This window comes from Streptomyces sp. NPDC019937 (assembly GCF_040631655.1).
Lineage (GTDB): Bacteria > Actinomycetota > Actinomycetes > Streptomycetales > Streptomycetaceae > Streptomyces.
The window spans coordinates 1-112,333 of record NZ_JBEYAL010000027.1; the positions used below are offsets into that span (position 1 = coordinate 1).

The window sequence follows — 112,333 nt, forward strand, 5'->3', positions numbered from 1 at the left end:
GTAGGCGTAGGCGAGGTTGTTGCGGGAGGTCAGGGTGGATGGGTGGTCTTCGCCCAGGACCCGGATGCTGTCGGTGAGGTTCTGCTCGTGCAGCGAGATGGCGCGGCCCAGGTCCCCGGCCGCCTTGTAGGCGGTTGCGAGGTTGTTGCGGGAAGACAGGGTGGATAGGTGGTCCTCGCCATTGAGCCTTGCTGATGTGTCGGCGGACCGTTGTGCGTATTGGGTGGCTTGAGAGAGCTGACCTTGACCGTGCAGGAATCGCGAAGTGCTGTACAGAATCCAGGCTGTTTCGATGGTGTCCGTTTCCGGGTGAGTGCGCGTGAGGTAGGCGTCGATGTGCGGGAGGATGACGCGCCAGCGTGGCCATCCGGCGGTGTTGGTCTCCGGCTTGTCGGGCAGGGTCTCACACATCAACGTTGCGGCACTGGCCTGCGCTTGGCTGATGGCTGAGTCACTGCGGTGGGGGTCTTGGGGGTCGGGGGTTCGGGCGAGTGCTTGGACGAGGCGGTGTACGGCTGCGGTGCTCTCGGTGAGGTTGATCATGCTGAAGTCGTTGAGGAGAGCGAGGGCGTCGACGTCCGCGTCCGGTTCGTCGACTGCGCCGCTGAGGAGGTCGCGGGGTATGTCGTGAGGAGCGAACCAGGCCATGACGCGCAGCAAATCCACGGCATGTGGGTCGCGTTCGGCGATGGTGTCGAGCGTGACCCGCCAGGTGCGGGCGATGGTGATGCTGTGCGGGTCGCCATTGCCGGGAGTGTTGAGCATGCGGGCGGCTTGGGCGCGGAAGCGGCGCAGGTAATCGGAGCAGGGGATGCGTGTGCGGCGGATGTACGCACCGGCCTGTTCCAGCGCAAGGGGAAGGTAGCCAAGTTCGTCCGCCAGTTCCTCGACAGTCGAGGGCTGGTTGCTGTGGCCCGTTCCGACCAGTTGGCGTAGCAGAGTGGTGGCAGCTGGCGGGGTGAGGACGTCCAGGTGCAGGGGTGTGGCGGCCAGGTCGTGCCAGCCGTAGGTGAGGCGGCTGGTGATGAGGTGGTCGCCGCCGGTGAGCCTGGCGACGTACGGGGCGAGGTGGTGGGGGTGGGTGGCGTTGTCGAAGACCAGCAGCCAGCCGGGGTGGGTCTCCAGCCATGCAAGGGCCCATTCGGCCAGGGTTGTGCTGGGCGTACTGCTGGTGTCGGTTCCGGGGTTGGCCCGTGTGGTGAGCTGGGCCAGCGAGTCGGTGATGGTCTCGGGGGTCTCGGCGTCGATCCACCAGACCGTCGTGTACTCGTGCCGGTGAACGTGGGCGAAGTGCAGTGCGAGGGTGGACTTTCCGATGCCGCCGAGGCCGGACATGGCCTGGGTGACGACATGCTTGGCTGCTCGCTCGTCCCGGGGACGTAGCGCCTGCTCCAGCGCAGCTAACTCTGCTTCACGGCCCACGAATCGGTGGCCGAGGGGCCGCGGGAGGTTACGCAGCCCGCGAGGAGTGGATACATCGCGGGGCACTGGCAGTACCAGAGGCGCTTGGACGGTGGTGTCCCCTGCGAAGATGGCGCCGTGGTTCGTCCCCACGGCGGGTGACCGGGCTCCCGACGTCCTGAGGTTGGGCATCTCTGATGATGTGCTGTGCGTCACGGCTTCACCCGTCCGGGGGTTCAGGCTGTGGAGTCGCCGGTGTGAATGAAGCCGTAGTTGTTTTGGACCGCCGGTGACCTGTCTCCCGACGTGGTGATCGAGACGGTCGTAGGCGGTGCGGGACGTGTCCATGCGGCGATGTCGGCGGCGATCTCCGGACGGGCCGCCATCAGACGGCGGATCTGCACGCGGAGTACGGCGGCCAAGTCTGCGTCGTCCGGAGTGCCTGCCAGCTCGGCGACAGTGTCGGCGAGGGCATCTTGCTCGGCGGTCGTCACGCTGTCGGGGGTGTCACGGCCGGCGAGGCGTCGCAGGACGCGCTGCCCGAACGAGACGGTGGCATCGGCGGCGTCGCCCTCGACCCGGGCCAGGACCGCAGCCCCGTATGCGGTGATGGCCGTGGTGGCGTACGGCGTCAGGTCCTGAGCGAGCTGGACCACGTCAACGGACATGGATCATCCCCCTGTGCTTTCCCGTACCACTGTCATCCCGATACACAGCGACACGATGGAGGACCCAGCGTAGCTAATCGGGCATGTCGCCGAACACAGATGCAGCGGTTTCGGAGGCTGCGCGGCCAGCAAGCAAAGGGCGTAAACCTCAGCTGCTCGGTGCCACTTTCAACGGTGTGTCTGCGGTGATGCGGTAGGCGAGTTGGGCGCGGTCGGCGCTGGCGCGGAGTTCTTCGAGGAGTAGCGGGCGGTCGTCGGTGCCGTAGGTGACGCGGGCGGTGTGGAGGATTGGGGTCGCGTCGGGGGTGTCCAGCGCGCTGCGTTCGTCGGGCAGTGGCATGCGGGCGCTGACGGTCTCGTGCCAGGTGAGTTTGTGTCCGGCTGCGGTGAGGATGGCGTAGATCTGTTCCGGCTCGGTGTCCGGGGCGTCGGCTAGTTGTTCGGCCTGGTCGGCGGTGGCGAACGGGATCAGTACGCAGTGGAGAGCGCGGGTACCGGTGTCGGGGTCGGCTAGCAGTCGGTCGACGCCGAAGAGGGCTTCCCCTTCGTCGAGTCCGAGTAGCGGGGCTGTGTTCGCCGTGGTCGTGGTGCGGTAGATGGTCGGTTCCTCGACCTGTTCCCACGTGTGGTGTCCGGTGTGGAAGGTCTTGCCGCTGCGGGTGATGGTCCGCTCGATGGTGACGGCGGGTGCGGGGAGGGCGCGGACGTAGCTCCCCTTGCCGTGGATGACCTCGATGAGTCCTTCGGCGCGGAGTGCGGCGATGGCCTTGCGGACGGTGGGGCGGCTGACCTGGTAGCGCTCGATGAGTTGGGCCTCTGAGGGGAGCGGGGCCCCGGGTTCGTACTCGCCTGCCGCGATGCCGCTGCGGATTTCGGCGGCAACCTGCTGGTACAGCGCTCCGGGGCGCTGGATCTCTCCCATGCCGGGCTCTCCTCGTCACCTGTCGTCGGTGGTTCTGACGTGACCTGATGTCACTCGTAAGCATAAGTACTTGCCTCCCGCCGTCAAGGCATACATAGTTGGCGACTCGTAAGCACGAGTGACGTCACCTGACGTGTGGCGTCTCGATTGGCCAAGGAGGCCCACAACCCATGCAGTCCATCCCTGTGGACACATCCCGGCTGGGCGTACTGCGGTGCGCGGTCGGGCCCGAACCGAAGATCGCGGATTTCGAGAGCAAGGAGGTCAAGAAGGACCGGGACGGCAACACGATCTACACCGTCGCCGTGACGGTGCGGCAGGAGAGGCGGCGCGTGTCGGTGATCGAGATCGCCGTATCCGGTGAGCCCAAGGGCGTTATGGAGGGCTCGGAGGTGCGGGTGACGGGCCTGGAGGCGTTCGCCTGGACCATGGGTGACCGTCACGGCGTCAGCTTCCGCGCAGCGGCCATCACCCCCGTACCGGCTCCCGCTCCGGCTGCGTCGGCGTCGGCATCGGCGGGCAAGGGCGGTGGTGCGTGATGGGTTCGTTCCTGTTCATCGTCGCGCTGCTGGTGGTGGCCTGGATGGCGGTCATCGGTCCCCAGCTGCGAGACCAGCGGCCGGACTGGCACTGGTACCTGACCGGTTTCCCGCGTACCGCGCTGCGGGTGATGGTCACCTGGCGCAAGGTCGCTCACCTCAATGACCTCACTGTTTCCCACAAGCCCAATCGGCGCCTGCTGGGGGATCTGGCGGTCAAGGGCGAGCCTTTGCGCACCCGCGTGCCGCGCTTGTCTTTCCCCCAACCCACACCGAATGGGCTGTCGGTGCTGGTGCGACTGCACCCGGGGCAGACGCCGGAACCGTTCCTGGCTGCGGCTGACGCGCTGGCGCACGCATGGCGGGTGCACGCAGTGCGGATCGTCTCCCCCGAACGCGGCGTCGTGCTGATCACCGCGTCAGCCAGTGATCCGCTGGAGCATCCGGACCGGCCTACCGGTGAGGTGTCGGCGTCGCTGCTGTCGGCGGCGGTCGGCACGTTGGAGACAGGCCACGCGTGGGTGATGGACTTCCGGCGCGTACCGCACTGGCTGATCGTCGGCGCCACACGGTCGGGCAAGTCCACGCTGATCGCCCGGCTCATCACCGAACTCGCTCCGCAACCTGTTGCCCTGGTCGGCGTCGACTGCAAGGGCGGCATGGAACTGGGCCTGTTCGAACGGCGGCTCTCAGCCCTGGCCACCTGCCGCAGTGAGGCCATCGCCGTGCTCGGCGCCCTGGTGGTCGACATGCAGGACCGCATGCGCACCTGCCGGGCGGCCGGGGCCCGTTCGATCTGGGAACTGCCCGAGGAACAGCGGCCGATGCCCGTGGTGGTGATCGTCGACGAGATAGCCGAGCTGTACCTGACCAACGGGAACAAGGAACAGCGGGCAGAGGCCGAACAGTGCTCCACCTACCTCCTGCGCCTGGCGCAGCTCGGTGCGGCGCTGGGGATGCACCTGGTGGTGGCAGGGCAGCGGGTCGGCTCCGATCTCGGGCCGGGTGTGACGGCGCTGCGGGCCCAGTTGAGCGGCCGTGTCTGCCACCGCGTCAACGACCCCGGCACCGCCGAGATGACCCTCGGGGACCTGAACAAGGACGCGGTAGCGGTCGCGCAGTCCATCGGAGAGGCCGAACAAGGCGTCGCGGTCACCACCGGGGAGCTGGGTGGCTGGATGCGCGGGCGGTCCCACCTGACCACCCCCACGGAAGCCCAGTTGACGGCGGCCGAATACGCGGGGCTCGCACCCCGACTGCGCGGGATCGTCCGCGCCCTGGAGGACCTGAACGGAGGGGATGACGTATGACCGAGCAAGCGGCTCTCCCGCTGGCGCTGCTCTTCGGGCTCGCCACCGTGCTCCTGGTCCGCTCCCGCGCGGTGCGCTGGTGGGAAGCGGTGTTGATCGGCCTGTTCGGCATGTACCTGGGCCAGACACCCGTCATCTTCACCGCAGACGGCCTCGTGAACTGGCTCCTCTCCGGCTTCGCACACAGCAACTGACGACCCTCGGGAGGCCACCAGGTGACCATGCGCCGTGTCCGCTGCCCCATCTGCAAGGGGGAGCGCTTCCCCAAGACCCGTACCGGTCACCGGCGGCGCTGCCGCTGCTGCCGGGGCGCCGGAACCATCCGCTGACCCACCCACCAGCCCAACCACGCACTGGGAGTGATCGCCATGGATGACACCCACCCATCCGCATCCATCCGTGCCGCTGCGGCGGCCCACCCCGGGAGGTCCCCACCATCACTGCCGAGATCACCTCGGCTGACAGGCGCGCCGTGCTCGACCGTGCGGCGCGCCTGCGTCAGCTCTCCGAAGTTGACCAAGACCTGATCCGCCTCGTCCAAGACCCCGGCTTCGGCCGCTGGCTGGAGCAGATCACCGCTACCGGCGGCTGCGCCCATCCGATCCACCTCACCGGCTTCACCACCACCCGCGACGCGGAAACCGGCGAAGTCCTCCACCACTACGACACCCGCAACGAGCCCGGCGAACGGCTCCTGATCCGCTGCCGCAACCGCCGCGCAACCGTCTGCGCCCCCTGCTCCCGCCTCCACGCAGGCGACACCTTCCACCTGGTGCGCGCCGGACTCATCGGCGGCAAAACCGTCCCCACCGACGTGCGAGAGCGGCCCCGACTCTTCCTCACGCTCACCGCGCCCAGCTTCGGCCCCGTCCACCGCGTCACCACCGACGGCCAACGCTGCCGACCGCGCCGCGACGCGCAGCAGTGCGAACACGGCCGTTCCCTCGGCTGCCCGGCCATCCACGACGTGGCGGACCCGCGTACCGGACAACCCCTGTGCCCCGACTGCTACGACTACCCCGGGCATGTCCTGTGGCACGCGCACGCGGGACGGCTGTGGAAGGCGTTCACCGACAACCTCTACAACCACCTCGCTGCCCGCGTCGGCCGCACCCGCACCAGCCTGCGCCGCAGCCTGCGCATCTCCTATGCCAAGGTCGCCGAGTACCAGAAGCGGGCAGCCGTCCATGTCCATGCTGTGGTGCGACTCGACGGCGCACATGGGCCGGACGACCCGCCCCCGGCCTGGGCAACGGCCGAAGTGCTCACGGCAGTGGTCCGCACCGCCGCTGCGGCCGTCCGGCTCACCATCCCCTACAGCGCGGCTCTGGGAGAACACGAACTGCGTTGGGGCTCCGAACTCGACGCCCGGCCGCTCCGAGCCTTTGGCGACGGTGAGGGCCTAGCCGATGACGCGGTAGCCGCATACGTCGCCAAGTACGTCACCAAGGGAGCTACCGACACCGGGGCCGGACTCGACCACCAGCTCTCCAGCCCCAACGACATCGAGGCGGCCCCCGTGTCGGCACACGTACGCGCGCTCATGCGCGCCTGCTGGCGCCTGGGCGGCCTCGCCGAGCTGGAGCCGCTGAGGCTGCGCGCCTGGGCTCACACGCTCGGTTACCGGGGCCACATCCTCACCAAGTCCCGTGTCTACTCCACCACCTACACCGCCCTGCGTGCTGAACGAGCCGACCACCAATCCAGCGGGGATCAGCTCACCGACCCCGACCTGATCACAGACGCCCGTTGGCGCTACGTCGGCTCCGGCCACACCCCGGGCGCCGCGCTCCTCGCTGCCGGGATTGCCGAAGACCACGCCCGTAACCGTGAGGTCGCGCGCGAAGAGCTGCACGTCGCGAGTACGGGCGGCGGTGCCGTATGAGTCAGCCTGCACGGAGCGCAGTACGTAGGCGTCGGGGGTCTGAAATTGATGAAAGGTGGGCGGCGGCTGTGCGTCGGGAAGCTGCCAAGTTCCCGACACGAGTCGGGCCGAGGAGTGCTGCACGTCTCGCGCAACTCCTCGGCCCGTGAGGGGCGTTCGTCCTCAGCCCAGCGGGTTCGGTTTGATGCTGATCCGGTCCGTGTCGAAGTTGCCAACCCCGGACGCCGGGCCGATAACGATGCCCCCGAACAGGAATCGGAAGATCGCGTTGAGGCGAGCGAAATCCTCGTTCTTCTCCAGCCGCTTCCAGTTCTCTTCGGCCTTCGGCCCGGCGACTCCCTCCAACACGACCACGGGCCGGATACGGGTCTGCTTCTGCCGCTCCCTCATCCGGGCCTCGATCTCGCGTCGCTTCTGCCGGTACTCCCGGGTCGGCATCTCGTCGGCGTCCCACATTTCGTAGAGGTCCTTGAGCTTCCGGTCGTCCCTCTCGTCCGCCTCCACGTCGGCGACCGGTCGGGTGATGGTGGCGGGTGCCCGGCCGCTGACGTCGAGCTTCGACAGGACGTTGATCGCCACGTCCCGGGCGAATCGCTCCAGGGGCTCCGCCGCGATCGTGCGCTTGCACGCCGTACCGTCGACCGCCACCCGCCGTGTGCAGCGGTACTCGTAGACGCTCCCGGAGTTTCCGCTCATGGTCCGGCCGCAGGTGCACATAACGACGCCACGCAGCAGGTAGTAGCGGGTCCGCTTGTTCTTCTCCGCTGATCGCTCCGCGCGGAACTTCCGCTTCTCCTGCGCCTCGTCCCACTGCCCCCGGTCGATGATCGCGGGCCAGCTACCGACGCCGTGTTCCTCGCCTCGGAACATTCGGATACCCGCGACGTGCCGTGAATCGATCAGGGCTCGTACCGTGTCGGCACCCCATGACTTCCCGAGTGCGGTCGTCACTTCGCGCTCGTTGAGGTCGCGGGCGATGGCGCGGGGTGACTCTCCGGCGAGGAAGCGGCGGAAGACCTCGCGTACGATCTCCGCCTCCTCCTCGATGATCTCCATGCCGTTCTTGGTGTAGCCGTAGCGGCGGCGGCCGGTGTGCGGGGTGCCCGCCCTCGCCCGGTCGTCCATCGAGTCCTTCAACCGGCGTGAAGTGTCGTCCGAGGAACGGCAGGCGTGGGCCACCTCGATACGGAGAATGAAGCGGTCGTCCGGGTCGGACAGATCGCGTCGGTTGGCCTCACCGTGCAAGGTGATGCGGTTGCTGTCGGAGATCGTCAGCAGTTCCTCAAGGTCCCTCGGCTGCCGCATCAGCCGGTCCGGGTGGTAGGCGATCAGATGGCGGACCGTGCCTTCGTCCATCTCCTTGAGCATGGTGTCCCACCCCGGCCGCTTCCGATCCCGTCGCCAAGCCGACCGGTTGTTGTCCACGAAGACCAGGGCCGGAGGGACGACGAGCCCGAGCCGTTCGGCGATCTCACGGCAGATGCGTTCCTGCCGATCTACGCCCGTCTGGTCGTCGTCATCGGCGTGGGATATCCGGCAGTAGATCGCTGCCTCTGTACCGGGGGTGATGGGCAGTCGCTTCGCTGTCTTCGTCGCCATAGCGGGAGTGTATGAAGAGGGGATGACTCAGCCGACCTTCCAGCCGGTGAAGGAGTACGTCTTGCCCGCGCTGCTGATGGTGACGGTGCGCTCGCGCATGCCGGGGAAGCCGGCGAGCGGGGTGTGGGCGGTGCCGAAGACGAGGTGTTCGTAGACCTCGTCCGTGATCACCAGCAGATCGCGCTCGACGGCGAGGGCGGCGACGGCGGCCAGCTCCTCGTGGGTGAGGACGGTGCCGGTGGGGTTGTGGGGGGTGTTGAGGAGGATGAGGCGGGTGCGGTCGGTGACCGCGGCGCGCAGTTCGTCGAGGTCGAGGCGGAAGGCGCCGTCGTGCGGGCGGAGGGTGACGGGGACGCGGGTGCCGCCCGCCATCGCGATGCACGCCGCGTACGAGTCGTAGTACGGCTCCAGGGCGATCACCTCGTCGCCCGGTTCCAGCAGGGCCAGCAGCGAGGCGGCGATGGCCTCGGTGGCGCCCGCGGTGACCAGCACCTCGGTGTCGGGGTCGTAGGACAGCCCGTAGAAGCGCTGCTGGTGCTCGGCGACGGCGGTGCGCAGCTCGGGGATGCCGGGGCCGGGCGGGTACTGGTTGCCGCGGCCGTCGCGCAGGGCGCGCACCGCGGCTTCGCGGACCTCGTCGGGGCCGTCGGTGTCGGGGAAGCCCTGGCCGAGGTTGATGGCACCGGTGCGCACGGCGAGGGCGGACATCTCGGCGAAGATCGTGGTGCCGAATGCGGCCAGCCGGCGGTTGAGCAGCGGTCGTCCCATGGGCCTATCCTCCGCCGAACCTCTGGACTTCCTCAACTCCGCTTTTGAGGGGGACGAAGCCGGGCAGGAGCCCCGCAGACACGACAGAGCGGTACCTCGCCAGGGGGTGTGACACCCCCTAGGGGGCTCGCTACGGGGGATGGAAGGAGTGAGGGCCCCATGGGTTTCATCATCTTTTTCGTCGTCGGCGTCTTCGCGATCATGGCGGTCGCGGCGCTGAGCGCCGGTCGGGCCAGGAAGCGGAACGGCGGTCGCCGGGGGGTGTACCGGGCGGGGTCGGCCGGTGGAGCGGCCGGCGGTGGCTGGTGGCTCGGCAGCGGCGGTTCGAGCGGCGGCGGCTGCGGTGGTGGCGGGGGCCATCACGGCGGTGGCGGCTGCGGTGGTGGCAGCGGCTGCGGCGGCGGAGGGGGCTGCGGTGGCGGTGGCGGTGGCGGTGGTGGCTGCGGGGGAGGCGCCTGAGCTGCCCTCGGGAGGTCCGGTTCGGGGGAACCCGGTGATTCGCGCCCGGCGCGCCAACGTGCGCCGGGCGCACGTGTGTTGAACACTTGAGCTGGGGACCGCCCTAGAGGGTGGAAACCCGGCGAAGGTGGGTAAAAACGATGTGGCGCCCACCATTTCATGATTCCGTATACCACCGCCCTACGGACCCCACGTGCACCGCCCTACGGGCCCCGCGTGGGCACGAGCCGGCGTATCCGCATACCCCTGGACCACCGCGGGGCGAGCCGGCCCACCTTTCCCCTGCGTGCTTGCGGAGCCGACCCATGCTCACGACCCTCAAGACTGCCTACACCGACACTCGTGCCGACGACCTGGCCTGGTCCCTGGGGCGGGAACCGCTTCCGGCGCTGGCCGTGCTCGACCTCTCGCTCCATGGTTTCGCCGTGCAGTTGAGGCTTCTCGGGGCCTCGCACCAGGTCCTCCTCGAAGCGGAGGACGGGCGCTGTTCGGAGACCGTGGCCTGCATGTCCGGCAGCAGCACCCCGCTCCCGCTGGGGGTCTCCACCCTCGTCGACGGCCGTGAGTACGAATTCGCGGCGCGCGTCGAGGAGTTGTCGCGGGGTTCGTTCGCCGGGCGGGCCCAGGAGTTACTGGCCCTGGTCGCCGACCATCCGCACGGCCTGGCCGGGACGTTCCCCGGCAGCCCGCACGCGTTCACCGCGCTGCTCGCGCAGTGGCACGAGGGCACGGTGGGGTGGCGCACCTGGCACGCGTACCCGCAGGAGGGGCGGCTGGTCACCACCCGTACCTGCCTGGGGGTGACGTCCATACCGATGCCGCTCCGGCCGCCCGCCGATCCGCCGCCCGCCGATCTGGTGTCCGGATGATGCGGTGTACGGATGAGCGGCGGTCAGTGCACCCTTGTGGGTGACAAGGCGTGGGTGATTTGTAACGTAGCGTTCCGTTCGTGACCGAATTCCCGATGCCCGCGCCGGAGCCTGAGAGTCCGGTGCGGCTGCCCGTACGGGCCGGGTTCGGGCGCTTCCTGATCCTCGTCACCGTCTTCGTCTGCGCCGCCTGCGGACTCGTCTACGAACTCGAACTCGTCGCCCTCGCCTCCTACTTGGTGGGCGACTCGGTCACCCAGGCCTCCGTCGTCCTGTCGGTGATGGTGTTCGCCATGGGGGTCGGCTCCCTGCTCGCCAAGCGGCTGCGCTGCCGCGCCGCGGTCGGCTTCGGCGCCGTCGAGGCGGTGCTCGCGCTCCTCGGCGGCTGTTCGGCGATGGCCCTGTACGCGTGCTTCGCGTGGTGCGGGCAGTCGCGCTCCGCGCTGGTCGGCTTCTCGTTCGCGATCGGCGTGCTCATCGGCGCCGAGGTGCCGCTGCTGATGACGCTCATCCAGCGGGTGCGGCGGCAGGACCCGGGCGGCGCGGTCGCCGATCTGTTCGCCGCCGACTACGTGGGCGCGCTGGTCGGCGGGCTCGCCTTTCCGTTTCTGCTGCTGCCCGCGTTCGGCCAGCTGACCGGCGCGCTGGTGACGGGCGCGGTCAACGCGGTCGCGGGCGGGGCGCTGGTGCTGTGGCTGTTCCGCCGCGATCTGAGCGCCCGGTCCCGGTGGGCGCTGATCGTCACCAACGCCCTGGTGCTGGCCCTGCTGGCCGCGGGCGCCGTCCTCACCCCCTCCTTCGAACGGGCCGCCCGGCAGGCCGTGTACGGGCCGGAGGTGCGCGTCGCGCTGCGCACCGGGGTGCAGGAGGTCGTGCTCACCGGCGGCCGGACCCGCGGGCGCCCGCTGTCGCTGTTCCTCGACGGGCGGCTGCAGGTCAGCGGGAACGACGAGCTGCGCTACCACGAGGCGCTGATCCATCCGGCGATGGCGGCCGGGCCGCACCGCCGGGTCCTGGTGCTGGGCGGCGGCGACGGGCTCGCGGCCCGCGAGGTCCTGCGGTACGCCGGGGTCCGGTCGGTCACCGTCGTCGAGCGCGACCCCGGGGTGGTGCGGCTGGCCCGCCGCGACCCCGCGCTCTCCGCCCTCAACGCGGGCGCGTACCGCGATCCGCGGGTGCGGGTGGTCACCGCGGACGCCTTCGACTGGCTGCGGCGCAGGGCGGCGTACGACGTCGTGGTGTGCGATCTGCCCGACCCCGGCCTCACGTCGAGCACCAAGCTGTACTCGCAGGAGTTCTACGGCCTGGCGGAACGCGTGCTGGCCCCCGGCGGCAGGCTCGCCGTGCACGCGGGGGAGGCGGGCCCGCGGCCCCGCGCGTACTGGACGGTGGACGCCACGATGCGGTCGGTGGGGCTGCGGACGGTGCCGTACGTGGTGGCGGCGCGCCCCTCGGACGGCGGCCCGGCGGCGGACGGGCCGGCGGGGGAGGGGCCGCGCGACTGGGGGTTCCTGCTCGCGGCCCGCACCCCGCCCCGGCTGGCCCTCGCCCGCCACGGCCCCCGCCCGCGCTCGCTCACCCCGGCCGGTCTGGACGCGGCGCGGCGCGCGGCCGGGCGGAGCCGGGAGCCGCGCCTGCCGCCCTCGACCCTCATGCACCCGCGGTACGGGGACTGACACCGCGTGGGCCCCGGGGGCCGGTGGGCTGGTGAATCCGGTTCGTGATCTCGTGGGCTCATGGGACGAAAGTTGCGTGGGAACGGGTCTCAGCCAACGTGCGATGGGTAGTGTCTTGAGCTATGGAGCATGAGGTGTTCGTTCCGTTTCCCGTCGACACCGTCCGGCAGGCGCTCTCGGAGCCCGACCGCATCGCCCGTTGCGTCCCCGGGCTCCAGCAGGATGCCGATGAGGACGCGGGTCCGCTCGCCGGGCGGCTGCGGCTGCGCATCGGCGGATCCACCATCACCTACCGCGGTGCGCTGCGCGTCACCGAGCGCGGCGGCGGTGTGGAGGTCGAGGGCGAGGGCGCCGAGGCGCGGGGCGGCGGCTCGGTGAAGCTCGCGCTGACCCTGACGCCCCGGGCCGTGGAGGGCGGCGGTACGGGGCTGCGCTGCTCCGGGACCGTGCGCAGCGAGGGGCGGTTGGCCGAGTTCGACGCGCACGCGACCGAGACGGTGGCCCGCCGGTTGCTGGACCGCTTCGGGGCGGCGCTGGCGTCCGGTCTCGAGGCGTCCCCGGTCACCCCGGCCTCCGATCACGACCCGCTCGCCGAGGCGGAGCTGCCGCTGCGCGCCGACGACACCGCTCAGGCCGACGACACCGCTCAGGCCGACGACCGGGCCGAGGGCGTGGAGGAGGCCGAGGACGTCGACGTGGACGACATCGGCGACCTCGACGACATCGACTCGGTGGGCGACGTCAGCGCCCTCGCCGAGCTGGGCGGGCTCGATGACGACGAGCCCCCGGCCGAGGCCGCGCACGCCCGCCGCACCATGATCGGCCGCTCGACCGAGGAGGTCGACCACGCCCCGCCCCGCGGCCGCTACGCCCCCGTACCGGCGCCCGAGGCCGGGTCCACCAGCGCAGCGCTGCGCTGGGCCGCGCCCGCCGCGGCCGTGGTGCTCGCGTCGGCCGTCGTGGTCGGACGGCGCGTCCTGCGCCGCCGCCGGTGAGCGGGCGGCGTTCGCTGAACGGGCGGCGTCGCTGATCGGTCGCCGTCCCCGAGCGGCTGCGCATAGGGTCGTGACGTGACCGAAGAGACAACGGATACCAAGGGCGTCCGGCTCACCGCCGGGGACGCCGAGCTGACCGTTTCGCCCGACAACGGCTGCCGCATCGGCTCGCTGCGCATCGGTGGCACGGAGCTGCTGCGGCAGGGCCCGCGGTACGGGTCCTTCCCGATGGTGCCCTGGTGCGGCCGGGTCGAGCTGGGACGGTTCCGCGACGGCGGCCGGAGCCATCAGCTGCCCGTCAACTCCCCGCCGCACGCGATCCACGGCACCGGCCGGGACCTCGCCTGGCGTACCGTCCGCACCGGGCCGGACAGCGCGGCCTTCACCTACGACCTCGCCGACCCCTGGCCGTACGAGGGCCGGGTCACCCAGAGCTTCGACCTGGCCGCGGACGCGCTGACCGTCACCATGAGCGTGGAGACCGACGGCGACTCCTTCCCGGCGCAGGCCGGGTGGCACCCGTGGTTCCTGCGCGATCTGGGCGAGGGCGGCGCCGACGTCGAGCTGTCCTTCACCGCGGAATGGCAGGAGGAGCGCGGCGAGAACCACCTCCCCACCGGCCACCGCGTCCCGCCGCGCCCGGGCCCGTGGGACGACTGCTTCGGCATGCCGGACGGCGTGGACGTCACGCTGACCTGGCCGGGGCGGCTGGAACTGAAGGTCACCAGCCGCAGCGAATGGGTCGTGATCTACGACGAGCAGGCGGAGGCGGTGTGCGTCGAGCCGCAGTCCGGGCCGCCGAACGGTCTGAACACCCTTCCCCGCCTGGTCACGCCCATCGACCCGCTGGAGATCTCCATGACGTGGAGCTGGCGCGATCTGGCGTAGGGGCCGATGGGGGCCGGTGGGGGCCGGTGCGGACACCGCCTAAGCTCGTCCGCATGAGCGAAGCGCGTGACGCCCTGCTGCAGCAGATCAAGGACAAGGCCGTGGTCCACGGCAAGGTGACCCTCTCCTCCGGCAAGGAGGCCGATTACTACATCGACCTGCGCCGGATCACCCTGGACGCCGAGGCCGCGCCCCTGGTCGGGCAGGTCATGCTCGACGCCACGGCCCACCTGGACTACGACGCGGTCGGCGGCCTGACCCTGGGCGCGGACCCGGTGGCCACGTCCATGCTGCACGCGGCCGCCGCGCGCGGCCGCGGGCTCGACGCCTTCGTCGTCCGCAAGGCGCAGAAGACCCACGGTCTGCAGCGGCGGATCGAGGGCCCGGACATCGCGGGGCGGCGGGTGCTGGTGGTCGAGGACACCTCCACCACCGGCGGCTCGCCGCTGACCGCCGTCGAGGCGGCGCGTGAGGCGGGCGCCGAGGTCGTCGCGGTCGCCACGATCGTCGAGCGCGGGGCCGCGCCCGCGATCGCGGACGCCGGGCTGCCGTACGTACCGGCGTACTCGCTCGCCGACCTCGGCCTGAGCTGACCTCGGCCCGACCTGACCAGGTGCAGTCGCGTGGGTGGTTTCACGTGAAACCACCCACCCCCGTCCGTGTGGTCCCCGCGTGCGCCGTGTGGAGCAACCGACGGAGTCTGGGAAGATGGCCGCGACGATGACGTCGCCGCAGGACTCCCCCTAGGTCAGGGCCAAGAACCTCACCCGCACATCACAAGGAGCGGACAGATGCCCATCGCATCCCCTGAGATCTACAACGAGATGCTCGACCGGGCGAAGGCAGGCAAGTTCGCCTACCCGGCGATCAACGTGACCTCGACGCAGACGCTGCACGCCGCGCTGCGGGGCTTCGCCGAAGCGGAGAGCGACGGCATCGTCCAGATCTCCACCGGTGGTGCCGAGTTCCTGGGTGGCCAGTACAGCAAGGACATGGTGTCGGGCGCGGTCGCGCTCGCCGAGTTCGCGCACGTCGTCGCCAAGAAGTACCCGGTCAACATCGCGCTGCACACCGACCACTGCCCGAAGGACAAGCTGGACGGCTATGTGCGTCCGCTGCTCGCGGTCTCCCAGGAGCGCGTCGCGGGCGGCCAGAACCCGCTGTTCCAGTCCCACATGTGGGACGGCTCCGCCGAGACGCTGGACGACAACCTGCGCATCGCGCAGGAGCTGCTGGCCGAGGCGGTCAAGGCCAAGATCATCCTTGAGGTCGAGATCACCCCGACCGGCGGCGAGGAGGACGGCGTCTCGCACGAGATCAACGACGAGCTGTACACCACCGTCGCGGACGTCGAGCGGACCGCCGAGGCGCTGGGCCTGGGCGAGAAGGGCCGCTACCTGCTGGCCGCCTCCTTCGGCAACGTCCACGGCGTCTACAAGCCGGGCAACGTCGTGCTGCGGCCGGAGCTGCTGCGTCAGCTGCAGGACGGGATCGCCGCGAAGTCCGGCAAGACCGACCCGTTCGACTTCGTCTTCCACGGCGGCTCCGGCTCCACGGAGCAGGAGATCCTCACGGCGCTGGAGAACGGCGTGGTGAAGATGAACCTGGACACCGACACCCAGTACGCCTTCACCCGGCCGATCGCGGACCACATGTTCCGCAACTACGACGGTGTGCTGAAGGTCGACGGCGAGGTCGGCAACAAGAAGACCTACGACCCGCGCAGCTGGGGCAAGGTGGCCGAGAAGAGCATGGCCGAGCGTGTCACCCAGGCCTGTGCGAACCTGCGCTCCACCGGCACCAAGCTGAAGTAACCGGCGCCGTCCTCCCGGGCCCGGCGGCCCGCCCTCGCGGCGGCCGCCGGGCCCGTGCGCTTCCCGCGCCGGCGGGCCGGGGTGCGGCGGCCGCCGACGGACCGCGCTCGTGGGCTGGCTCCGCGCGGGGGACGCGAGGATGATCCAGGTATGAGCGATGACGCGCCCGCCGCCGCGGTGCGGCTCTCCAGCGCCGCCGGGCGGTGGGTCGTGCTGACCACCGTGCTGGGCTCCGCGATGGCGCTTCTGGACAGCACCGTGGTCAATGTCGCGCTGCCCCGCATCGGCCTCGACCTCGGCGCCGATCTCGCCGTCCTGCAGTGGACCGTCAACGCGTACATGCTCACCCTCGCCGGGCTCATCCTCCTCGGCGGGGCGCTCGGCGACCGCTTCGGGCGGCGGCGGGTGTTCATCGTCGGCGTGGTGTGGTTCGCGCTCGCGTCCCTGCTGTGCGGGATGGCGCCGAACGCCACGGTGCTCATCGGCGCCCGCGCCCTCCAGGGCATCGGCGGGGCGCTGCTCACCCCCGGTTCGCTGGCGCTGATCCAGTCGGTCATCCACCCCGACGACCGGGCCCGGGCGGTCGGGCTGTGGTCCGGGTTCGGCGGGGTGGGGGCGGCCATCGGGCCGTTCCTCGGGGGCTGGCTGGTGGACGGTCCGGGCTGGCGCTGGGTGTTCTTCCTCAACGTGCCGCTGGCGGCCGTCTGCGTACCGGTCGCGCTGCGGCACGTACCGGAGTCCCGGGATCCGCGGGCACACGGCCGGTTCGACGTGCTGGGCGCGGTGCTCGGCGCGTTCGCGCTCGGCCTGGTGACGTACGCGCTGATCGCGGCGCCGCAGCGGGGCGCGTCGCTCTCCGTGGTGCTGCCCGCCGTGGCCGGGCTGCTGGCGGGGGTGGCGTTCGTGTACGTGGAGCGGGTCCGCCCCGAGCCGATGCTGCCGCTCACGCTCTTCTCCTCGCGCCAGTTCACCGCCGTGAACGCGGTGACGCTGTGCGTGTACGCGGCGTTCGGCGGCTTCTTCTTCCTGGTCGTCCTCAACCTCCAGGTGGTCGTCGGCTACTCGGCGCTGGCCGCCGGGACCGCGCTGCTGCCGACGACGCTGCTGATGCTGCTGCTGTCGGCCCGCTCCGGCGAGCTGGGCAAGCGCATCGGCCCGCGCATCCCGCTGACCGTCGGCCCGCTGCTGTGCGCGGCCGGGATGCTGCTGATGACCCGGGCCGGGGTGGGGGCCGTCTACTGGCGGGACGTGCTGCCCGCGCTGCTGGTGATGGGCCTGGGCATGGTGGTGCTCGTCGCCCCGCTCACCGCGACCGTCCTGGCCTCGGTGGACGTCGGGCGGGCGGGCCTGGCCAGCGGCATCAACAACGCGGCGGCGCGGGCGGCGGGCCTGGTCGCGGTGGCCGCGCTGCCGCTGCTGGCGGGCATGGGCTCGGAGGCGTACCGGTCGGCGGACCGGTTCTCGGAGTCGTTCCGGAAGGCGATGCCCATCTGCGCGGCGGTGCTGGTGGTGGGCGCGCTCATCGCCTGGCGCACGGTACGGGCGGACGCGCTGGAGTGGGCCGGGGGCGCGGAGGCCGAGGCGGAGACCGAACAGGAGGGGGCGCGGGCGGCGGAGGAGCGCCCCTGCCGTCCCGAGTGCGCGTACCACTGCGGGGTGGGCGCCCCGCCGCTGGACCCGGGCGAGCGCCCTGGCCGCCCCCGCCGCTCCGACGGGCCACCCGCCTGACTCAAGGCCCCTTCGGGGGCCCGGGGGTGGACGGAGCCGGGTGTGGGGCGGCGGGCGGGGCAGGTGGTCCGGCAGACTGGAACCCATGGCCATTCACGAGAACCTGCTCGGGGGACCGCCCCCGACCCATCTGCCCGACGACCCCGAGCCCCGGGAACTGCTCGCGTCCGGCGCGGCTCCCGCCGAGGTCGCCGCGAAGTACCCGGCCTCCTCGCTCGCCTGGGCCCAGCTCGCGGACGAGGCGTTCGAGAACGGCCGGGTGGTCGAGTCGTACGCGTACGCCCGCACCGGCTACCACCGCGGACTGGACTCGCTGCGGCGCAGCGGCTGGAAGGGCCACGGTCCCGTGCCCTTCGAGCACGAGCCCAACCGGGGCTTCCTGCGCGCCCTGCACGCGCTCGCCCGTGCCGCGCAGTCCATCGGTGAGCAGGAGGAGTACGAGCGCTGCTCGACGTTCCTGCGCGACAGCTCCCCGACCGCGGCGGACACGCTGTCCTGACCTCTTCCGGGGCTGATCCCGAGACGGGCCCGCCGGTGCGATGCGCGCCGGCGGGCCCGTCTCGCGTCGCCGGGAACGTGCCGCACGCACTTGCGAGCGGCGCGCGAGGGACGCATGATGCGGGCAGGGACCACACAGGTGGTCCCTGAGGGGACCGGGGCTCCGAGACCGAAGGGATGGGGCGGACCGCTACCCGGTGGCGAGCAGTACACAGGAGATGCGATGTCGCAGCAGCCTGCCCCGAAATCCGCCCCCGATGAAGCCGTCCGCGAGGACGCCATCACGTCCGACGGCGAGCCCGAGGCTCCCCATCTGGACTTCCAGGGCACGACCCCGTACGAGGACTACGTCCGGGCGTCCGTCCTCACCCACCTCCAGCACCCGCTCTCCGACGACCCCGGCGAGATGGTCTTCCTGGTCACCACCCAGGTCATGGAGCTGTGGTTCACCGTCATCGTCCACGAGTGGCACACCGCCGCGCAGGCGCTGCGCGAGGACGACCTGCCGACCGCGCTGGAGGCCCTGCGCCGCTCGACCTACGAGCTGGAGTCCCTGAACGCGTCCTGGAAGCCCCTCGCCCACCTCACGCCCGGCCAGTTCAACGCGTACCGCTCCGCGCTCGGCGACGGCTCCGGGTTCCAGTCCGCGATGTACCGGCGGCTGGAGTTCCTGCTCGGCGAGAAGTCGGCGTCCATGCTGGTCCCGCACCGGGGCGCGCCGCGCGAGCACGCGGAGCTGGAGAAGGCGCTGACCGAGCCCAGCCTGTACGACGAGGTGCTGCGCTTCCTGGCCCGCCGTGGCCACGCCATCCCCGCCGCCGTACTGGACCGCGACCCCACCCGCCGGTACGAACCGGACCCCGGGGTGGAGCGGGTGTGGCAGGAGATCTACTCCGGCCCGCGCGAGGACGAGCTGACCCGGCTCGGCGAGGCGCTGACCGAGGTCGCCGAGCTGGTGTGGCGCTGGCGCAACGACCATCTGGTGGCCACCCGTCGGGCGATGGGCGCCAAGACCGGGACCGGCGGCTCCGCCGGGGTCGCCTGGCTGGAGAAGCGGGCCACGAAGAACGTCTTCCCCGAGCTGTGGACGGCGCGCAGCCATGTCTGACGCGACGCTCCCCACGGACCCCACGGAACTCACCGGCGAGGCCGCAGCGCTCGACGCGGCCGATGAACTCCGCGACCGGCGCGACGCCTTCGCCCTCGACGACGTCGTCTATCTCGACGGCAATTCGCTCGGCGCGCTGCCCCGCGCCGTCCCCGGCCGGCTGGCCGATGTCGTGGCCCGCGAATGGGGACGGCTGCGCATCCGCTCCTGGGAGGAGAGCGGCTGGTGGACCGCCCCCGAGCGGATCGGCGACCGGGTCGGGCGGATCGTCGGCGCCGCCCCCGGCCAGGTGGTGGTCGGCGACTCGACCAGCGTGAACGTCTTCAAGGCGGTCGTGGCCGCGGTACGCATCGCCCAGGAGCGCGGCGCCCACCGCGACCAGATCGTGGTGGACGAGGCCACCTTCCCGACCGACGGCTACATCGCCGAATCCGCCGCCCGCATGACCGGCTGCACCGTGCGGCCGGTGGCGGCGGGCGACGTACCGAACGCGGTCGGGGCGCGCACCGCCGTCGCGCTCGTCAACCACGTCGACTACCGGACCGGCCGCCTCCACGACCTGCCCGGCACGACGGCCGCCGTGCACGCGGCCGGGGCCCTCGCCGTGTGGGACCTGTGCCACAGCGCGGGCGCGCTCCCGGTGGGGCTCGACGCGCACGGGGTCGACCTGGCGGTCGGCTGCACGTACAAGTACCTCAACGGGGGGCCCGGTTCGCCCGCCTATCTGTACGTGGCGCGGGAGCACCAGCCGCGCTTCGACTCCCCGCTCCCCGGCTGGAACTCCCACGCCGACCCCTTCGGCATGGACCCCGGCTACACCCCCGCCGACGGCGCGGCCCGCGGCCGCGTCGGCACCCCCGACATCCTCTCCATGCTCGCGCTGGAGGCCGCGCTGGAGGTGTGGGACGACGTCCCCGTAGAGGCCGTACGAGCCAAGAGCCTGGCCCTGACGGACTTCTTCCTGCGCTGCGTCCAGCGGTACGTACCGGCAGGCCGCGTAGAGTCCGTCACCCCGGCCGCCCACGCGGAACGCGGCAGCCAGGTCGCGCTGCGCTGCGCGGACGCGGGCCCGGTGATGGCCGAACTGGTGCGGCGCGGCGTCGTCGGCGACTTCCGCCGCCCCGACGTGCTGCGCTTCGGTTTCACCCCGCTGTACACCGGCTTCGCCGAGGTGGAGCGGGCGGCGCGGGTGCTGGCCGACGTCCTGGGCGAGGTGGGCTGACCGATGCGCCCCGACGCGGCCGCCGAGGAGGCGTCCCTGTTCGGCCACGCCCCGGTGGCGCCGGACGCGACGGCCGCGTACGGCGAACACCCGGACCAGGTGGTGGACTTCCACCTGCCCCGCGACCCGTCGGGCCCCGCCCCGCTGGTCGTCCTCTTCCACGGCGGCGCCTGGCGCGCCCCCTACGACCGCCACCACCTCTCCCCGTTCGCCGCCCACCTGGCGGAGGGCGGCTTCGCGGTGGCCCTGCCCGAATACCGCCGGGGCGCCGCCGAGCCCGGCGGTGAGCACTCACCAGGGCACCGGGCGGGGCGATGGCCGGAGACGTTCGACGACATCGCCGCCGTCGTCGACCGGGCGCCGCGGCTGGTGCGCGAATCGGGGCTCGGCGGGGTGGCCGACGTCGATCGGGTCGTGCTCGCGGGGCACTCCGCTGGCGGACACGCCGCGTTGTGGGCGGCGGCCCGGCACCGCCTGCCGCCGCACGCCCGGTGGCATCTGGCCGCGCCGCCCCCGCTCCGCGGCGTCGTCGCGCTCGCCCCGATCGCGGATCTCAGCGCCGCCCGCGCGCTGCGGGTGTGCTCGGACGCCGTCGACGAACTGCTCGGTGACCGGCTCGCCGCGCGGCTGCCGCTCGCCGACCCCGCCGCGCTGCTGCCGACCGGCGTGCCCACGGTCCTCGTGCAGGGCGGCACCGACGTCGACGTCCCGCCGCAGGTCGCGGATTCCTTCGCGGCGGCCGGGGCGGTCGCCGGGCAGCCGCCGCGGGTGGTGCGCATCGCCGCCGTCGGGCACTTCCCGCTGATCGACCCGGCCACCGCCGCCGCCCGCACGGTCACCGGCGAGATCGCCCGGCTCACCGCGTAGCACGCGTAGTACTTGAGAGGGACGCCGGACAATCACCATCGGTGGGGACGACGGCGGGACCGCCCGCTCCCTACGGTGTGAGGCGTGACCCAGACGATTCCGCGGACCGAACTCCGCATCGCCCGCAGTGCGCTGACCGGCCTGCGGCAGGACCTGTTCCAGGACGCGTTCGCCATCCGCCCCCTGCCGCCGCTGAGTCCGGGGCATCCGCTGATGCGCCGGGCCCCGGAGCGGGCCCGGCACTACGTGGCCTGGCTGCCGCATGCCGCGCTCACGGCCTGCGCGTTCTACGTCATGGCCCAGTCGGTCTTCATCGTGCCCGATGAGGTGGGCCCGGTGCTGGCCCTGCTGAGCGGGGTGCCGCTGCTTCTGACGCTGTTCCGGCCGGTCGGCGCCTGGTGGCTGTCGTTCGGGGCGAGCGTCGTGACGGGAATGGGGCTGCTGCCTCTGGAGCTGGGGATGGGCTGGCCGTGGCCCATTCCGATGTTCACCTCGCACATCCTGGTGATGGTGGTGGTCGCGGCCCGGTCGCGCCCCCGGGCGGCCTTCGAGATATGGCTGATCACGGCCCTCCTCGGGGGTGTGGTCGAGCACTACGACGACGACATGTACGGCTCGGACGCCTTCCGGATGGTGCTCGTCTCCGGGCTGGTGCTCTGCGCCGTCGTCACCGTGCGCACCCTGCGCGAGAGCAAGCGGGCGATAGCGGTGCAGGAGTCGGCGACCGTCGAGGAACGGTCCCGCCGCACCACCCTGGAGGAGCGCGCCACCATCGCGCGGGAGCTGCACGACGTCGTCGCGCACCACATGTCCGTCATCGCCATTCAGGCGGAGGCGGCCCCGTACCGGGTGGAGAACCCGCCCGAGGAGCTGACCAGGAGCTTCGCGACCATCCGGGAGAACGCGGTGATCGCCCTCACCGAGCTGCGCCGCGTCCTCGGGGTGGTGCGGGCGGACGCCTCCGACGGCTACCCCGACACCGGCCCCGAGGCGCCCCAGCCCACGCTGGCCGCGCTCGACAGCCTCTTCCTGGGCGTCAGGGCGGCGGGCCTGGCGGTCGAGCACGTCACGACGGGCGCGGTGCGCCCGCTGCCGCAGGGCGTGGAGCTGTCCGCGTACCGCATCGTGCAGGAGGCGCTGAGCAACGCGCTGCGCCACGCCCCCGGGTCGGCCGCGCGGGTCGAGGTGTCGTACGTGCTCGGCGGCCTCGGGCTGCGCGTCGTCAACGGGCCGCCCACCAAGGCGGTGTCGCCCTCGCCGGGCATGGGCCACGGGCTGCTCGGGATGCGGGAGCGGGTCACGATGCTGGACGGGGAGATACGGGCCGGGGAGCGGGAGGAGGACGGCGGCTACGAGGTCACCGTCTTCATCCCGGTCCCGGAGGCGCCGGCGGCGGACACGGTCCCTCTGGAGACGGTCCCTCTGGAGACGGTCCCTCTGGAGAAGGCCGCCCAGACGGAGCAGGGCGGATGACGCACGACACCGTGCCCGCACCCGCCCCCGCCATCCGCGTGCTGATCGTCGACGACCAGATGATGGTCCGCGAGGGCTTCTCCGTGCTGCTGGGCGCCCAGCCGGACATCGAGGTCGTCGGCGAGGCGGTCGACGGGCGCGAGGCGATCGCCCAGGTCACGGCGCTGCGCCCGGATGTGGTCCTGATGGACATCCGGATGCCGGTGCTGAACGGGCTGGAGGCCACGCGGGAGATCGTGGCGGCGGACGCCGACGCCAAGGTCCTGGTGCTGACCACCTTCGACCTCGACGAGTACGTCTACCAGGCGCTCCGCGCCGGGGCGAGCGGCTTTCTGCTGAAGGACGCCTCGGCCCGGCAGCTCGGCGAGGCGGTGCGGGTGGTGGCGGCGGGGGAGGCGCTGCTGGCGCCGACCGTCACCAAGCGGCTCATCGCGACGTTCTCGCAGGGCGGCGGGCTCGACGCCCTGCCCGGCGGGCCGCGGCCGGGGCCGCGGGAGCGGCTGGAGGAGCTGACCGAGCGGGAGAACGAGGTGCTGGTGCTGGTGGCGCAGGGCCGGTCCAACGCGGAGATCGCGGGGCAGCTGGTGGTGGCCGAGTCGACGGTGAAGACCCATGTGAGCCGGATCCTGGTGAAGCTCGGGCTGCGGGACCGCACCCAGGCCGCCGTCTTCGCGTACGAAGCCCGGATCGTGACCCCCGGCGGCTGACCCCCGGCGGCCGACCCCCGGCGGCCGACCCTCGGCGGCAACGGACCAAAGCCCTCTTCAGGACGGGCCGGTCCGGCGATACGGTCCGGTAATGAGCAGCGCAGCCCCTGCCTTCGACCCGTGGCACCCGTCGTTCGTCGCCGACCCCTACCCGGCCTACGCGAGCCTGCGCGAGCAGGGCCGGGCGCACTGGTTCGCGCCCTCCCGCCAGTGGCTGATCCCGCACTTCGAGGACGTGCGCGCCCTGCTGACCGACCGGCGGCTGGGCCGTACGTATCTGCACCGCTTCACCCACGAGGAGTTCGGCCGCACCGCCCCGCCGCCCGAGCACGAGCCGTTCCACACCCTCAACGGCAACGGCATGCTGGACCTGGAGGCGCCGGACCACACCCGGCTGCGGCGGCTGGTCTCCAAGGCGTTCACGCCGCGCACGGTCCAGGAGCTGGTGCCGACGATCCGGCGGCTGGCGTCCGGGCTGGTGGACTCGTTCGTGGCGTCCGGCGGCGGCGATCTCATCACGGCGGTCGCCGAACCGCTGCCCGTCGAGGTCATCGCCGAGATGCTGGGCATTCCGCCCGCCGACCGCCCGGCGCTGCGCCCCTGGTCGGCGGATATCTGCGGGATGTTCGAGCTGAACCCGGGCGAGGAGACGGCGCGCCGCGCGGTGCGGGCCTCGGAGGAGTTCTCGGAGTATCTGCGCGGGCTGATCGCCGCCCGCCGCAAGGCTTCGGGTGAGGACCTGATCAGCGCGCTGATCGCCGCGCACGACGAGGGGGACCGGCTCTCCGAGCAGGAGATGGTCTCCACGTGTGTGCTGCTGCTGAACGCGGGCCACGAGGCCACCGTCAACACCACCGGCAACGGCTGGTGGACGCTCTTCCGCCACCCCGACCAGCTGGCCCGGCTGCGGGCCGCCCCGGACGCGCTGTTGTCCACCGCTGTGGACGAGCTGCTGCGCTACGACACCCCGCTGCAGCTGTTCGAGCGCTGGGTCCTGGAGGACATCCGGGTCGGCGACACCCTCATCCCGCGCGGCAGCGAGGTCGCCCTGCTCTTCGGCTCGGCCAACCGCGACCCGGCCCGCTTCGAGCGGCCCGACACCCTCGACCTCGCCCGCGCCGACAACCCCCACCTCAGCTTCGGCGCCGGGATCCACTACTGCCTGGGCGCCCCGCTGGCCCGCATCGAACTCGCCGCGTCCTTCGGCGCGCTGCTGCGCGCCGCGCCGGGGCTGCGGCTGGTGCGGGAGCCGGAGTGGCAGCCGGGGTATGTGATCCGCGGGCTGACGGAGCTGCTGGTGGAGGTCTGACCTCTGAGGTCCGGTGGCCGCAGCCGCACATGACCCGGCGCCGGGACCGCCACAGGGGGAGTGCGGGCCCGGCGCCGAGAGCGGTGCGGTCAGCCGCCGATGTCGCGGCGGCGCAGGGCCACCAGTCCTCCGGCGGTCAGGACGGCCGAGAGCAGCACCATCCACAGATACGGCGCCGCGGTGACGTGCTCACCGGGCAGCTTCGGCAGATGGCTGAACGGCGAGGTGTTCATGATGGACTGCGGCACCTTGAGGGCCGGGCCCATCCAGCCGAGGGCGGCGACCCAGCCGACCAGGCCCCAGGAGGCGGCCGAGTACGTCGGCAGCGCCCCGACGATCAGGACCGTCAGGCTGGTGATCAGCCACACCGCCGGGGTCTGGGAGAGGGCGGCGCCCAGGACGCGCGGCAGCGAGCCGCCCACGTCGCCCGCCGCCAGCCCGTAGCCCAGGCCCAGCGCGAGACCGCCGACGGCGAGCACGGCGACCGGGCCGAGGTAGGCGATGACCAGGTGGCTGGCGGCCCAGCGGACCCGGCTGACGGCGTTGGACAGCAGCGGTTCGGCCCGCTGGTCGGTCTCCTCGCTGCGCAGCCGCAGCACGGAACCGGCGGTGTAGACGGTGAGGATGGTGCCGAGGACGCCGACCATGGCGGCCAGGAAGGCGTCGTTGAGGCCCTGGGCGCCCCCCATGCGCTCGATGATCTCGCGGGTCTGGTCGCTGTCGCCGAGGAAGCCGTCGGCGCCGTCCGAGATGGCGCCGAAGAGGGCGCCGGCGAAGACGAACCCGGCGGCCCAGCCGGCCAGGGCGCCGCGCTGGAGGCGCCAGGCCAGGCCGAAGACGCCGCGCAGGAACGGGCCCGCGGCGGGTGGTCCGGGGCGGGTCGCGTAGAAGCTGGCGCCGACGTCGCGGCGGCCCGCGAGGGTGTACGCGAGGGAGATGGACGCGGCGGCCAGCACCGCGATCAGCAGCAGGGGCCACCAGCGCTCGGCCGCGAACGGCCGGGCGTACTCGGCCCAGCCCAGCGGCGAGAGCCAGACCAGCAGATGACCGGAGCCCTTGGAGCCGTCCTCGGCGGCGTCGCCCGCCATGCGCAGCACGAACGCCACGCCGACGGCGGCCGAGGAGAGCCCCCGGGCGAGCCGCGCGCTCTCGGTGAGCTGGGCGGCGACGGCGGCCAGACCGCCGAAGGCCATCCCGGACAGGCCGACGGCCAGCCCCAGGGCGACCGCCCCGCTGCCGCCCTGGCCCGCGAGGCCGCCCGCGATGAGCAGGGTGACGGCGGCGTTGGCGATGGCCACGGTGAGCAGGGCCGCGGTGAGACCGGCGCGGCGGCCGACGACGCACGAGGACAGCGCCTCCTGGCGGCCGGTCTCCTCCTCCTCGCGGGTGTGCCGGATGACGATGAGCAGGCTCATGATCGCGGCGAACACCGCGAGGAAGGCGCCCACCCGCCAGACGGTGAGCGCGCCGAGCGAGTCGCCGAAGGCGGTGCCGAACAGCGCGCGGGTCGCCCCGTTGCCGTTCATGTCCTGGACGAGCCGGGCGCGTCGGGCGGGGGTGTCGTAGGCGCTGTCGAGGCGGCTGACGGTGCTGGAGGCGGTCAGCCCGAGGCACAGCACCCACACCGGCATCATGATCCGGTCACGGCGCAGCGCGAGCCGCAGCAGGGTGCCTGTGCCGGTCAGATCGCGGGACGAGCCGCGGGCCCGGCCGGTGACCCGCGCGTCGGCTACGGCGGTCATCGGGCGATCGCCTCTTCCGTGCCGGCGCCGGTGCCGGTCCCGGCGCCGGTGCGGGTGATGTCGTCCTGGTAGTGACGGAGGAACAGCTCTTCCAGGGTGGGCGGGGTGGAGGTGAGGCTGCGCACCCCCGCCTCGGTGAGCCGGCGCAGCACGGCGTCCAGGTTGTCGGAGTCGACCTGGAGGCTGACCCGCCGGTCCTGGACGTCGAGGCCGTGGACGCCGGGCAGCCCGGACAGCCCGCTGGGCGGGGCGGCCAGCTCCGCGGTCACCGACGTACGCGTCAGATGGCGCAGCTCGGCGAGCGAGCCGGACTCGACCCGCCTGCCCTTGCGGATGATGCTGACCCGGTCGCACAGCGCCTCGACCTCGCTGAGGATGTGGCTGGAGAGCAGCACGGTGCGCCCGCGGTCGCGCTCCTCGGCCACGCACTCGCGGAAGATCTCCTCCATCAGCGGGTCGAGCCCGGAGGTCGGCTCGTCGAGGATCAGCAGCTCGACCTCGGAGGCGAAGGCGGCGACCAGCGCGACCTTCTGGCGGTTGCCCTTGGAGTAGGTGTGGCCCTTCTTGGTCGGGTCCAGCTCGAACCGCTCCAGCAGCCGCTTGCGCCGGGTCTGGTCAAGACCGCCGCGGAGCCGCCCGTACAGGTCGATGACCTCGCCACCGCTCAGGCTGCGCCACAGGGTGACGTCTCCGGGGACGTACGCGATGTGCTGGTGGAGGTCGACCGCATCGTGCCAGGGGTCCTTGCCGAGGAGCTGGACAGCACCGGAGTCGGCGCGCAGCAGTCCGAGCAGGACCCGGATGCTGGTGGACTTCCCGGCGCCGTTGGGCCCGAGGAAGCCATGGACCTCGCCCGCCTCGACTTCGAGGTCGAGGCCGTCCAACGCATGGGTCCGGCCGAAGGACTTGTGCAGGCCGGACACGGAGATTGCCGTCGTCATGGTGGCGAAGGTACGCTACTTTCACAAATTTGTGAAGTTAAGGAACTGTATAAACTTATGATGATATGACGAGGAGAGGAGATGATGAGCCGGTGAGCGAGATGATCGAATCGGGCCGCGCGCACGACCAAGCACACGACCAAGCGCAGGACGCACGGGACGGCGAGGCGGTGTCCCGGTTCGTCGAGCGGTTCGCGGCCGACCTCGTCGAGGCCGGGATGCAGCGGATGGGCGCCCGCGTCTTCGCCGCGCTGCTCGTCTCCGACGCCGGCGCGCTCACCTCCGCCGAACTCGCCGAGCAGCTTCAGATCAGCCCGGCCGCCGTCTCCGGCGCGATCCGCTACCTCGCCCAGGTCGATCTGGTCGCGCGGGAGCGGGAACCGGGCTCCCGGCGCGAGCGCTACCGGCTCTACAGCGCGACCTGGTACGAGTCGCTGTCCCGCCGCGACCAGCTGCTCGTGCGGTGGGAGTCCACCATGCGGGACGGGGCGAAGATCCTCGGCCCGGACACCCCGGCCGGGCAGCGGGTGTCCGAGACCGCCGAATTCTTCGAGTTCATGCAGAGCGAACTGCGCACGATGCTGGACCGCTGGCGCGCCCACCAGGCGGCCCGCGGCGGGGCCGGGAAGCAGTAACGATCACCCTGGCCCACCGGCCGGTCACCGGTGGTGCGGCAGGGTCAGGTGCCACGCCCCGGCGAGCACCGTCCAGGTCCGGCTGCGCACCGGGCCGCGCACCAGCGCGTCCGAGTGGTAGCGGAAGTCCTGGCCGGAGACGGTCACGGCGCGGGCCCGCGCCCGCACCGGCCCCCCGGCGCCGTCGCCCGCGTGCGGATGGACCACCACCTCGGCCAGCCCGCCGCCCGGCTCGGCCGTCGACACCGAGACCCCCTCGACCCGCCGGTCCAGATCGGTCAGCAGCACCCCGTCCGCCTCGACCCGCAGCCGCTGCGGCGGCGGCTGCGCCCGGCGCCCCCGGCCGCCCGCGCCGAGCCCGATGACCGGCAGCGACAGCAGGGTCAGCGCCGTCCGCGCGGTGCGCGCCGCCGGGGTCCACCAGGGGTGGTGGCCGCCCGCCGCGCAGCCGCCCGTACGCCCCGGACCGGCCTCGCCGCCGGGCCCGGACCCGCCGCCCGGCCCGGTAGCGCCCGGGTCCTCGGCGTACGGATCGCAGCCGCAGTCGCAGCCCCCCGCCCCGCCGCCCGCGCCGCCACCGCTCACGCCGCCGTCCGCGCCGCCCGGCCCCGTACCGGGGGCGCCGGACGGTCCGTACGGCCCGGCCGGGCCCGGTGGCGCCGTACCGGCCGCGCCGTCGCCGGGGATGCGCAAGCCGCCGAGGACCACCCCGCCGCTCTCGTCCACCAGCAGGTCACGCGGGCTGGCGGCGCCGTCGAGCACCGTGCGCGCCGCCGCGACCGCGTCCGTCGGCACGCCGAGGGCGTGGGCGAGGGCGACCGCGGCCGTCCCGCCGACGGGCACGACCGACAGCGCCGCGTCCGCCAGCTCGCGCTGCCGGTGCAGCATCTCCACGACCCGTAGCAGGGCCCGGTCGTCGCCCACCACCACCGGCCGCCGGCCGCCGCGCCGGGCCAGCGCCCGCTCGACTTCCTCGGGGCCGTCCGGCAGGCAGATTTTCGTCTGCGCGCCCGCACACAGCACATCTTTCGCGATGCGCACCGACTCCCCGTCCGTTCGCCGGGCGGTGGGGTCGATGACCATGAGCAGGCGGCGCCCCCGGACGGTGTCCGGCGGAGAGTGCCAGGGGTCTGGAGCCGACACCTCGGTCCTTCCTCAGGTAATCTCTCGGTGCAAGAGCCCCTGTCGCTGTTGCGCCAGGGGCTTCGTCTATCCGGGGCACCGGTTCGACGGCTCTTGTGGTGACGCACGCCACCACGCACGTTGGACATGCCCCGCCCGGAAGGGGTGTACGCCTGTGCCCGCACTTGTGCTGCTCGGTGCTCAGTGGGGTGACGAGGGCAAGGGAAAGGCCACCGACCTGCTCGGTGGTTCGGTTGACTACGTGGTCCGCTACCAGGGCGGCAACAACGCGGGCCACACGGTGGTGGTCGGCGACCAGAAGTACGCCCTCCACCTGCTCCCGTCCGGCATCCTCTCGCCCGGATGTACCCCCGTCATCGGCAACGGCGTCGTCATCGACCCCGCGGTCCTGCTCTCCGAGCTGAGCGGGCTGAACGAGCGCGGCGTCGACACGTCCAAGCTGCTGATCAGTGGTAACGCCCACCTGATCACGCCGTATCACACCACCATCGACAAGGTGACGGAACGCTTCCTCGGGAAGCGGAAGATCGGCACCACCGGCCGCGGCATCGGCCCGTCCTACGCCGACAAGATCAACCGCGTCGGCATCCGGGTCCAGGACATCTTCGACGAGTCGATCCTGCGGCAGAAGGTCGAGGCCGCGCTCGACTTCAAGAACCAGGTGCTCGCCAAGCTCTACAACCGCCGCGCCATCGCCGTGGACCAGGTGGTCGAGGAGCTGCTGGGGTACGCCGACCAGCTCGGCGGCTACGTCGCCGACACCACCCTGATCCTCAACAACGCCGTCGACCAGGGCCAGGTCGTGCTCTTCGAGGGCGGCCAGGGCACCCTGCTCGACGTCGACCACGGCACGTACCCCTTCGTCACCTCCTCCAACCCGACCGCGGGCGGTGCCTGCACCGGTACCGGCGTCGGGCCGACGAAGATCAACCGGGTGATCGGGATCCTCAAGGCCTACACCACGCGCGTCGGCGCGGGCCCCTTCCCGACCGAGCTGCTGGACGAGGACGGCGAGAAGCTGCGCACCATCGGCGGCGAGCGCGGTGTCACCACCGGCCGCGACCGGCGCTGCGGCTGGTTCGACGCGGTCATCGCGCGCTACGCGACCCGGGTCAACGGGCTCACCGACTTCTTCCTCACCAAGCTCGACGTGCTCACCGGCTGGGAGCGGATCCCGGTGTGCGTGGCGTACGAGATCGACGGCAAGCGGGTCGAGGAACTGCCGTACAGCCAGACCGACTTCCACCACGCCAAGCCGATCTACGAGACGCTGCCGGGCTGGTCGGAGGACATCACCCAGGCCAAGACCTTCGACGACCTGCCCAAGAACGCGCAGAAGTATGTGCAGGCGCTGGAGGACATGTCCGGCGCGCCCATCTCGGCGATCGGCGTCGGTCCGGGCCGCGACGAGACCATCCAGATCAACTCGTTCCTCTGAGCCCGCCGTCGAGGGCTACGGCCGCGGCCCGCACCCCCTGTGCGGGCCGTCGTCGTATCACGCGGATCAGACCACGGGCGGGCCGAAGACCCCGGCGGGCACCGGCTGGTGCTGCTGCCGCCGCGCCGCCCGCCGCCTCTCCTGCATCCCGGTCAGCTTCACCACCACGACGACGGCCAGCGCCGCGGCCAGCAGCGAGACGACGTCGTCCGCGATGTGACCCGCGACCCCGATCCGCCGGTCCTCGTTGTCGCCCTCGACGATGACCTCCAGCAGACCGGCGGACGGGGCGGAGAAGCACATCAGCACGAAGAACATCCACCACCAGTGCAGCGCCGCGCGGGAGACCCGTCCGGGGCCCGGGGGAGTGCTGCCGGTCCAGATGTCGTTCGCGATCTGCTTGGGGATCCACAGCATCGCGACCGGGATGAACCACGCCCCGACGGCGTAGCCACTGCCGAACCGCAGCCGGCCGGGGGACAGCACCGTGGCGTTGATGTACGTACGCCGGAACCACACCAGCCACAGCACGACGAGCGCGACCACACACATGCCCAGCGCGCCGTCCAGCGAGCTGATCGCCGCCGACCTGCGGCCGACCGCGGCGGCGGATCCCTCGTCGTCGGCCAGGTCGCGGAGCGCGCCGAACTGCGACATCCGCAGATACAGATCGCTGATCGTCAGCAGCACCCACAGGCTGAACACGCCCACCAGGGTGTTCCCCAGCGCACGCACCGAGCGCACCTTCCCGCCCTGCTCCGGCGGGACGGCCGGGGGCTGGTAGCCGCCGCCCTGCTGCGCCCACGGCCCGCCCGGCTGCTGCCCCAGCGGTCCCGCGGCCCCGCCCATCGGGTACCCGGACGCCGCCGGGCGGCTCGGAGTGGCGTAGGCGGAAGGCGTCTGGGGCGTGGCGTACGCGGAAGGGGTCTGGGGAGTGGCGTACGCGCTCTGCTGCGGGGTGGGCGCCGGGGCCGTCGCCTGCTGGTACGGGTTCTCGGCCTCCAGCAGCTGCAGCGCGTCCCGGCCGAGCCGGGCCAGCAGCCCGCCCGGCAGCCACGGCTCGGCGGGATCGGGCGCGGCCGCCTCGGTGTACGCGATGAGGTCCGGCACCGAAGGGCGCTGCGTGGGGTCCTTGCTCAGACAGGCGCTCACCAGGCCCAGCAGCCCCTCGGGCAGCCCGTCCAGGTCGGGTTCCTCCTGGGCTATTCGGTACATCAGGGCGTGTATGCCGCTGTCCACCCGGCCGAACGGCTGCCGCCCGGTGGCCGCGAACGCGAGCACCGACCCCAGGCAGAACACATCGCTCGCCACGGTCACCGTCTCGCCGCGCACCTGCTCCGGCGACATGAACCCCGGCGACCCGACGACCGCGCCCGTCACCGTCAGATTGCTGTTCCCGCCGCCCACCGCGTCCAGGGCGCGGGCGATGCCGAAGTCGATGACCCGCGGGCCGTCGATCGTGATCAGGATGTTGGACGGCTTGAGATCGCGATGGACCAGCCCCGCGCCGTGGATGTCGCGCAGCGCCAGCGACAGGCCGTGCGCCAGGACCCGCACCGACTGCTCGGGCAGCGCCCCGAAGTCCTCGGCCACCACCTCGTGGAGGGACGGTCCGCCGATGTACCCCGTGGCCACCCAGGGCACGGCGGCCTCGGTGTCGGCGTCGAGCACGGGCGCGGTCCACTGGCCGCCCACCCGTCTCGCCGCCTCCACCTCACGCTTGAAGCGGCCCCGGAAGTCCGCTTGCCGGGCGAGTTCGGCCTGCACCAGCTTCACGGCGACGGTACGGCCACGGGACGAACGGGCGAGGTACACCTTGCCCATTCCGCCCTCGCCGAGCCTGCCGAGCAGTTGGTACTCGCCGATCCACCGCGGGTCCTGGGCCCCGAGGTTTTCCATCGCGGTGTGGCTCCTGTCCGTGTGCCGATGGTCCCCGTACGCCGATCGGCCGATCAGTTCAGACGGGTGAAGGTCTGGGTCATCGTCTCATCGCTGAAGCTGTCGGGATCTTCATACACGACGCGCAGCTTGTCCTTTCCAGACGCCGTGAAAGTGAGCGAGGTTCCCGGCTCGCACAGATCCTCCGGCGTGGCCTTCGTGATCTTGATGGGGCTCAGCACCAGGCCCTTCCCGACCGAGGCCAGCATCCGCTTGCCCTCGCAGTGGTACTTGCTGCTGTCGCCGATCTGCTCGGCCACCGCGGTGCCGATGGCGCCCTGACCGATGGTCAGTTTCCGGGTGGCGCCCTTCTCCCCGAACGCGTCCTTGGCCAGCCACGTGCCCTCGTAGACGGCCGGTACGGGCGCGTCCCCGGTCTTCGAGGGGCGCAGCGTCGCCTCCGCGGAGCCGTCGGTGGTGTTCCACGCGAGCGAGCCGTCGTCCCCCAGCCGCAGGGTCTGCTCCCCGACGGCGCCGCACGCCTCGTCCGGGACGCTGAGCGACACGTCCTCGTCCTCGATCACCAGCAGGCTGTCCGCCGACTTGAGGGTCGCCGAACTCCGGCAGAACTTGTCCGGCTCGGACATCATCGTGTCCGCCACCGACGAGCCGACCGCGCCCTGGGAGAGGACGATCCGGCGGATCTTGCCGGTGGCGTCGCCGTCCTGCTTGATCTCGCCCTCCCAGGCGCCCAGATAGCTCCGCGGCACGTCCCCGGCCGAGCCCAGCTCGGTGGACGACGGCCCCGGCGACCCCGAACCCCCGCCGGGCGCCTTCGACTTCGCGGGGCCCGCGGCGGGCGCGGTGTGGGTCGCCTTGTCGTAGTCGGTGGCCTGCTCGCCCTTGTCGTCGTTGGACTTCACCACGGCGACGGCCGCCGCCCCGGCGATGAGCAACGTGGCCAGCGCGGCCGACGCGACGACGACCGTCTTACGCCGCCCCCGCTGCCGGGGCTCCGGCGCCCCGGGGCCACTGGGGCCGCCGGGTCCGCCGGGCGTCGTAGGCGGCCCGAACGACGTGACCTCGGGCGGCCCGAACGCCTGCGGCGCGCCCTGCGGCGACCCGGCCCCGTACGGCCCGGGGCCCTGCGGCCCGCCGTGCGGCGGGGTGGCGGCGACGCCGTGCGGCGGCGTGGCCTGCGGCGCCCCGGCGGCGCCGTGCGGCGCGGTGGCCTGCGGCGACCCGGCGGCGCCGTGCGGCGCGGTGGCCTGCGGCGACCCGGCGGCCTGCGGCCCCGCGGCGTGCTGTCCGGCGGCGGCCCGCGGCTCTCCCTGCGGGCCTGCGGCCGGGCCTCCGGCGGCGTACGGGCCCGCGCCCTGCGGCTCTCCCTGCGGCGACCCCGGTCCCTGCCGCCCGCCCTGCGGCGGCCCCGCGGCCGGGGCCGCATCCCGGCCGGGACCCGAAGCCGGGGCGTCAGGCGCCTCCTCCCGCGGCTCCGCCGTCCGCGGCGGGGCGGACGGGGGCCGCGGCGGGGCGGCCGCCGGGGGCGGGGTGCTGGGCGGGGGCGGGGCCAGGGGGTACGACGTGGCCGACGGCGGACCCGGTGGCGGCGGCGGGACGGCGCCCGCCGTCGGCGGGAGCGGCGGCGGGGCGGGCACGGCGGGCGGTACCGGGGACGCGGGCGTCTCCACGTCGAGCAGCTGCACCGCGTGGCGGCCGAGTTGGGCGACGAGGCCGCCCGGCAGCCAGGGTTCGGCGTCCGCGCCCGCCTCGCCCTTGGGACCGGCGGTGCGGTCCAGCAGCGCGTCCAGGCCGGGGCGTTCCTCCGGGGTCTTGCGCAGGCAGTCGGTGACCAGCTCGCGCAGCCCCTCCGGCAGCCCGGTCAGATCGGGCTCCTCCTGGGCGATGCGGTACATCACCGCGTGCACACCGCTGTCGGCGGTGCCGAAGGGCTGGCGGCCGGTGGCGGCGAAGGCGAGCACCGAGCCGAGGCAGAAGACGTCGCTGGCGGGGGTGACGCGTTCGCCGCGCACCTGCTCGGGCGACATGAAGCCCGGTGAGCCGACGACGGCGCCGCTGCGCGTGAGGATGCCGTCGGTGACGGTCTCCAGGGCGCGGGCGATGCCGAAGTCGATGACGCGCGGGCCGTCGATGGTGATGAGGACGTTGGAGGGCTTGAGGTCCCGGTGGACGAGACCGGCGCCGTGGATGGACCGCAGGGCGCGGGTGAGGCCGTTGCCGAGGATGCGCACGGTCCGCTCGGGCAGGGGACCGGACTCGGCGACGATGGAGTGCAGCGAGGGCCCGGCGATGTACCCGGTGGCGACCCACGGGGTGGCGGCCTCGGTGTCGGCGTCGAGCACGGGGGCCGTCCATTCGCCGCCCACCCGCTGGGCCGCCCGCACTTCCTGGGTGAACCGCCGCCGGAATTCCGCTTGCTGCGCGAGTTCGGTCTGTACGAGCTTCACCGCGACCGTACGGCCCCGCGCCGAGTACGCCAGGAACACCCGGCCCATGCCGCCCGCGCCCAGCCGCCTGAGCAGTCGGTACTCGCCGATCCAGCGTGGGTCTTCCGCCCCCAGGTCTTCCATGCTGACGAACGTCCCTTCCCTGATCCCCCTGATCAGCCCCCAGGAGAGAATAAGGGCGGCTGAGAGCGAAGTGGACGACGCGGGCGATCCGTTATCGGTTCCGTATGCGCGCCCCGCGCATACGAGGTCCCGCGGGCGCACCGCGTCCCCGACACACTGCCGGGTCACCGGGCCGAACCCGGACACTTTGGCGGTGTGCGGCCGGTCCGGGGGCTCCGTACGCTGGGGGCACCCCAGACCCGCGAGCGATCCGAGGTAGCGAACGTGTCCGTGCCGCCCACGCACCCCAGCCCCGATCCCGCCGCCGGCGCCGCCGTCAAGGCTGCCGACCGCGCCCACGTCTTCCACTCCTGGTCCGCGCAGGGGCTGATCGACCCGCTCGCGATCGCGGGCGCCGACGGCTCGTACTTCTGGGACTACGAGGGCAACCGCTACCTCGACTTCAGCTGCCAGCTGGTCAACACCAACATCGGCCACCAGCACCCCAAGGTCGTCGCCGCGATCCAGGAGCAGGCGGCGAAGATGTGCACGATCGCGCCGGGCTTCGCCGTCGACGTACGGTCCGAGGCGGCGCGGCTGGTCGCCGAGCGCACCCCCGGCGACCTGGACAAGATCTTCTTCACCAACGGCGGCGCCGAGGCGGTCGAGAACGCGGTCCGCATGGCCCGGCTGCACACCGGCCGCTCCAAGGTGCTGTCCGCCTACCGCTCGTACCACGGAGCCACCGCCGCCGCGATCAACCTGACCGGCGACCCGCGCCGCTGGCCCTCCGACACCGCGTCCGCCGGTGTCGTCCACTTCTGGGCGCCGTTCCTCTACCGCTCGCCGTTCCACGCCGAGAACGAGGCGCAGGAGTGCGAGCGCGCGCTGCGCCACCTGGAAGACACCATCGCCTACGAGGGCCCGTCCGGCATCGCCGCGATCATCCTGGAGACCATCCCCGGCACCGCCGGGATCATGGTGCCGCCGCCCGGCTATCTGGCCGGGGTCCGGGAGATCTGCGACCGGTACGGGATCGTCTTCATCCTGGACGAGGTGATGGCGGGCTTCGGCCGCACCGGCCACTGGTTCGCGGCCGACCACTTCGGTGTCACCCCGGACCTCCTGACCTTCGCCAAGGGCGTCAACTCCGGCTATGTGCCGCTCGGCGGCGTCGCCATCTCGGCCGAGATCGCCGCCACCTTCGACCAGCGGCCCTACCCGGGCGGCCTCACCTACTCCGGGCACCCGCTCGCCTGCGCCTCGGCCGTCGCCACCATCAACGCGATGGCGGAGGAGGGCATCGTGGAGAACGCGGCCGCGATCGGGGAGAACGTGATCGGCCCGGCCCTGCGGGAGATCGCCGAGCGCCACCCGTCGGTCGGCGAGGTGCGCGGTCTGGGCGTCTTCTGGGCGCTCGATCTGGTCAAGGACAAGGAGACGCGCGAACCGCTCGTCCCGTACAACGCGAGCGGCCCGGCCAACCAGCCCATGGCCGACTTCGCGGCCGCCTGCAAGCGCGGCGGGCTGTGGCCGTTCGTGAACATGAACCGCACGCATGTGGTGCCGCCGTGCACGGTCACCGAGTCCGAGGCCAAGGAGGGTCTGGCCATTCTGGACGAGGCGCTGAACGCGGCGGACGCCCACACCGCGTAGCCGCGCCCTCACCGGGGCGTCACGTCCTCTTCACGCCCCATAGCCACATATAGCCGTCCGGTGTAGACCACCACCTGACTCTGCGTACTTTGCGCAACGGCCCTCGCATATCGTGATGCGAGGGCCGTCCGCTTCCGGATGACATGACACGACGGCCGCGGAAGGAGACGGTCCTCGATGCCCGTGCCCGGCACCAGCCCGGTCAAGCGGAACACCCTGCGGCAGCAGATCGCCGACGCGCTGTGTGACGAGGTGCTCGCGGGCAGACTGCCGGCGGGGCGGCAGTTCACCGTCAAGGAGATGGCCGACCACTACGGCGTCTCCGCGACCCCGGTCCGCGAGGCCCTGCTCGACCTGTGCTCCCAGGGGCTGCTGGACGTCGAGGAACACCGGGGCTTCAAGGTCCACGAGTTCACCATCAAGGACTTCCGGCACATGGTCGACGCCCGCGCCATGGTCGTCGAGGGGCTGTTCCGGCATGCCGTCGAGCAGACGCTGAGCACCATGAATCCGCAGTCCCTGGCCTCGGTGCGGCGCCGGGCCGAGGCCGCCGAGCGGGCCGCCCGCGCCGGTGACCTCGACATCCTCATCGGCTACGACCTGCGCTTCTGGCGCGAGATCTGCGGGCTGGTCGGCAACCCGTACATCACCGACTTCCTGCAGCGGCTGCGGATGCAGACCTGGGTCTTCACCGTGCCCTATCTGCGCCGGGTCCCCGATCTGCGCGGCGAGCTGTGGGCGGGCCACTGCGAGCTGACCACGGCCGTCACCCGTGGTGATCCCACGGCCTCCGAGCGGCTGATAGCGGCGTACAACGCGCACTTCCGTGCGCTGATCGAGCGGTTGGTCACCGGCACCCCCTGAGGGAACCCCGGGGGGTGAGAGCCGCCGTCGGCGCTCTTCGCGCCGCGTACCCGGGGCACTACGCTGAAGCGACCAGCGACCATACGGATACGAGAGTGAGATCGCGTGGCCTGTGACCTCTGGCTGGTCCCCCTCGTCGATGTGCTGTGCCACAGCCCCGACAATCCCTTCGCCGACGAGATCGCAACCTACGACAAGGCACTCGGTGAGGCCGGTCTGCCGCCGGTGCCCGTCCTCGGCTACATGCCGGGCCTGTCCGGGGACGTCGCCCCGGTAGCGGGATTCGACTACGACGCGCTCCACTTCCTGCGCCGCGCCTACCTGTTGCAGCTGTGCGGCCTGGAGGTCGCCCCGGTCGACGAACTCGGCGGGGACTACGAGCAGTTGCTGGAGATGTTCGAGCCCACGGCCCAGCAGTCGCACCTGGTGTGGCACTACGACCACGCGGGCGCCTACGTCCCCGTCGACTTCCCCTCCCCGCTGGCCAACGACGAACTCATGGAGGGCGGCGGCCCCCTGGGATCCAGTCATGGGCTGCTGCGCGAACTGGAGGCCGTCGCCCCGGCGCTCGGGATCGACCCGGGCAACCCCCCGGCCGCCCCCACGCCCCCCGCCCGGCCGACCAGCCTGGAGGAACCGGCCGCGCCCGGACCGTACGAGGACAGCCCGTTCGCCCGCGAACGCCATGTCTGGCTGGGGCTGCACGCGGCCGCGACCCGCAGCCTGAGCCAGGGCTCGATGATCCTCTTCAGCTGAGCCGCCCGGCCTCAGCGGGGCGGCTCCGGAGGACGCTGCCGCGGCATGTTGGGCCGGGTGCTGCCCGGCGGCAGCGGAAAGCGGTGCGCGGGGCTCCCGCCGTCCGGGCGGGAGCCCTGGGCCACCAGCGACCGGGTGAACAGCGAATGCGTGAACATCGGCGCCGACCCCGAGCCGAAGTCCACCATCCAGCCCGCGGTCTCCGTCCGCACCAGCTCCGAGACGTCCTCGCAGAACCGCCGCAGCACCGCCAGACACCGCTCCACGGCCTCGGACGCGGTGCCCTCCGTCGGGCCCAGCACCTCCCGGACGCTCTCCGACGCCCAGTCGAACTGCAGCGACTCCAGCCGCCGCTGCACCGCCTGCGCCGTGGCCACGTCCCGCATCCAGCCGGACGTCAGCCCGAAATACCGGTCGCAGCCCACGCACGCCACGGCCAGCAGCAGCGCCAGCGCGCCCCACCCGGCCCCGGCGCCCAGCGCCCCGTTCAGCTCCAGCAGCGGCAGCACGGCGCCCGCCACCGCCCCCGTCGCGGCCCCCGCCCGCAGCGCCCGGGCGGCCCGCCGCTTCCACAGCCGGTCGACGAGATACCAGTCGCCCACCCGCAGCGCGCCCTCCTCGACCCACCGGTACAGCTCGTCCAGGCGCTCGGCGGGCTCCCCCCAGTCGCCGTGCGGGAACGGCCGGCCGATCAGGTCCTCCCGCGTCCTCGCCCCCTCCTGCCGAGGGAGTTCCTCGGGTTGCATCTCCGGCTGACTCACCCGTGCACTCCCTCTGCGGCGGCGTTGCTCCTGGCGCGCGGCTGGCGCGCGACGACCATTCCTACCGCCGAACGGCTGGCCACGCGGCCACGATCACGGGTATTCCGCCCGTAAGTGGTGGACATCGGATATAGGGCCTCATTCCCGCTCACCCGAAAGAGTGCCCGCCCGCCCCGCCCCGCGCCCCGGCCCGCCCGTCCCGCCCCCCGACCCGGCCGGGCCGCCCGGACGGGGGAGGCCGTAGGGTGCCTACCGTGAAGGTCCTCGTCATCGGCGGCGGCGCCCGCGAACACGCCCTGTGCCGCTCCCTCTCCCTCGATCCCGACGTCACCGCCCTGCACTGCGCGCCCGGCAACGCCGGCATCGCGGAGGTCGCCGAGCTGCACGCCGTCGACGTCCTCGACGGCGCCGCCGTCGCCGACCTGGCCGCCGCGCTGGAGGCCGAGCTGGTGGTCGTCGGCCCGGAGGCGCCGCTCGTCGCGGGCGTCGCCGACGCCGTGCGCGCCCGCGGCATCCCGGCCTTCGGGCCGTCCGCCGAGGCGGCGCGGCTGGAGGGGTCGAAGGCGTTCGCGAAGGACGTCATGGCCTCGGCCGGTGTGCCCACCGCCCGCGCCTACGTCTGCACCACCCCCGCCGAGGTCGACGAGGCCCTGGACGCCTTCGGCCCGCCGTACGTGGTCAAGGACGACGGCCTCGCCGCGGGCAAGGGCGTCGTGGTGACCGGCGACCTGGCGGCCGCCCGCGAGCACGCGCTGGCCTGCGGACGCGTGGTGATCGAGGAGTTCCTGGACGGCCCCGAGGTGTCGCTGTTCGCGGTGACCGACGGCGAGACCGTGGTGCCGCTCCAGCCCGCCCAGGACTTCAAGCGGGCGTACGACGGCGACGAGGGCCCGAACACCGGCGGCATGGGCGCCTACTCCCCGCTGCCCTGGGCCGACCCCGCCCTGGTCGACGAGATCGTGGCCACGGTCTGCCAGCCCACCGTCGACGAGCTGCGCCGCCGCGGTACGCCCTTCTCCGGGCTGCTGTACGCGGGGCTCGCGATCACCTCGCGCGGCGTACGGGTCATCGAGTTCAACGCGCGCTTCGGCGACCCGGAGACCCAGGTCGTGCTGGCCCGGCTGAAGACCCCCCTGGCCGGTCTGCTGAAGGCCGCCGCGACCGGTGCGCTGGCCGCCGAGCCGCCGCTGCGCTGGAGCGACGGCGCCGCGGTGACCGTCGTGATCGCCTCGCACAACTACCCCGGCACCCCGCGCACCGGCGACCCGATCACCGGTCTTGACGAGGTGGCCGCGGAGGACGGGCCCAAGGCGTACGTACTGCACGCGGGCACCCGGCGGGACGGCGCGTCCGGCGACGTGGTGAGCGCGGGCGGCCGTGTGCTGTCCGTCACCGCGTCCGGCTCCGACCTGGCCAAGGCCCGGGAGCGGGTGTACCGGGCGGTGTCCCGCATCGGGCTGGACGGCTCCCACCACCGGACCGACATCGCGGCGAAGGCGGCCTCCGAGGGCGTCTGAGCGCACGGACCCACCCTCCGGGCGCGGCATCCGGGCGCGGCGGTCCCACCCGAACCCGACCGGGTTCCCGGTTCCGCCCAAGGCCATTCCATCGGGTGAGGGCTTCCGCATCCTGCTGACGCACGCCCGCCCTCCAACTACTGTGCCGCTCAGGCGAGGTGCGGCAACTGGCCCATCGGCATTGCGGAGCGGGCGGCCGGTGCCACAGTGGGGGGATAGACAAACGCCGCCGTCGTCCGCTGTTCAACCACCGGCCGGACAGGAGGGGGTGATGAGAACCGTGGCAGGTCCGGAAGCAGGAGCACTGGCGGCGCGCGCCCGTGCCCTCGCCGTACTGCGCATCCGGGGCGCCGCGCTCGCGGTCGCCCTCCTTCCGGCCGCGGTGGCGGTCGTGCTGCTGGCGGGCAGCGCCACCGGGCGCATCGGCGGCGGTTCGCACGACGAGGGCTGGACCGCGCTGCGCTGGGCGGTGGTCGGCGGTGCCCTGCTGGTCCTGCTGCTGGCGGCGGCGGTGGCCGCCGTGGTCGTCCGGGCGAAACCGGCGCTCACGCCCACGGTCCCCATCGCCGAGGAGACGGCCCCGGACCTGTACCGGCTGGTCCGCGATCTGGCGGAGCGGCTGGAGGTGCCCGCGCCCTCCGCCATAGCGCTCACCCCGGACTGCGACAGCTGGCTGGAGGACCGCGCGCATCCGGCGCACGAAGGCCGCCGCGGCGAGGACCGGCCCCCGCCCGGGGCGTCCCGCGCGGTGCACACCGTGGGGCCGCCGGCCACGGACCGGGCGGACCGTCTCGGAAGCGGCCGCTCCCGGGCGGACCGGCAGGAGCGCCGTGCGCCCCGGGCCCCGGTCCTGGTGATCGGCTCGCCCTTCCTGTGGTGGATGCGGGTCGCCGAGCTGCGCGCGCTGCTCGCGCCCGTGGTGGCGGGCACCGGCCCCTCCGTCCACCCGGACATAGCCGCCGCCCGCCGCTTCGTGCGCGGGCTGGACGCCGCCGTGGCGGTCTCCGCGTCCGGCGACGACGACCCGGCGAGCGGCGGCGACACCGGCACCCCGCTCGGCCGGGCCGTCCGCCGCCCCGCCCTCGCCTTCATCGGCTGGATCGCCCGGCTGCTGCTGCGCGGCTGCCGGGACCACGCCGCCCAGATGGAGCGCGCGGTCGCCGCGGCCGCCTCCGAGCGGGCCCAGGCCGTCGACTACGGGCTGCGGATCGTCGCCCAGGAGCAGGTGGGCCTCGCCTACGCGGGCTGGGACCGGCTGCTGACCCGGGTCGCGCTGCCCGCCTGGCGGATGGGCCGCTGGCCGTCCCGGCTGGACGCTGGCGTGGTGTCGGCGCTGACCGAGCTGTCCCGCCGGGACCGGCTCGCCGAGGGGTTCGCCTCCCGGCTCAGCGAGCGGCCCGCCTGCGATCTGCTGGAGGAACCCGGCCTGATCGACGAGGCCACCTCGCTGCTGGCCGCGCGGCTCTTCCACGGCGGCCCCCCGGAGCCGGGCCCGGACTGGTCCCCGGTCGACTGGGGCCAGTATCCGGAAGAGGTCGTGGACCGCAAATGGCGCCAGGAGGCGGCCCGCCTCCACCGCGTCCTGGAGGAGCGCACGGACCCCTCCGGCCCGCCGCCGACCCCCGCCGGCACCCCCACCCCGCCGACCCTGGCCCGGGTCATGGACCGGCTCACCGCCACCACCCCCGACTCCACGGCCGCCGGCGCCGACGGCCTCGGCGAGGACCTGGCGGCCCGGCTCACCGTGGAGCTGGCCCGCGAGGAGGCCGCCGCCCACCGGGCCACCGCACAGGCCCGCCAGGCCCGTACGGCGGAGGGCGCGGGCGGCGACCCCTGGATCGACGGTTTCGCGCCGCTGCTCCCGCTCCAGCCGCCCCGCACCGGCCGTGAGCTGCTGGCCGACCACGTGACCGCGATGGTCTGCTGCGCCGCCGTGGACACCGCGGGCGCGGCCCCCGGCCTGGACTGGCTCGACGGCCCGGCGCTCCTGGTGGCCGGCCGCCGCCGCGCCGATCTGTCCCATCCGGTGCTCACGCTGGTGGAGGACGGGGACGCGGCCCCGCTGCGCAGCTGGCTCGCCGAGGTCGGCGTCCGCCCCGAGAAGCCGGTGCGGCTCGTCTGATCCGCCCCCGTCGGCCCGGAATCATGGCTGATGAATGGTTTCCGTTTGGTGAATTCGCAACGATCGGTGACGGAGCGAGTGCGTAATGTGATGTGCTGGGGCCGGTCGCTGCCACCCGGCCCAGCGGACCGGACCACCAGCCCGGTTCACCGACCGGACCCGCGAACCCGGACCCACAAGGCCCGGACCTGCGGGACGGGCACACACGGCAGCGAGGCGACGGGACGCCGCCGGGGCACGCAGGGAGGGGAACGAGGATGGGGACGGACCAGATCCGGCGCTGGGAGTCCGGGGCGCTGGCCCACGCGGTGACGGATCCTTTCGGCCAGGGGCCGCTGCCGTGGCTGCGCACCAGTGAGAACTACTTCGACGACACGGGCCATGTGGTCCCCTGGTACGTGGATCATGTCCACGCCCCCGGGGCCCCGGTGCGGATCCCCGGCCCGCGCACCGCCGACGATGTGCGCCGCCAGATCAAGGGCTTCGCCTCGACCTCCGCCGCCGCCCCCGGCGAGGCCATCGACTTCCGCATCACGGTCGACCCGCCGCAGCAGTTCGGCGTGGACATCTACCGCATCGGCCACTACGGCGGCGACGGCGCGTCGAAGATCACCACCAGTCCGCGGCTGTCCGGCATCGTGCAGCCGCCGCCGCTCACCGCCGACCGCACCGTCTCCTGCCACCACTGGTGGCTGTCCTGGCGGCTGCAGATCCCCTCGTACTGGAAGCTCGGGGCGTACGTGGCCGTGCTCACCACCGTGGACGGCTACCGCAGCCACATCCCGTTCACGGTCCGCGACGCCCGCCCCGCCGATCTGCTCCTGGTCCTGCCCGACTTCACCTGGCAGGCGTACAACCTCTACCCGGAGGACGGCCGCACCGGCGCCAGCCTCTACCACGCCTGGGACGAGCAGGGCAGGCTGCTCGGCGAGTCGGAGGCGGCCGTCACGGTCTCCTTCGACCGGCCCTACGCGGGCGCGGGGCTGCCGCTGCACGTGGGCCACGCGTACGACTTCATCCGCTGGGCCGAGCGCTACGGCTACGACCTGGCCTACGCCGAGACCCGCGATCTGCACGCCGGGAGCGTCGACCCCACCCGCTACCGCGGCCTGGTCTTCCCCGGCCACGACGAGTACTGGTCGGCCGCGATGCGGCGCACCGTGGAGCGGGCCCGGGACAGCGGCACCTCGCTGGTCTTCCTCTCCGCGAACACCATGTACTGGCAGGTCGAGCTGGCCCCCTCGCCCTCCGGCCCGGACCGCCTGCTGACCTGCCGCAAGCGGCGCGGCCCCGGCCGTGCCGCGCTGTGGCGCGAGGCGGCGCCCGAGCAGCAGCTGATCGGCATCCAGTACGCGGGCCGGGTGCCCGAACCGCGGCCGCTGATCGTGCGCAACGGCGGCCACTGGCTGTGGGAGGCCACCGGGGCGGCCGAGGGCGACGAGCTGCCGGGGCTGGTCGCGGGCGAGGCCGACCGCTACTTCCCGCGCACCCCGCTGCCCGAGCACCTGCGCCGCATCCTGCTGGCCCACTCCCCGTACGAGGACGGCGAGGGCGCCACCCGCCACCAGGACACCTCCCTCTACCGCGCCCCCAGCGGCGCCCTGGTGTTCGCCTCCGGCACGTTCGCCTGGTCCCCGGCGCTGGACCGGCCGGGCCACCGGGACGAGCGGGTGCAGCGGGCCACGGCGAATCTCCTGGACCGCATCTGCAAGCGGGTGTGAGGGGGCGGGCGGGGCTGACCGCACCGCCGGGAGGACGTGGGGGAGAATCGTGGTGGCTTGGACAGAACCACCAGGAGGAAGCGTGTCCGGATTCGTCGAAAAGCCCGAACCGGTGCAGGTTCCGGGCCTTGAGCACCTGCACACCGGCAAGGTGCGCGACCTCTACCGGACCGAGCGCGGTGAGCTGGTCATGGTCGCCAGCGACCGGATGTCCGCGTACGACTGGGTGCTGCCCACCGAGATCCCCGACAAGGGCCGGGTCCTCACCCAGCTCTCCCTGTGGTGGTTCGACCTGCTCGCGGACCTGGTCCCGCACCACGTCCTGTCCACCGAGCTGCCCCCCGGCGCCCCCGCCGACTGGCAGGGCCGCACCCTGGTGTGCCGGTCGCTGCGGATGATCCCGGTCGAGGCCGTGGCCCGCGGCTACCTCACCGGCTCGGGCCTCGCCGAGTACGAGCGCAACCGCACCGTCTGCGGTCTCGCCCTGCCCGAGGGGCTGACCGACGGCTCCGAGCTGCCCACCCCGATCTTCACCCCGGCGACCAAGGCCGAGGTCGGCGAGCACGACGAGAACGTGAGCTACGAGGAGGTCGCCCGCCGGATCGGCCCCGAACCCGCCGCCAACCTGCGCCAGATCACCCTCGCGGTGTACGCCCGGGCCCGCGACATCGCCCGTGAGCGGGGCATCATCCTCGCCGACACCAAGTTCGAGTTCGGCTACGCGGAGGCGACCGCGGCCGCGGAGGGCGCCGAGCTGGTCCTCGCCGACGAGGTGCTGACCCCCGACTCGTCCCGCTTCTGGCCCGCCGACACCTGGGAGCCGGGCCGCGCCCAGCCGTCCTTCGACAAGCAGTACGTCCGCGACTGGCTGACCTCCCCGGCCTCCGGCTGGGACCGGCACGGCGAGCAGCCCCCGCCGCCGCTCCCGGCGGAGGTCGTGGAGCGGACGCGGTCGAAGTACGTGGAGGCCTACGAGCGGCTGACCGGCATCAGCTGGTAGGACCCCGGGCACGACAAGGGCCCCGGTCGCATCGACCGGGGCCCTTGATCCGGAGCGGACGACGAGGCTCGAACTCGCGACCTCAACCTTGGCAAGGTTGCGCTCTACCAACTGAGCTACGTCCGCCTGCGCCGCCGGTTTCCCGTTCGGCGCGCCTCCACTATAACCAAACCTCCGGCCGCCGCCACCACCACCGGGAACAAACCCGCACAATCCCGGGTGGCCGGCCGCTACAGCCAGCCCCGCTCGCGCGCCCGGCGGACCGCCGTGTGGCGGTTCTCGGCGTGCAGCTTGGCCGCCGCCGCGGACAGATAGTTGCGCACCGTCCCCGGGGACAGCGCCGCCCGCCGGGCGATCTCGGCGATGGACGCCCCGTCCGCCGCCAGATCCAGCAGCTCCGTCTCGCGCGCGGTGAGCGGGGAGTCGCCCGCGCTGATCGCGTCGGCCGCCAGGTCCGGGTCCACGTACCGGCTGCCGCCGTGCACCGACCGGATGATCTCGGCGAGCTGCCGCGCCGATGCGGTCTTCGGCACGAACCCGCGCGCCCCCGCCTCCAGCGCCCGCTTCAGGTGCCCCGGTTTGCCGTGACTGGTCACGATCATGGTCCGGCAGTCCGGCAGCTCGGACCGCAGCGCCGCCGCGACCCCGACCCCGTCCGTGACCGGCATCTGCAGGTCCAGCACCGCCACATCGGGCCGGTGCGCCCGCGCCATCGCCAGCGCCTCCGGGCCGGAGGCGGCCTCGGCGACCACCAGCAGGTCGTCCTCCAGGGACAGCAGCGCGGCGAGCGCACCGCGGATCAGGTGCTCATCGTCGGCGAGCAGCACCCGGATCACCTCGCCGTCGTTCATGCGGCGCCCTCCAGCGGGAGTTCGGCCCGCAGCCGGTACGTCCCGGCGCCGTCGCCGGGACCGGAGTCCAGCGTGCCGCCGAGCGCCGCGAGCCTCTCCCGCAGCCCCTTGAGCCCGCTGCCCTCCCCGGCCCAGGTCCCGGCTCCTTCCCCGGTACCGGCCCCCGTTCCGGTCCGAAGTCCCGTGGGCACCCCGTCGTTCTCCATCTCCAGCACCGCCGTCCCCGCGTGCACCCGGACCCGGATCGCGCACCGTTCGGCGTCCGCGTGCCGCAGCACGTTCGTCGTCCCCTCCCGGACCACCCACCCCAGCGCGGACCGCACCGCCTCGGGCAGCGGCGTCCCGCCGCCGTCCTCGGCCGGGCAGTCGACGCGGCAGTCGACCCGGGCCGCGCGCAGCACCGAGCGCGCCCCGGCCAGTTCCACCTGCAGATCCGCCTCCCGGTAGCCGCGCACCACGCCCCGGACCTCCATCTGGGTCTCGTGCGCGATCCGCTGCACCTCCACCATCTGGTCCACCGCCTCGGGCCGCTCCCGCCGGGCCAGTTGCACCGCCAGCTCGCTCTTGAGGGCGATCACCGCCAGGTTCCGTCCCATCACATCGTGCAGGTCCCGGCCGAAGCGCAGCCGTTCCTCCGCGACCGCCAGCCGCGCCTGCACCTCCCGGTTGGCGTCCACCTCGTACATCACCTGCACCATCCACCCCGAACAGCGGACCGTGAACAGGCACAGGGAACCGGCCCCGGCGACCCCGAGGACGGCCCCCAGCGGGGCGGCGAGCCCCGGCCGGACCACCGCCTCCGCCACGGCCAGCGCCGCCGCGATCCCCGTGTGCACGGCGGCGAAGGTCCGCATCGGCAGCAGCAGCGCGTACGGGGTGGCGAGCGGCAGCAGGGTGAGCGTGACGGTCCGGGCGGCCGCCCCCGGCTGGTGCGGCGCGCCGGTCGCCTGGAGCACCAGCCCGATCCCCAGCCCCGCGGCGGCCAGGACGGTGGCGAGCCCGGGCAGCCGGCGGTCCACCGGGCGGCCGTGCAGATAGTGGTCGAGGCCGCGCCGCAACAGCGGGAGGGCGAGCACGCTCTGCACCATGGACAGGCCCAGCAGCGACCACTTCAGCGCCGGTGGCGTGCCCCGCAGCCCCTCCGCCAGCGGCCCGCACAGCGCGAGCTGGTAGAACCACGGCAGCGTGTACAGCATCCACCGGGTGAACAGCTCCACCCGTTTCAGCCGCGCGGCCCCGCGCCATCGCCGTATCACGAACCCCGTATCCCCTCGCCCGCCCGGCCTCGTCCGGTCAGCGCCGCGGTTCCCAGCGGAACCGCTCGCGCACGGCCCACCCTGCCAGCACCGTCCAGGCCAGCGCCGTCGCGAGGGTGCCCAGGACGTCGGCCACGCCCATGTCCCCGGTCCAGCCGGCCCGCACGAGGTCGACCACCGGGGTCAGCGGCAACAGCTCGCACACCGACGCCACCTGGTCCGGCATCACGTCCAGCGGCACGAACAGACCGGAGCCGACCATCGACAGCATCATCATCGGCACCGGCGTCAGCTGGGCGGACTCCGCGGTCCTGGTGAACGCGGCGGTCGCCGCGGCCAGCATCACCATCTGCACCACGCCGACCGCGACCCCGACGACGGCCAGGTACGGGGCCTTCGGCGCGGACACGTCGAGCGCGACGCTCACCCCGCCCACCAGCAGCACGCATTGGGCGAGCCCGAGCAGGACGGCGGGGAGCGCGGACCCGGACAGGATCTCGGAATCGGTCAGCTCCCCGGCGCGCAGCCGCTTGAGGACCAGGCCCTCACGGCGGAGCACATAGACGCCGACGAGGTTCATGTAGACGGCCAGCACCAGGGCCATGCCGATCGAACCGGGCACCAGCAGCGTGCCCAGGTCCAGCCCGGTGCCCTTGAGGTCGACGCCCTCGACGGCCGTCTTCATGCTGTACGTGAGCATGCCGGGCAGTACCAGCGCGTACGTCAGCGCGGCCCTGTTGCGCGCCAGCAGGGTCAGTTCGCCGCGGGCCAGCGCGAAGACGCGCCCCCGGGCGGCGGCCGGTGCCATCGTGCTCGTACCGCTCACTGTGCCGCCCCCTGTGCCGTGTGTGCCGTGTCCGTCATGTCGACGGTGCTCGCGATGTGCAGGAACGCCTCTTCCAGCGAGGCCGACCGGGCGTCGAGCCCGCTGAGCCCGATCCGCCGCTCCCGCGCCCACAGCAGCACCTCGGTGGCGGTGTGCTGGAGGTCCCTGGTGCGCAGCCGTACGGCCCGGCCCACCGAGTCCCGTTCGAGGGCGCCCAGCGCGGCGGGCGGCGGGAGGTCGTCGGTGGAGGTGCCCTCGGGCAGGGTGAAGGAGAGGCGCGAGGGCCGCGCGGCCACGATGTCCGCGACCCGGCCGGAGGCGGCGATCCGTCCCGCGTGCATGATCGCGAGCCGGTCGGCCAGCGCCTCGGCCTCCTCCAGGTAGTGCGTGGTCAGCAGCACCGTGGTGCCCTGGTCGCGCAGCCTCCGCACCAGTTCCCAGGTGTCCCGCCGCCCCTCCGCGTCCAGTCCGGTGGTCGGCTCGTCGAGGAACAGCACCTCGGGGCGGCCGAGCAGGGCGAGCGCCAGGTCCAGCCGACGCCGTTCGCCGCCGGAGAGCATCTTGACCCGTACGTCCGCCCGCCCGGCCAGCCCCACCAGTTCCAGCCCCTCCCGGACCGGCCGGGCGCCGCTGGTGCACCCCGCCCACATCCGCGCGGTCTCGGCGACGGTCAGCTCGGGTGGGAGGCCGCCTTCCTGGAGCATCATCCCGATCCGCGGCCGCACCTTCCCCCGCTCCCGGTACGGGTCGTGGCCGAGGACCCGTACCGTGCCGCCGGTCGGGGCGGCGAGCCCTTCCAGCAGTTCGACGGTGGAGGTCTTGCCCGCGCCGTTCGTGCCCAGCAGCGCGAACAGCTCACCGCGCGCCACCGAGAACGAGATGCCCCGCACCGCGTCGAATCCCCGGGCCCCGCCCGGCCCATAGCGCCGCCGCAGTCCGTCGACCGCGATCGCGTTCTCCGTCACATCCATGGCTCCAGGCTTTCGCCGTCCGGGGGAGCCTTGTAGTGCGGGCTGTCATCGGCCGCGATGACAAATGTCATCGAGAGAGTGAGCCGGACAACAGAAAGACCTGGGGCGCCAGTCGAATCGACTGGCGCCCCAGGTCTCCATGGAGCGGACGACGAGGTTCGAACTCGCGACCTCAACCTTGGCAAGGTTGCGCTCTACCAACTGAGCTACGTCCGCATGCCTCCGACCGGCTTTCACCGATCGGCGCGCGCATCACTCTACTGGATCTCCCGAAGGGGAACGAAGAGTGATGAGAGCGGGTGACAGGGATCGCACACTGCGCCTCCCCCTTGGAAAGGGGGCGCTCTACTACTGAGCTACACCCGCATGGTGTGTTCCTCGGGGTTTTGGCCTTCCGGCCTCGCCCCTCGGCGTGCTCCAGACTCTAGCGGACCACCCGGGGTGTTGTGCAACTCGGCTGAACGCCACCTGAACGAGCGGTTCAGCGGGACTCGTTGAAGGCCTCGTAGACCTTCTTGGGGATGCGCCCCCGCGGCGGCACCTCCATGCCGTGCGACCGCGCCCAGGCGCGCACCGCGGCCGGGTCCGGGGCCACGGAGGTGCGGCGGTAGGTCTTGCCGGAGCGGGACCGCTTGCGGCCCGCCTCCACGAACGGGGCGAGGGTGTCGCGAAGTTTCGAGGCGTTGGCGGAGGTGAGGTCGATCTCGTACGACTTGCCGTCCAGACCGAACGTGACCGTCTCCTCGGCAGCCCCTCCGTCGATGTCGTCGGAGAGCGTGACTACTACGCGCTGTGCCACGGATATCGGTCCTTTCGGGCTGCATCGTTGCGTTGACGTGCAAAGATGTCAGCTGTCCAGTTGTTAGCGAACAATGCTTTTTCATTTGTACAGCGACCGGCATTGCATTGTGAAGCCCCGGTAATTCCGTCAGCGTGTCACATCACAATCCGGACGACGCGTTTTTGCTGGATCTTTCCCCGGTGGTTGTCGCGGATGGGCCATGACTGATGCGCACATGTGACCCCGAAGGAATATCTACTCGCGTAGATTTTTGCTCGGGGTAGGCTTGGGCCACCGCCTTACGCACCAGCACCACACCATCGGGAGTGCCAGTGGCACGCGTCGTAGTCGACGTCATGCTCAAGCCGGAGATCCTCGACCCCCAGGGCCAGGCGGTGCAGCGCGCACTGCCCCGCCTCGGTTTCGAGGGCATCGCCGACGTCCGTCAGGGCAAGCGCTTTGAACTCGAAGTGGAGGGCCCGGTCGATGACGCCGCCCTCGCCCGTATCCATGAGATCGCCGAAACCTTCCTCGCCAACACCGTGATCGAGGACTTCGACGTGAAGGTCGAGGCCGCCGGGGCCGACGCCACCGCGAAGGCGGAGTCGTGACCGCACGCGTCGGAGTCGTCACTTTCCCCGGAACCCTCGACGACCGCGACACCCAGCGCGCGGTCCGTACCGCCGGCCTCGAGGCCGTACCGCTGTGGCACCGTGACAAGGACCTCAAGCAGGTCGACGCGGTGATCCTGCCGGGCGGCTTCTCCTACGGCGACTATCTGCGAGCCGGAGCGATCTCCCGCTTCTCCCCGGTAATGGAGACCGTCATCGCCCAGGCGAAGGCGGGTATGCCGGTGCTTGGCATCTGCAATGGGTTCCAGGTTCTCACCGAGACCCATCTGCTGCCCGGCGCGATGCTGCGCAACAACCATCTGCACTTCATCTGCCGCGACCAGAGGTTGCGGGTGGAAAACGCGGAGACCGCCTGGACGCGCTCGTATGAGCAGGGCCAGGAGATCAACATCCCGCTGAAGAACATCGACGGCCGCTATGTCGCCGACGAGCGCGTCCTCGATGAACTCGAGGCCGAGGGCCGCGTCGTCTTCCGCTATCAGGAGCTGAACCCCAACGGCTCCCTGCGCGACATCGCCGGGATCTCCAATGCGGAGGGCAATGTCGTCGGCCTCATGCCGCACCCCGAGCACGCCGTCGAGCCGCTGATCGGCACCGGTCGCACCGACGGGCTCGGCTTCTTCACCTCGATCCTCAAGAGGCTGGTCAGCGCATGACCCTGGACACCACGAAGCACGCCGCCCAGACCCCGGACACCGATCAGCCCTGGGCCGAGCTGGGGCTGAAGCAGGACGAGTACGAGCGCATCCGCGCCATCCTGGGCCGCCGGCCCACCGGTGCCGAGCTGGCCATGTACTCCGTCATGTGGTCCGAGCACTGCTCGTACAAGTCGAGCAAGGTCCATCTGCGGCAGTTCGGCGAGAAGGCACCCGAGACCGACGCGCTGCTCGTCGGCATAGGCGAGAACGCGGGCGTGGTCGACGTCGGCCAGGGGTACGCGGTCACCTTCAAGGTCGAGTCGCACAACCACCCCTCGTACGTCGAGCCCTACCAGGGCGCGGCCACCGGCGTCGGCGGCATCGTCCGCGACATCCTCGCCATGGGCGCCCGCCCGGTCGCCGTCATGGACCCGCTGCGCTTCGGCGCCGCCGACCACCCCGACACCAAGCGGGTGCTGCCCGGCGTCGTCGCGGGCATCGGCGGCTACGGCAACTGTCTGGGCCTGCCCAACATCGGCGGCGAGGTCGTCTTCGACCCTTGCTACCAGGGCAACCCGCTGGTCAACGCCCTGTGCGTGGGTGTCATGAAGCACGAGGACATCCACCTGGCCAAGGCGTCCGGCGCGGGCAACAAGGTCATCCTCTACGGCGCCCGCACCGGCGGCGACGGCATCGGCGGCGTCTCCGTGCTCGCCTCCGAGACCTTCGACGACAGTAAGCCCGCCAAGCGCCCCGCCGTCCAGGTCGGCGACCCGTTCCAGGAGAAGCTGCTCATCGAGTGCACCCTGGAGATCTTCAGGGAAGACCTGGTCGAGGGCATCCAGGACCTCGGCGGCGCGGGCCTCTCCTGCGCCACCAGCGAGCTGGCCAGCGCCGGCTCCGGCGGCATGCGCGTCGAGCTGGACACCGTGCCGCTGCGCGACTCTTCGCTCTCCCCCGAGGAGATCCTGATGAGCGAGTCGCAGGAGCGCATGTGCGCGATCGTGACGCCGGAGAAGGCCGACCGCTTCCTGGAGATCTGCGAGAAGTGGGACGTCATCGCCACCGTGATCGGTGAGGTCACCGACGGCGAGCGGCTGGAGATCTTCTGGCACGGCGAGCAGATCGTGGACGTGCCGCCGCGCACCGTCGCCCACGAGGGCCCGGTGTACGAGCGCCCCTACGCCCGCCCCGACTGGCAGGACACCCTCCAGGCCGACGACGCGGCCAAGCTGCCCCGCCCGGCCACCGGGGACGAGCTGCGCGAGCAGGTGCTGCGCGTGATCTCCTCCCCGAACCAGGCGTCCAAGTCCTGGGTCACCGACCAGTACGACCGCTTCGTGCAGGGCAACACGGTCCTGGCCCAGCCCGAGGACTCCGGCATGGTGCGGGTCGATGAGGAGACCGGGCTCGGTGTCGCCGTCGCCACGGACGGCAACGGCCGGTACGCCAAGCTCGACCCGTACGCGGGCGCGCAGCTGGCCCTCGCCGAGTCGTACCGCAACGTCGCCGCGTCCGGCGCCAAGCCGCTGGCGATCTCCAACTGCCTCAACTTCGGCTCGCCGGAGGACCCCGCGGTCATGTGGCAGTTCGCGGAGGCCACCCGTGGCCTGGCCGACGGCTGCCAGATCCTGGGCACCCCGGTCACCGGCGGCAACGTCTCCCTGTACAACCAGACCGGGGAGACCGCCATCCACCCGACGCCGGTCGTCGCCGTCCTCGGCGTGATCGACGACGTCGCGCGGCGCACGCCGATGGCGTTCGCCGAGGAGGGCCAGCTGCTCTACCTCCTCGGCGACACCGCCGAGGAGCTGGGCGGCTCGGCCTGGTCGCAGGTCGTCCACGATCACCTGGGCGGGCTGCCGCCCAAGGTGGACCTGGAGCGGGAGCGGCTGCTCGCCGAGATCCTGATCTCCGCCTCCCGCGACGGCATGGTGGACGCGGCCCACGACCTGTCCGACGGCGGGCTGATCCAGGCCGTGACCGAGTCGTGCCTGCGCGGCGGCAAGGGCGCCCGGATCGTCGTCCCCGACGGCGTGGACCCCTTCGTGCTGCTGTTCTCCGAGTCCGCCGGGCGCGCCGTCGTGGCCGTCCCGCGCAGCGAGGAGATCCGCTTCAACGACATGTGCGGCGCCCGCGGGCTTCCCGCGACCCGGATCGGGGTCGTGGACGGCGAGACGATCGACGTCCAGGGCCAGTTCTCGATCCCGCTGGCGGAGCTGCGGGAGCCCTACGAGGCGACCATCCCCGGCCTGCTGGCCTGAGCGCCCGTCGGGTGGCCCCGCCCCGGTGGGCGGGGCCACCCGCGCTCCTGAGTCACTTCCCCCAGAAGGCGTTGGCGGCGTCGATGTCCTCGACGCAGTAGTCGATGTCGCTGATCTTCCCGCCGACGATGGTGAAGAACAGCCCGGTCTTCATGTCCAGCGTGCGGTTGCCGCGCTCGGCGCGGCAGTGCTGGCCGGAGATCACATGCCCGCGCCCGTCGGGCAGCACCGTCTCCACCTCGACCCGCAGCGTGCCGCCGGTCTCCTCGTATTCGGTGCGGTACAGCCGCATGCACGCGTCCCGGCCCTTGTGGTGCCCGGAGAGCATGTGGTCACCGGGCACATGCTGGACGACGTCCGCCGTCAGCAGCGTGCCGAGGGTGTCCAGGTCGCCTTGCTGGAACGCGGTGGCGGCGCGGCGCACCACGGCGGCATCGGGGTGCTCGCCCATGGTCATTCACACCTTTCGTATCGATGGATACCTCTCTATCCCCTTTCCTCCATCCTCCGCCGGGCCCACCGGACTGTCGATACGCTCGGCGCCATGCCGCCTCGCCCTCGCGCCCGCAACTACGACCCCGCCAAGACCCGCGCCGCCGTGGCCGCGCAGCTGCGGCACGTCCGGGACGTCGTGGGCGGGCTGGACGAGGAGCGGCTGGCCGCGCCCACCCGGGCCGGCGGCCGGTCGGTCCGCGAGCTGATCGCGCGGCTGCCGGCGGAGGCCGCGGCGGCCGACGAGGACGGCCGCGCCCTCGCGGCCCGCTGCGCCGAGCTGGTCGTCCACAGCGACGATCTGGCGGCGGCCACGGGCCTGGCCGTGCCGTACGACCGCCAGGCGCTGGCCACCGCCGTCCGGCTGCTGGCCGACGGGCTCGCGGCGAAGGCGCCCGGCGGGTCGGTCGAGCTGCGCGTTCCGCCGTTCGCCGTCGTGCAGTGCGTGGAGGGGCCCCGGCACACCCGCGGCACCCCGCCGAACGTGGTCGAGACGGACCCGCTGACCTGGGTCCGGCTGGCCGCCGGCCGGATCGGCTGGGCCGAGGCGCTGGAGTCCGGTGAGGTGACGGCGAGCGGTGAGCGCGCGGACCTCGCCGCACACCTCCCGGTGCTCGGCGGAAACGGGGGCGACACGGCGCCCGGCCAGGTGTGATCCATGCCCCAGCCACGGAGGCCCGGCACCGGCCGGACAGGCCCGTCAGCAGGCCGGATCCGGGTCGGGGCGGGCCGGGGGCGAGCCGTGCGCAGATGTGACATACGCCCCCCATCGGGTCCCTCGTTCGGCCGCACCGCGGAACTGGCCTAGACTCGATGCCGTGCCACGTGGTGACGGACGACTCAGCCACGACCTGCTCCCCGGTGAGAAGGGCCCCCAGGACGCTTGCGGCGTCTTCGGAGTCTGGGCGCCGGGTGAAGAGGTCGCCAAACTCACCTATTTCGGGCTGTACGCGCTGCAGCACCGCGGTCAGGAGTCCGCGGGCATCGCAGTGAGCAACGGCTCCCAGATCCTCGTCTTCAAGGACATGGGCCTGGTCTCGCAAGTCTTCGACGAGACCTCCCTCGGCTCCCTGCTGGGCCACATCGCGGTCGGTCATGCCCGCTACTCCACCACCGGTGCCTCGGTGTGGGAGAACGCGCAGCCGACGTTCCGGGCGACCGCCCACGGCTCGATCGCGCTGGGCCACAACGGGAATCTGGTCAACACCGCCGAGCTGGCGGAGCTGGTCGAGGCCCTGCCCAGAGACAGGGGCCGGGCCACCCAGGTCGCGGCCACCAACGACACCGACCTGGTCACCGCCCTCCTCGCGGGGCAGGTCGACGAGGACGGCAAGGCGCTGACCGTCGAGCAGGCCGCTCCGATCGTGCTGCCGAAGGTCAAGGGCGCTTTCAGCCTCTGCTTCATGGACGAGCACACGCTGTACGCCGCCCGGGACCCGCAGGGCATCCGCCCGCTGGTGCTCGGCCGCCTGGAGCGCGGCTGGGTGGTGGCGTCCGAGACGGCGGCCCTGGACATCGTGGGCGCGTCCTTCATCCGGGAGATCGAGCCCGGTGAGATGGTCGCGATCGACGAGAACGGCCTCCGTTCCACGACGTTCGCCCCGGCCCGGCCCAAGGGCTGCGTCTTCGAGTACGTGTACCTGGCGCGCCCCGACACCGACATCGCGGGCCGCAACGTCTACCTCTCGCGCGTCGAGATGGGCCGGCGGCTGGCCAAGGAGGCCCCGGCCGACGCCGACCTCGTCATAGCGACGCCGGAGTCCGGCACCCCGGCCGCCGTCGGGTACGCCGAGGCGAGCGGGATTCCGTACGGCTCCGGGCTGGTCAAGAACAGCTACGTCGGCCGGACCTTCATCCAGCCCTCGCAGACCATCCGGCAGCTCGGCATCCGGCTCAAGCTGAACCCCCTCAAGGAGGTCATCCGGGGCAAGCGGCTGGTGGTCGTGGACGACTCGATCGTCCGCGGCAACACCCAGCGCGCCCTGGTGCGGATGCTCCGCGAGGCCGGTGCCAGGGAAGTGCACATCCGGATCAGCAGCCCGCCCATCAAGTGGCCCTGCTTCTTCGGCATCGACTTCGCCACCCGCGCCGAGCTGATCGCCAACGGGCTGTCGACCGAGGAGATCGGCAAGTCGCTGGGCGCCGACTCCCTCGCGTACATCTCCACCGACGGCATGATCGAGGCGACCACGATCGCCAAGCCGAATCTGTGCCGCGCGTGCTTCGACGGCGAGTACCCGATGGACCTGCCGGACCCGGGGCTGCTGGGCAAGCATCTGCTGGAGTCGGAGACGCAAGGGCAGAGCAGTGCCGACGCCGATGGCGTGCGGACGCTGACCGCCGGTGTCGGCGGCGCCGACGCGCTCCGCCGCCCCTGAGGCCCCGGGCACCCGGCCTTCGTATGTCGCTTTTCCGAAACGAAAGAACTCAAGGTCACATGTCTGAGTCCACTGGTGCCAGCTACGCCGCCGCGGGCGTCGACATCGAGGCGGGCGACCGCGCCGTCGAGCTGATGAAGGAGTGGGTCAAGAAGGCCGGCAGGCCCGAGGTCGTGGGCGGCCTCGGCGGCTTCGCCGGCCTCTTCGACGCCTCCGCGCTCGCCCGCTACCGGCGCCCGCTGCTGGCGTCCGCGACGGACGGCGTGGGCACCAAGGTGGACATCGCGCGCCGGATGGGCGTGTACGACACCGTCGGCCACGACCTGGTCGGCATGGTCGTGGACGACCTGGTGGTGTGCGGCGCCGAGCCGCTGTTCATGACCGACTACATCTGCGTCGGCAAGGTCCACCCGGAGCGGGTCGCCGCCCTCGTCAAGGGCATCGCCGAGGGCTGTGCCCTGGCGGGCTGCGCGCTGGTCGGCGGCGAGACCGCCGAGCACCCGGGGCTGCTGGGCGCCGATGACTTCGACGTCGCCGGGGCCGGTACGGGCGTCGTCGAGGCGGACGCGGTGCTGGGCGCGGATCGCATCCGTACGGGGGACGCGGTGATCGCCATGGCCTCGTCCGGACTTCACTCGAACGGGTACTCACTCGTCCGCCATGTGCTCTTCGACCGGGCCGGCTGGGCGCTGGACCGCGAGGTGCCGGAGCTGGGCCGGACGCTGGGGGAGGAGCTGCTGGAGCCGACCCGGATCTACTCGCTGGACTGCCTGGCCCTCACCCGCACGACCGAGGTGCACGCCTTCTCGCACATCACCGGCGGTGGGCTCGCCAACAACCTGGCCCGGGTCGTTCCCGACGGCGTGCGCGCGGTGGTGGACCGCTCGACCTGGACGCCGGGCGCGATCTTCGACCTGGTGGGGCGGCTCGGCTCGGTCGAGCGGCTGGAGCTGGAGAAGACCCTCAACATGGGCGTCGGCATGATGGCCGTCGTGCCGGGCGAGTCGGTGGACGTCGCGCTGGCCACCCTGGAGGACCGCGGGGTGCACGCCTGGGTCAGCGGAGAGATCACCGACCGTGCGGCCGGTGACGCGGAAGCGGTGACGCTGACCGGTGACTACGCGAGCTGAGCCGGCCGCGCCCGGCGCGCGGACAGCACAGAAGCCGGTCCGAGGCGGCTGCCCCGGACCGGCGGAGGTGCGGCGATTGCCGAGCGCCTGGAACGTGGTGGAAGGATCAACCCCGCTGGTGCGGGAACCACATTTCAGGCACGGCGACGTTGCGCGGACGAGTCCGACCGGTCGTCGTCCTCGTCATCGTCGTCGTTGTACAGATCCGCGTACTGTGCGTACGGGTCATCGTCCAGCTCATCGTCCTCGAACGGCTCGCCATTCGGCGGCTGGCTCGATGTCGATGCGCCCAGCTCCTCGGCCAGGCGTGAGAGGTCCGTCCCACCGCTGTTGTACTTCAGCTGGCGGGCGACCTTCGTCTGCTTGGCCTTGGCCCGGCCGCGCCCCATGGCTCGACCCCCTCAACGACGGGGCTCGACGGCCCCAGAGTCTTGACACGCGTTCACGTTCATGAATCGGAGCGGACTCCCCAAAGAGAGACCGGTCCGTAGGGCTTCAACGGTACCTGCTTCTGTGGCCATACGGTACGTCGCCCACACGACGTGCCACGAGGCAGAACCCGCGAGGAGCCCCGTCCCCGCTGGTCAGCTGCGATTTTAACCTGTCTCCGGGGCCGACCCGCCGACGGGCCGTGAGGGATCTCTCGCCAAGGGGGCCCATACCGGCCGGTACGGCGTGCCCGGAAGGGCTTTCCCCACTCCCCGCACGGCCTGTCGCGGCGGCTCATCGCGTCGGTCCAGCGGCGATCCGGCGGCGGTCGAGCGACGTCCGGGCGACGCCCAGGTGGCCCCCGGGCGGCGCTCAGACGGTGCTCAGGCGGTGCTCAGGTGTCCCTCAGGTGGCGCCGTGGCCCTCCGCCATACGGTGTTCGGCGAGCCGGTCGGCGGCGGCCGCGGGCGGAATGCCGTCGGTCCGGGCCCGATCAAAAATGGCCAAAGTCGTGTCAAAGATCTGTGACGCCTTGGCCTTGGCCCGCGCGAAGTCGAAGCCGTGCAGTTCGTCCGCGACCTGGATCACGCCGCCCGCGTTCACCACGTAGTCCGGCGCGTAGAGGATCCCGCGGTCGGCGAGGTCCTTCTCGACGCCCGGGTGGGCGAGCTGGTTGTTGGCCGCGCCGCACACCACCTTCGCGGTCAGGGCGGGCACCGTGCCGTCGTCCAGCGCGCCACCGAGCGCACAGGGCGCGTACACGTCGAGATCGGCGCGGATCAGGGCGCCGGTGTCCCGGACCGCCTCGATCCGGGGGTGGCGGGCCAGCACCCGGTCGACCGACTCGGCGCGCACGTCGGTGACGACGACCTCGGCGCCGTCCTCCAGCAGATGCTCCACCAGGTGGTGGCCGACCTTGCCGACGCCCGCGATGCCGACCCGGCGGCCGCGCAGCGTGGGCGCGCCCCAGGAGGCCTGGGCGCTGGCCCGCATGCCCTGGAAGACGCCGTAGGCGGTCAGCACGGAGGAGTCGCCGGCGCCGCCGTTCTCCGGGGAGCGGCCGGTGGTCCAGGGGCACTCGCGGGCGATGACGTCCATGTCGGCGACGTAGGTGCCCACATCGCAGGCGGTCACGTAGCGACCGCCCAGGGAGGCCACGAAACGGCCGTAGGCGAGCAGCAGCGCTTCGGTCTTGATCTCCTCGGGGTCGCCGAGGATCACGGCCTTGCCGCCACCGTGGTCGAGCCCGGCCAGCGCGTTCTTGTAGGACATGCCGCGGGCGAGGTTGAGCGCGTCGAGGACCGCCGCTTCCTCGGGGTGCTCCTCGGCGCTGTAGGCGTGGAAGCGGGTGCCGCCGAGGGCGGGGCCCAGGGCGGTCGAGTGGATCGCGATGACGGCCTTCAGTCCGCTCTCCCGGTCCTGGCAGAGCAGGACCTGTTCATGGCCGCCCAGATCGGTCCGGAACAGTATCGACAAGGGCGAGAGAGGGTTCGGCACGCGACTCTCCGTCGGACCGTCGACGCTGACGGTGTGACGTACGTCGGTCACGGTGGTGACTCCCATAGGTCGGGTAAGGCGCCCTCCGAGCTGGTGGGGAGGGCCGGTGGGCATGAGCGTAAGCCCTGGAAGGGCGCGGGAGCGGCCATGTCCCCGCCGAGTCCGCATGGTGGTCGTGGGACGATGCGGTGAGCAGGGGGTAGGCAACTCCTGGCGGTGGTATCGGCCTTGAGGGAGCGCGTGTGACCTTGGCGTCTTCGGTGATTGTCCCGTATGCGGCGTATCTCCGTGTCTATGAGCCACTGGGCGCTTTTCCCGAACCGGAGCGCACGCACTGGGCGGCCTACGCCAAGCGCGACGAGCTGCCCGGCGTCCAGGACGAGCTGCGGCGGTCGCTCGCCGACCTGCTGCCGGTGCCTCCGGTGCCGGTTCCGGTGCACGAGAGCGCGGACGCCTTTGTGGCGGTCGTGGACGGCGTCACATGCGTCTGTCCGTGGCGGACGCGGCTGCGCGGCTGGTTGGCCCTGGAAGAGCTGCCCGAGCGCCTTCCCGGCCCCCTCCTGGACGCCGCACTGCCTCCCGTGGTGCGCCGGCAGGCCGCCTCGGACTACGAGCAGTGGCTGGAGCGCAACCCGGACGCCCGTCCGTGGATCCGCTCGGCGACCTGGCACGTCCCGGTCCGCTGGTTCGTGCTCTTCGCGGACGAGGAGCGCGAGTGCACCAAGGGCGACGACGGCCTCATCCTGCGTTACCGCACCCCGATGGTCCAGGCCAGACGGCGGGTGGCGCGCGGGCTTAAGGTGCTCAAGGAGGCTCTCGGCGAGGGCCCGCTCATCGACGGCCTGGTCGACGTGGGCCGATGGCTGGAGGAATTCCATCCGCGGTCGCTGGTCGAACTGGACTACGGCGGCCTGGTGCACGTGGTGCCGGCCGGGCAACTGGAGGACGACCGCTCGGCGGCGGACGTGGCGGAAGGGCTTGCGGCACTGAGGGACGGGGACGGGGAGCGTGCGGGCAGCGCATATGAGCGGCTGACCGATCGGTGGAGCGAGATCCGGGGACGGCAGAACGCCAGCTAGGGCCGGACAGGGCCTGAGCGGGCCGGTCCGGGGAAAGCGGATCCAACGGGCGGCCGGGTGCGTCAGAGCTGGAGCGGGGGGACGTAGGTCCCGATCCGGGCCATTACGTCAATCGTGATCTAAAGCACTGACTTCGGGTCTTGCGGCAATCCCCCACCCTCGTGTCAAAATAGGACAAGGAGTCCGGGAAGTTCTCCTTCCGCCCAAGTATGGGCGGATTCATCGGTATTGCACTCCTTGGCGGATCTGATACCCCTGATCCTGTTGTGACTGATCGTCATCGCCGCGTGACTGTCCGTTATGGCATGGTCCATCGGCTTCCGTCGAGGTTGGACACCTGAGAGGGCAATTCCATCGGTTTGGCCGACGGGGCTGGACAGATGGTGTAGTTGTAGTGCCGAGGACAAGCCGTTCGTCCTATAACCGACTCGGCCCGCGTCCGCCATTTCGGGCAACGTGGGTCAAGGTGCAGAATTTAGAGGAAAGAACCGTGATGGTTCGGTTCTCCCGAGGAGGCCGCTCATGACCGCTCGCACCCCTGATGCCGAGCCGCTGCTGACCCCGGCTGAGGTTGCCACCATGTTCCGTGTGGACCCGAAGACGGTCACGCGCTGGGCCAAGGCTGGCAAGCTCACGTCCATCCGCACGCTCGGAGGGCACCGGCGCTACCGCGAAGCGGAGGTCCGTGCGCTTCTCGCGGGCATCCCGCAGCAGCGCAGCGAGGCCTGAACAACCGCATAACCGGGCATATCCGGGCCCCCCAGCCCGGCTTTCGCCTGTATGGCTCCACCACGACGGGTGCCTGCCCCAACAGGCCATCACCGCTCGACATGGGTGCGTCGTCGATCGCGCTGGACTCCGCCGGGTCCAGCGCGATCTTTTTTATGCCCTCCCGAGCCCCCTCGTCGGGCGGCCGGCGGCCGCTCCGGCGGGCCTCGGGGTGTGGCCCGGAGGACCCTCCGTGATGCTCTCCGGAGGGCCTGGACAGAGGGTGCAATTGCACATATTAAATTGACCTGGTGTGAGGCGGGTGTAAGTTCCCCCACTCACCAAAACTCATTCGGTGACTCCCGTCACACGGTTCAGTGCTTGTCGATGTCCGTGGAACAGCGGTAAGGGCTCACCGAGTTGACGGGTCGTCGGAGCGTGATCCCTCGGCGGGCGTCGGCCCGGCCGGATCTGTCGGTGGCGGCGACGGCTCCATCGCCAGCCGCAGCAGCCGATGGCAGACCGGGCAGTGCCGGGTGAAGTGGCGGTAGCCCGAGGCGGCCGCCAGATGGGCCCGCAGCAGGGCCCTGGTCTCATGTTTCGCGGTCGTCGTCATGTGCCGCACCTCCCGGCCACCCCCACGCCACCTTCTAGTCTGGGTACCGCCGGGCGCGGGCTGCCGTCAAGACGACCGGAGGCCCGGATCCTTGTGCGGATCCGGGCCTCCGGTGCGTATGTGCGGTCCTGACGGGATTTGAACCCGCGGCCTCCACCTTGACAGGGTGGCGAGCACTCCAAACTGCTCCACAGGACCATCAGTGACGCCTCACAGCCTGTCGGCCGTGTGCCTCGCTGTGGTGCGTCACAGACTCTACAGCAGGTCAGGGGGTGCGGTCGAACTCGCGCCCGCCCGGCCCCTCCGGCGGCACCGGACGGGCCCAAGACGCTACGGCGCGAGCGCGTCGATGGCCTTCACGATGCGCTTGTCGGAGACCGGATAGGCCGTGCCCAGCGCGTGCGCGAAGTAGCTGACCCGCAGCTCCTCGATCATCCAGCGGATCTCCAGCGCCTCCGGGGGCACCGGGCGGCCCGCCGGGAACTGCTCCAGCAGCCAGGCGTACTCGTCCCGCATCTCCTTGACCTTCGCCATCCGGGTGCGGTCCCGCTCGGCGTTGGTGGGGAGCTGCTGGAGCCGGCGGTCCACGGCCACCAGATAGCGCATGAGGTCCGGGAGGCGGCGCACCCCGTGGGCGGTCACGAAGCCCGGCTTCATCAGCTCCGAGAGCTGTTCGCGGACGTCCGCGAGGGACGGCAGCAGCACCGGGCTCTTGATGCCCTTCAGCCGGCGCTCACACGCCTGCCAGGCCGCCAGCACCTCCTGGACCTTCCGGACGGTGTCCAGCGTGGCGTCCGCGATGTCGGCCCGTACCGCGTCGAAGAGCTTGCGGAACGATTCCTCGTCCCACGCCGGGCCGCCGCGTGCCGCGATGAGCCGGTCGGCGGAGGCGGACACACAGTCCTCGAAGAGCGCCGCGATGCTGCCGTGCGGGCTGCTGGAGAGCGCCAGCTTGGCCTGGTTGGACAGCTTCCCCTGCGCGAACTTCGCCGGGTTGGACGGCAGCTGGAGCAGGATCAGCCGCCGGGTGCCCCGCCACATCGCCTGCCGCTGCTCGGGCTCGGTGTCGAAGAGCCGCAACGCCACCGACGCGCCCTCGTCCACCAGCGCCGGATACGCCTTGACCGGCTGGCCGCCGCGGCGGGTCTCGAAGGTGCGCGGCAGCGTGCCGACCGTCCACGAGGTCAGCCCGCCGCGCTGCTCGATGCCGACGGCCTCCTTGGAGGACTCGAACGCCTTGGAGATCGCGGCCCGGGTCTTCGGCTTCAGCCGCTGCTTGAGCGCTTCCAGGTCCTTGTCCTCGGCGAGCTTGCGGCGCCGCTCGTCGACTACCCGGAAGGTGATCTTCAGATGATCGGGGACCCTGGCCGGGTCCCAGTCCTCCGGTTCGATCTGCACCCCCACCATCCGGTGCAGCTCCCGGCCCAGGGCGGCCGTCAGCGGCTCCTGGAGCGGCACTGCGCCGTCCAGGAAGCGCTTGGCGTAGTTCGGCGCCGGGACGTAGTGGCGGCGCACCGGCTTGGGCAGCGACCGGATCAGCTCGGTGACCAGGTCCTCGCGCAGCCCCGGGATCTGCCAGTCGAAGCCGTCCGGGGTGACCTGGTTGAGCACCTGGAGCGGGATGTGGACGGTCACGCCGTCCGCGTCCGCCCCCGGCTCGAACTGGTACGTCACCTTGAACTTGAGCTTCCCCTGACGCCAGGAGTCCGGATACGCGTCCTTGGAGACGCCCTGCGCCCGCTCGTTGATGAGCATCGACTTCTCGAAGTTGAGAAGCTCCGGTTCGTCGCCGCGCTTGTGCTTCCACCACGAGTCGAAGTGCGCCCCCGACACCACGTGCTCGGGGATCCGCTGGTCGTAGAAGTCGAACAGCGTCTCGTCGTCCACCAGGATGTCGCGGCGCCGGGCGCGGTGCTCCAGCTCCTCCACCTCGCCCAGCAGCTTCCGGTTGTCGTGGAAGAACTGGTGGTGGGTGCGCCAGTCGCCCTCGACCAGGGCGTTGCGGATGAACAGGTCCCGGCTGGTCTCCGGGTCGATCCGGCCGTAGTTGACCTTCCGCTGGGCGACGATCGGCACGCCGTACAGCGTGACCCGCTCGTACGCCATCACCGCCGCCTGCTTCTGCTCCCAGTGCGGCTCGCTGTAGGTGCGCTTGACCAGGTGCTGGGCCAGCGGCTCGATCCACTCCGGCTCGATCTTCGCGTTGACCCGCGCCCACAGCCGGGAGGTCTCGACCAGCTCCGCCGACATCACCCAGCGCGGCGGCTTCTTGAACAGCGCCGAACCGGGGAAGACGGCGAACTTGGCGCTGCGCGCGCCCACGTACTCGTTCTTCTCGGTGTCTTTCAGTCCCACATGGGACAGCAGCCCGGACAGCAGCGACGTGTGGATGTGGTCCGGCGCCGCGTCCTGCTCGGACAGCTGGATGTCCATGGTCTTCGCGACCGTGCGCAGCTGGCTGTAGATGTCCTGCCACTCGCGTATCCGCAGGTAGTTCAGGTACTCGTTGCGGCACATGCGGCGGAAGGCGGACGAGGACAGCTCCTTCTGCCGCTCCCGGATGTACTTCCACAGGTTGAGGAAGGCCAGGAAGTCGCTCGACTCGTCCTTGAACCGGGCGTGCTGCTGATCCGCCTGCTGCTGCTTGTCGGAGGGGCGCTCGCGCGGGTCCTGGATGGACAGCGCCGCCGCGATCACCATGACCTCGCGGACGCAGCCGTTGCGATCCGCCTCCAGCACCATCCGGGCCAGCCGCGGGTCCACCGGCAGCTGGGCCAGCTTCCGGCCGACCTGGGTGAGCCGCTTGCGCGGGTCCTTCTGCTTGCCGTCCAGCGCGTGCAGCTCTTCCAGGAGCTGGACGCCGTCCTTGATGTTGCGCCGGTCCGGCGGGTCGATGAACGGGAACTTCTCGATGTCGCCGAGCCCCGCCGCGGTCATCTGGAGGATGACGGAGGCCAGGTTGGTACGGAGGATCTCGGCGTCCGTGAACTCCGGGCGGGTGAGGAAGTCGTCCTCGGAGTACAGCCGGACGCAGATGCCGTCGCTGGTCCGGCCGCAGCGGCCCTTGCGCTGGTTGGCGCTGGCCTGGGAGACCGGCTCGATGGGCAGCCGCTGCACCTTGGTGCGATGGCTGTAGCGGGAGATCCTGGCCGTGCCCGGGTCGATCACGTACCGGATGCCGGGGACGGTCAGCGAGGTCTCCGCGACGTTCGTGGCCAGCACGATCCGGCGGCCGCTGTGTCTTTGGAAGACCCGGTGCTGCTCGGCGTGCGACAGCCGCGCGTACAGCGGCAGCACCTCGGTGGACCTCAGCTGCTTCTTGTTGAGCGCGTCGGCGGTGTCCCGGATCTCCCGCTCACCGGAGAGGAAGACCAGGATGTCGCCGGGCCCCTCGGCCTGCAGTTCGTCCACCGCGTCGCAGATGGCGGTGATCTGGTCCCGGTCGCTGTCCTCGCCGCCCTCCTCCAGCAGCGGCCGGTAGCGCACCTCGACCGGATACGTCCGCCCGCTGACCTCGACGATCGGCGCGTCCCCGAAGTGGCGGGAGAAGCGCTCCGGGTCGATGGTCGCGGAGGTGATCACGACCTTGAGGTCGGGGCGGCGGGGGAGGAGCTGGGCCAGATAGCCGAGCAGGAAGTCGATGTTGAGGCTGCGCTCATGGGCCTCGTCGATGATGATCGTGTCGTACTGGCGCAGCTCGCGGTCGGTCTGGATCTCGGCCAGCAGGATGCCGTCCGTCATCAGCTTGATGTGGGTGTCCGGGCTCACCTGATCGGTGAAGCGGACCTTCCAGCCGACCGACTCGCCGAGCGGCGTCCCGATCTCGTCCGCGATGCGCTCGGCCACGGTGCGGGCGGCGATCCGGCGGGGCTGCGTATGACCGATGAGCCCTTTGACGCCCCGCCCCAGCTCCATGCAGATCTTGGGGATCTGCGTCGTCTTCCCGGAGCCGGTCTCGCCCGCCACGATCACCACCTGGTGATCGCGGACGGCCGCGAGGATGTCGTCCTTCTTCTGGCTGACCGGCAGCTCTTCCGGATAGGTGACGTCCGGTACGGCGGCGCGGCGGCTCTCGACCCGGACTTCCGCCCGCTCGATGTCCTCGGCGATCTCGCCGAGCACGGCCGCGCGGGCCTCGGGCTTGCGGATCCGGCGGGCGCCGTCGAGCCGGCGCCCCAGCCGCTGCTGGTCGCGCAGCATCAGCTCGGGGAGCCGCTCCAGGAGGGCGGGCAGGGCGGGGGCAGGAGTCGTGGACATACGGACCCCAGGATCTCACCTCGGCAAAACGATGGGCGAACCATTTCCGCCGGGTGTTGTCCGGGCCACGTCGTGCGATGTACGGAGATTGTCCGTTCTAGCGTTACGCGCATGGCGGACGACGACTCCCCGTGGGCCCGGTTCAAGCGCAGCCCGTTCTTCCCGGCCGCGGTCATCGTGCTGATCATCTCGGCGGGTGCGGGGCTCTTCGCGGGCTCGTACACCTACGCCTTCGCCAACCCCACCCCGCGCCGGATCCCCGTCGCCGTCGTGAGCACCGACCAGGGCGCCGCCCCGCCGCGCCGCTTCGTCGCCGGGATGGAGAAGGTCCTGGACGCCTCGTTGCGCCTGCACCGCGAACCCGGATACGGCCGCGCCCGCTGGGCCGTGGAGGAGCAGCAGGTCTTCGGGGTCCTGCGGACGCGCGGCCGCGGCGTCGAACTGGGCCTGTCCTCGGCGGCGGGCGCCGGCGTCGCCCAGGTGCTCGCCTCGGCCGGTACGACGGTGGGCCGGGCGGTGGGCGTGCCCGTCGCCGTGACGGACCTGAAGCCGCTCCAGCCGGGCGATCCGCGGGGTCTGGCGGTCTTCTACATCTCACTGGCCGCGGTGATCATGGGCTTCCTCGGCGCCGTCCAGCTGAGCGTGAACGCGGCCGCTCTGAACCCGGCCGAGCGGATCGCCTTCACCGCCGCGTACGCGATGCTCGGCGCCTTCGTCATCGCCGCGATCGTCGACTGGGGGCTCGGCGCGCTGGATCTGCCCTTCGCCGGGTCCTGGGCGATCCTCGCCCTGACCATGTTCACGTCGGGGATGGTCTTCTCCATGTTCAACGTCCTGTTCGGACGCTGGGCGCTCATCCCCACCTGGGGGCTGATGGTCCTGCTCGGCAACCCCTCGTCGGGCGGCGCCGTCTCCTGGCCGCTGCTGCCGTCCCCGCTCGGCACGGTGGGCCGCTGGCTTCCGCCGGGCGCCTCCGTGAACGCCCAGCACACCGCCGTCTACTTCGGCGGGCACCAGCACGCCTTCCCGTTCCTGGTGCTGGCGGGCTGGTCGCTGGTCTCCGTCGGCGTCTTCTGGACCTGGCGCCACCGCCATCCGGGCGGCCGCCCGGGCCGGGCGACTCCGGCCTCGTGAGCGCCCCTTGCCGGGGCGCGGACGCGAAGAGGCCCCTCCTGAAATCAGGAGGGGCCTCTTTCATGGAGCGCCGAGCAGGCCTTGCACCTACATCCCTCGTTTGGAGACGAGTATCTTTCCTTAGACGACCGACGCATCAACTTCCGCCCCTCGGGGCGGCGTTGCAAGATCTACATTACCCCATCCGGGGGCCTGCCGCGCAATCGCCGTCCTGCCGGGGCGCCGAGTCGTCGCGCCGCAGCTCGTCGTTGAGGTGCCGGGCCTCTTCGAGCTGGTCCTCCAGGATGACTATGCGGCACGCGGCGTCGATCGGGGTGCCCTGGTCGACGAGCTGGCGGGCGCGGGCCGCGATGCGCAGCTGGTGGCGCGAGTAGCGGCGGTGGCCGCCCTCCGAGCGCAGCGGCGCGATCAGACCGGCCTCGCCGAGGGCCCGCAGGAAGGCCGCCGTGGTGCCGAGCAGATCGGCGGCGAGGCCCATGGTGTAGGCGGGGTAGTCGTCATCGTCGAGCCGGCTGTGCTTTTCGTCTTCGGCCACTGCACCTCATCTTCCCTGTCGGTGGTCATGCCTCGTCGGTCGCGCGTCATCGGTCGCGCGTCGAGGGGCCCTGGCGCCGAAACGGCTCCAGGGCCCCGAGGGGTTCAACACCATTGTCCGCGGACCCGTCTGTGAGGACAGGTGTGCGGGGATCGCGGATATCTGACCGGGGACCACCTTCCCTTCCGGGGCATGCGGTACCCGAGCGGACTCAACTCTTCGCCCGGGCGATCCTGATGGTGTCGGCCTCCTTGTCCTCGATGTCTGCCACGCCCCCTTGGGGCGTCGTGACTACGACAGGGAATCTAACTCCCACGAGCCCGCCATGTCTACAGTCGCCACGACAGATTTACGCCAGTGTTGACGCCAGCCAAGCGTGCCGGGCGGGAGAGCGGGCAGACGAGGTTCTGCAAAGCGGAATATCCGATGTAACCAGGGGTGTACGCGCATGAACGGCACGAAGATCGCCAACGCTCGGCCCACGGCCTCGACCGTGGTGCGGGGGGACAGCTTTGGCGGCATTCACCGCACCCGCGCCGTCACCCGGGCCTTCACCAAGGGGCTCACGCCACCCCCGGAGCCGGACGTGGCCGACGCCATCCTCCTCGTGGTGTCCGAGCTGGCCACCAACGCGCTGCGCCACGGGGGCGGCCGGTACACCCTCGAACTCTCCGCCGACGCCGACACGGTCACCGTCGCCGTCAGCGATCCGAACCCGGCGGCTCCCCGGGCCCGCCCGCCCGACCTGAACACCGGCACCGGCGGCTTCGGCTGGCACATGATCCGCCGCCTGGCCCGTGAGGTGTCCATCACCCGGGGGCGCGGCAAGACGATCCACGTCAGCCTTCCGCGCTGAGCCCGCCGGCCGTACAGGGCCTCGCGCACAGGGCACGCGTAACGCAGAAGATCCCTCCCCTGACCTCAGGAGAGGGATCTGTCATGGAGCGCCGAGCAGGCCTTGCACCTACATCTCTCGTTTGGAGACGAGCATCTTTCCTTAGACGACCGACGCATCAACTCCCGCCCCTCGGGGCGGCGTTGCAAGATCTACTTTACCCCATCCCGGCGCCCCGCCGTCACTCCGTCGTCATCCCGCGGCCTTCGCCGCCCGCGCCAGCCGTAACGGGGCGGGGTCGCCGTCCCTCGCGAGATGGCCCTCCACCGCCTCCCGCAGGGCCATGAGCAGCGCCTCCACGGCGGGGGCCCGCCGCGTCTCCGCCCTGAGCAGGGCGTGCACGTGGCGCGGCGGCCAGTCGCGGAGGGGGCGGGCCACCACCCGTGGGTCGGGGTGCGGCGGCAGGGCCAGGCCCTCCGCGACGGCCGCGCCCACGCCGTGGGCCACCAGGTCGTGGGCGGTGGCGGGGTCGTTGGTGATGGCGACGGTACGGGGCTCGAAGCCCGCCCGGGCGCAGGCGCCGGTGAACTCCTCGCGGTCCTCGTCCAGCACCCAGGCCTCGTCGGCCAGCGCGCTGAGGGGGATCGTCCGCAGATCGGCCAGCGGGTGGTCGGCCGGGAGCAGCACACAGCGCGGATCGCTGATCAGCGGCAGGTCCACCACCTCGGCCTCGGGCGCGACGGGCCGCGCCCCGGCGCCGGGGACGTCGGGGGCGGGATCGGGGTCGGGATCGAGGTCGGGGTCGTCCGGGCGGCAGCCGTCGCGGACGCTCACCAGGGCCACGTCCGTCCTCCCGTCCCGCAGCGAGCGGTAGGCGTCCGGGGAGCTGGCCCGCTCCAGGACGATCTGCACATCCGGCCGGACGGACCGCAACCGGGCCACCGTGCCGGGCAGCAGCGAGGCACAGGCGCTGTGGATCGCCGACACCCGCACCGTGCCACGCGCGTGGGCGGCGTACGTACGGAACTCGTCCTCGACGGCCCCCAGCGCGGACAGCACCGCCTCGGCGTGCTGGGCCAGCCGACGGCCCGCCGGGGTCAGCCGCACCCCGCGCCCCGACCGGACCGCGAGCTGGACACCGATGGTCCGTTCCAGCGCGCGCATGCGGTAGCTGACGGCGGGCTGGGTGTAACCCAGTAATTCGGCGGCGGCGGTGTAGGAACCCGCGCGCGCCACGCCTGCTATGACCGCTAACTGATGGATGTCGAGCACATGAACACTGTAAAAGGTGTTTATGGATGCCGGGAAGATCCTTATTGGACGTAGGTCCAGGAGCCCACCACACTCAGGGAGGTGGCCGAGTGACGGCCGCTGTCAACGGTTCGCCGGGCCTGTCGAGCTTATTTTCGTATTCGCCGCCGCCTCCATCACCGACCGCCCCCCCACCATTCGGTGCGCTGCCGATCCAAACCTTGCGGGATTTCCCTAGAATTTCCGCGGATTGGAATGGAACATGTCTGACAAAGACGGCTGGAACAGAATGCAGCCGGTGCTCGCACAGGGCGCCGTACAGCATCAGATGTCGCTGAACGAGACCTGCCATCCACCCCTTCCCGCCGTCCTGCGGGCCGTATCGGAAACCGCCGCCGAAGCCCACCGCACCCTGGACGCGCTGGGCATGGGCCTGTCCCGGACGATCGCCGAGCACCTGGGGGTGCCGGCCGGGGACGTCGCCGTCGGGCCCGGTTCCGGGGCCCTGCTCCAGCTGCTGTTCTCCGCCCACACCGGGCCGGACACCCACACCGTGCACGCCTGGCCGTCCTGGGAGGCGTACCCGATGATGGCGGCCAACGCCGCCTCCGGCACCGTGCGGGTGCCGCTGCGGGACGAGACGCACGACCTGCCGGCGATGGCGGCCGCCGTCACCGACGCGACGCGCCTGGTCATCGTCTGCAACCCCAACAACCCCACCGGCACCGCCGTCGGCGAGGCGGCCCTGCGGCGCTTCCTGGACCTGCTGCCCTCCCACGTCACCGTGCTGCTCGACGAGGCATACATCGACTTCGCCGACGCGGACGCCGCCGCCGTCGCCCACGGCGTCGAGCTGTACCGGGAGGACGAGCGGGTGTGTGTGGTGCGCACCTTCTCCAAGTCGTACGGCCTGCTCAGCCTGCGCGTCGGCTACCTCGTGGGGCATGAGCGCGCCCTCGCGCCGCTGCGCGGCGCCCTGATGTTCCACCGGGTCGGCGCGGCCGCCCAAGCCGCGGCGGTCGCGGCGCTCGCCGAGTCCGCCGCGATCCGGCGCCAGTGCGAGGAGACCGCCCGCGAGCGGGAGCGGCTGTACGGAGTCCTGACCGAACAGGGCTGGCAGGTGACGCCCAGCCAGGCCAACTTCCTGTGGCTGCCGATGGAGACCGGCGTCGAGCGCTTCACCCAGTTCTGCGCGGACCACGGCGTGGTGGTGTGCGGCAAGCCGGGCGAGGGCGTACGGGTGACCATCGCCGAGCCCGCGGCGAACGACGCGTTCGCGCTGCTGGCCGCGAAGCTGCGCGACGCGGACGCGCACACCGGCCCGCAGGCCCACGGTGGCGTGGACGGGCTCACCGGAGGGGCGGCCCGCGGCGGTGAGGAGACCCCGTGACCGCCGCCCCGCACACCACCGCCACCGCCCCCGCGGATCCGCTCTCCGCCGCCCACCCCACCCTCGCCCGGCTGCTGCGCGACCTCGAGTCCCGCTGGCCCACCGACGGGGAGCGCGTCCACCGCATATCCCGCTACGCCCTGCTGCCCGCGGGCAAACTGCTGCGCCCGCTGCTGCTCGTGGAGTCGGCCAGGGCCGTGGGCGGCGGCTACGAGGAGAGCCTGCCCGCCGCGCTCGGCGTGGAGTACCTGCACGCCGGGTCGCTCGTCCACGACGATGTCATCGACGGCGACGCGCTGCGCCGCGGCCGTCCCACGGTCGTGGCCCGGTACGGCGTCGCGGACGCCGTCGTCACCGGCGACGCCCTGATCATGGGCATGTTCGCCGCCGTCGCCGAATGCGCCGACCAGGGCCTGCCCGCCGACCGGCTGCTGACCGCCGTACGGGTCCTGGCCCGCGCCGGGGTCGACCTGTGCCGCGGCCAGGCGATGGAGGCCGAGCTGTGCGGGGACGTGGGATGCGGGCTCGACCGCTACCTCACGATGATCTCGCTCAAGACCGGCGCCCTCTTCCGCGGCGCCTGCCACGCCGGGGCCCTCCTCGGCGGCGGCGACGCCACCTGGCAACGGGCCCTCACCGGCTACGCCGAACACCTCGGGCTCGCCTTCCAGATGCACGACGACCTGCTGCCGTACACCAGCGAGACCGCGGCCACCGGCAAGTCCGGCTTGAGCGACACCGCCAACGGACGCCCCACCTTCCCCGTCCTCATGGCGTACGAGCGAGCCGACGCCGCCGAGCGCGAAGCCCTGCGGACCGCGCTGGGAGGAACGCTGCCCGCTCGGGACGCCCACGACGCCGTACGCCGCGTCCTGGACTCCACCGGCGCGCTGCGGGCCGCGCGGGAACGCACCCGGGCGGAGGTGGCCCGCGCCAAGGGCCGCCTCGCGGAGCTTCCCTCCACCGAGGGCTCCGCCGTGCTCGCCGCCATCGCGGACTTCTCCGCCGACCGGGAGCGGTGACCGTGCCCGGGGCGCGTTTCGCCACCGGGTTCGGGGCGCACCTGCAGACCTGGCGGCCGTACACCCTGTCCTACCCCGGCCTGGTCGGCCTGGCCGGTGCCGCGCTCGCCGACGGCTCACCCCCGGCGGCGCACCTGTGGGCCGCCTGGGCCGTACCCACCCTGAGCTGGATCGCCGGGCACTACCTCGGCGACTACTTCGACCGCGACCTCGACGCCATCGGCAAACCCCAGCGCCCCATCCCCTCCGGGCGGCTGAGCCCCCGCGCGGCCGTCGCCTCCGGGATGCTGTGCGCGCTGGCGGCCGCCGTCGTCACCGCGCTGACCGCCTGGACCGCGCTGCTGCTCGTCGCGGCGGGCATGGCGGGCATCGTCGCGTACAGCAAGGTGTTCAAGGGCCGCGGGCTGTCCGGCAACGCGGTGCGGGGCGCGCTGACGGCCCTCACCGTCGTCTTCGGGGCGATGACGGCCGGAACGGAGCCCCGCTGGCCCGCGGTCCTGCCGGCCGCCCTCGCGTTCTGGGCCCACGACACGGCGTCCAACCTGGTCGGCACCCTCCGCGACGTCGAGGGCGACCGCAGCGGCGGCTACCTCACGCTCCCCGTCCTGCGCGGCGTCCGCTACGCGGCACGCACCGCCGCGCTGCTGTACGCGGCCGCGCTCGTCACCGCCGCGGCCTGCGTACCGCTCGCCGCCCCCGGCGGCCGGGCCGCCTTCGCAGCCCTCCTGCTCGTCGCGGCGGCCTGCGGCTTCCACGCCTTCGCCCCGCTGCTGCGCGGCGCGGCCCCGCTGACCCCCGCACGCGCGCTGCGGGCCCACGAGGTCCTGGTCGCCGAACGCCTCATCCTGGCGGCGGCGGTGCTCGCCGGTGGCCGGGGCCCGGCCCCGGCCCTGGCGGTCCTGGTCCCGCTGCTCGCCCTCAGCCTCCTGACCCAGGCCAGGCTGCGCGCCCGCCACGAGTTCCCGCCGGACGACGGGGAGGCGGAGGGGAGTCCCGAAACCGTCCCGCGCCCGGCCCGGCACCTCCACCCGGTCCCGGACCCCGGGCCGCCCCCGGAGCGCACCGGTGGCCGCCCCGGGGACGGGCCGCGCGAGCGCTCACCCGGTGCCGACGACCCGCCGCAGCCCGTTCGCGCCGTACTACGGAAGGACCGTCCGAGCCCATGGTGACCTCACCCTCGACACCCTTGACCGGCCGGATCGACGCCGCCGTCACGGCCGGGGCCGAGGCGCTCTTCGCCCGGCGGCGCCCGGACGGGGTGTTCGCTCCCGACGCGGCGGAGGACCGCTTCTCCCCGGCGAACACCGCCCTCGCCCTCATCGCCCTGCACCTCGCCCGGGCGACGGGCCCCGACACCGCCCACGGCGTCGACCGGCTGATCGAGGCGCAGCGCGACAGCGGCGGATGGGCCATGCGCGGGGTGCCCGACGAGGTGCTGACCACCGCCGTCGTCACCGACGCGCTCGACCTGGCCGCCCCGCGCGACGCGGCCGGCGCCACCCACGCCGTACGCGCCGGACGGCGGCGGCTGGCCGAGCTGGGCGGGCCCGAGGCGCTGCCGGAGCCGGTGATGGCGGGGCTGATCCGGCAGTTCGACGTCCTCGCGGGCCGGCTGGACGAGTCGGCGCTGCCCCGCCTCCCGCTGGAGGCGCTGCTGCTGCGCGGGCCCGCCCGGCGGCAGCTCAGCCTGCGGCTGCCGATCCTCGCGAGCATGGCGCTCGGCCAGGCCACGGTGCGCCGCCGCACCCAGGGGCTGGTACGGCGGCGGCTCAACGCCCTGGCCCGGCCCGCCGCGCTGGCCGTCGTCCGCGAGGCGTACGAACGGGAGGGCGGGTGCGGGGCGTTCAGCACCGATCCCTGGCTGACCGGCCTCATCTGCGTCGGCACCACCCGCTCCGGCCTCGCCCCGGACATCGTGCGCGCCGCCACCGCGTGGCTGCGGTCGGCGGCCGGCGCGGACGGCGGGTGGGAGCTGATGCCGCTGGACGTCACCTGGTCGAGCTTCGCCGCCTCCGCCCTCCTGGAGGCGGGGTACGCCCAGGACCCCCGGCTGACGCCGACCCGCGCGATGTTCCACGAGCGCCAGCAGAACACCCCCTTCGCCGCCCTCGCCTGCCCGCCCGGCTACTGGGGCTTCTCCAGCGCCCACAGCTGGCCCATGGCGCTGGAGACCGCGGAGATCAGCTCGGTGCTGCTGCGCCTCCCCGGCGGCGGTGACGATCCGCACGTACGGCGCGGCATCGACTGGCTGACCCGAATGCAGGACGCGGCGGGCTCCTGGAGCCTGGCCGTGCGGAACAGCAAGCCGGGCGGGTTCGGCCCCTGCCCGCAGATGACGGCCAAGGCGGTCCGCGCGCTGCTGGACCACGGCGCGGGCGCCGACGACCGGCGCGTGGTGAAGGCCGTGCGCTGGCTCATCTCGCGGCAGCGGGCGGACGGTTCGTACGAGGCCCTGTGGTACCGGGGCCGTACGGCGGGTACCGCGGTGGTGCTGGAGACGCTGTGCCGCACGGTGGGCGCCGCGCATCCGGCGGCCGCACGGGCGGGCGCGTGGCTGCTGCGCACGCAAGCCGACGACGGCTCCTGGGGCGACGGCGAACCAACCGACGGCGAAGCGGCCGGCGGCACCGTGGAGGACACCGCCTGGGCCCTGTACGGGCTGCTCGCCGCGGGCCACGACCCCGGATCGCGGCCCGTGACGGCCGCCGCCCGCTATCTGACGGACGCCCAGCGGCCGGACGGCGGCTGGGCCGGATCGCCGGTGAACGAGTACATCCGCTTCTGCTACCGCTACGCGGACGACACGATCGCCTCCGGCCTCGCCCTCCGCGCCCTGGCCAAACTGCGCACGGCATCCCTCGGGCCGGCGGAGGGCACCGCATGAGCGAGAGCACGCGGTACGACGCCGTCGTCTGCGGGGCCGGAGCCGGAGGGCTCGCCTCCGCGCACGCCCTGGGCGCGCTGGGCCTGCGCGTCCTCGTCGTCGACAAGCAGCCCAGGATGCGCCCGGTCGCCAAGGGCGAGGTGCTGCAGCCCGGCGCGCTGCGCGTGCTGCGCCGCTGGGGCACCGAGCGGCTGCTGGAGCAGCGGGCCGGGGTACGGCTGGGCCGCCTGGTGGTCCGCGACCCGGCCGGGGCGCCGCTGATGGCGCTGGACTACGGCAGGCTCCCCGAGGGCGACCGATGGCTGCTCTCCCACGACCACCTGGCCATCCTGGACGCGCTGGCCGAGGGGCTCGGCCCGACCGTGGAGGTGCGCCGGGGCGCCCTGGTCGAGGAGGCCCTGCGCGACGGCTCGGGCCGGGTCGGCGGCGTGGCGATCACCGAGGGCGGGCGGCGGTACGAGGTCCGCGCGCCGCTGACGGTCGCCGCGGACGGCATCTCGTCCCGGCTGCGCCGCGCCGCGGGCATCGACGCCCGGCGCGTGGACTACCCGCACCGCCTGGTGTCGTTCGACCTCGCGGGCGCGCCCCGCCCGGACGACTTCTCGGCGTACCTCAGCCCGCGCGGGCTGAGGCTGGTGTACGCGCTGCCCGGCGACCGGGTGCGGCTGTACGTCCAGACCGCGCCCGACGAACTGCGCGGCGGCCGCGACCGGTCGGCCCTGGCCGCCTGGGCCGAGGGGGTGGTGGCGGAGGTGCCCGCGCTGGAACCCCTGTCCGGGCCGCTGCTCGCCGGTCTGGACAGCAGGCAGATGCTGCCGGTGTCCCGTTTCCTCTCGCCCCGGCTGGCCGTCCCCGGGATGGCCTTCGTCGGCGAGGCCGCGTACGCCGTACACCCGATGGCCGCCCAGGGCATGAACACCGCGATCACCTGCGCGGCCTCCCTGGCCGACCACCTCGGCCGCTTCGGCGCCGCCGACGGCGCGCCGTCACCCGCCACCGTGGACGCCGCCCTCCGCGCCTACCAGGCGGAACGGCGGCCGATCCTCGCCCAGGCCGCCACCACCAGCGACAACGCGGCCCGCATGGTCACCGACCTGACCTGGCGCGGCCGGGTCGTGGGGCGGCGGGCGGTCCGCTTCACCGGACGCAATCCGCGGCTGCTGCACACCGTCACGTACAACATGTCCGGCCTGGGCCCCCGGCCGATGACGTTCCTGGACCGCCTCCACCAGCTCGGCGTCCTGCCCGACCCCCGCGCCCACCGCGTCCCCCAGACCTGAAAGGCCAGTGTTCATGCAGAAACAGGAAGCAGTCGTACGCCCGGTGTCCGGCGCCCTCGGCGCGGAGATCTTCGGGATGGACCTGACGGCCATCAATGACGCCGACTTCGAGCGGATCCGCGAACTGCTGCTGCGCTACCTGGTGATCTTCTTCCCGGACCAGTCCCACCTCACCCCGGAGGCCCACATCGCCCTCGGCAAGCGCTTCGGCGAGGTGGAGGTCCACCCGTTCCTGCCGAAGGTCGAGGGTTATCCGGAGCTGGCGCTGATCGAGTCCGACAAGGGCGGCAAGGCCGATGAGTGGCACATCGACGTCACCTTCAGCCCCAACCCGCCGGTTGCCTCCATCCTGCACCTGGTCACCTGCCCGGAGTCCGGCGGCGACACGATGTGGAGCAACCAGTACCTGGCGTACGAGACGCTGTCCGAGCCGTACCGCGAGATGCTCGACGGGCTGACCGCCGTGCACGTCCTCAAGGCGCCCGAGGTCGGCGAGATGAAGGCCGAGCACCCGGTGGTGCGGGTCCACCCGGAGACCGGGCGCCGCTCGCTGTACGTCACCCGCATGTGGTCCTCGCACATCCCGCAGCTCAGCAGGCACGAGAGCGACACGGTCCTGCAGTTCCTCTTCGAGCACTCCGAGCAGCCCGCCTTCAACTGCCGCTACCGCTGGCAGCCGGGCGCGGTGGCCATGTGGGACAACAGGGCGACCCAGCACCTGGCCATCAACGACTACTCCGCCTACCGCAAGGGCCAGCGGGTCACCATCCTCGGCGACCACCCGACCGGCGACGCCCCGCGCTGGAAGAACTACGAGCGGCGCGGCGACGAGCGCTACTACCCGCGCCGCGTCAACGCCAAGGCGGGCTACTGACGCCGCCGCCGTACGGCCCCGGGCCGCCCCGGGGCCGTACGGCGTGCGGCGCCGGGGCCGTACGACGCGGCCGACACCGGCCGTACGGCGAGGGCGGCGCCTCCTACACCCCCAGCGCCCGCGTCCCCGCCGCGACGCTCTCCCGCAGCGCGGCCAGCTCCTCCGGCGGCAGCCGCTCGGCGCTGCCCCGCCGCCCGCCGTCCAGCAGCACCCGCGCCCCGGCCAGCCATCCGTCCAGCGGCTCGACGCCGAGGTGCTCCGCCAGGCGGATGAGTTCGGCGTCGGGTGCGTCGAGCAGCGCCTCGTACGCCAGCGGCAGCACCAGCCCCCCGGGCAGCGCGTCGAGGTACCCCAGCCCCTCGATCACCGTGTCCGACCACAGCCGCCCGAAGGCGGCCAGCGGCACGGGCCGCGTCAACAGGGGCCCCACCTCGGCGCTTTCGTCGCCCATCAGCGCGGCCAGCTCGCCGGGGACGTCGCCGCCCTCCCGCGTCAGCTGGATCATCCGGAAGCCGGGGTGGCGGCTCATCGACAGCGCGCAGTCGGCCCCGTCCCGGTACAGATGGACGAACCGCGCCTCGGGGAACACCTCCCGCAGCCGGGGCACCAGCCGCAGCGAGTAGCCGGACCGCTCCACCACCGCCCGGCTGCCGAACCGCTCGGCCAGCGCGTCGAACAGCGCCCGGTGATGCTCCCCGACCGGCCCCCGGGGCCGCCCGCACACCACGGGCCGCAGCGCGTCGAACAGCGCGTCCGGGTCGTCGCTCAGATGCGGCAGCGTCGTCATCGCCACCGCCGGAATCCCGCCCCCGGCCGCCGAGAACCGGCCTCCCGAGCCGGGATACGTGTGCTCCGGCAGCCCGAAGCCCTCCCGGATGAGCCGATTGGCGAACGCGGGCGGGGTCGCCAGGATCTCCCAGAACTCCTCCCCGGACAGCGCACCCTCGGGCAGCGCGCTCGGCTCCAGCGAGGCCATCAGCTCACTCAGGCTGAGGATGTGGGGGTGCAGACGCAGCACCTCCGACAGGGCGGTGGAACCGCACCGCCCGGTTCCGACGACGAAGGTCAACGGCCGTGCTGGCATGTCTCTCCCGGAGCGTTGAGGGGACGCCGGGACCGACCATTTCCAGCCCCGGACTCCTGTGCGGCCCGTACCCACCCGTCCCGCCCGTACCCCTGTCCCCACCCCTTACCAGGGCGATCACCACAGTGGCGGGTTGAGCCGGGCGAATCCTTCCTGCCGCTGGTAGGGGAAGTACGGGTAGGGGGCCGTCCTGCCGCTCGCCGCGTCGAGCTTCGCCACCTGGCCGGGCGTGAGCTCCCAGCCGATGGCGCCGAGGTTCTGGCGGAGTTGTGCCTCGTCGCGGGCGCCGATGATGACGGAGGAGACGGTCGGCCGCCGCAGCAGCCAGTTGAGGGCGATCTGCGGTACGGCCTTGCCGGTCTCCTCGGCGATCTCGTCGAGGGCGTCGACGATGCCGTAGAGGTGGTCGTCGTCGACGGGCGGACCGTAGTCGGCCGTCTGATGCAGTCGGCTGTGCGCCGGCAGCGGCGCGCCGCGCCGCACCTTTCCGGTGAGCCGCCCCCAGCCCAGCGGGCTCCAGACGAGCGCCCCCAGCCCCTGGTCGAGCCCGAGGGGCATCAGCTCCCATTCGTAGTCGCGTCCGATGAGGGAGTAGTAGACCTGGTGCGCCACATAGCGCTGATGGCCGCGCTCCTCGGCGAGGGCGAGGGACTTCATCGCCTGCCAGCCGGAGAAGTTGGAGATCCCGGTGTAGCGGATCTTTCCTGCCCGGACGAGATCGTCGAGCGTGGACAGGACTTCCTCGATGGGCGTACCGGCGTCGAAGGCGTGCAGCTGGAACAGGTCGATGTAGTCGGTGCCGAGCCGGCGCAGGGCGTTCTCGCACGCGGTGATCAGACGCGATCGGGACGTACCGGCGTCCCCCGGGCCGTCGCCCGTCGGCAGGCCGGTCTTGGTGGAGATGATCACCTGATCCCGGCGGCCCTTGACCGCCGCGCCCAGCACCTCCTCGGACGCGCCGTCGGAGTAGACGTCGGCGGTGTCGAACATCGTGAGCCCCGCGTCGAGGCAGATGTCCACGAGCCGGCGTGCCTCGTGCGCGTCGGTGGTGCCCCAGGCACCGAACAGCGGCCCCCGGCCACCGAAGGTGCCGGCCCCGAAGCTCAGGACGGGGACCTGGAGTCCGGATGCGCCCAGCCGTCTGTATTCCATGACCAGCCCCTCTAATGGTTCTGTGGTTCCGTTAATCTGAAAGCTAGCAGAGCCGAGCGACTAATGGAACGGGAGTCCCGTTATGGCGGATGGTCGAGATGCCGACGCGGATCCGGGGACGGTCCGCCCCGGAGGCCGCACGGCCAGGGTCAGGGCGGCGGTCCTGCGGGCGGCCGGGGACACCCTGGCCGAGCAGGGCTTCGCCCACCTCGACCTCGCGGACATCGCGCGCCGCGCCGAGGTGGGCAAGACGACCGTCTACCGCCGCTGGCGCACCGTGACCGCGCTGGTGGCCGACCTGCTGACGGACATGGCCGAGCAGTCGCTCCCGCGCACCGAGACCGGCTCGCTGCTCGGCGACCTGACGGCCAACGCCCGGCTCGTGCGGCGGACCTTGACCGACCCGCGGCAGGGAGCGCTGTTCAAGGCGGTGATCGCGGCCGCCACCTGCGACCCGAAGACGGCCGAGGCACTGCACCGCTTCTACGAGATCCGGGTCGAGGAGTGGGCGCCCTGTGTCCAGCAGGCCATCGACCGGGGGGAAGCCCCCGAGGGCACCGACACCCACGAGGTCATCCGGGCCGTCTCCGCCCCCCTCTACCACCGCCTCCTCACCAGCGGCCTCCCGCTGGACGAAGCGGCCGCCGACCGCGCCGCCGAGGCCGCCGCGGCGGCGGCGCGGGCCGGAGCGTACGCGTGAGTCTCGGGTGCCCCATGCGTGCGTGCTTGTCGGCGGCGCATGCTCCTACGTACGTAACCAACATCGCGTGGGAGGGGCGGCATGTCCGTGACCCAGATCGACATCGACGATGACGCACTGGAACGGGTAATGGCACTGTCCAAGGTCAGGACCAAGAAGGAAGCGGTCAATCTCGCGCTTCACTTCTACGCCGAGCAGCAGGAACGGGCAGCGCGCATCAGTCGGCACTTCGAACGTGCGCAGAACTGGGGCGCCGTCGAGGACGCCGAACAGCTTCACCAAGCGGAGAAGCGCACCCGGTGATGTACCTGCTCGACACCTCTGGCCTCGTTCGGCTGCTTCGCTGCCCCAAGCTGCCATCAACGCGGGCCGCTGGGTCGGTTCCACGGCGGTGATCGTCGCGTGCAGCAGCACCAGGATCGCCATCCCCAGATGCCGCACCCGGGGGCATCCGGTTCCGCGGTGCACCCGTACACTCCCCACCCTTCCCTCGTTCGTAGCATTTTCATACCTTCACGCCGTATTTTCCGCCGCGCCTGGTCACCCTTTCCACGGTGTCGGTCCCGTCGAGGGCCCCGCGACGAAAGGAAGACACATGCGTGGAAGGCTCGTCATCGCCGCCGGTGCATTGGCCATGGCCCTGACGCCAGGCGTCGCGTGGGCGGCGCACGGCGGCGGAGGCCAGGAGGCCGGTGGCCACGGCGGCGAGGGAGCGCCGGGATACGAGTTGGTCTCACTGCCCAACGAGAACGTCCCGAAATTCGAGCGGCGCACGGTGTACTGCCCCGACGGCAAGAAGGTCCTCGGCGGCGGCGCCGAGGCCCGCGGCAACACCGCCATCCTCGTCGGCAGCTTCCCCACCGACGACGGAACCGGCTGGATCGGACGGGGCCGGCAGACCGACACCGACAACGTGGGCATCAGCGTCTTCGCCATCTGCGCCGACGTCTGACCGGCACGGCTCCGACGGGATCCATGGCCGCGCATCCGCACGGACAAAGGCCCCGACGGACGATTCCATCGGGGCCTCTGGGCCTGTGCCTGTGCCGCTGTCACTGACTCCGCTGGCCAAGGACACAGAACTCATTGCCCTCGGGGTCTGCCATGACCACCCACGGCTGGTCACCCTGACCAATGTCGACACGCTTCGCGCCAAGAGCCTCAAGGCGAGCCACCTCGGCATCCTGGTCATCAGGCACGAAGTCGAGATGCAGCCGGCTCTTGGCCTTCTTGCTCTCATCAAGCAGTACGAACTCCACCCCCGGCGAGCGATCCGGCTCCGGGCGGATGGCGAACTCCACATCAGAGGTGTGGACGACAACCCAGCCAAGAGCCTCGGCCCACCACTGCCCCAGGGCCGCCGGATCTGCCGAGTGAACGATGACATTTCTCCATTCCAAGGCCATCGGCCGAGCTTAGAACGGCCAGGCCTCGAGGAGCAGGCGCTTTTCCGCGTCAACTCGATCAGCTGGCCTGCGCGGCGAGCGTGAGCGAACCACCTGTCGATGGTTGACACCGCTTGCCTCGCTCCTGGTCCCGGAGGATGCACTTTCGTGTGTGGCACCTCACGACGCCGCTCGCCGGGCGTACCGTAGCTGAAAGGCCGTCTGGTGGGGGTGTGCACCATGAGTGACAAGACCATGGGCGATCGCCTCGGTGAGCTCCGTCGGTACCGCGATGTCACCCAAGAAGGGCTGGCAGAGCGGTCGGGAGTACACGTCGACACCATCCGCAAGCTGGAGCAGAACATCCGGCAGTCGGCGCGCCTGTCCACCCTCCGGGCCTTGGCGAGGGCGCTCGACACGGAGCTGGACCGACTCCTGGGGCAGCCCACCGTGACCACGGAACTCTCCGACGACGGCGGCCTGCTCGCCCTTCGCGACGCCATCCAGGACATCAGCGTGCTGCCCGGTGTTCCTACTGACGGCCTCGATGAGGATCCCCCCTCAGCCGAGGTGTGGATGGACCAGGTCCGCGCGGCCACGTCGCTCTACTGGAAGGGCGGTTACAGCAAGCTCGCCGGCTCGTTGCCGCTCGTCCTGCGCGATGGGCGCGCGGTCGCCCGGGAGACGGCTGGTTCACTCGTGGAACAGGTCTGGAAGCAACTCGCGCTCGCCTACCAGCTCGCGGCCAGCCTTGCCGCGCAGGCCGGTCACCCCGACTGGGCTTTCGAAGCTGTGGCGAAGCAACTGCACGCGGCGCAGCGGGCGTCCGATCCGCTGATGGAGGGCATGGGTGTGTCCACGCTCTCGTGGGTGCTGCTGCGACAGGGCCGCTGGGAGGATGCCCAGGCGGTCGCCGAGCGGAAGGCGGACACCCTGGAGCCGTCGATGCGGGGCGGGACGAACGCCCAGTACGCGGTGTACGGAAATCTGCTCGTGGCCGCTGCCACGCCCGCCGCGCGCCGGGATCGCAAGGATGACGCCGATCAGTTCCTCAACCTCGCCGAGGCTGCGGCCGTACGGTCCGGCCCGGTGCGTGCGTACGGGACGGCGTTCTCTCAGGTCGACGTGAAGACGCAGATCGTCAACGTCGCCATGGCGGGGACCGACCCGGACCCGGCGAGGGCGCTGGAGGCATCGCAGGATGTGCGGCACGAGTTGATCAAGCGCCCTGTGCATCTGGCGGCTCACCGGCTGGACGTGGCCCAGGCGCAGTACCAGACCGGTGACAACGAGGGCGCGCTGGAGACGCTGCTGGAGGTGGAAGCCGATCAGCCCGAGTGGATCCGGTACCAGACCCTCGCGAGGGCCACTGTCCTGGAGATGCGCGAGGAGGAGAAACGGCGCAACACCCGGCTCCGCGGACTGGCCGCCCGGCTCGGAGTCGAGCCCGCGCTCTGACTGGGACGTGACGTCCTAGCCGATCCCTATTGCCCCAATGTCTGGTGCACCGCGTCACTGGGTTGTGGTCGCGCGCATACCTAGCGTGAGCCGCACGATGGCGCCGCTGGCCTCATGCCCGCAAGGGCAGTGGTCAGCGCCGCTCCGCGCAGACCGCAGGAGAGACCGCGTGACGACCAGAGCCTTGTCGTGGACCCCGCCGAACGATGCCGATGTTGAGGCGTTACCGGTAGGCCGCTGGTGGGACGCCGTGCGTGCGACCGCCGCCGTGGGCAACCGGGCCCTGGAGGTGCTCGGCGAGGCTTCCGGTGCCGTCATTCAGGACGACGGGTACGGCACCTTGTACTGGCTGATCGAGACGGGCAGCGCGAGGAGCTGGCACCTGCGCCAAGTACGGGTCCTCACCGCGCTGGCCGACGAAACCACCCTGCTGGGCGTGCCGCCCGCGCACTGGATCACCGGACACAGTACCTACTGGCGGGTGCCCCTCACCCAGGATCGGCGCCTGACCGATGCCGTACGGCTGCACGATGCGTTGGCACAGGCGGTCCGCGACGTCCTGGGCCCCGTCCCAGGCGGTCGCCAACTCTGCTACCGCTGCCAGCTACCGACCGACGAACCGATCCTCGTGGCGATGGAGCATGGAGGCAGCGTCGGTGGCCCACCGATCTACGCCTGCCCGCAGCACGCGCCCAGCTTCGCGCAACAACGCGATCCCTGGACCGGACGTGCCGCCATGAATGACCAGCGTCAGCCGTAGGCGTCACCGGCCACGAAGAAGCCCCCTCCGGGCGAACCGGGAGGGGGCTTTCGGCGGTGGCTGGGGCCGGGGTCGAACCGGCGACCTTCCGCTTTTCAGGCGGACGCTCGTACCAACTGAGCTACCCAGCCGCAGCGGTCCTGACGGGATTTGAACCCGCGGCCTCCACCTTGACAGGGTGGCGAGCACTCCAAACTGCTCCACAGGACCTTGCGTGTGTACGAGAACGAGTCTCGCACAGGGCGGCGTACGGGCCTAACGGGTTTCCGCTGAGGGGGTCGTACTGCCTGCGATCTTCTCGGCGGAGATTTTTGCTTTCCCCCGCGTCGATGTCGCTGGATCAGCGTATCAGACCTCAGGCCCTGTCCTGACCGCGCCGAGGGCCGTGCCGGGGGCCGTGCCGAGGACCGCGCGGAGGGCGGTGCGGATGGCGGTGCGGATGGCGCTCAGGCGGGCTGGGGAGGCGAGGCCCGCGTGGTAGAGGTGCAGCTCGTCCGCGCCCGCGGCCAGGCAGGTGGTCCATTCGGCGGCCAGTGCCGACGGGTCCGCCGGGCGGGGTGGGAGGGCCGGGACGTAGGCGGCGAGGCGGGTGTCCGGGGCGGCCAGGGGGCGCAGGGCGGTGAGGTTGGCGGCGCCCTGGCCGGCGCTGGTCCAGGCGGAGGCGACCAGGGTGGTCACGGGCAGGGCGGGGGCGTCGGCGATCGTCGCGAAGGGGCCCGTGGCCCAGGGGTCCGCGCTCGCGTGCAGGGTCAAGGGGAGGGGGCCGGAGGCGGCCGCCAGCACCTCGCGGCGCAGGTCAGCGGTGAGGGTGGTGCGGATCTCCCGCAGGGTCGACAGCAGGGCGGGGGAGAGCGGGGCACTCCCGTCTACGGCATCCATGACCTGGTGGCGCAGGTGGCGGGGGTCGAGGCCGGCCGCCTCGTAGCGGGCCAGGCAGGACCCGCAGAAGCACCACGACAGGAGGCGGTCCACGGAAGCGTCCCAGTCCGCGCCCTCGGTCTTCTCGTGGTGGCCGCCGTGCCCCAGGCCCAGCGGGCCGCACGCCTCCAGGACCAGGCCGTCCGGTTCGCCCACGGTCAGGACCTCCCGCACCAGCGTGGTGCAGTACGCCCTGACCTCGGCGGACGAGGGGCACAGGGCGTACGGGTACGGGTCGCCGAAGGCGTTGCGTACGGCGAGGTCGGGGTGGGCGCGGCCGAGGCGGGTGTTGTGGGTGAGGACCGTCCAGGCGTGGACCGGGAGGCCCACGGCGCGCAGCGCGTCGCGGGCCTCCCGGAAGGAGTCGGGGGTCGGCATCCAGGGCGGGGTGGCCGGGGCCAGGCGGGACCCGGCCCACGCCTCGCCCCTGACGGGGAGGTACAGCGCGGCGTGGTGCGCCTCGACCACGCGGTGCGCGGGGTGGAAGGGGGTGGCGGCCCGTACGGAGTGGTACGCGGCGGCCAGGGCCACCGCGTCCACGCCCAGGGCCGCGATCCGCTCGGGGGCGGCCGGGTCGCCGACCACGTCCCAGGGGTACAGATACGCCGTCGCCGTCACCACCGCGGCAGGCCCGCCTGGAAGTCGGGGTTCACGCGCCGCATGTATCCCGTGTCGTCGCGCTTGCGCAGCCCGCAGGTCAGGTAGTTCTCGTGCAGCCGGGCGAGCACGTCCTCGTCCAGCTCGACGCCGAGGCCCGGGCCGGTGGGGACCGGGATCGCGCCGTCCACGAAGGTCAGCGCGCCCGGCCGCACCACGTCGTCCTGGGCGCTCCAGGGGTAGTGGGTGTCGCACGCGTACGTCAGGTTGGGGGTCGCGGCGGCGAGGTGGGTCATGGCGGCGAGGCTGATGCCCAGGTGGGAGTTGGAGTGCATGGACATGCCGAGGCCGAAGGTGTCGCAGATCGTGCCCAGGTGGCGGGTGCGGGTGAGCCCGCCCCAGTAGTGGTGGTCGCCGAGGACGACCTGCACCGCGCCCTGCGCGACGGCCGGCGGGATGTGGTCGAAGGCGACCACGCACATGTTGGTGGCCAGCGGGAGCGGGGACTCGGCGGCGACCCGCGCCATGCCCGGGATGCCGCCGGTGGGGTCCTCCAGGTATTCGAGGACGCCGTCCAGGGCCCGGGCGACCTCCAGCGAGGTCTCGTGCGTCCAGGCGGTGTTCGGGTCGAGCCGCAGCGGATGATCGGGGAACGCCTCGCGGAGGGCGTGGATCGCGGCGATCTCCTGGTCGGGCGGGAAGACGCCGCCCTTGAGCTTGATCGAGCCGAAGCCGTACTGGTCGATCATGCGGCGGGCCTGCGCCGCGACGCCCTCGGGGTCGAGCGCCGCGCCCCACTCGTCCTCGTCCGCGCCCGGGTGCCCGGCCCACTTGTAGAAGAGGTACGCGCTGTACGGGACCGACTCCCGGACCGCACCGCCGAGCAGATCGCTCACCGGGCGGCCCGCCAGCTTGCCCTGGACGTCCAGGCAGGCGACCTCGACGGCCGCGTGCACCCGGCCGAGGTCGAAGGAGGAGATCTTGCCGCCCGCGTGGTCGAAGAGGGTCGCCGCCTGCTCGTACAGCTCGCCCAGCGCGTACACGCTCAGGCCCGCGAGGTGGGGGCGCAGCGCCGCGAGCCGGTCCAGGTGGAGGGTGTCGCCGAACGTCTCGCCGAGGCCCGTCACCCCGTCCTCCGTCACCAGTTGCACGATGCTGCGCAGCGCCCATGGCTCGTGGACGCCGTCCGCGTTGAGCAGGGGCGGGTCGCGGAAGGCGATCGGAGTGATCACCAGGTCCTTGATGCGCATATGTGTGGTCAAACCTGTCCGAGTCCGGCGTCGATGATCTTTTTGAGTTCGGCGAGGTGTTCCTCGCTCGGGTCCACCAGCGGCGGTCGTACCCCGCCGACGTCCAGCCCACGCAGCCGCACCGCCGCCTTGATCAAAGAGATGGCGTAGCCGGGGACCTTGTCCCGCAGGGCGACCAGGGGCTGGAAGAACTCGGACAGCAGCCGTTCCGCGGTCGCGGTGTCGCCGGAGCCGACCGCCCGGTGGAAGGCGAGGGAGGCCTCGGGGGCGAAACAGAACACCGCGGAGGAGTAGAGGTCCACGCCGACGGCCCGGTAGGCGGGCACGGTCATCTCGGCGGTGGGCATGCCGTTGAAGAACTGGAAGTCCTCGCCGACCGTGGAGCGCACGGTGAGCACGATGCGCTGCATCAGGTCGAGGTCGCCGGTGCCGTCCTTGAAGCCGGTCACGCCGGGGATGGAGGCGATGCGGGCGGCGGTCTCGGGGGTGAAGACGGCGTTGCCGCGCTGGTAGACGATCAGGGGCAGCCGGGTGGCGGCGGTGACCTGTTCGACGTACCGGACCAGACCCTCGGGCGGGAAGGTGACCAGGTACGGGGGGAGCAGGAGCAGCCCGTCCGCGCCCGCGCGCTCGGCGGCGCGCGCGAACTGGGCGGCCAGCGGGACCGGGCCGCCCGCGCCCGCGTAGACGGGGGCGCGGCCGCCGGTGACCTCGACGGCGATGCGGACGACGCGTTCGTACTCGCCGGGCTCCAGGCTGTGGAACTCACCGGTGCCGCAGGCGATGAACACCCCGCCGGGACCGGCGGCGACGCCCTGCTCGATATGGGTGGCGAGGGCCTTCTCGTCGACGGTGCCGTCCGCGGCGAAGGGCGTGACGGGGAAGAAGAGCACTCCGGTGAGTCTCATACGGGACCTCATCAGTGGGGACAGAGCGTTCGACGGATGACGGATGACAGGTGACAGATGGTGAAAGGTCGGCGCTGCCTCTACGGCATCCGTCAGCTCTTCAGCGCATCGGCCGTCATCCCGCGGATCAGCGACCGCTGGAGATAATCAGGCTCGGGATAGGCACGAGCAGCGAGAGCGTTCATATAGATGAACACTGGTTATGTTTGCGAATCAGATGGCGGGACATTAGTGCGCCCCGAGGTGGCTGTCAATACTCGCTTCGTTGTGTGTCGCGTTGTTTGCTAAGTCAGAATCGTTGCTTCATATCCCCGCCTGAACAGGGCATCTCTCGAATTTTGCCGAGAGGGTTCCGGACAATGATCAACGGGCACGTGGGACTTCCGGCTCTTCCTCACCGTGGCCCACGCGGAGGCCGCCGAAGCGGTAGGAGGCGGACAGAGAGCAACGCCTGGGAGCCGCTGCCTGTCCCCTCCCACTGGCCCTGCATCGACCTCGCCGTCGACATCGCCCCGGACGGCGAGTGGCCCTGCCCGCTGCCACGCCTCGGGCTGACCATGGGCGTACGGGCGCCGCTGGACTGGATCGAGTGGTACGGCGGCGGCCCCGGCGAGTCGTACCCCGACACCCGGCGCGCGGCGCGCGTCGGCCGCTGGGCGACGACCGTGGACGCGTTCCAGACGCCGTAGGTCTTCCCGCAGGAGAACGGCAGCCGCGGCGACGTCCGCTGGGCCGAGCTGCGCGGCCCGGACGGCGGCGGGCTGCGTATCGAGGGCCGCCCCGCCTTCGCGCTCACCGCGCGCCGCTGGACCACCGGGCAGCTGGAGGCCGCCCGGCACCCGGCCGACCTGATCCCGGGCGAGGTGCTCCACCTCGGCCTGGACGCGGCCCACCACGGCATCGGCACCGCGTCGTGCGGCCCGGGCGTCCTGGCCCCGTACGAGCTGCGGGCCACTCGGACGCGGTTCGGCGTCGGCTTCACCCTGCCGCGCTGAGCGCCGTACGCATCCCTGGGGACAGCACGAAGGCCGCGTCTCGACGAGCGAGACGCGGCCTTCGCACCAAAACGATGTGGGTGCCCCCAACGGGATTCGAACCCGTGCTACCGCCTTGAAAGGGCGGCGTCCTGGGCCACTAGACGATGAGGGCCGATGGCCCACCTGGGCGCCTTCCGGCGCTTTCGGGGACGCGAGAAGCATATGGGATGCCGGTGAGGTTCGCCAAAACGGTTTACGAACCGCTTACGAACCGCTTACGGAGCGGTCGTCGCCGGGGTCGCGCCGGGCCGGTTCTCGGCGGGCAGATGGCGGCTGACCTCGGCCTTGGCCAGCCCGAGCCCGCCCAGATCTATCTCGTCCCAGGCCTGTAGTCGATGGGTGTCCCGGTCCAGGTAGAGGACCGACGCCTGCACCGTGTCGGGCTCGGCGTCGTCCACCGCGCGCAGCCCGCTGCCGCCCGTCGAGCCCTCCGTCATCAGCCGGGTGCCGCCGGGCAGCACCTGCGTCCGGCGGTGGTGGACATGACCGGCGAGGGCGAGCGGGACCGTGCCGTCGGTCTCCTTGGCGGCGAGCGGATTGTGCGCGACGGCGATGTCCACCGGCGCGCCCGCCGCCTTCCGGGCCCGGATCGCGTCGGCCAGCGCCCGGCCCGCCCGGTGCTCGGCGGCGTCCCCGGCCACGGCGGCGGAGCGGTCCGGGGTGAACTGCGGATCGCCGACGCCCGCGATCCGCAGGCCCGCGACGGTCACCGTCCGCCCCTCGTCGACGACGTGGACGCCCTTGCGGCCGGACAGATGGCGCTGCGTCGTCGCCGAGTCGTGATTGCCGCGTACCCATACATAGGGGGCGCCCAGGTCGGAGACCGGCTCGAGGAAGCCGTTCTCGGCGGCGGTGCCGTGGTCCATCGTGTCGCCCGTGTCGACGATCACGTCGATCTTGTACTGCTCGACCAGCGACTGGACGATGTGCCAGGCGGCCGGGTTGAGGTGGATGTCCGATACGTGCAGGACGCGCATCGTCGTCGGGTCGGGCCGGTAGGCGGGCAGGGTCGACGTCGCCTCGTACAGCCGCGTGACATTGGTCACCAGCCGGGCCAGCTCCCGCTGGTACACGTCGAAGTCGGTGACGATGCTGCGCGCGTTGCCGACCACCGAGGGCGCGCTGGACAGCAGCCCCGAATAGCGCGGCTCCAGCACCGACTTCGGGTTCCACGTCGCGTACGCGGCGCCGCCGGAGGCGGCCAGCAGCCCGAGCGCGAGGCCGCCCGCGGCCAGCGCCCGGCGCGGGCGGCGGTAGACGGCCAGGCCCAGCGCGGTGGCGCCGAAGACGACGGCCGCGCAGGAGCGCACCGCCAGGTCCCGGGTGCCGCGGACGACGTCGCCCGCCACCTCCTCCTGCAGCCCGGACAGCCGCTCGGGGTGGTCGACCAGCGCCGCGGACCGGATGGGGTCGAGCCGGTCCACGTCGACGTCGAGGCGGAGCGGGGCGTGGTGGCTGCGGAGTTCGAGGGCGCCGAGCGGCGACACGTTGATCTTGGTGCCGCCGGTGAGGGACGGCCTGAGCGCCATCCGGGTGTCCATCGGGCCCACCGAGGCGTGGACGCTCCCGACGACCAGCAGCCCCATCCAGGCCCCGAGCACGGTCACCGCGGCCAGCCCGACGCGCGGACGGCCGGCCGTGGCCGCTCGGCGGCGGAGGCGAGGGGGAGCGGGTCGCGGGCCATTGGTCCCGTATGCCCGGCCGTACGACCCGCCATTCCCGGCGGCCACCGCCATTCCCGGCGGCCACCGCCATTCCCGGCGGCCACCGCCATTCCCGGCGGCCACCGCCATTCCCGGCGGCCGCCGCCACCACTCCCGGCGGCCGCCGCCACCACTCCCGGCGGCCACCGCCACCACTCCCGGCGGCCACCGCCACCACTCCCGGGCGCGGACCGTCCCGTTCCGGGCTCGGCTGTTCGACAATGGCCACGTGCTGGAGATGACGCGCGAGGAGTTCGAGGAACTGGTCGCCGAGGCGCTGGACCGGATCCCGCCGGAGCTGACACGGCTGATGGACAACGTCGCGGTGTTCGTGGAGGACGAGCCGCCGTCCCACGACCCCGAGCTGCTGGGGCTCTACGAGGGGACGCCGCTCACCGACCGCGGCGAGTGGTACGCGGGCGTCCTGCCCGACCGGATCACCGTCTACCGGGGGCCGACGCTGCGCATGAGCGAGACCCGGGAGGACGTCGTCCAGGAGACCGAGGTGACCGTGGTCCACGAGATCGCGCACCACTTCGGCATCGACGACGAGCGGCTGCACGCCCTCGGCTACGGGTGAGGGGAACCCGTGCGCGACGCACGGGTTACGCCGCACGCGTGTCCTAAGGGGGGCGGGGCCAGTTGGGCACTGCGTCACAGCCCTGCGGCCTGGAGGTGTCCCACGCATGTCTGGAACCCCCGCTCCACGCACCGACCGTTCCCCCCGGACCGACGCGCCCCGCGCCTCGCGCGGCCCCCGCGTCTCGGCGCGGAGCGCCGTGGTGGTGACCCTGGTGGCCGGGGCCCTGGCCCTGGGCGGCTGCATGAGCATCTCCGACGACTCCGGTAAGCCGGACCGGCACCGGGGCGGCTCCGGCAAGGGCGGCGGGGCGGCGGAGCCCGGCGGCGGCGTGGTGGTGCGTACGGACGGCCGGGGGCATACGTACACGGTGGCGCCGAGGGACGCCAAGGGCCACAAGCGCAAGGGCGGCGAGCGCCGTTCGCCGTCGGCGTCCGCCGTCGCGGAGCCCGGGGCGGAGCCCACGCCGTCGGCCGGGAAGGGCGGCGGCTCCCAGGCGCACCGTCCGGCGCCCTCCCTGCCGCCGGAGCCGGGTCAGCCCGCGCCCTCCGAGGCCGCCCCGGAGCCGCGCCCGTCGAGCCCGCCGCCGAGCGCGTCCGACCCCAAGCCCACCCCGTCGGAACCGGCCTCCGCGCCCGCTTCGGAGCCCGAGGAGTCCGAGGAGTAACGGGGGCGAACGGCCGGTGCGGGGCGGGGTGTGACACGGGACACGGGGGCAGGGACAGCCGATTGGCCCAGCGCATTTGCTCTTGTGGGGTGGGGGTGCGTATGGTGGTAGATCGTTTGATCCCATTTGCCCGGCGCCTCATCGAAGTGCGCCGCGAGGCGCGTTCCTTGCCATCCCGTGGCTGACCGCATAGAGGCGGTCGTTTGCGACAACACGGAGTTTGGGCGCGTGCCGAGACTCCGGAAGGTTTCGCATTTCGCATGTCCGTTTCCACTGATCACGCCGTCATGCCCGCCGTCGACGAGCAGGGCGACCACGGCGACCAGTCCCAGCCGGTCGAGCAGCCCCAGGTCGAGCAGCCCCAGCCGGTCGAGCGCGCCGAGTCCGCCCCCGCCACCGAGCGCGCCGCCGGCGCCGACGTCTCCACCGATGACGGCGATGACACCGCTGCCGCCGAACAGAGCGCTCCCGAGACCTCCAAGGGCCCCGACATCACCTTCGCTGACCTCGGCCTCCCCGAGCAGATCGTCCGCAAGCTCGCGCAGAACGGCGTCACCACGCCCTTCCCGATCCAGGCCGCGACCATTCCCGACGCCATGGCCGGGAAGGACATCCTCGGCCGCGGCCGCACCGGCTCCGGCAAGACCCTCTCCTTCGGCCTGCCGCTGCTGACCACGCTGGCCGGCGGCCACACCGAGAAGAAGCGTCCCCGGGGCCTCATCCTCACCCCGACCCGCGAGCTGGCCATGCAGGTGAGCGACGCGCTGCAGCCGTACGGCGACGTCCTCGGCCTCAAGCTCAAGGTCGTCTGCGGCGGCACCTCGATGGGCAATCAGATCTACGCCCTGGAGCGGGGCGTGGACATCCTGGTCGCCACCCCGGGCCGGCTGCGCGACATCATCGACCGCGGCGCCGCGTCCCTCGACAAGGTCCAGGTCGCCGTCCTCGACGAGGCCGACCAGATGGCCGACATGGGCTTCCTGCCCGAGGTCACCGAGATTCTGGACCTGGTCCCCAAGGGCGGCCAGCGGCTGCTGTTCTCCGCGACGCTGGAGAACGAGATCGACAGCCTGGTCAAGCGCTACCTGGTCGACCCGGTCACCCACGAGGTCGACTCGGCGCAGGGCGCGGTCACCACGATGACCCACCACGTGCTCGTGGTGAAGCCGAAGGACAAGGCCCCGGTCACCGCCGCCATCGCGGCGCGCAAGGGCCGCACGATCATCTTCGTCCGCACCCAGCTGGGCTGCGACCGGGTCGCCGAGCAGCTGTGCGACGCCGGGGTGCGCGCCGACGCGCTGCACGGCGGCATGACGCAGGGCGCCCGCACCCGGACCCTGGCCGACTTCAAGGACGGGTACGTCAACGTGCTCGTCGCCACCGACGTCGCCGCCCGCGGCATCCACGTCGACGGCATCGACCTGGTGCTCAACGTCGACCCGGCCGGTGACCACAAGGACTACCTGCACCGCTCCGGCCGTACGGCGCGGGCGGGCAAGAGCGGCACCGTCGTGTCCCTGGCCCTGCCGCACCAGCGGCGGCAGATCTTCCGGCTGATGGAGGACGCGGGCGTCGACGCCTCCCGTCACATCGTCGGCGGCGCGGGCGTCTTCGACGAGGACGTGGCCCGGATCACCGGAGCCCGTTCGCTCACCGAGGTGCAGGCCGAGGCCGCCGCGAACTCCGCCAAGCAGGCCGAGCGCGAGGCGCAGGACCTCACCCGGGAGCTGGAGAAGGCCCAGCGGCGCGCGACCGAGCTGCGCGAGGAGGCCGACCGGCTGGCGGCCCGCGCGGCGCGCGAGCGCGGCGAGACCTTCACCCCGGCCGCCGAGGCCACGGCCGGTGCCGAGGCGCCGGGCGCGGCGGCGGGCGAGACCGCCGGGGACGCCGTGCCGTTCGTGCCCGCGCAGCGTTCGGCCGAGTCCACGGCCCCGGCCGGGGAGCGCCGGGACGAGCGGGGCAACTTCGACCGCCGGGACCGCCGGGACAACGACCGTGGCGGCTTCAGCCGGGACCGTCGTGACGACCGTGGTGGCCGTTCCTTCGACCGTCGTGACGACCGCCCGTCGGGTGGCCGTGACCGCCGGGACGACCGGGGTGGCTTCAGCCGCGACCGCCGGGACAACGACCGTGGCGGCCGCTCGTTCGAGCGCCGTGACGACCGTGGTGGCTTCAACCGTGACCGTCGTGACGACCGCCCGTCGGGTGGCCGGGACCGCCGGGACGACCGGGGTGGCTTCAACCGGGACCGCCGGGACAACGACCGTGGCGGCCGCTCGTTCGAGCGCCGTGACGACCGTGGCGGCTTCAACCGCGACCGCCGTGACGACCGCCCCTCGGGTGGCCGCTCCTTCGAGCGCCGCGACCACAACCACCGCGGCGGCGACCGTCCCTTCAACCGGGACCGCCGCGACGACCGCCCGGCGCGCCGTGACGACCACCGCGGCGGCAACGCCGCCGGCCGCTCCCACGACCGCCGTACGGACAAGCCGCGCTGGAAGCGCAACGGCTGACCGACGCCGATGAGGGCCGTGCAACCCCCCGCGGTTGCACGGCCTTTCGACCCGGGGGGATATTGTCTCGGGGCGGACCCCGTGGCCGGGCTATGCTGCGGGGGTGCGGGTCATTAGCTCAATTGGCAGAGCAGTGGACTTTTAATCCATTGGTTCAGGGTTCGAGCCCCTGATGACCCACGTGGGAAACCGCAGGCAGCATCGCTGACCTGCGGTTTCGTCGTTTTCCGGGGGCCTCGCTGGCGAGGTGTGCCCCGTACGCCGCCGAACGGCGGTCACACGCCCGGCGCCCGAGCGGATGCCGAACGCCTCCTGGCCGCACAGGCTGAAGCCTGCTGCTCCCAAGGGAAGCTCCCCCAGGAAAACGCGTAAGGAGATCCTCGTGCGACTCGTGACTACCCTCCGCGGAACCCTCCCCGTCATGGTGCTGGCGCTTGTGGCGTGGGGCGCTTCCGCACCGGCGTCGGCCGAGGGAGGGGGCACCAGGGCGGGCGGTGAGGGTTCGCCCCAGGTCGCCGTGCCCTGCGGGGACGCGGCGGCGCTGGTCACCGCGGTGGGCCAGGCGGCGGTCTCGGGCGGCACCGTCACCCTGGCCACCGGGTGCGTGTACACGCTCACCTCGGTGGCGGCGACGGGCGCCAACGGCGCCGACGGGCTCCCGGTCATCACGGGGAACGTGACCATCTCCGGCACCGGCGCGACGATCAGACGCAGCGCCTCGGCACCGGACTTCCGCATCGCGGAGGTCGCGCCGGGCGGACGCCTCACCGTCAGCGGGGTGACCCTCTCGGGCGGCCGGGCGGTGGACGGGGCCGGGGTCCTCGACGCGGGCGCCCTGACCCTGAACCAGAGCGCGGTCACCACGAGCACCGCGAGCGGCCTCGGCGGCGGCGTCCAGGTCGCCCCGGGCGCCACGGCCACCTTCTCCGTGAGCCGTATCTCGGGCAACACCGCGGGCGACGGCGGCGGCGTGCACGTCGGTACGGGGGCCACGCTGAACGCCAACAGCACCACGTTCTCCGACAACACCGCCGAGAGCACCGGCGGCGCCATCGCGAACTTCGGGAATGCCGTCCTGGGCGCCGTGACGCTGGAGACCAACCACGCGAACGATTTCGAGGGCGGCGGCATCTGGACGTCCGCCGGGGATATGACCTTCAACGGCGGACGCATCCTCGGGAATACGGCGGGGAGTGACGGCGCCGGTATCGCGAACTTCGGCAGCGCGTTGCGATTGCAGTCCACCGTGGTATCCGAAAACATCGCCACCCTGAATGGTGGAGGGGTCTTCAGCCACGCGGGGAGCACTCAGATCGTCGGTGCGAACATCAGCGGCAATACGGCCAATGGCGGCCAGGGCGGCGGTATCTTCTCCGACGGCGGTTCGGTGTCGCTGATGGCGACGAATGTGACCGGCAACAACCCCAACAACTGCGTACCGGCGCTCGCGGGCTGCTCCGGGTAATGCTGCCCGCGTCCCGGCAATAAGGCCGCGGCCCCGGAAGCGAATACTGCTTCCGGGGCCGCGTCGGTGCGGTGCCGACTCAGTGAGAGCGACCGTCTCAGTGGTGGCCGTGCGCCTTCTTCTTGGCGTGCTTCTTCTTGGCCTTCTTTTCCTTCTTCACGCTCTTGTGGTGCTTTTCCTTCTTCTCGACCTTGTTCACCACGACCGTGGGCGGGTCGGCGAGCGCGACGTTGGTGCAGTGGCTGCCCAGGTCGATGTCGTCGGTCGGGGCCAGCGCCGCGGCGGTGGTGATCGGGCCGGTGGCGGTGTCGCAGTCGTTGCCCTGGTAGGCCGCCCCGCCGTTGGTGAAGTTGAGGCAGTCGGAGGCGACATCCAGGGGACCCGACGGCGAGGTCACGGCGCCGGTGATGATGGCGCTGGTGGCGCTGTCACACGAGTTCGCCTGGGCGACGCCGTTGTTGCCACCGGTCAGGCCGCCGAGGCCGTAGGCGCTCGCGCCACCCGCGGTGCCGATGACCATGGCGCCGGCCGCGGCCGTCATGAGAGCTGCCTTCTTGCCGATCTTCATTGCTTGGTGCCTCCGTAGGTGATTCTCCGCGAAATTCCGCAGACACCTCATCAACGAAGGCGAAGACCGGAGGATCCGGTATTGCCGGGAGCTTCACCCGTCCGCCGCAGTTTGGATATCTTCACCTCTTGTCGCCGTATAAAAAATGCGCGACCCCCGTGAAAATATTCCGGGGGCCGCGCGAATGGCCGGAAGAGAGTTTCTCATCTCGTCCCGAGGTGGCCGACGAGAACGATGATGAGAAAACAGCCGTCGACTACTCTGTCGTTCCGCTGCTCTGGTCCTCCCCGTTTCCGGACACATTGAGACAGTTGGTCTCGTTGGTGACCTCGGTACCGGGGCCGAGCGTGATGGGGCCGAGCACGGAGGTCGAGCGGCAGTCGTTGGTCTGCTTCGTCACGCCGCCCGACTCGCTGACGTTGATGCAGTTGGTCCTGTTGGTGACCTCGGAACCGGGCGACAGGGCGATCGTGACGGGCCCGACGACGGAATGGGTCCGGCAGCGGTTCTTCTGCTCCGACACCCCCGACTGGCTGTAGTTGACACAATTGGTCTCGTTGGTGACGTCCTCACCGCCACCGGTGATCTCGATGGTGCCGATGAGAGAGTTGGTGTCACAGCGATTCTGCTGGACTCCGCCGCCCAGCGGGAGGGTCGATGGGCCGGTGCCGCTTTCGGCGGCGTCGGCGGCACCCGCACTACCGATGACCAGTGCGCCCATGGCCGCTACGAGAAGCGCCGTTCTTTTTCCCATGTGCATCTAAGAGCCTCCAAGTGATTTTTCCCCGATATCAGCGAACACCTGGTGAACGACGCCGACCAGCTGAGGCTCCCGGGAACCGCTGTCGCCGTACCCGAATGGCGCAGTAAACACATCGAGCACCGACGTGCATTCATGCGACGGCGGCCCTGGAAGCGTGCTTCCAGGGCCGCCGTTTCAACGGGAACACCGCGAGGCGTTCAGCGTCGAGATCAACGTCACGGGGTGACCGCGATGTTGTTGCAGTGGCTGCCGATGTTGATGTCGCCGGTGGGCGCCGCCGCGGGCAGGGTGGTGATCGGGCCGGTGGCGGTGTCGCAGTCGTTGCCCTGGTAGGCCGCACCGTAGTTGCTGAAGTTGGTGCAGTCGGCGCCGACGTTGAGGTCGCCCGACGGCCCGGTCACGGCGCCGGTGGTGATGGCGCTGGTGGCGGTGTCACACGCGTTGCTCTGAATGCCGCCCGGGTCGCCGTAGGTGTGGGCGCTCGCGACAGTGGCGCCCGCCAGGACCAGGGCGCCGGCTGCGGCGGTCAGAAGCGCTGACTTCTTGCCGATGTTCACTAAATCCTCCGTGTGGTTCTTCCGCGGATTCACGGACGCCTCACTCAACGAAAGCAATCGGAGAAGGCACTGGGCGGGCGCCGCACTTCACCCGTCTGGCATACGCGCGCCGTCCCTCATATGAAAGGCATTCAGGCGGCCGGTCGCTGCGGCGCCTTTATGGAGAATTCCCGGGGAAGGGGTCCGCCGCACCCGGGGCGCCCGGAACCGGCCCGGCGCGGGGCATGGGCGGTGTCCCTCCGTTGGCGGCCGGGTATCCGGAACATGACATTCCGGATTGTTCGGCCCGCCGAACGAGTGATACATCCTGGCTCCACGGCGCAGGTGTGAGTGAGGCACAAGTCCGACCGACTGCTTCGCGCAACCACAGGCGCGGCGCGTGTTCGCGCCGCTACGCTAAGTGCGCGAGGGAGTCACCCGGGGGCGGGAGGAGAGACGTGGGGCACTCAGGAGCGGGGGGAACCCCCGCCGAGCTGATGGATGGGCTGTTGGCCCGTGCGCAGAACGGCTTCGAGATCGGCGAGGCGGTGCTGAGCCGGGCGCGGAGCGCCCTGATGCACCAGTCCGAGCTGCGTTCCTGCCGGCAGTGCAACGAGCCGTCAGGTCCGCGCGGGTATACGACGTACCGGCATGTCTTCCTGCTGCCCGACGGCAGCAGCCTGCTGCTGTGGGAGCTGGAGCACAACACCGGCCCGGACGACCGCCCGCTGTTCGAGCTGTACGCGGGCGAGGACGCCCTGGAGCTCGCCGAGCGCCGCGTCCACCGGTGCATCGGCGGTGCCCGCTGGGAGGAGCTGGACGGGTTACCGCTGTGGCTGCCGGACCAGATGCTCCAGGCCGCCGAGCCCCCGGGCGCCCAGCGCGCGTATGTCGCCGACGACTCGGCCGACCACGCCCGCCGCGTGCTGCGCCGCGCGGAGAACCCGGACCGGCCGGGGGAGGAGACCGAGCGGCTGCTGGCGACCGCGTTCGCCCATGACATCGCGTTGGCCCCCAAGCCGCGCCGCCGCTCCGGCGGCCCCGACGCCACCTGGTGCCGTTTCTACGAGCACGCCTTCCTGCTCGCCGGCGGGGACGAGATCGTGCTGTGGGAGCTGGAGCACAACCTCACCCGGGACGGGCGACTGGTGTGCGAGGTGTACCTCGACGAGGTGTCGGCGGAGCTGGCGGCCGACCGCCACGCCCGTGCCCTCGGCGTCGATCTCTGAATACTCTTACTCCGGAATGATCCGACAGTGGGCCCATCGGGTGAAGTACGTGCGCGCCTCCCCGATGTCGCGGATGTCCTTTCGTTGAATCGCAACGTGTGGTTTTCCGCGGATTCGGCTCTTCTGGAGGAAATCTCGTGAACATCGGAAAGAAGGTTGCTGTCCTGACCGTGGCGGCAGGCGCCCTGGTCCTGGGGAGCGCGGGTGGAGCGTCCGCCCACGGTTACGGTGGCTTCGACCCCTTCGGGACGATCCAGACCAACTCGTGCGACACGGCCATCGGCCCCGTCGTCAACACCGCCGTGGGCGCCACCACGGGTGACATCTCGTTCGCCAGCGACTGCGTCAACTACACCAACGGCACCGCAGCCGTGCAGTCCAACAAGTGCGACACCTCCACCGGCCTCATCACCAATGTCGGCGGTCTCGCCGGCTCGGGTGACATCACCGGTGGCAGCAAGTGCACCAATATCGCCCTCGGCAACGGCGGCTGACGCTCACCAAGCCCTGGCGGATGCCACGGCTCACCCCTGCGGCCCCGGATGCCTGCCATCCGGGGCCGCTCGGCGTCCGGGCGCCCACGGTCCCGCACGGCGCTTCCGGCCCACCCGCATGGCCGCCATCGGCTCGCACCGCGCCCCGGCGCCCGGGAGCCTGGTGGCGGGGTCATGGTCCAGGGACGGCGGGAGAAGCCGGTGGCGCGGGTGCGAGGGAGCAGGGCTCGTACGGGCGCCCGTAGGCCCGCCCGTACGCCCCTCCGTACGGCCGCCCGTACGCCCGCCGCCGAGTCCCGGGGCGCGGCCGCCGGGCTCGTCACCGCCGAGGAGGCCGTCGAGGCCTCGGCGGGGCGCAGGCCGATCCGCTGGACCCCCGCCATCCTCCTGCTCGGCGGCGTCGCCTTCGACCTCGCCGCCCCGGCCCCGTACACCGCCTCCCCCTTCTTCGCCGCGGCCCCGCTCGTCGCCGCCTCCCTCTTCCCGCTGCGGCAGACCGTCGCCACCACGGCCCTCGCCCTCATCGCCGTATGTCTGCTGGCGGAGCTGCACGGCGTGAAGGACCCGGCCCAGGCCGCGACCGAGATCGCCACGGTGGCCACCGTCGCCCTGCTCGCGCTCGTGATCAACCGCGTCGTCCGCCGCGGCGACCGTCGGCTGGCCTCGGCGCGCGGCATCGCGGAGGCGGCGCAGCGGGCCGTGCTGCCCGTACCGCCCGCCCGCATCGCCGGGCTGGACGTCGCGGCGCGCTATGTGGCGGCCGAGCGGTACGCGGCGATCGGCGGCGACCTGTACGCGGTGCAGGACACCCCGCACGGTGTACGGCTGATCGTCGGGGACGTGCGCGGCAAGGGGCTGCAGGCCGTGGAGGTCGTCGCGGTCCTCATCGGCGCCTTCCGGGAGGCGGCCGAGCAGGAGACGACGCTGGAGGGGCTGGCGGGACGGCTGGAGCGGGCACTGCGGCGCGAGGGCGCCCGGCAGCGGGCCGAGCTGGAGTCGTTCGAGGGGTTCACCACCGCGGTCCTCGGCGAGATCCCGCGCGGCGACTCCACCCTCCGCCTCATCAATCGCGGCCACCCCCCGCCGCTGCTGCTGCCCGGCGACGGCGAGGTGCGACCCCTGGAGCCGGAGACGGCCGCGCTGCCGCTGGGGATGGGTGAACTGGGCGCGTGGCCGGACCGGGTGACGGAGCTGCGGTTCCCCGAGGACGCGACGCTGCTGCTGTTCACGGACGGGGTGACCGAGGCCCGCGACCGGCACGGCGCGTTCTACGTCCCCGAGGAGCGGCTGCGCGGCCGCCGCTTCCCCGGGCCGGGCGGGCTGCTCGACGCGCTGGTGGAGGACGTCGCGCGGCACACGGGCGGGGAGACCTCGGACGACATGGCCCTCCTCGCGCTCCGGCGCCCGCCCGGACCGAACGGAACGGTCCCGCCCGGACCGAACGGAACGACGGCGCCCGCTACGGACACGGACCGTAGTCGACGGTAACGCGTACGCATAACGATTGACGCACGATCAGCTCTCCGGAGGTTTTTACCATCCCTTTTCAACCGGGGTGATACGCCCCCACTTGTCCCCCGATGCTTACTAAGTTCATCCCAAAGCTGCGCGGATTCTTCAGAAGAGCTTGGAATCATGTCGCGCTCTCTATTAACGTTCGATAACGCAGCGCGGTCGACACAGCCGTCGCAGAGGCGGCACCGTGCGCCGTCGCCGAATCCCGTACGTGCAGTGACAGCACCACCAGCAGCACCACGCACCACGGCGGTAGCAGCCGCAGCACCAGGGAACCGGGGAACCACCACCTTGGGGTGAATCGGGTCGACCTGACCCGTAGGAGACCTTCCTGCTCCGAACCCGTCAGCTAACCCGGTAGGCGAGAGGGAAGGAAAGGAGTGCGCCCCGGTGGCGTCCAACAGGTCCGTACTGGACGAAGCCCCGTACCGATCGTCCGGTACCGGCATCGGCACCGCGACCGCGTACGGAGTCGGCTTCGACGCCGGAGCCGGCGCCCGGCCCGCGATCGGCCTCGGCGCCGAAGGGGATGATCCCTCCGGCGCCAAAGAAGCCGTCTGGGACGAGTGGAACCCGACGGAGGAATCCATCGCCCCGCTGCGCGGCAAGCACCGCGTCGTCAAGCAGCGCGGCGGGACCATGGCCCGCAGCGGCGCCGTCCTCGGCGTCGGCGTCATCGCGGCGGTCGGCGCGGGCGGCATGGCGAGCGCCAAGGACCGGCCCGCCGTACCGATCTCCATGCCGGACCTCGCCCACGTCGCCGACGAGGTCAAGGCCCAACTGCCCGCCGCCGAGGACCTGCCCGGCATCGGCTCCCTGATGGCGGACGACCAGGGCTCCTCCCAGCCCGCCGCGGCCACCCTCACCACCAGCGCCACCGACTCGGGCGAGGCGCTGCGCACCCGCATCCTGCGGCAGGCCGAGAGCCAGCAGACCGCCGCGGACGACGACCGGCGCGAGGCCGCCGCGCGGGCCGCCGCCAAGGCCGCCGCCGACGACGCGGCCAAGGCCGCCGCCAAGGCCCGCGACCTGGCCGAGCAGAAGAAGGCCGAGGCCGCCGCCAAGAAGAAGGCCGCCGAGGCGAAGGAGAAGGCGGAGGCCGAGAAGGAGGCCGCGGCCAAGGCCGCCGCCGACCGCCCCGCCAAGACGTCCACGTCCCTCGGGCTCACCCTCCCCGTCGCCTCGTACACCCTGACCGCGGGCTTCGGCCAGGCCGGCGACCTGTGGTCTGCCGACCACACCGGCCAGGACTTCGCCGCCCCGACCGGCACCCCGGTCAAGGCGGTGGGCGGCGGCACCATCACCCAGGCGGGCTGGGCCGGTTCGTACGGCTACCGCATCGTGCTCAAGCTCGATGACGGCACCGAGATCTGGTACTGCCACCTGTCGTCCATGGTCGTCACCTCGGGCAAGGTGTCCTCGGGTGAGACCATCGGCCGCGTCGGCGCCACGGGTAACGTGACCGGACCCCACCTCCACCTGGAGGTGCGGCCGGGCGGCGGCTCGCCGATCGACCCGATGCCCTGGCTGCGCGACCACGGGCTGAACCCGTGACCCCCTGATCCGGCCGTCGCCTCCGGCGGCCCCTCGCTCCGGCGGCTCTGGCGCTCTCTCCCCCCTTGACGCCAGGGCCGCCGGTTTCTGTCATCCGCGGGCATCGTGGACAGCGGCGGAATAATCCCCTCCACCACGGGCGTTGAAGAACCGCATGACTGAGACCCGCAAGACCATCGGCAATCTGTCCGTCTTCCCGCTCTCCCTGGGCGGCAATGTCTTCGGCTGGACGGCCGACGAGGCCGAGTCCTTCGAGGTGCTCGACGCCTACGTGGCGGCGGGCGGCAACTTCGTCGACACCGCCGACGTCTACTCCGCCTGGGCCCCCGGCAACCAGGGCGGCGAGTCCGAGACGATCCTCGGCAAGTGGTTCGCCTCCCGCGGCAACCGCGACGACATCGTCCTCGCCACCAAGGTCGGCGCCGGCGTTCCGGAGCCCCGCGGGCTCTCCTCCTCCGCCATCAAGGCCGGCGTGGACGAATCCCTCCAGCGCCTGGGCACCGACTACATCGACCTCTACTACACCCACTACGACGACACGTCGGTGCCGGTGGAGGAGATCATCTCCACCCTGGACGAGCTGGTGAAGGCGGGCAAGGTCCGCGAGATCGCCGCCTCCAACATCACCGCCGAGCGCCTCGACGCCTCCCTGGCCTTCTCCGCCCAGGAGAACCTGGCCCGCTACGTCGCCCTCCAGCCCCACTACAACCTGGTCTCGCGCGACACCTTCGAAGGCGACCTGGCCGACGTGGCCGCCCGCCACGGCCTGGCGACGCTCCCGTACTACGCCCTCGCGTCCGGCTTCCTCACCGGCAAGTACCGCCCCGGCGCCACGGTCGACAGCGCCCGCTCCACGGGCGCCGCCCAGCACCTGGAGACCGAGCGCGGCCAGAAGGTCCTCGCCGCCCTCGACGACGTGGCCGCCAACCACGACGCCGACCACGCCACCGTCGCCCTGGCCTGGCTCGCCGCCCAGCCGACCGTCGTGGCCCCCGTCGCCAGCGCCCGCGTCCCCGCCCAGCTCCCGGCCCTGCTGGCCTCCGCCGACCTCCGGCTCACCAAGCCCGAGCTGGACCTCCTGACGTCCGCCTCGGCCTGACGCCGCCCCCGGCGACGCGCCGCGCGCTGGGAGTCTCCGGGCGACATGTCGCCCGGAGACTCCCAGCTTTTCAGGCCCTTAAACCGCCTCAGTCGTCATCGGTGGTGGTGTTGAAGCAGCTGACGCTGATGACGATGGTGTTGTTGGCGACCGGGGAGTTCTCCTCGACGTTCCCGGTGGTGACGTCCCCGTTGGTGAGGGTGATGTTGCCGGTGGTGAGGCTGCACGACTGGACGCTGACGGGGGGAGTCGGAGCCTCGTGGTCCATGCCATGGGCGGCCGCGGTGCCGGTCCCGAGGAGCGCCAGGCTGCCGGCGGTCGCGGCCAGGAAGGCCACCTTCTTCGCGATCTGCATGATTCCTCCACATGAAGCGCAGTCGGATGTCGACTGTCAGTTCAGATTTAAGAGAGAAAGTCATGAAAATGGCTGAGGAAGGCACCGCGATTGATCCACACGGCCCAAGGACTGTCCTTCGGTCACCTCCAATGGCGCAGTGACGCGCCCGCGGTGCCGCGGTCCCGGAAGGCGGCGCCCACCGAGTACGCCGTGATCGTGTGGTGGCCCTTGGCGGCCGCGCTGTAGCCCGGTGTCCGGGCGGTGACCGGCGCGAGCCTCCCCAGCAGATCGCCCGCACCGTTCCCGCGCCCCTCCGCGCCGCCGCCCATCAGCGCGAACCGGGCCCCCTACGCCCCGCGCCGATCGGCGAGCACCCACGAGGCGGCGGCGACCCCACCGGCGACGCCCAGGACGGACGGCCACGCCCCGACCCTTCTCGCCAGCGGATGCGATCCGGCGAACGCGGCCACGTACAGCCCGCTCAACGCGGCCGCGGTCCCGTTCCCCGCCTTCTCGCGCCACCCCTTGGCGGCCACGGCCCCGGCCGCCGCCAGCGCGACCCCACCGAGCGGCCGCCTCCTGGTCCACCGGGCCACCCCGTACCCCCCGATCAACCCACCCGCGGCCACCAGCCCCGCCGGTACTCCAGCCATGCCGTTACCTCCCTGCTCAACGCGCTGCACCGCATTAGTGGTCCGTTAGTGGAACGCCAACTCGATCTTCGAGACTGATTGTCGTCCGGAAACGGCACGAGAGCACAGAGCAACGGGAGAAGCACCATGAACATCGCCACCAACCGTCTTCGCGGCCGCGCCGGCCGCCGCATCGCCGCCACCATCGTCGCCGCCGCGGCGCTGGGCCTGGGCGCCACGGCCTGCGGGCCCGACGACGGCGCGGCGAGCTCCTCCAGTTCTTCGAACGCGCCCGCCTCGCAGGACGCCTCGACCCAGTCCACGAGCGGTGGCGGCTCCGCCGCCTCGGACAACTCCCCCTCCGAAGGCGGCGGCGTCGCCAACGCGGGCAACCACAAGGTGATCGTCGGCAAGATGTCGTACCTCGCCCCCGGCAAGCTGACCGTCAAGCCCGAGAGCGGCGGCATGGAGCAGGCGTTCTTTGTCGCCAACGCCACGAAGATCCTCGGCGCGGCCGCGATCTGCTCCGACGACGGCGGCGCCGGCGGCGCGAGCATCGGCGACGACGGCTACGGCACCGCGAAGTGCACCGTGGACGAGCTGGAGAAGGCCGCGAAGACCAACAGCGTGACCGTCCGCGTCACGATGGCCCGCAAGTCCGGCGCCGCCGAGACGGTCGAGGAGAAGTACCACCCGTAAGCCCCGTCTTCCCCCCACACCACGCGCGCCCGGCGGCCCCTCGGCCACCGGGCGCGCGTCCCTCCTAGGCCGTCAGCCCAGCCGCCCGCCCCGCACGGCCGCGACGAAGTCGCCCCAGGCGCCGGCCGAGAACCCGAGCACACCCCGCCCCGGCTCCTTCGAGTCCCGCACGGCGGTCGCGTGGTCCGGCAGCTTCGCCGTCTCCACGCAGTTGCCCCCACTTCCATTGCTGTAGCTGCTCTTCTGCCACTGGAGAGGCGATATGTCAGCCATCAGTACCGTCCTTGGGTCGCTTGTCTGATCAGGTCACTCGACCGCTGAGGACTCAAGGACAGTGCGCGTAGATTGTCAAAGGCCTTGGCATAGAGAGCGATGTCTTCTGGACGTTCCAGGTACACCGCGTCCGTCAGGCCGTCGCGGTACACCATGTCGGCATCCTCCTGAGCCGGAAACTCCAACATCGTGAACGCGCCGACGGCAGGGTAGCTGCCAGCGTCGAACGGCAGCACTTGGAGCGTGACGTTCTTCAAGCGGGCCATGTCCAGCAAGTGCTCACACTGGCCGCGCATGATCTCGGCGCTACCGATGGTGTGCTGCAGCACGCTCTCGTGCACAATCGCCCACAGGTCGATGGGCGTCGAGCTCGTCAAGAGCGTCTGCCGCTCCATCCGAACCTTGATCATGTGCTCAGCGTCGTCGGGTTCCTGAGTGGGCGCGGCGAGATGGAGCGCTCGGGCGTAGTCGGGCGTCTGAAGCAGACCGGGCACGAACTCGCACTCATACGTCCGTAGACCCGAGGCCGCCTGCTCCAGCCCGACGTAGACCGAAAACCACGAGGGCACGGCACTGCCATACGCGTGCCACCAGCCACGCATCTTGGACTGCTTGGCCAGTTCCTTGAGGAGTTCGCGAAGCTCGTCGGACGTTCCGTAGAAGCGGCAGAGCGCATCGACGTCCGATGGCTGTACGCGACCCTGGCCAGTCTCCAGACGGTTGACCTTCGAACCGCTCCAGTCCAGCTCCTTGCCTACCTGACCGCAGGTGAGCTGGTGCTCCTCACGAAGCTTCTTCAGCTCGATCGCCAAGCGGCGACGTCGCGCGGTGGGTGATCCGGGCACGTGAACTCCTCATGTGGTGACGTCCGTTCAGTCTTCTCTGCGTTGGGCGATACGTCAGTCACTCAATCGGGCGAATCCTTATATGCACATTGCATGTCGGGATATGTCGATGCCATGCTCTCACGTGTAGTGACCAAAAGGCATCAGGTGATTGCGGTTGGTGATCACCTGATGTGGCGCAACGGCAAGGGGTTGAAGCGCGTGGTTGTCGAGCAGTGCATGCAGAGGAAGGCGTGGGACCTTCCCTTCCTGGCAGAACCTGGCGAAGTGGCCGCGCTGAGACGCATCATGCGTACGCACTTAACGGTCTGGGGCCTGCCTGACGCGGTGGAGGCGGCACAGATCTGCGTCACCGAACTCGTCGCCAACGTCATCACCCACGTCGGCCTCGGGACGCCGACGACTCTGAGCGTCGACATGAACGGCACGTTCCTGCGCATTGCAGTGAGCGATCCGGACTGCCGTGCATTGCCCACGTTGCTGAGCGCGACCACCACGGCCGAGTCGGGGCGGGGGCTGGCGCTGGTCGCTGCCATGACCGACCGGTGGGGAGTGATCCCGACCGAGCGAGGCAAGACCACTTGGTGTGAGATCGCCACCGCGCTCACCCGCAATGACACCCACGTTGATCGACCCCAGGTGCATCGCGCCGAGGCTCTGCTCACCCTCTACGGCCAGCCCCACCTTCGGGCAAGTCCCACGTCGCCGCTGAGTCATGCGGTGGCGGAGGAGGCGGCCATTACCTTGATCGCCGACGTGCTTCACTGGTTCCGCGCCCATGGGCACGACCCCGACACGGCCTTGGATCGAGCCCAAATGCACTTTGAATCGGAGCTCGGTGTGGTCGGCTGAGCCGCTACCCCGCCGCGATGGCTGAGTACGTCCAGACATCGGCAGGCAGCTTGTGCTGGAGTTTCCAGACGATGCCCATCGGCTTGCTGCCCTCATGAGATTCGTACGTAGCGGGTCCAAGCAGCATCCACGGTTGTGGCCCACCGATGTCGGTCTTCTTGTAGCGCCGCACAAAGAGCAGCACGTGGGTGCCGCGCTCCTGATGCTGCTGATAGCGCAGGCCGGTGGGCGACGATTCCGACGTCTGGTTCTGCGATTCCCAGTGGAAGCGATGTGGGCTCATCGCGTAGTCCTTGTATCGGGTCTGCGGTGAGAAGTCCTTGTCGTCCTTCTCGAGGGTGATCAAGAGCGCGTCGGTCCGGAGCCCTTCGCACCACTTCACGCCCTCGCGGAAGTTTCCGGGCATGAAGCCGTCTACATCCGCCTGGCCGAGGGCGGGCAGGATTTCCTCGCGGCTGTAGGAGGCGTGGACGGCTAGCGGGATCCCATCATGGTCGCCCAGGAGCGGGATCGGGTAGTGATCGGTGTGCTCCAGGTTGTACGCGAGCACTTGGCTCAGCTCGCTGCGGAAGGCGCTCTGCTGGCGCAACGATGCGAAGCCCTCGGCGTAGCTGGCGAATCCCCCGCCCAGCGGCCACAAGGAGAAGAAGAGCATCCGTGCGTACGCCTGCCACGATGCATCCAGCGAGTCGTACCCCGGGGCGTCATCGGAAAGCATGCGCTGGTAGGCATGGACGCGTTGCGGGTCGTCGACATGGAGGAATGCCGAAATTCGCTTGAGGAGTGCTTCTTCGGCTTCGGGGTGCTCCTCGGCTAGAAGCCGGGCTCGCCGCAAGAGGCGTGTCCATGAGTTGTTGCTGCGATACAGCTCTTTGAGCTCGCGGCGACTCTCACGGAGGTAGGCGTCCAGACGTGGTTCAGCGTATGCCGCCACCTCTTGCGTCAACTGCCGCACGTTGACGTTGATCTGGCTCTTGATGTTGTCCAGGATGCGCTGTTTGGACTTACGGTCGAGGATGATTTCGCATCCGGAGGGCAGCTGCGGGAAGTCGCGCTCCATGTGCTCCGTGAGCCGGTTGCGGGTGAAGCTCGTCAGCGCACGGAACTGCTCCTCGAAGCGGAACTCCTTGCGGTGCTGGCCGATGAAATCGAGGACCGTGAGCACAGCCTTGTCCGGAGTCCGTCGCAGGCCCCGGCCCAGCTGCTGCAGAAACACCGTGGCGCTGGCGGTCGGGCGGAGCAGGAGGAGGGTGTCCACGTCTGGGATATCGAGCCCTTCGTTGAAGAGGTCGACCGAGAACAGGACCTGCACCGTGCCGTTACGCAGGTCATTCAGGGCCTGGGCACGCTCCGCCGTGGGGGTGGACCCATCGAGGGCCTTGGCGCTGATGCCGGCCTGGCGGAAGAAGTTGGCCATGAAGTGAGCGTGCGCAACGGTCACGCAGAACCCCAGCGCCCGCATGGCCCCGGGATCCGTCACCTTTTCCTGCACGGCCTTCACGATGAGACGAGCGCGCGCATGGTTTCCCGTGTAGAGCTGGCCCAGCTCGCTCGTGTCGTACGAACCCTGCTTCCAGGTGAGTCCTTCGAGATCAGTGTTGTCGGCTATGCCGAAGTAGTGGAAGGGGCTGAGCAGATCGTTCTCCAACGCCTCCCACAGGCGCATCTCGGCGGCGATGTGGCCGTCGAAGAACTCATCCTGGACGTTCCGGCCGTCCATCCGCTCCGGTGTGGCCGTCAGGCCCAGGAGCTCCATCGGCTCGAAGTGGTCGATGATGCGTCGGTAGGTCGGGGAAACGCCATGGTGGAACTCATCGATGACCACGACGTCGAAGTGGTGGGGAGCGAGCTTTTCTAGGGACCGAGCGTTGAGGGATTGGACGCTGGCAAAGACATGCGTCCAATCTTGCGGCTCATTACCCCCGACCAGGAGCTCCCCGAAGTTCGCATCGTCGAGCACTTCTTGGTAGGTCCGTAGCGACTGCTTCAGAATCTCTTGGCGGTGTGCGACGAAGAGGAGGGTGACGGGGCGTCCCTGGTGCTTCCTCTTGAGAGCCTTGTAGTCGAGCGCGGCCATGACGGTCTTGCCGGTCCCCGTCGCGGCAACCAACAAGTTTCGGTGCCGGCCGTGAATGTCCCGCTCGATGTCGAGCCGCTCGAGCATGTCCTGCTGATGAGGGTAGGGCCGCACTTCGAGGCCGGACAGGCTGATGGCGTGGGTGCCGGGCCGTTGTTTTCCGCTGGCTCGGGTGAGCGCGTCCTCCAGCCGGGCGGCGTCGCTGTCGGGGTCGTACCTCTCGAAGGAGGGCTCACTCCAGTACGAGTCGAAGGTGGCCTCGAACTTCTTCAACACCGGCGGCGTTGCCACCGATGAGAGGCGGACGTTCCACTCCAAGCCGTCGAGCAGTGCGCTCCTGGAGAGGTTCGAGCTGCCCACGTACGCGGTGTCGTAGCCGCTGTTCCGCCGGAACAGCCATGCCTTGGCGTGCAGCCGGGTGGACCGCAGCTCGTAGTTGACCTTGACCTCGGCGTTGAACTCCCTGACGAGCCGATCCAGGGCGGTCCGCTCGGTGGCCCCGATGTAGGTGGTCGTGATGACGCGGATCGGCACCCCGCGATCCCGCGCCGCCTTCAATGACTCCTCCAGGACGCGCAGGCCGTGCCACTTCACGAACGCGCAGAGCAGGTCAACTCGGTCTGCGGTGGCCAACTCGGCCCGCAGCTCGAAGCCCAGGTTCGGGTCTTCGGGGGAGTTGGTGATGAGCGCCGTCTCGGAAAGCGGCGTGGCCGGGCGCACGGAGTAGACACCCGGCGCCTCCTGCTCGGCGACGGCGATCAGCTGCCGAGGCCCGTCCGCGATCAGGTCCACCCACTGCTTGGCCCCGTCGAGCGTGCTGATCGATTCAAGGATGTGGTTGGCCGCGATCACCTGCTCATGAGTGGGCAGGCTGGCGAAGATCTCCCGCACCGTGTCGGCGACGTGGCGCGCGAGCACGTGAGGGGTGGAGTGCTCGCCGACCTTCTGTTGGATGGTCTTCCACCCTGCGGCGTCCAGCGTCTTCAGCTGGTCCTCGATGCGGGAGGTAATCAGCCGCTCGTATAAGCCCGGTGCTGGACTTGCGCTGTGGGTGAAGGCATCGGTCATAGCAGCGGCTCCTCGTGTCACCAGTCCACACACCGTTCTATCAGCGACCTACGACAGCCCGAGGCGTACCGAGGCTGGCACTGCATGATGCGTGACGACCACAAGCGATCGAAGACAGTCGTTGTCAGACCAGCAATGCATAGTTTTGACCATGGGTATACGTGATCTGCTCCTCGACGTGGCCAGCACGTACGACTGGAAGAAGGGGATCTCGAAGGGGGTTTACGCCCAAGACCGTCTCCGCGAGGTGAAGAACCTGTGGGGCGACCTCGTGCCGGGAGGGTTCGAGGCCGAGGGCAAGGGAGGTAGCGGCGGCGCCAGCAAAACGCCATGGATCGGTGTGTACGACCCCGACATCACCCGCGACCCGAAGAGGGGCCTCTACCTGGCGTACATCTTCGCCGCCGACCTCAGCACCGTGACGCTCACGCTCCAGCAGGGCGTGACATGGCTGGCAGATGCACTCGGTGAAGGCGAGAAGCGCCGTGTATACCTGAGTGGACGCGCTCAAGTCCTGTTCGATGGGCTGCCGAAGGACTTGGTGGCGGGGTATGAGGGCCGTCCGGACTTCAAGTGCGACGCCCTTCGCGCTCTCTCGTACGAGGCCGGAAGCGTGGTGGCCCGGACCTATGGCGTGGACGCCATGCCATCCGAGTCACACTTGCGCGAAGACCTCTGGCACCTGGCCGAAGTCCTTCAGCGTGCTGCCACTGTGGAGAAGACGCTCAGCGATGAGAAGACGTCTGAGGGCGTCAAGGCAACCAGCGGAGCAGCCAAGGCCCCGGCTGAGGGGCTTGACGGTTTCCGGCCCAAGGACGGAAGCGACTACGTCGCGCACATTCCGGCGCGAACGATCACCAAGTCCCGAAGCCACGAGCTGCTGGTCGCAGGGTTCGGTGAGTACATCGACAAGCGGGGCTTCGTGCCGATCACCGAGAAGATGCATCCCAAGGACCTTGTGCTGAGGCGGGCTGATCTGGAGTGGCTGGTGGAAGCCAAAACCGTCAAGCGGGGGAACCCCACCACGGCAGTGCGCGAAGCTCTGGGGCAACTCTTCGAGTACAGCTACTTCCTGTATGAGCAGAATGGGCAGCCCAAGCCGCATCTTCTGGCGCTGTTCACCGAGGACATCAAGGCGTATGCGCCCTATCTAGAAGAGCGGGGCATCGCTTCCGTGTGGAAGACGGTAGATGGGTGGGCTGGGTCGCCCACCGCTGTGGCGTGGGGAATGGTCGCGTAGCAGGAACGATCCTCCCACCGGGGCCCATGCCTCCTGTGCCCGCGTCCTCGGCCAGCTCCTTGAGCGTGCCCCAGAGCGGCGAGGTCACGGTTGACCCTGCGGGCCTGTGGGGCCGTACGGGACGGGCGCCGGGAGTTGCGGGGCGTACGACGGTTGGAAGGCGTACGTCGGGTGCGGGGCCTGTTGGGCTTGGGGCGGCTGGGGGCCGCCGTAGCCGTAGCCCTGGCCGCGGCCGCCGTACCCGTAGCCCTGGCCGGGGCTGCCGTAGCCGTAGCCGCCGGTGGGCCAGTACGGCGGGGGGATGGGGCCCTGGGGTGGGCCCGGGTAGGGGAGGGGGAGGGAGAGGGCCGCGTGGGCCAGGGCCGGCTGGGCGGTGTCGCGGCGTTCCCACAGACGGTCGAGGAGTTCGCGCTCGCGGGTGGTGAAGTCCGGGCCCGCCGTGCCCCGGTACGCGCGGCGGCGGAGGAAGGCGAGGGAGGTCGCGGCGGCGATGTACTCGCCGACCGCGCGGGCCGCCGCCGCGCCCTGGGTGCGGCGGGCGAGGTCGCGGGCGATGCCGCGGGCGCGCATCGAGGACAGCGCGATCGGCTCGGGCGGGGTGAGCCACCCGGCGGCCTGGTAGGCGGTGAGCTGATCGCGTATGGTGCGCAGCTCGCTGGTGCGGGACCAGACCGTGAGCCAGGTCAGCAGCCCGAAGACGGGGACCATGAACGCGGCGTAGACGATGATGAAGCCATAGCCGCCGAGGGCGGACGAGCCGTTCCAGAGGCCGTGCAGGACCATCGCGGCCAGTAGCGCCACGATCGGCAGCAGGACGCGGCGGACGCGCTGGTGGGCGGCGGCCGCGGCGGCCAGGCCGAAGCCGACGCCGGTCATGGAGGTGAACAGGGGGTGCGCGAAGGGGGACATCACCCCG

99 protein-coding genes, 8 tRNA genes, 3 pseudogenes and 1 riboswitch (1 of these 111 cut by a window edge) are annotated in these 112,333 nt (G+C 71.7%); of the genes and pseudogenes, 63 read left to right on the forward strand and 47 right to left on the reverse strand.

Translation table 11 applies throughout. From position 1 onward, the window contains the following. The 3 genes from ABZ562_RS25640 to ABZ562_RS25650 form a co-directional block, all read right to left on the reverse strand. On the reverse strand, nucleotides 1-1,422 hold a 1,422-nt coding region (locus ABZ562_RS25640), incomplete at its 3' end, for a tetratricopeptide repeat protein (protein ID WP_361483932.1). Between the two features lie 215 nt (nucleotides 1,423-1,637). Next, nucleotides 1,638-2,069, reverse strand: a complete 432-nt coding sequence (locus ABZ562_RS25645; RefSeq protein ID WP_361483933.1) for a hypothetical protein — start codon at nucleotides 2,067-2,069, stop codon at nucleotides 1,638-1,640. A gap of 148 nt (nucleotides 2,070-2,217) precedes the next feature. After that, nucleotides 2,218-2,991 (reverse strand): GntR family transcriptional regulator, encoded by a 774-nt coding sequence (locus ABZ562_RS25650; RefSeq protein WP_361483935.1) that lies wholly within the window; start codon nucleotides 2,989-2,991, stop codon nucleotides 2,218-2,220. Nucleotides 2,992-3,161: 170 nt separating this feature from the next. On the opposite strand from ABZ562_RS25650, the gene ABZ562_RS25655 reads away from it, so the two are divergent. The 4 genes from ABZ562_RS25655 (at nucleotide 3,162) to ABZ562_RS25670 (ending at nucleotide 6,725) form a co-directional block, all read left to right on the forward strand. Beyond that, nucleotides 3,162-3,530, forward strand: coding sequence for a hypothetical protein (locus tag ABZ562_RS25655; protein WP_361483937.1), 369 nt, complete (start codon nucleotides 3,162-3,164; stop codon nucleotides 3,528-3,530). Continuing rightward, entirely contained in the window at nucleotides 3,530-4,840 is a 1,311-nt protein-coding gene (locus ABZ562_RS25660; RefSeq protein WP_361483939.1) for an FtsK/SpoIIIE domain-containing protein, read from the forward strand. The genes ABZ562_RS25655 and ABZ562_RS25660 overlap by 1 nt, the downstream gene beginning before the upstream one ends. After that, nucleotides 4,837-5,034 carry a hypothetical protein gene (locus tag ABZ562_RS25665; RefSeq protein ID WP_361483941.1) on the forward strand — a complete coding sequence of 66 codons (198 nt, stop codon included), beginning with the start codon at nucleotides 4,837-4,839 and terminating at the stop codon, nucleotides 5,032-5,034. Before ABZ562_RS25660 ends, ABZ562_RS25665 begins: the two co-directional genes overlap by 4 nt. Before the next feature lie 278 nt (nucleotides 5,035-5,312). Beyond that, on the forward strand, nucleotides 5,313-6,725 hold the full coding sequence (locus ABZ562_RS25670; RefSeq protein WP_361483943.1) for a replication initiator: 1,413 nt from the start codon (nucleotides 5,313-5,315) through the stop codon (nucleotides 6,723-6,725). Between the two features lie 162 nt (nucleotides 6,726-6,887). On the opposite strand, the gene ABZ562_RS25675 is transcribed toward ABZ562_RS25670, so the two are convergent. After that, complete coding sequence (locus ABZ562_RS25675) at nucleotides 6,888-8,324, reverse strand: recombinase family protein (RefSeq protein ID WP_361483945.1); 1,437 nt, start codon at nucleotides 8,322-8,324, stop codon at nucleotides 6,888-6,890. A 30-nt stretch (nucleotides 8,325-8,354) separates the two neighbouring features. Next, nucleotides 8,355-9,092, reverse strand: a pseudogene (locus tag ABZ562_RS25680) (aminotransferase class I/II-fold pyridoxal phosphate-dependent enzyme); the annotation flags it as partial. 159 nt (nucleotides 9,093-9,251) lie between these two features. Between ABZ562_RS25680 and ABZ562_RS25685 the strand changes: the two are divergent. The 15 genes from ABZ562_RS25685 to ABZ562_RS25755 all read left to right on the forward strand — a co-directional run bounded on the left by ABZ562_RS25685 (nucleotide 9,252) and on the right by ABZ562_RS25755 (nucleotide 24,705). Then, nucleotides 9,252-9,551, forward strand: a complete 300-nt coding sequence (locus ABZ562_RS25685) for a hypothetical protein (protein WP_361483947.1) — start codon at nucleotides 9,252-9,254, stop codon at nucleotides 9,549-9,551. 305 nt (nucleotides 9,552-9,856) lie between these two features. Then, on the forward strand, nucleotides 9,857-10,420 hold the full coding sequence (locus tag ABZ562_RS25690) for a DUF2617 family protein (protein ID WP_361483949.1): 564 nt from the start codon (nucleotides 9,857-9,859) through the stop codon (nucleotides 10,418-10,420). Between the two features lie 95 nt (nucleotides 10,421-10,515). Beyond that, on the forward strand, nucleotides 10,516-12,096 hold the full coding sequence (locus ABZ562_RS25695; RefSeq protein WP_361484122.1) for a polyamine aminopropyltransferase: 1,581 nt from the start codon (nucleotides 10,516-10,518) through the stop codon (nucleotides 12,094-12,096). A 122-nt stretch (nucleotides 12,097-12,218) separates the two neighbouring features. Continuing rightward, complete coding sequence (locus ABZ562_RS25700; RefSeq protein ID WP_361483951.1) at nucleotides 12,219-13,091, forward strand: SRPBCC domain-containing protein; 873 nt, start codon at nucleotides 12,219-12,221, stop codon at nucleotides 13,089-13,091. 75 nt (nucleotides 13,092-13,166) lie between these two features. Continuing rightward, on the forward strand, nucleotides 13,167-13,979 hold the full coding sequence (locus ABZ562_RS25705; RefSeq protein WP_361483952.1) for an aldose 1-epimerase: 813 nt from the start codon (nucleotides 13,167-13,169) through the stop codon (nucleotides 13,977-13,979). Between the two features lie 53 nt (nucleotides 13,980-14,032). Then, complete coding sequence (gene pyrE / locus ABZ562_RS25710; RefSeq protein ID WP_361483954.1) at nucleotides 14,033-14,572, forward strand: orotate phosphoribosyltransferase; 540 nt, start codon at nucleotides 14,033-14,035, stop codon at nucleotides 14,570-14,572. Between the two features lie 198 nt (nucleotides 14,573-14,770). Further along, nucleotides 14,771-15,793, forward strand: a complete 1,023-nt coding sequence (gene fbaA / locus ABZ562_RS25715; protein WP_361483956.1) for a class II fructose-bisphosphate aldolase — start codon at nucleotides 14,771-14,773, stop codon at nucleotides 15,791-15,793. Between the two features lie 150 nt (nucleotides 15,794-15,943). Beyond that, a complete protein-coding gene (locus ABZ562_RS25720) occupies nucleotides 15,944-17,521 on the forward strand; it encodes an MFS transporter (RefSeq protein WP_361483958.1) in 1,578 nt (525 codons plus the stop codon). Between the two features lie 85 nt (nucleotides 17,522-17,606). Then, nucleotides 17,607-18,020, forward strand: a complete 414-nt coding sequence (locus tag ABZ562_RS25725) for a DUF3151 domain-containing protein (RefSeq protein WP_361483960.1) — start codon at nucleotides 17,607-17,609, stop codon at nucleotides 18,018-18,020. A 222-nt stretch (nucleotides 18,021-18,242) separates the two neighbouring features. Then, nucleotides 18,243-19,127 carry a tryptophan 2,3-dioxygenase family protein gene (locus ABZ562_RS25730; RefSeq protein WP_361483962.1) on the forward strand — a complete coding sequence of 295 codons (885 nt, stop codon included), beginning with the start codon at nucleotides 18,243-18,245 and terminating at the stop codon, nucleotides 19,125-19,127. Further along, nucleotides 19,120-20,349: a kynureninase gene (gene kynU, locus ABZ562_RS25735; RefSeq protein ID WP_361483964.1), complete on the forward strand. Its 1,230-nt coding sequence runs from the start codon at nucleotides 19,120-19,122 to the stop codon at nucleotides 20,347-20,349. Before ABZ562_RS25730 ends, kynU begins: the two co-directional genes overlap by 8 nt. A gap of 3 nt (nucleotides 20,350-20,352) precedes the next feature. Then, nucleotides 20,353-21,216: an alpha/beta hydrolase gene (locus tag ABZ562_RS25740; protein ID WP_361483966.1), complete on the forward strand. Its 864-nt coding sequence runs from the start codon at nucleotides 20,353-20,355 to the stop codon at nucleotides 21,214-21,216. Nucleotides 21,217-21,300: 84 nt separating this feature from the next. After that, nucleotides 21,301-22,689 (forward strand): histidine kinase, encoded by a 1,389-nt coding sequence (locus tag ABZ562_RS25745; protein WP_361483968.1) that lies wholly within the window; start codon nucleotides 21,301-21,303, stop codon nucleotides 22,687-22,689. Beyond that, complete coding sequence (locus ABZ562_RS25750; RefSeq protein ID WP_361483970.1) at nucleotides 22,686-23,396, forward strand: response regulator transcription factor; 711 nt, start codon at nucleotides 22,686-22,688, stop codon at nucleotides 23,394-23,396. Before ABZ562_RS25745 ends, ABZ562_RS25750 begins: the two co-directional genes overlap by 4 nt. Nucleotides 23,397-23,487: 91 nt before the next feature. Next, nucleotides 23,488-24,705, forward strand: coding sequence for a cytochrome P450 (locus tag ABZ562_RS25755; protein WP_361483972.1), 1,218 nt, complete (start codon nucleotides 23,488-23,490; stop codon nucleotides 24,703-24,705). Between the two features lie 89 nt (nucleotides 24,706-24,794). Here the strand turns inward: ABZ562_RS25755 and ABZ562_RS25760 are convergent, their stop codons facing one another. Further along, entirely contained in the window at nucleotides 24,795-26,447 is a 1,653-nt protein-coding gene (locus tag ABZ562_RS25760) for an ABC transporter permease (protein ID WP_361483973.1), read from the reverse strand. Then, nucleotides 26,444-27,388 carry an ABC transporter ATP-binding protein gene (locus tag ABZ562_RS25765; RefSeq protein ID WP_361483975.1) on the reverse strand — a complete coding sequence of 315 codons (945 nt, stop codon included), beginning with the start codon at nucleotides 27,386-27,388 and terminating at the stop codon, nucleotides 26,444-26,446. Before ABZ562_RS25765 ends, ABZ562_RS25760 begins: the two co-directional genes overlap by 4 nt. A gap of 101 nt (nucleotides 27,389-27,489) precedes the next feature. On the opposite strand from ABZ562_RS25765, the gene ABZ562_RS25770 reads away from it, so the two are divergent. Further along, the gene (locus ABZ562_RS25770) at nucleotides 27,490-28,023 is read left to right on the forward strand and encodes a MarR family transcriptional regulator (protein WP_361484124.1); all 534 of its coding nucleotides are present in this window, start codon (nucleotides 27,490-27,492) and stop codon (nucleotides 28,021-28,023) included. Between the two features lie 24 nt (nucleotides 28,024-28,047). On the opposite strand, the gene ABZ562_RS25775 is transcribed toward ABZ562_RS25770, so the two are convergent. Beyond that, nucleotides 28,048-29,106, reverse strand: coding sequence for a hypothetical protein (locus ABZ562_RS25775; protein ID WP_361484126.1), 1,059 nt, complete (start codon nucleotides 29,104-29,106; stop codon nucleotides 28,048-28,050). A gap of 214 nt (nucleotides 29,107-29,320) precedes the next feature. On the opposite strand from ABZ562_RS25775, the gene ABZ562_RS25780 reads away from it, so the two are divergent. Continuing rightward, on the forward strand, nucleotides 29,321-30,604 hold the full coding sequence (locus ABZ562_RS25780; protein ID WP_361483977.1) for an adenylosuccinate synthase: 1,284 nt from the start codon (nucleotides 29,321-29,323) through the stop codon (nucleotides 30,602-30,604). A gap of 66 nt (nucleotides 30,605-30,670) precedes the next feature. On the opposite strand, the gene ABZ562_RS25785 is transcribed toward ABZ562_RS25780, so the two are convergent. After that, a complete protein-coding gene (locus ABZ562_RS25785) occupies nucleotides 30,671-32,503 on the reverse strand; it encodes a DUF4328 domain-containing protein (protein WP_361483979.1) in 1,833 nt (610 codons plus the stop codon). Between the two features lie 53 nt (nucleotides 32,504-32,556). Beyond that, complete coding sequence (locus tag ABZ562_RS25790) at nucleotides 32,557-35,073, reverse strand: protein kinase (protein WP_361483981.1); 2,517 nt, start codon at nucleotides 35,071-35,073, stop codon at nucleotides 32,557-32,559. Nucleotides 35,074-35,337: 264 nt separating this feature from the next. Between ABZ562_RS25790 and ABZ562_RS25795 the strand changes: the two genes are divergently transcribed. From ABZ562_RS25795 to ABZ562_RS25805, 3 genes are all read left to right on the forward strand, one after another. Beyond that, entirely contained in the window at nucleotides 35,338-36,708 is a 1,371-nt protein-coding gene (locus tag ABZ562_RS25795) for an aspartate aminotransferase family protein (protein WP_361483983.1), read from the forward strand. 177 nt (nucleotides 36,709-36,885) lie between these two features. Beyond that, nucleotides 36,886-37,572, forward strand: coding sequence for a GntR family transcriptional regulator (locus tag ABZ562_RS25800; protein WP_361483985.1), 687 nt, complete (start codon nucleotides 36,886-36,888; stop codon nucleotides 37,570-37,572). Nucleotides 37,573-37,677: 105 nt separating this feature from the next. Next, on the forward strand, nucleotides 37,678-38,328 hold the full coding sequence (locus ABZ562_RS25805) for a hypothetical protein (RefSeq protein ID WP_361483987.1): 651 nt from the start codon (nucleotides 37,678-37,680) through the stop codon (nucleotides 38,326-38,328). Between the two features lie 11 nt (nucleotides 38,329-38,339). On the opposite strand, the gene ABZ562_RS25810 is transcribed toward ABZ562_RS25805, so the two are convergent. Then, a complete protein-coding gene (locus ABZ562_RS25810; RefSeq protein ID WP_361483989.1) occupies nucleotides 38,340-39,089 on the reverse strand; it encodes an SLATT domain-containing protein in 750 nt (249 codons plus the stop codon). Between the two features lie 254 nt (nucleotides 39,090-39,343). On the opposite strand from ABZ562_RS25810, the gene purD reads away from it, so the two are divergent. From purD to ABZ562_RS25830, 4 genes are all read left to right on the forward strand, one after another. After that, a complete protein-coding gene (gene purD / locus ABZ562_RS25815) occupies nucleotides 39,344-40,606 on the forward strand; it encodes a phosphoribosylamine--glycine ligase (protein WP_361484128.1) in 1,263 nt (420 codons plus the stop codon). A 271-nt stretch (nucleotides 40,607-40,877) separates the two neighbouring features. After that, on the forward strand, nucleotides 40,878-42,728 hold the full coding sequence (locus ABZ562_RS25820) for a hypothetical protein (protein WP_361483991.1): 1,851 nt from the start codon (nucleotides 40,878-40,880) through the stop codon (nucleotides 42,726-42,728). 257 nt (nucleotides 42,729-42,985) lie between these two features. Then, the gene (locus ABZ562_RS25825; protein WP_361483993.1) at nucleotides 42,986-44,449 is read left to right on the forward strand and encodes a N,N-dimethylformamidase beta subunit family domain-containing protein; all 1,464 of its coding nucleotides are present in this window, start codon (nucleotides 42,986-42,988) and stop codon (nucleotides 44,447-44,449) included. Nucleotides 44,450-44,531: 82 nt separating this feature from the next. Continuing rightward, nucleotides 44,532-45,449 (forward strand): phosphoribosylaminoimidazolesuccinocarboxamide synthase, encoded by a 918-nt coding sequence (locus ABZ562_RS25830; RefSeq protein ID WP_361483995.1) that lies wholly within the window; start codon nucleotides 44,532-44,534, stop codon nucleotides 45,447-45,449. Between the two features lie 53 nt (nucleotides 45,450-45,502). On the opposite strand, the gene ABZ562_RS25835 is transcribed toward ABZ562_RS25830, so the two are convergent. The 8 genes from ABZ562_RS25835 to ABZ562_RS25870 all read right to left on the reverse strand — a co-directional run bounded on the left by ABZ562_RS25835 (nucleotide 45,503) and on the right by ABZ562_RS25870 (nucleotide 50,152). Beyond that, nucleotides 45,503-45,575: transfer RNA gene (locus ABZ562_RS25835), tRNA-Gly, on the reverse strand. Between the two features lie 104 nt (nucleotides 45,576-45,679). Beyond that, a complete protein-coding gene (locus ABZ562_RS25840) occupies nucleotides 45,680-46,300 on the reverse strand; it encodes a response regulator transcription factor (protein ID WP_361483997.1) in 621 nt (206 codons plus the stop codon). Continuing rightward, nucleotides 46,297-47,556, reverse strand: coding sequence for a histidine kinase (locus ABZ562_RS25845; protein WP_361483998.1), 1,260 nt, complete (start codon nucleotides 47,554-47,556; stop codon nucleotides 46,297-46,299). Before ABZ562_RS25845 ends, ABZ562_RS25840 begins: the two co-directional genes overlap by 4 nt. Before the next feature lie 37 nt (nucleotides 47,557-47,593). Continuing rightward, complete coding sequence (locus tag ABZ562_RS25850; protein WP_361484130.1) at nucleotides 47,594-48,364, reverse strand: ABC transporter permease; 771 nt, start codon at nucleotides 48,362-48,364, stop codon at nucleotides 47,594-47,596. Between the two features lie 14 nt (nucleotides 48,365-48,378). Then, nucleotides 48,379-49,353 carry an ABC transporter ATP-binding protein gene (locus ABZ562_RS25855; protein WP_361484000.1) on the reverse strand — a complete coding sequence of 325 codons (975 nt, stop codon included), beginning with the start codon at nucleotides 49,351-49,353 and terminating at the stop codon, nucleotides 48,379-48,381. Nucleotides 49,354-49,493: 140 nt separating this feature from the next. Next, a tRNA-Gly gene (locus ABZ562_RS25860) sits at nucleotides 49,494-49,569 on the reverse strand. A gap of 78 nt (nucleotides 49,570-49,647) precedes the next feature. Further along, nucleotides 49,648-49,719: transfer RNA gene (locus ABZ562_RS25865), tRNA-Gly, on the reverse strand. Nucleotides 49,720-49,834: 115 nt separating this feature from the next. After that, on the reverse strand, nucleotides 49,835-50,152 hold the full coding sequence (locus tag ABZ562_RS25870; protein ID WP_361484002.1) for an Lsr2 family protein: 318 nt from the start codon (nucleotides 50,150-50,152) through the stop codon (nucleotides 49,835-49,837). Between the two features lie 314 nt (nucleotides 50,153-50,466). Here ABZ562_RS25870 and purS point away from each other — a divergent pair, with 314 nt between their 5' ends. From purS to purL, 3 genes are read left to right on the forward strand one after another with little or no spacing between them, the layout of a single operon-like run. Beyond that, a complete protein-coding gene (purS, locus tag ABZ562_RS25875; protein WP_361484004.1) occupies nucleotides 50,467-50,745 on the forward strand; it encodes a phosphoribosylformylglycinamidine synthase subunit PurS in 279 nt (92 codons plus the stop codon). Then, nucleotides 50,742-51,422 (forward strand): phosphoribosylformylglycinamidine synthase subunit PurQ, encoded by a 681-nt coding sequence (purQ, locus tag ABZ562_RS25880; protein WP_361484006.1) that lies wholly within the window; start codon nucleotides 50,742-50,744, stop codon nucleotides 51,420-51,422. Before purS ends, purQ begins: the two co-directional genes overlap by 4 nt. Next, nucleotides 51,419-53,668, forward strand: coding sequence for a phosphoribosylformylglycinamidine synthase subunit PurL (gene purL / locus ABZ562_RS25885; RefSeq protein ID WP_361484008.1), 2,250 nt, complete (start codon nucleotides 51,419-51,421; stop codon nucleotides 53,666-53,668). Before purQ ends, purL begins: the two co-directional genes overlap by 4 nt. 52 nt (nucleotides 53,669-53,720) lie before the next feature. Here purL and ABZ562_RS25890 read toward each other — a convergent pair whose 3' ends face one another. Next, entirely contained in the window at nucleotides 53,721-54,119 is a 399-nt protein-coding gene (locus tag ABZ562_RS25890; RefSeq protein WP_361484010.1) for a nuclear transport factor 2 family protein, read from the reverse strand. Nucleotides 54,120-54,212: 93 nt separating this feature from the next. Between ABZ562_RS25890 and ABZ562_RS25895 the strand changes: the two genes are divergently transcribed. The 3 genes from ABZ562_RS25895 (at nucleotide 54,213) to purM (ending at nucleotide 57,668) form a co-directional block, all read left to right on the forward strand. Beyond that, complete coding sequence (locus ABZ562_RS25895) at nucleotides 54,213-54,815, forward strand: sterol carrier family protein (RefSeq protein ID WP_361484012.1); 603 nt, start codon at nucleotides 54,213-54,215, stop codon at nucleotides 54,813-54,815. Between the two features lie 163 nt (nucleotides 54,816-54,978). After that, on the forward strand, nucleotides 54,979-56,538 hold the full coding sequence (purF, locus tag ABZ562_RS25900; RefSeq protein ID WP_361484014.1) for an amidophosphoribosyltransferase: 1,560 nt from the start codon (nucleotides 54,979-54,981) through the stop codon (nucleotides 56,536-56,538). Between the two features lie 59 nt (nucleotides 56,539-56,597). Continuing rightward, a complete protein-coding gene (gene purM / locus ABZ562_RS25905; RefSeq protein ID WP_361484016.1) occupies nucleotides 56,598-57,668 on the forward strand; it encodes a phosphoribosylformylglycinamidine cyclo-ligase in 1,071 nt (356 codons plus the stop codon). Nucleotides 57,669-57,802: 134 nt separating this feature from the next. Here purM and ABZ562_RS25910 read toward each other — a convergent pair whose 3' ends face one another. Then, entirely contained in the window at nucleotides 57,803-58,057 is a 255-nt protein-coding gene (locus tag ABZ562_RS25910; RefSeq protein WP_361484018.1) for a DUF3073 domain-containing protein, read from the reverse strand. Nucleotides 58,058-58,502: 445 nt separating this feature from the next. Further along, nucleotides 58,503-59,660 carry a Glu/Leu/Phe/Val dehydrogenase dimerization domain-containing protein gene (locus ABZ562_RS25915; protein ID WP_361484020.1) on the reverse strand — a complete coding sequence of 386 codons (1,158 nt, stop codon included), beginning with the start codon at nucleotides 59,658-59,660 and terminating at the stop codon, nucleotides 58,503-58,505. Nucleotides 59,661-59,836: 176 nt separating this feature from the next. On the opposite strand from ABZ562_RS25915, the gene ABZ562_RS25920 reads away from it, so the two are divergent. Together ABZ562_RS25920 and bldC are read left to right on the forward strand one after the other, a co-directional pair. After that, complete coding sequence (locus ABZ562_RS25920) at nucleotides 59,837-60,673, forward strand: hypothetical protein (RefSeq protein WP_361484022.1); 837 nt, start codon at nucleotides 59,837-59,839, stop codon at nucleotides 60,671-60,673. A 522-nt stretch (nucleotides 60,674-61,195) separates the two neighbouring features. Then, nucleotides 61,196-61,402 carry a developmental transcriptional regulator BldC gene (gene bldC / locus ABZ562_RS25925; protein ID WP_003949541.1) on the forward strand — a complete coding sequence of 69 codons (207 nt, stop codon included), beginning with the start codon at nucleotides 61,196-61,198 and terminating at the stop codon, nucleotides 61,400-61,402. Nucleotides 61,403-61,793: 391 nt separating this feature from the next. Here bldC and ABZ562_RS25930 read toward each other — a convergent pair whose 3' ends face one another. From ABZ562_RS25930 to hrpA, 3 genes are all read right to left on the reverse strand, one after another. Beyond that, complete coding sequence (locus tag ABZ562_RS25930; RefSeq protein ID WP_361484024.1) at nucleotides 61,794-61,997, reverse strand: DUF6274 family protein; 204 nt, start codon at nucleotides 61,995-61,997, stop codon at nucleotides 61,794-61,796. Between the two features lie 123 nt (nucleotides 61,998-62,120). Then, nucleotides 62,121-62,195: transfer RNA gene (locus ABZ562_RS25935), tRNA-Asp, on the reverse strand. Nucleotides 62,196-62,327: 132 nt separating this feature from the next. Further along, nucleotides 62,328-66,254: an ATP-dependent RNA helicase HrpA gene (gene hrpA / locus ABZ562_RS25940; protein WP_361484026.1), complete on the reverse strand. Its 3,927-nt coding sequence runs from the start codon at nucleotides 66,252-66,254 to the stop codon at nucleotides 62,328-62,330. A gap of 111 nt (nucleotides 66,255-66,365) precedes the next feature. Here hrpA and ABZ562_RS25945 point away from each other — a divergent pair, with 111 nt between their 5' ends. Next, a complete protein-coding gene (locus ABZ562_RS25945; protein ID WP_361484028.1) occupies nucleotides 66,366-67,388 on the forward strand; it encodes an ABC transporter permease in 1,023 nt (340 codons plus the stop codon). 175 nt (nucleotides 67,389-67,563) lie between these two features. On the opposite strand, the gene ABZ562_RS25950 is transcribed toward ABZ562_RS25945, so the two are convergent. Beyond that, complete coding sequence (locus ABZ562_RS25950; protein ID WP_361484132.1) at nucleotides 67,564-67,866, reverse strand: MerR family transcriptional regulator; 303 nt, start codon at nucleotides 67,864-67,866, stop codon at nucleotides 67,564-67,566. A 505-nt stretch (nucleotides 67,867-68,371) separates the two neighbouring features. Here ABZ562_RS25950 and ABZ562_RS25955 point away from each other — a divergent pair. Beyond that, nucleotides 68,372-68,779: an ATP-binding protein gene (locus tag ABZ562_RS25955; protein WP_361484030.1), complete on the forward strand. Its 408-nt coding sequence runs from the start codon at nucleotides 68,372-68,374 to the stop codon at nucleotides 68,777-68,779. Between the two features lie 231 nt (nucleotides 68,780-69,010). Here the strand turns inward: ABZ562_RS25955 and ABZ562_RS25960 are convergent, their stop codons facing one another. Then, nucleotides 69,011-70,030, reverse strand: coding sequence for a LysR family transcriptional regulator (locus ABZ562_RS25960; protein WP_361484032.1), 1,020 nt, complete (start codon nucleotides 70,028-70,030; stop codon nucleotides 69,011-69,013). Nucleotides 70,031-70,271: 241 nt separating this feature from the next. On the opposite strand from ABZ562_RS25960, the gene ABZ562_RS25965 reads away from it, so the two are divergent. From ABZ562_RS25965 to ABZ562_RS25990, 6 genes are read left to right on the forward strand one after another with little or no spacing between them, the layout of a single operon-like run. Beyond that, nucleotides 70,272-71,399: an aminotransferase class I/II-fold pyridoxal phosphate-dependent enzyme gene (locus ABZ562_RS25965; protein WP_361484034.1), complete on the forward strand. Its 1,128-nt coding sequence runs from the start codon at nucleotides 70,272-70,274 to the stop codon at nucleotides 71,397-71,399. Then, complete coding sequence (locus ABZ562_RS25970) at nucleotides 71,396-72,421, forward strand: polyprenyl synthetase family protein (protein ID WP_361484036.1); 1,026 nt, start codon at nucleotides 71,396-71,398, stop codon at nucleotides 72,419-72,421. The genes ABZ562_RS25965 and ABZ562_RS25970 overlap by 4 nt, the downstream gene beginning before the upstream one ends. Nucleotides 72,422-72,423: 2 nt before the next feature. Then, nucleotides 72,424-73,590 carry a UbiA family prenyltransferase gene (locus tag ABZ562_RS25975; protein ID WP_361484038.1) on the forward strand — a complete coding sequence of 389 codons (1,167 nt, stop codon included), beginning with the start codon at nucleotides 72,424-72,426 and terminating at the stop codon, nucleotides 73,588-73,590. Nucleotides 73,591-73,607: 17 nt separating this feature from the next. Beyond that, a complete protein-coding gene (locus tag ABZ562_RS25980) occupies nucleotides 73,608-75,305 on the forward strand; it encodes a prenyltransferase/squalene oxidase repeat-containing protein (protein WP_361484040.1) in 1,698 nt (565 codons plus the stop codon). Then, nucleotides 75,302-76,585, forward strand: coding sequence for an NAD(P)/FAD-dependent oxidoreductase (locus ABZ562_RS25985; protein WP_361484042.1), 1,284 nt, complete (start codon nucleotides 75,302-75,304; stop codon nucleotides 76,583-76,585). Before ABZ562_RS25980 ends, ABZ562_RS25985 begins: the two co-directional genes overlap by 4 nt. A gap of 13 nt (nucleotides 76,586-76,598) precedes the next feature. Beyond that, on the forward strand, nucleotides 76,599-77,459 hold the full coding sequence (locus ABZ562_RS25990) for a TauD/TfdA family dioxygenase (protein ID WP_361484044.1): 861 nt from the start codon (nucleotides 76,599-76,601) through the stop codon (nucleotides 77,457-77,459). Between the two features lie 103 nt (nucleotides 77,460-77,562). Here ABZ562_RS25990 and ABZ562_RS25995 read toward each other — a convergent pair whose 3' ends face one another. Then, nucleotides 77,563-78,543 (reverse strand): sulfotransferase, encoded by a 981-nt coding sequence (locus ABZ562_RS25995; RefSeq protein ID WP_361484046.1) that lies wholly within the window; start codon nucleotides 78,541-78,543, stop codon nucleotides 77,563-77,565. A 117-nt stretch (nucleotides 78,544-78,660) separates the two neighbouring features. Then, entirely contained in the window at nucleotides 78,661-79,695 is a 1,035-nt protein-coding gene (locus tag ABZ562_RS26000; RefSeq protein ID WP_361484048.1) for an aldo/keto reductase, read from the reverse strand. Nucleotides 79,696-79,777: 82 nt separating this feature from the next. On the opposite strand from ABZ562_RS26000, the gene ABZ562_RS26005 reads away from it, so the two are divergent. From ABZ562_RS26005 to ABZ562_RS26015, 3 genes are all read left to right on the forward strand, one after another. Further along, a complete protein-coding gene (locus tag ABZ562_RS26005; RefSeq protein WP_361484050.1) occupies nucleotides 79,778-80,395 on the forward strand; it encodes a TetR/AcrR family transcriptional regulator in 618 nt (205 codons plus the stop codon). A gap of 81 nt (nucleotides 80,396-80,476) precedes the next feature. Beyond that, nucleotides 80,477-80,698, forward strand: a complete 222-nt coding sequence (locus ABZ562_RS26010) for a type II toxin-antitoxin system VapB family antitoxin (RefSeq protein ID WP_361484052.1) — start codon at nucleotides 80,477-80,479, stop codon at nucleotides 80,696-80,698. Between the two features lie 292 nt (nucleotides 80,699-80,990). Then, nucleotides 80,991-81,347, forward strand: coding sequence for a hypothetical protein (locus ABZ562_RS26015; RefSeq protein ID WP_361484054.1), 357 nt, complete (start codon nucleotides 80,991-80,993; stop codon nucleotides 81,345-81,347). Between the two features lie 100 nt (nucleotides 81,348-81,447). On the opposite strand, the gene ABZ562_RS26020 is transcribed toward ABZ562_RS26015, so the two are convergent. Further along, on the reverse strand, nucleotides 81,448-81,801 hold the full coding sequence (locus ABZ562_RS26020) for a VOC family protein (protein ID WP_361484056.1): 354 nt from the start codon (nucleotides 81,799-81,801) through the stop codon (nucleotides 81,448-81,450). A 219-nt stretch (nucleotides 81,802-82,020) separates the two neighbouring features. On the opposite strand from ABZ562_RS26020, the gene ABZ562_RS26025 reads away from it, so the two are divergent. Continuing rightward, nucleotides 82,021-83,238, forward strand: a complete 1,218-nt coding sequence (locus ABZ562_RS26025; protein WP_361484058.1) for a helix-turn-helix transcriptional regulator — start codon at nucleotides 82,021-82,023, stop codon at nucleotides 83,236-83,238. 169 nt (nucleotides 83,239-83,407) lie between these two features. After that, nucleotides 83,408-83,998: a hypothetical protein gene (locus ABZ562_RS26030; RefSeq protein ID WP_361484060.1), complete on the forward strand. Its 591-nt coding sequence runs from the start codon at nucleotides 83,408-83,410 to the stop codon at nucleotides 83,996-83,998. 57 nt (nucleotides 83,999-84,055) lie between these two features. On the opposite strand, the gene ABZ562_RS26035 is transcribed toward ABZ562_RS26030, so the two are convergent. The 5 genes from ABZ562_RS26035 to ABZ562_RS26055 all read right to left on the reverse strand — a co-directional run bounded on the left by ABZ562_RS26035 (nucleotide 84,056) and on the right by ABZ562_RS26055 (nucleotide 87,671). After that, nucleotides 84,056-84,129, reverse strand: a tRNA-Phe gene (locus ABZ562_RS26035). 4 nt (nucleotides 84,130-84,133) lie between these two features. Continuing rightward, nucleotides 84,134-84,208, reverse strand: a tRNA-Asp gene (locus ABZ562_RS26040). A 138-nt stretch (nucleotides 84,209-84,346) separates the two neighbouring features. Next, nucleotides 84,347-85,537, reverse strand: a complete 1,191-nt coding sequence (locus ABZ562_RS26045; protein ID WP_361484062.1) for a hypothetical protein — start codon at nucleotides 85,535-85,537, stop codon at nucleotides 84,347-84,349. After that, nucleotides 85,531-86,763 carry a glucarate dehydratase family protein gene (locus ABZ562_RS26050; RefSeq protein ID WP_361484064.1) on the reverse strand — a complete coding sequence of 411 codons (1,233 nt, stop codon included), beginning with the start codon at nucleotides 86,761-86,763 and terminating at the stop codon, nucleotides 85,531-85,533. The genes ABZ562_RS26045 and ABZ562_RS26050 overlap by 7 nt, the downstream gene beginning before the upstream one ends. A gap of 8 nt (nucleotides 86,764-86,771) precedes the next feature. Then, the gene (locus ABZ562_RS26055; RefSeq protein WP_361484066.1) at nucleotides 86,772-87,671 is read right to left on the reverse strand and encodes a 5-dehydro-4-deoxyglucarate dehydratase; all 900 of its coding nucleotides are present in this window, start codon (nucleotides 87,669-87,671) and stop codon (nucleotides 86,772-86,774) included. A 488-nt stretch (nucleotides 87,672-88,159) separates the two neighbouring features. On the opposite strand from ABZ562_RS26055, the pseudogene ABZ562_RS26060 reads away from it, so the two are divergent. Continuing rightward, a pseudogene (locus ABZ562_RS26060) lies at nucleotides 88,160-88,666 on the forward strand (beta-galactosidase); the annotation flags it as partial. A gap of 81 nt (nucleotides 88,667-88,747) precedes the next feature. On the opposite strand, the gene ABZ562_RS26065 reads toward ABZ562_RS26060, so the two are convergent. Together ABZ562_RS26065 and ABZ562_RS26070 are read right to left on the reverse strand one after the other, a co-directional pair. Then, a tRNA-Glu gene (locus ABZ562_RS26065) sits at nucleotides 88,748-88,820 on the reverse strand. A 103-nt stretch (nucleotides 88,821-88,923) separates the two neighbouring features. Continuing rightward, nucleotides 88,924-90,392 (reverse strand): annotated as a pseudogene (locus ABZ562_RS26070) (metallophosphoesterase). A 248-nt stretch (nucleotides 90,393-90,640) separates the two neighbouring features. Here ABZ562_RS26070 and ABZ562_RS26075 point away from each other — a divergent pair. From ABZ562_RS26075 to ABZ562_RS26095, 5 genes are all read left to right on the forward strand, one after another. Continuing rightward, nucleotides 90,641-90,991, forward strand: a complete 351-nt coding sequence (locus ABZ562_RS26075; RefSeq protein ID WP_055545487.1) for a metallopeptidase family protein — start codon at nucleotides 90,641-90,643, stop codon at nucleotides 90,989-90,991. A 106-nt stretch (nucleotides 90,992-91,097) separates the two neighbouring features. Beyond that, nucleotides 91,098-91,658, forward strand: coding sequence for a hypothetical protein (locus ABZ562_RS26080; protein ID WP_361484068.1), 561 nt, complete (start codon nucleotides 91,098-91,100; stop codon nucleotides 91,656-91,658). A 260-nt stretch (nucleotides 91,659-91,918) separates the two neighbouring features. After that, nucleotides 91,919-94,171, forward strand: a complete 2,253-nt coding sequence (locus tag ABZ562_RS26085; protein ID WP_361484070.1) for a DEAD/DEAH box helicase — start codon at nucleotides 91,919-91,921, stop codon at nucleotides 94,169-94,171. Nucleotides 94,172-94,278: 107 nt separating this feature from the next. Beyond that, nucleotides 94,279-94,351: transfer RNA gene (locus tag ABZ562_RS26090), tRNA-Lys, on the forward strand. 202 nt (nucleotides 94,352-94,553) lie between these two features. Further along, entirely contained in the window at nucleotides 94,554-95,636 is a 1,083-nt protein-coding gene (locus ABZ562_RS26095; RefSeq protein ID WP_361484072.1) for a right-handed parallel beta-helix repeat-containing protein, read from the forward strand. 97 nt (nucleotides 95,637-95,733) lie between these two features. Here the strand turns inward: ABZ562_RS26095 and ABZ562_RS26100 are convergent, their stop codons facing one another. The 3 genes from ABZ562_RS26100 to ABZ562_RS26110 all read right to left on the reverse strand — a co-directional run bounded on the left by ABZ562_RS26100 (nucleotide 95,734) and on the right by ABZ562_RS26110 (nucleotide 97,524). After that, nucleotides 95,734-96,204 (reverse strand): hypothetical protein, encoded by a 471-nt coding sequence (locus ABZ562_RS26100; protein WP_361484074.1) that lies wholly within the window; start codon nucleotides 96,202-96,204, stop codon nucleotides 95,734-95,736. Between the two features lie 256 nt (nucleotides 96,205-96,460). After that, complete coding sequence (locus ABZ562_RS26105) at nucleotides 96,461-96,925, reverse strand: hypothetical protein (protein WP_361484076.1); 465 nt, start codon at nucleotides 96,923-96,925, stop codon at nucleotides 96,461-96,463. A gap of 257 nt (nucleotides 96,926-97,182) precedes the next feature. Further along, entirely contained in the window at nucleotides 97,183-97,524 is a 342-nt protein-coding gene (locus tag ABZ562_RS26110; protein WP_361484078.1) for a hypothetical protein, read from the reverse strand. 437 nt (nucleotides 97,525-97,961) lie between these two features. Between ABZ562_RS26110 and ABZ562_RS26115 the strand changes: the two genes are divergently transcribed. From ABZ562_RS26115 to ABZ562_RS26135, 5 genes are all read left to right on the forward strand, one after another. Further along, on the forward strand, nucleotides 97,962-98,732 hold the full coding sequence (locus ABZ562_RS26115; RefSeq protein ID WP_361484080.1) for a DUF6227 family protein: 771 nt from the start codon (nucleotides 97,962-97,964) through the stop codon (nucleotides 98,730-98,732). Between the two features lie 137 nt (nucleotides 98,733-98,869). Beyond that, entirely contained in the window at nucleotides 98,870-99,226 is a 357-nt protein-coding gene (locus tag ABZ562_RS26120; RefSeq protein ID WP_361484082.1) for a hypothetical protein, read from the forward strand. A 174-nt stretch (nucleotides 99,227-99,400) separates the two neighbouring features. After that, nucleotides 99,401-100,714, forward strand: coding sequence for a PP2C family protein-serine/threonine phosphatase (locus ABZ562_RS26125; RefSeq protein ID WP_361484084.1), 1,314 nt, complete (start codon nucleotides 99,401-99,403; stop codon nucleotides 100,712-100,714). A 274-nt stretch (nucleotides 100,715-100,988) separates the two neighbouring features. Beyond that, nucleotides 100,989-101,120, forward strand: a riboswitch (cyclic di-AMP (ydaO/yuaA leader). 11 nt (nucleotides 101,121-101,131) lie between these two features. Then, complete coding sequence (locus tag ABZ562_RS26130) at nucleotides 101,132-102,295, forward strand: M23 family metallopeptidase (RefSeq protein ID WP_361484086.1); 1,164 nt, start codon at nucleotides 101,132-101,134, stop codon at nucleotides 102,293-102,295. Nucleotides 102,296-102,449: 154 nt separating this feature from the next. Continuing rightward, the gene (locus tag ABZ562_RS26135) at nucleotides 102,450-103,394 is read left to right on the forward strand and encodes an aldo/keto reductase (RefSeq protein WP_361484088.1); all 945 of its coding nucleotides are present in this window, start codon (nucleotides 102,450-102,452) and stop codon (nucleotides 103,392-103,394) included. An 88-nt stretch (nucleotides 103,395-103,482) separates the two neighbouring features. On the opposite strand, the gene ABZ562_RS26140 is transcribed toward ABZ562_RS26135, so the two are convergent. From ABZ562_RS26140 to ABZ562_RS26150, 3 genes are all read right to left on the reverse strand, one after another. Continuing rightward, a complete protein-coding gene (locus ABZ562_RS26140) occupies nucleotides 103,483-103,749 on the reverse strand; it encodes a hypothetical protein (RefSeq protein ID WP_361484090.1) in 267 nt (88 codons plus the stop codon). A gap of 122 nt (nucleotides 103,750-103,871) precedes the next feature. Further along, a complete protein-coding gene (locus tag ABZ562_RS26145) occupies nucleotides 103,872-104,060 on the reverse strand; it encodes a hypothetical protein (protein WP_361484092.1) in 189 nt (62 codons plus the stop codon). An 18-nt stretch (nucleotides 104,061-104,078) separates the two neighbouring features. Then, on the reverse strand, nucleotides 104,079-104,384 hold the full coding sequence (locus ABZ562_RS26150) for a hypothetical protein (RefSeq protein WP_361484094.1): 306 nt from the start codon (nucleotides 104,382-104,384) through the stop codon (nucleotides 104,079-104,081). Between the two features lie 126 nt (nucleotides 104,385-104,510). Here ABZ562_RS26150 and ABZ562_RS26155 point away from each other — a divergent pair, with 126 nt between their 5' ends. After that, nucleotides 104,511-105,062 (forward strand): hypothetical protein, encoded by a 552-nt coding sequence (locus tag ABZ562_RS26155; RefSeq protein WP_361484096.1) that lies wholly within the window; start codon nucleotides 104,511-104,513, stop codon nucleotides 105,060-105,062. Between the two features lie 72 nt (nucleotides 105,063-105,134). Here the strand turns inward: ABZ562_RS26155 and ABZ562_RS26160 are convergent, their stop codons facing one another. Together ABZ562_RS26160 and ABZ562_RS26165 are read right to left on the reverse strand one after the other, a co-directional pair. Further along, entirely contained in the window at nucleotides 105,135-105,335 is a 201-nt protein-coding gene (locus ABZ562_RS26160) for a DUF397 domain-containing protein (protein ID WP_361484098.1), read from the reverse strand. After that, nucleotides 105,335-106,147, reverse strand: a complete 813-nt coding sequence (locus ABZ562_RS26165) for a helix-turn-helix transcriptional regulator (RefSeq protein WP_361484100.1) — start codon at nucleotides 106,145-106,147, stop codon at nucleotides 105,335-105,337. The genes ABZ562_RS26160 and ABZ562_RS26165 overlap by 1 nt, the downstream gene beginning before the upstream one ends. Before the next feature lie 252 nt (nucleotides 106,148-106,399). On the opposite strand from ABZ562_RS26165, the gene ABZ562_RS26170 reads away from it, so the two are divergent. Beyond that, complete coding sequence (locus tag ABZ562_RS26170; RefSeq protein WP_361484134.1) at nucleotides 106,400-107,032, forward strand: ATP-binding protein; 633 nt, start codon at nucleotides 106,400-106,402, stop codon at nucleotides 107,030-107,032. 4 nt (nucleotides 107,033-107,036) lie between these two features. Here ABZ562_RS26170 and ABZ562_RS26175 read toward each other — a convergent pair whose 3' ends face one another. Beyond that, complete coding sequence (locus ABZ562_RS26175) at nucleotides 107,037-110,177, reverse strand: DUF3427 domain-containing protein (protein ID WP_361484102.1); 3,141 nt, start codon at nucleotides 110,175-110,177, stop codon at nucleotides 107,037-107,039. A 151-nt stretch (nucleotides 110,178-110,328) separates the two neighbouring features. Here ABZ562_RS26175 and ABZ562_RS26180 point away from each other — a divergent pair, with 151 nt between their 5' ends. Next, complete coding sequence (locus tag ABZ562_RS26180; RefSeq protein ID WP_361484104.1) at nucleotides 110,329-111,417, forward strand: DUF3578 domain-containing protein; 1,089 nt, start codon at nucleotides 110,329-110,331, stop codon at nucleotides 111,415-111,417. 84 nt (nucleotides 111,418-111,501) lie between these two features. Here ABZ562_RS26180 and ABZ562_RS26185 read toward each other — a convergent pair whose 3' ends face one another. Beyond that, nucleotides 111,502-112,333, reverse strand: partial view of a PrsW family intramembrane metalloprotease gene (locus ABZ562_RS26185; protein ID WP_361484136.1) — the 3' portion only. It continues 563 nt past the right edge of the window; the window shows 832 of its 1,395 coding nt (coding positions 564-1,395); its start codon lies beyond the right edge, outside the window; the stop codon is at nucleotides 111,502-111,504.

What these genes read in the sequence shown, in the direction of transcription:
- ABZ562_RS25645 (WP_361483933.1), bottom strand. Translation starts at nt 2,069, where the DNA reads ATGTCCGTTGACGTGGTCCAGCTCGCTCAGGACCTGACGCCGTACGCC.
- ABZ562_RS25650 (WP_361483935.1), bottom strand. Translation starts at nt 2,991, where the DNA reads ATGGGAGAGATCCAGCGCCCCGGAGCGCTGTACCAGCAGGTTGCCGCC.
- ABZ562_RS25655 (WP_361483937.1), top strand. Translation starts at nt 3,162, where the DNA reads ATGCAGTCCATCCCTGTGGACACATCCCGGCTGGGCGTACTGCGGTGC.
- ABZ562_RS25660 (WP_361483939.1), top strand. Translation starts at nt 3,530, where the DNA reads ATGGGTTCGTTCCTGTTCATCGTCGCGCTGCTGGTGGTGGCCTGGATG.
- ABZ562_RS25665 (WP_361483941.1), top strand. Translation starts at nt 4,837, where the DNA reads ATGACCGAGCAAGCGGCTCTCCCGCTGGCGCTGCTCTTCGGGCTCGCC.
- ABZ562_RS25675 (WP_361483945.1), bottom strand. Translation starts at nt 8,324, where the DNA reads ATGGCGACGAAGACAGCGAAGCGACTGCCCATCACCCCCGGTACAGAG.
- ABZ562_RS25685 (WP_361483947.1), top strand. Translation starts at nt 9,252, where the DNA reads ATGGGTTTCATCATCTTTTTCGTCGTCGGCGTCTTCGCGATCATGGCG.
- ABZ562_RS25690 (WP_361483949.1), top strand. Translation starts at nt 9,857, where the DNA reads ATGCTCACGACCCTCAAGACTGCCTACACCGACACTCGTGCCGACGAC.
- ABZ562_RS25695 (WP_361484122.1), top strand. Translation starts at nt 10,516, where the DNA reads ATGCCCGCGCCGGAGCCTGAGAGTCCGGTGCGGCTGCCCGTACGGGCC.
- ABZ562_RS25700 (WP_361483951.1), top strand. Translation starts at nt 12,219, where the DNA reads ATGGAGCATGAGGTGTTCGTTCCGTTTCCCGTCGACACCGTCCGGCAG.
- pyrE (WP_361483954.1), top strand. Translation starts at nt 14,033, where the DNA reads ATGAGCGAAGCGCGTGACGCCCTGCTGCAGCAGATCAAGGACAAGGCC.
- fbaA (WP_361483956.1), top strand. Translation starts at nt 14,771, where the DNA reads ATGCCCATCGCATCCCCTGAGATCTACAACGAGATGCTCGACCGGGCG.
- ABZ562_RS25720 (WP_361483958.1), top strand. Translation starts at nt 15,944, where the DNA reads ATGAGCGATGACGCGCCCGCCGCCGCGGTGCGGCTCTCCAGCGCCGCC.
- ABZ562_RS25725 (WP_361483960.1), top strand. Translation starts at nt 17,607, where the DNA reads ATGGCCATTCACGAGAACCTGCTCGGGGGACCGCCCCCGACCCATCTG.
- ABZ562_RS25730 (WP_361483962.1), top strand. Translation starts at nt 18,243, where the DNA reads ATGTCGCAGCAGCCTGCCCCGAAATCCGCCCCCGATGAAGCCGTCCGC.
- kynU (WP_361483964.1), top strand. Translation starts at nt 19,120, where the DNA reads ATGTCTGACGCGACGCTCCCCACGGACCCCACGGAACTCACCGGCGAG.
- ABZ562_RS25740 (WP_361483966.1), top strand. Translation starts at nt 20,353, where the DNA reads ATGCGCCCCGACGCGGCCGCCGAGGAGGCGTCCCTGTTCGGCCACGCC.
- ABZ562_RS25750 (WP_361483970.1), top strand. Translation starts at nt 22,686, where the DNA reads ATGACGCACGACACCGTGCCCGCACCCGCCCCCGCCATCCGCGTGCTG.
- ABZ562_RS25755 (WP_361483972.1), top strand. Translation starts at nt 23,488, where the DNA reads ATGAGCAGCGCAGCCCCTGCCTTCGACCCGTGGCACCCGTCGTTCGTC.
- ABZ562_RS25760 (WP_361483973.1), bottom strand. Translation starts at nt 26,447, where the DNA reads ATGACCGCCGTAGCCGACGCGCGGGTCACCGGCCGGGCCCGCGGCTCG.
- ABZ562_RS25765 (WP_361483975.1), bottom strand. Translation starts at nt 27,388, where the DNA reads ATGACGACGGCAATCTCCGTGTCCGGCCTGCACAAGTCCTTCGGCCGG.
- ABZ562_RS25770 (WP_361484124.1), top strand. Translation starts at nt 27,490, where the DNA reads ATGATCGAATCGGGCCGCGCGCACGACCAAGCACACGACCAAGCGCAG.
- ABZ562_RS25775 (WP_361484126.1), bottom strand. Translation starts at nt 29,106, where the DNA reads ATGGTCATCGACCCCACCGCCCGGCGAACGGACGGGGAGTCGGTGCGC.
- ABZ562_RS25785 (WP_361483979.1), bottom strand. Translation starts at nt 32,503, where the DNA reads ATGGAAAACCTCGGGGCCCAGGACCCGCGGTGGATCGGCGAGTACCAA.
- ABZ562_RS25790 (WP_361483981.1), bottom strand. Translation starts at nt 35,073, where the DNA reads ATGGAAGACCTGGGGGCGGAAGACCCACGCTGGATCGGCGAGTACCGA.
- ABZ562_RS25800 (WP_361483985.1), top strand. Translation starts at nt 36,886, where the DNA reads ATGCCCGTGCCCGGCACCAGCCCGGTCAAGCGGAACACCCTGCGGCAG.
- ABZ562_RS25820 (WP_361483991.1), top strand. Translation starts at nt 40,878, where the DNA reads ATGAGAACCGTGGCAGGTCCGGAAGCAGGAGCACTGGCGGCGCGCGCC.
- ABZ562_RS25825 (WP_361483993.1), top strand. Translation starts at nt 42,986, where the DNA reads ATGGGGACGGACCAGATCCGGCGCTGGGAGTCCGGGGCGCTGGCCCAC.
- ABZ562_RS25840 (WP_361483997.1), bottom strand. Translation starts at nt 46,300, where the DNA reads ATGAACGACGGCGAGGTGATCCGGGTGCTGCTCGCCGACGATGAGCAC.
- ABZ562_RS25850 (WP_361484130.1), bottom strand. Translation starts at nt 48,364, where the DNA reads ATGGCACCGGCCGCCGCCCGGGGGCGCGTCTTCGCGCTGGCCCGCGGC.
- ABZ562_RS25855 (WP_361484000.1), bottom strand. Translation starts at nt 49,353, where the DNA reads ATGGATGTGACGGAGAACGCGATCGCGGTCGACGGACTGCGGCGGCGC.
- purL (WP_361484008.1), top strand. Translation starts at nt 51,419, where the DNA reads ATGACCCTGGACACCACGAAGCACGCCGCCCAGACCCCGGACACCGAT.
- ABZ562_RS25890 (WP_361484010.1), bottom strand. Translation starts at nt 54,119, where the DNA reads ATGGGCGAGCACCCCGATGCCGCCGTGGTGCGCCGCGCCGCCACCGCG.
- ABZ562_RS25895 (WP_361484012.1), top strand. Translation starts at nt 54,213, where the DNA reads ATGCCGCCTCGCCCTCGCGCCCGCAACTACGACCCCGCCAAGACCCGC.
- purM (WP_361484016.1), top strand. Translation starts at nt 56,598, where the DNA reads ATGTCTGAGTCCACTGGTGCCAGCTACGCCGCCGCGGGCGTCGACATC.
- ABZ562_RS25910 (WP_361484018.1), bottom strand. Translation starts at nt 58,057, where the DNA reads ATGGGGCGCGGCCGGGCCAAGGCCAAGCAGACGAAGGTCGCCCGCCAG.
- ABZ562_RS25915 (WP_361484020.1), bottom strand. Translation starts at nt 59,660, where the DNA reads ATGGGAGTCACCACCGTGACCGACGTACGTCACACCGTCAGCGTCGAC.
- bldC (WP_003949541.1), top strand. Translation starts at nt 61,196, where the DNA reads ATGACCGCTCGCACCCCTGATGCCGAGCCGCTGCTGACCCCGGCTGAG.
- ABZ562_RS25930 (WP_361484024.1), bottom strand. Translation starts at nt 61,997, where the DNA reads ATGACGACGACCGCGAAACATGAGACCAGGGCCCTGCTGCGGGCCCAT.
- hrpA (WP_361484026.1), bottom strand. Translation starts at nt 66,254, where the DNA reads ATGTCCACGACTCCTGCCCCCGCCCTGCCCGCCCTCCTGGAGCGGCTC.
- ABZ562_RS25945 (WP_361484028.1), top strand. Translation starts at nt 66,366, where the DNA reads ATGGCGGACGACGACTCCCCGTGGGCCCGGTTCAAGCGCAGCCCGTTC.
- ABZ562_RS25950 (WP_361484132.1), bottom strand. Translation starts at nt 67,866, where the DNA reads ATGGGCCTCGCCGCCGATCTGCTCGGCACCACGGCGGCCTTCCTGCGG.
- ABZ562_RS25955 (WP_361484030.1), top strand. Translation starts at nt 68,372, where the DNA reads ATGAACGGCACGAAGATCGCCAACGCTCGGCCCACGGCCTCGACCGTG.
- ABZ562_RS25965 (WP_361484034.1), top strand. Translation starts at nt 70,272, where the DNA reads ATGTCTGACAAAGACGGCTGGAACAGAATGCAGCCGGTGCTCGCACAG.
- ABZ562_RS25985 (WP_361484042.1), top strand. Translation starts at nt 75,302, where the DNA reads ATGAGCGAGAGCACGCGGTACGACGCCGTCGTCTGCGGGGCCGGAGCC.
- ABZ562_RS25990 (WP_361484044.1), top strand. Translation starts at nt 76,599, where the DNA reads ATGCAGAAACAGGAAGCAGTCGTACGCCCGGTGTCCGGCGCCCTCGGC.
- ABZ562_RS25995 (WP_361484046.1), bottom strand. Translation starts at nt 78,543, where the DNA reads ATGCCAGCACGGCCGTTGACCTTCGTCGTCGGAACCGGGCGGTGCGGT.
- ABZ562_RS26000 (WP_361484048.1), bottom strand. Translation starts at nt 79,695, where the DNA reads ATGGAATACAGACGGCTGGGCGCATCCGGACTCCAGGTCCCCGTCCTG.
- ABZ562_RS26005 (WP_361484050.1), top strand. Translation starts at nt 79,778, where the DNA reads ATGGCGGATGGTCGAGATGCCGACGCGGATCCGGGGACGGTCCGCCCC.
- ABZ562_RS26010 (WP_361484052.1), top strand. Translation starts at nt 80,477, where the DNA reads ATGTCCGTGACCCAGATCGACATCGACGATGACGCACTGGAACGGGTA.
- ABZ562_RS26015 (WP_361484054.1), top strand. Translation starts at nt 80,991, where the DNA reads ATGCGTGGAAGGCTCGTCATCGCCGCCGGTGCATTGGCCATGGCCCTG.
- ABZ562_RS26020 (WP_361484056.1), bottom strand. Translation starts at nt 81,801, where the DNA reads ATGGCCTTGGAATGGAGAAATGTCATCGTTCACTCGGCAGATCCGGCG.
- ABZ562_RS26025 (WP_361484058.1), top strand. Translation starts at nt 82,021, where the DNA reads ATGAGTGACAAGACCATGGGCGATCGCCTCGGTGAGCTCCGTCGGTAC.
- ABZ562_RS26050 (WP_361484064.1), bottom strand. Translation starts at nt 86,763, where the DNA reads ATGCGCATCAAGGACCTGGTGATCACTCCGATCGCCTTCCGCGACCCG.
- ABZ562_RS26055 (WP_361484066.1), bottom strand. Translation starts at nt 87,671, where the DNA reads ATGAGACTCACCGGAGTGCTCTTCTTCCCCGTCACGCCCTTCGCCGCG.
- ABZ562_RS26080 (WP_361484068.1), top strand. Translation starts at nt 91,098, where the DNA reads ATGTCTGGAACCCCCGCTCCACGCACCGACCGTTCCCCCCGGACCGAC.
- ABZ562_RS26085 (WP_361484070.1), top strand. Translation starts at nt 91,919, where the DNA reads ATGTCCGTTTCCACTGATCACGCCGTCATGCCCGCCGTCGACGAGCAG.
- ABZ562_RS26100 (WP_361484074.1), bottom strand. Translation starts at nt 96,204, where the DNA reads ATGAAGATCGGCAAGAAGGCAGCTCTCATGACGGCCGCGGCCGGCGCC.
- ABZ562_RS26105 (WP_361484076.1), bottom strand. Translation starts at nt 96,925, where the DNA reads ATGGGCGCACTGGTCATCGGTAGTGCGGGTGCCGCCGACGCCGCCGAA.
- ABZ562_RS26125 (WP_361484084.1), top strand. Translation starts at nt 99,401, where the DNA reads ATGGTCCAGGGACGGCGGGAGAAGCCGGTGGCGCGGGTGCGAGGGAGC.
- ABZ562_RS26135 (WP_361484088.1), top strand. Translation starts at nt 102,450, where the DNA reads ATGACTGAGACCCGCAAGACCATCGGCAATCTGTCCGTCTTCCCGCTC.
- ABZ562_RS26140 (WP_361484090.1), bottom strand. Translation starts at nt 103,749, where the DNA reads ATGCAGATCGCGAAGAAGGTGGCCTTCCTGGCCGCGACCGCCGGCAGC.
- ABZ562_RS26145 (WP_361484092.1), bottom strand. Translation starts at nt 104,060, where the DNA reads ATGGGCGGCGGCGCGGAGGGGCGCGGGAACGGTGCGGGCGATCTGCTG.
- ABZ562_RS26150 (WP_361484094.1), bottom strand. Translation starts at nt 104,384, where the DNA reads ATGGCTGGAGTACCGGCGGGGCTGGTGGCCGCGGGTGGGTTGATCGGG.
- ABZ562_RS26155 (WP_361484096.1), top strand. Translation starts at nt 104,511, where the DNA reads ATGAACATCGCCACCAACCGTCTTCGCGGCCGCGCCGGCCGCCGCATC.
- ABZ562_RS26160 (WP_361484098.1), bottom strand. Translation starts at nt 105,335, where the DNA reads ATGGCTGACATATCGCCTCTCCAGTGGCAGAAGAGCAGCTACAGCAAT.
- ABZ562_RS26170 (WP_361484134.1), top strand. Translation starts at nt 106,400, where the DNA reads ATGCAGAGGAAGGCGTGGGACCTTCCCTTCCTGGCAGAACCTGGCGAA.
- ABZ562_RS26175 (WP_361484102.1), bottom strand. Translation starts at nt 110,177, where the DNA reads ATGACCGATGCCTTCACCCACAGCGCAAGTCCAGCACCGGGCTTATAC.
- ABZ562_RS26180 (WP_361484104.1), top strand. Translation starts at nt 110,329, where the DNA reads ATGGGTATACGTGATCTGCTCCTCGACGTGGCCAGCACGTACGACTGG.